This window comes from Dactylosporangium sp. NPDC051541 (assembly GCF_044454505.1).
Taxonomy (GTDB): Bacteria; Actinomycetota; Actinomycetes; order Mycobacteriales; family Micromonosporaceae; genus Dactylosporangium.
In genome coordinates this window covers 1-112,748 of the sequence record NZ_JBITDU010000004.1, presented here as the reverse complement: position 1 = coordinate 112,748, position 112,748 = coordinate 1, and the positions used below count along the sequence as shown (strand labels likewise).

At 72.0% G+C, this 112,748-nt stretch carries 109 protein-coding genes and 1 pseudogene (1 of these 110 running past the window's edge); 61 read left to right on the top strand and 49 right to left on the bottom strand.

Features of this window, described 5'->3' with window-relative positions; all coding sequences use genetic code 11:
* Both ACIA8L_RS20125 and ACIA8L_RS20120 read left to right on the top strand, forming a co-directional pair.
* Positions 1–689, top strand: the final stretch of a protein-coding gene (locus ACIA8L_RS20125) for a sensor histidine kinase (protein WP_395906555.1). 712 nt of this gene lie to the left of the window's left edge; the window shows 689 of its 1,401 coding nt (coding positions 713–1,401); its start codon lies off the left edge, out of view; the stop codon is at positions 687–689.
* A gap of 13 nt (positions 690–702) precedes the next feature.
* Positions 703–3,414, top strand: a complete 2,712-nt coding sequence (locus tag ACIA8L_RS20120) for a response regulator (protein WP_395906553.1) — start codon at positions 703–705, stop codon at positions 3,412–3,414.
* Positions 3,415–3,795: 381 nt separating this feature from the next.
* Here ACIA8L_RS20120 and ACIA8L_RS20115 read toward each other — a convergent pair whose 3' ends face one another.
* A complete protein-coding gene (locus ACIA8L_RS20115; protein ID WP_395906551.1) occupies positions 3,796–4,479 on the bottom strand; it encodes a DUF6518 family protein in 684 nt (227 codons plus the stop codon).
* Positions 4,480–5,572: 1,093 nt separating this feature from the next.
* Here ACIA8L_RS20115 and ACIA8L_RS20110 point away from each other — a divergent pair.
* The 5 genes from ACIA8L_RS20110 to narI all read left to right on the top strand — a co-directional run bounded on the left by ACIA8L_RS20110 (position 5,573) and on the right by narI (position 13,545).
* A complete protein-coding gene (locus ACIA8L_RS20110) occupies positions 5,573–6,751 on the top strand; it encodes an MFS transporter (RefSeq protein ID WP_395908038.1) in 1,179 nt (392 codons plus the stop codon).
* 219 nt (positions 6,752–6,970) lie between these two features.
* Positions 6,971–10,603 carry a nitrate reductase subunit alpha gene (locus tag ACIA8L_RS20105; RefSeq protein ID WP_395908035.1) on the top strand — a complete coding sequence of 1,211 codons (3,633 nt, stop codon included), beginning with the start codon at positions 6,971–6,973 and terminating at the stop codon, positions 10,601–10,603.
* Between the two features lies 1 nt (position 10,604).
* Positions 10,605–12,260, top strand: coding sequence for a nitrate reductase subunit beta (gene narH, locus ACIA8L_RS20100; RefSeq protein WP_395906549.1), 1,656 nt, complete (start codon positions 10,605–10,607; stop codon positions 12,258–12,260).
* Positions 12,257–12,829, top strand: a complete 573-nt coding sequence (narJ, locus tag ACIA8L_RS20095; protein ID WP_395906547.1) for a nitrate reductase molybdenum cofactor assembly chaperone — start codon at positions 12,257–12,259, stop codon at positions 12,827–12,829. Before narH ends, narJ begins: the two co-directional genes overlap by 4 nt.
* A complete protein-coding gene (narI, locus tag ACIA8L_RS20090; RefSeq protein WP_395906545.1) occupies positions 12,826–13,545 on the top strand; it encodes a respiratory nitrate reductase subunit gamma in 720 nt (239 codons plus the stop codon). The genes narJ and narI overlap by 4 nt, the downstream gene beginning before the upstream one ends.
* 95 nt (positions 13,546–13,640) lie before the next feature.
* Here the strand turns inward: narI and ACIA8L_RS20085 are convergent, their stop codons facing one another.
* A complete protein-coding gene (locus ACIA8L_RS20085) occupies positions 13,641–14,288 on the bottom strand; it encodes an NAD(P)-dependent oxidoreductase (RefSeq protein WP_395906543.1) in 648 nt (215 codons plus the stop codon).
* 73 nt (positions 14,289–14,361) lie between these two features.
* On the opposite strand from ACIA8L_RS20085, the gene ACIA8L_RS20080 reads away from it, so the two are divergent.
* Both ACIA8L_RS20080 and ACIA8L_RS20075 read left to right on the top strand, forming a co-directional pair.
* Positions 14,362–14,745, top strand: a complete 384-nt coding sequence (locus ACIA8L_RS20080) for a winged helix-turn-helix transcriptional regulator (protein ID WP_395906541.1) — start codon at positions 14,362–14,364, stop codon at positions 14,743–14,745.
* Between the two features lie 39 nt (positions 14,746–14,784).
* Positions 14,785–15,447 (top strand): hypothetical protein, encoded by a 663-nt coding sequence (locus ACIA8L_RS20075; RefSeq protein ID WP_395906539.1) that lies wholly within the window; start codon positions 14,785–14,787, stop codon positions 15,445–15,447.
* Here ACIA8L_RS20075 and ACIA8L_RS20070 read toward each other — a convergent pair.
* Positions 15,444–16,322, bottom strand: a complete 879-nt coding sequence (locus ACIA8L_RS20070) for an EamA family transporter (protein ID WP_395906537.1) — start codon at positions 16,320–16,322, stop codon at positions 15,444–15,446. The two genes, ACIA8L_RS20075 and ACIA8L_RS20070, sit on opposite strands and share 4 nt — an antisense overlap.
* Positions 16,323–16,391: 69 nt before the next feature.
* On the opposite strand from ACIA8L_RS20070, the gene ACIA8L_RS20065 reads away from it, so the two are divergent.
* Both ACIA8L_RS20065 and ACIA8L_RS20060 read left to right on the top strand, forming a co-directional pair.
* Positions 16,392–17,252: a LysR family transcriptional regulator gene (locus tag ACIA8L_RS20065; protein ID WP_395906535.1), complete on the top strand. Its 861-nt coding sequence runs from the start codon at positions 16,392–16,394 to the stop codon at positions 17,250–17,252.
* Positions 17,253–17,298: 46 nt separating this feature from the next.
* Positions 17,299–17,883 (top strand): FhaA domain-containing protein, encoded by a 585-nt coding sequence (locus ACIA8L_RS20060; protein WP_395906533.1) that lies wholly within the window; start codon positions 17,299–17,301, stop codon positions 17,881–17,883.
* 6 nt (positions 17,884–17,889) lie between these two features.
* Here the strand turns inward: ACIA8L_RS20060 and ACIA8L_RS20055 are convergent, their stop codons facing one another.
* Complete coding sequence (locus tag ACIA8L_RS20055) at positions 17,890–18,936, bottom strand: hypothetical protein (protein ID WP_395906531.1); 1,047 nt, start codon at positions 18,934–18,936, stop codon at positions 17,890–17,892.
* A gap of 98 nt (positions 18,937–19,034) precedes the next feature.
* On the opposite strand from ACIA8L_RS20055, the gene ACIA8L_RS20050 reads away from it, so the two are divergent.
* A complete protein-coding gene (locus ACIA8L_RS20050; protein WP_395906529.1) occupies positions 19,035–21,821 on the top strand; it encodes an NACHT domain-containing protein in 2,787 nt (928 codons plus the stop codon).
* Here the strand turns inward: ACIA8L_RS20050 and ACIA8L_RS20045 are convergent.
* From ACIA8L_RS20045 to ACIA8L_RS20025, 5 genes are all read right to left on the bottom strand, one after another.
* On the bottom strand, positions 21,818–22,708 hold the full coding sequence (locus tag ACIA8L_RS20045; protein ID WP_395906527.1) for a zinc-binding alcohol dehydrogenase family protein: 891 nt from the start codon (positions 22,706–22,708) through the stop codon (positions 21,818–21,820). The two genes, ACIA8L_RS20050 and ACIA8L_RS20045, sit on opposite strands and share 4 nt — an antisense overlap.
* Positions 22,709–22,778: 70 nt before the next feature.
* Entirely contained in the window at positions 22,779–23,141 is a 363-nt protein-coding gene (locus tag ACIA8L_RS20040; protein WP_395906525.1) for a hypothetical protein, read from the bottom strand.
* Positions 23,134–24,000 carry an extradiol ring-cleavage dioxygenase gene (locus tag ACIA8L_RS20035; RefSeq protein ID WP_395906523.1) on the bottom strand — a complete coding sequence of 289 codons (867 nt, stop codon included), beginning with the start codon at positions 23,998–24,000 and terminating at the stop codon, positions 23,134–23,136. Before ACIA8L_RS20035 ends, ACIA8L_RS20040 begins: the two co-directional genes overlap by 8 nt.
* Positions 24,001–24,021: 21 nt before the next feature.
* Complete coding sequence (locus ACIA8L_RS20030) at positions 24,022–24,804, bottom strand: citryl-CoA lyase (RefSeq protein WP_395906521.1); 783 nt, start codon at positions 24,802–24,804, stop codon at positions 24,022–24,024.
* Entirely contained in the window at positions 24,789–25,910 is a 1,122-nt protein-coding gene (locus ACIA8L_RS20025) for a CaiB/BaiF CoA transferase family protein (RefSeq protein ID WP_395906519.1), read from the bottom strand. Before ACIA8L_RS20025 ends, ACIA8L_RS20030 begins: the two co-directional genes overlap by 16 nt.
* A 152-nt stretch (positions 25,911–26,062) precedes the next feature.
* On the opposite strand from ACIA8L_RS20025, the gene ACIA8L_RS20020 reads away from it, so the two are divergent.
* Together ACIA8L_RS20020 and ACIA8L_RS20015 are read left to right on the top strand one after the other, a co-directional pair.
* Positions 26,063–27,478 carry an amidohydrolase family protein gene (locus ACIA8L_RS20020; RefSeq protein ID WP_395906517.1) on the top strand — a complete coding sequence of 472 codons (1,416 nt, stop codon included), beginning with the start codon at positions 26,063–26,065 and terminating at the stop codon, positions 27,476–27,478.
* 35 nt (positions 27,479–27,513) lie between these two features.
* The gene (locus ACIA8L_RS20015; RefSeq protein ID WP_395906515.1) at positions 27,514–28,320 is read left to right on the top strand and encodes an IclR family transcriptional regulator C-terminal domain-containing protein; all 807 of its coding nucleotides are present in this window, start codon (positions 27,514–27,516) and stop codon (positions 28,318–28,320) included.
* On the opposite strand, the gene ACIA8L_RS20010 is transcribed toward ACIA8L_RS20015, so the two are convergent.
* From ACIA8L_RS20010 to ACIA8L_RS19995, 4 genes are read right to left on the bottom strand one after another with little or no spacing between them, the layout of a single operon-like run.
* Positions 28,301–29,140 (bottom strand): ribokinase, encoded by an 840-nt coding sequence (locus tag ACIA8L_RS20010; protein WP_395906513.1) that lies wholly within the window; start codon positions 29,138–29,140, stop codon positions 28,301–28,303. The genes ACIA8L_RS20015 and ACIA8L_RS20010 overlap by 20 nt on opposite strands.
* Positions 29,137–29,883, bottom strand: coding sequence for an inositol monophosphatase family protein (locus ACIA8L_RS20005; RefSeq protein ID WP_395906511.1), 747 nt, complete (start codon positions 29,881–29,883; stop codon positions 29,137–29,139). Before ACIA8L_RS20005 ends, ACIA8L_RS20010 begins: the two co-directional genes overlap by 4 nt.
* 9 nt (positions 29,884–29,892) lie before the next feature.
* The gene (locus tag ACIA8L_RS20000) at positions 29,893–30,336 is read right to left on the bottom strand and encodes a VOC family protein (RefSeq protein WP_395906509.1); all 444 of its coding nucleotides are present in this window, start codon (positions 30,334–30,336) and stop codon (positions 29,893–29,895) included.
* A gap of 56 nt (positions 30,337–30,392) precedes the next feature.
* A complete protein-coding gene (locus ACIA8L_RS19995; RefSeq protein WP_395906507.1) occupies positions 30,393–31,766 on the bottom strand; it encodes a dihydrolipoyl dehydrogenase family protein in 1,374 nt (457 codons plus the stop codon).
* A gap of 111 nt (positions 31,767–31,877) precedes the next feature.
* On the opposite strand from ACIA8L_RS19995, the gene ACIA8L_RS19990 reads away from it, so the two are divergent.
* A complete protein-coding gene (locus tag ACIA8L_RS19990) occupies positions 31,878–32,201 on the top strand; it encodes a GlsB/YeaQ/YmgE family stress response membrane protein (RefSeq protein ID WP_395906505.1) in 324 nt (107 codons plus the stop codon).
* Between the two features lie 3 nt (positions 32,202–32,204).
* On the opposite strand, the gene ACIA8L_RS19985 is transcribed toward ACIA8L_RS19990, so the two are convergent.
* Positions 32,205–33,731 (bottom strand): methyl-accepting chemotaxis protein, encoded by a 1,527-nt coding sequence (locus ACIA8L_RS19985; protein ID WP_395906503.1) that lies wholly within the window; start codon positions 33,729–33,731, stop codon positions 32,205–32,207.
* Between the two features lie 252 nt (positions 33,732–33,983).
* Here ACIA8L_RS19985 and ACIA8L_RS19980 point away from each other — a divergent pair, with 252 nt between their 5' ends.
* Positions 33,984–34,994 (top strand): LacI family DNA-binding transcriptional regulator, encoded by a 1,011-nt coding sequence (locus ACIA8L_RS19980; protein WP_395906501.1) that lies wholly within the window; start codon positions 33,984–33,986, stop codon positions 34,992–34,994.
* A gap of 65 nt (positions 34,995–35,059) precedes the next feature.
* The gene (locus ACIA8L_RS19975; RefSeq protein ID WP_395906499.1) at positions 35,060–36,208 is read left to right on the top strand and encodes a hypothetical protein; all 1,149 of its coding nucleotides are present in this window, start codon (positions 35,060–35,062) and stop codon (positions 36,206–36,208) included.
* Positions 36,209–36,221: 13 nt separating this feature from the next.
* On the opposite strand, the gene ACIA8L_RS19970 is transcribed toward ACIA8L_RS19975, so the two are convergent.
* The 8 genes from ACIA8L_RS19970 to ACIA8L_RS19935 all read right to left on the bottom strand — a co-directional run bounded on the left by ACIA8L_RS19970 (position 36,222) and on the right by ACIA8L_RS19935 (position 44,632).
* On the bottom strand, positions 36,222–36,506 hold the full coding sequence (locus ACIA8L_RS19970) for a putative quinol monooxygenase (RefSeq protein WP_395906497.1): 285 nt from the start codon (positions 36,504–36,506) through the stop codon (positions 36,222–36,224).
* On the bottom strand, positions 36,503–37,471 hold the full coding sequence (locus tag ACIA8L_RS19965) for a LacI family DNA-binding transcriptional regulator (protein ID WP_395906496.1): 969 nt from the start codon (positions 37,469–37,471) through the stop codon (positions 36,503–36,505). The genes ACIA8L_RS19970 and ACIA8L_RS19965 overlap by 4 nt, the downstream gene beginning before the upstream one ends.
* A gap of 40 nt (positions 37,472–37,511) precedes the next feature.
* Positions 37,512–39,569: an NACHT domain-containing protein gene (locus ACIA8L_RS19960; RefSeq protein WP_395906494.1), complete on the bottom strand. Its 2,058-nt coding sequence runs from the start codon at positions 39,567–39,569 to the stop codon at positions 37,512–37,514.
* Positions 39,570–39,717: 148 nt separating this feature from the next.
* Complete coding sequence (locus ACIA8L_RS19955) at positions 39,718–40,842, bottom strand: VWA domain-containing protein (RefSeq protein WP_395906492.1); 1,125 nt, start codon at positions 40,840–40,842, stop codon at positions 39,718–39,720.
* Complete coding sequence (locus ACIA8L_RS19950; protein WP_395906490.1) at positions 40,842–41,774, bottom strand: VWA domain-containing protein; 933 nt, start codon at positions 41,772–41,774, stop codon at positions 40,842–40,844. Before ACIA8L_RS19950 ends, ACIA8L_RS19955 begins: the two co-directional genes overlap by 1 nt.
* A complete protein-coding gene (locus ACIA8L_RS19945) occupies positions 41,771–42,682 on the bottom strand; it encodes a DUF58 domain-containing protein (RefSeq protein WP_395906488.1) in 912 nt (303 codons plus the stop codon). The genes ACIA8L_RS19950 and ACIA8L_RS19945 overlap by 4 nt, the downstream gene beginning before the upstream one ends.
* Positions 42,683–42,687: 5 nt before the next feature.
* Complete coding sequence (locus tag ACIA8L_RS19940) at positions 42,688–43,674, bottom strand: AAA family ATPase (protein ID WP_395906487.1); 987 nt, start codon at positions 43,672–43,674, stop codon at positions 42,688–42,690.
* A 67-nt stretch (positions 43,675–43,741) separates the two neighbouring features.
* The gene (locus ACIA8L_RS19935) at positions 43,742–44,632 is read right to left on the bottom strand and encodes a S1C family serine protease (RefSeq protein ID WP_395906485.1); all 891 of its coding nucleotides are present in this window, start codon (positions 44,630–44,632) and stop codon (positions 43,742–43,744) included.
* 62 nt (positions 44,633–44,694) lie between these two features.
* On the opposite strand from ACIA8L_RS19935, the gene ACIA8L_RS19930 reads away from it, so the two are divergent.
* The 10 genes and pseudogenes from ACIA8L_RS19930 to ACIA8L_RS19885 all read left to right on the top strand — a co-directional run bounded on the left by ACIA8L_RS19930 (position 44,695) and on the right by ACIA8L_RS19885 (position 59,984).
* On the top strand, positions 44,695–45,552 hold the full coding sequence (locus tag ACIA8L_RS19930) for a hypothetical protein (protein WP_395906483.1): 858 nt from the start codon (positions 44,695–44,697) through the stop codon (positions 45,550–45,552).
* A complete protein-coding gene (locus ACIA8L_RS19925; protein WP_395906482.1) occupies positions 45,549–45,980 on the top strand; it encodes an SPFH domain-containing protein in 432 nt (143 codons plus the stop codon). Before ACIA8L_RS19930 ends, ACIA8L_RS19925 begins: the two co-directional genes overlap by 4 nt.
* Positions 45,981–46,451: 471 nt before the next feature.
* The gene (gene lipB, locus ACIA8L_RS19920) at positions 46,452–47,090 is read left to right on the top strand and encodes a lipoyl(octanoyl) transferase LipB (RefSeq protein WP_395908033.1); all 639 of its coding nucleotides are present in this window, start codon (positions 46,452–46,454) and stop codon (positions 47,088–47,090) included.
* Positions 47,091–48,253: 1,163 nt separating this feature from the next.
* Positions 48,254–49,561 (top strand): ABC transporter substrate-binding protein, encoded by a 1,308-nt coding sequence (locus ACIA8L_RS19915; protein ID WP_395906480.1) that lies wholly within the window; start codon positions 48,254–48,256, stop codon positions 49,559–49,561.
* Positions 49,558–50,430, top strand: a complete 873-nt coding sequence (locus tag ACIA8L_RS19910; RefSeq protein WP_395906478.1) for a carbohydrate ABC transporter permease — start codon at positions 49,558–49,560, stop codon at positions 50,428–50,430. The genes ACIA8L_RS19915 and ACIA8L_RS19910 overlap by 4 nt, the downstream gene beginning before the upstream one ends.
* Complete coding sequence (locus ACIA8L_RS19905; protein ID WP_395906476.1) at positions 50,427–51,239, top strand: carbohydrate ABC transporter permease; 813 nt, start codon at positions 50,427–50,429, stop codon at positions 51,237–51,239. The genes ACIA8L_RS19910 and ACIA8L_RS19905 overlap by 4 nt, the downstream gene beginning before the upstream one ends.
* Before the next feature lie 19 nt (positions 51,240–51,258).
* Positions 51,259–53,580: an alpha-xylosidase gene (gene yicI / locus ACIA8L_RS19900; protein WP_395906474.1), complete on the top strand. Its 2,322-nt coding sequence runs from the start codon at positions 51,259–51,261 to the stop codon at positions 53,578–53,580.
* An 11-nt stretch (positions 53,581–53,591) separates the two neighbouring features.
* Positions 53,592–56,522 (top strand): glycoside hydrolase family 3 C-terminal domain-containing protein, encoded by a 2,931-nt coding sequence (locus ACIA8L_RS19895; RefSeq protein ID WP_395906472.1) that lies wholly within the window; start codon positions 53,592–53,594, stop codon positions 56,520–56,522.
* Positions 56,523–56,774: 252 nt separating this feature from the next.
* Positions 56,775–58,257 (top strand): annotated as a pseudogene (locus ACIA8L_RS19890) (NF041680 family putative transposase).
* Between the two features lie 110 nt (positions 58,258–58,367).
* Positions 58,368–59,984, top strand: coding sequence for a hypothetical protein (locus tag ACIA8L_RS19885; RefSeq protein ID WP_395906470.1), 1,617 nt, complete (start codon positions 58,368–58,370; stop codon positions 59,982–59,984).
* 400 nt (positions 59,985–60,384) lie between these two features.
* Here ACIA8L_RS19885 and ACIA8L_RS19880 read toward each other — a convergent pair whose 3' ends face one another.
* Complete coding sequence (locus ACIA8L_RS19880; RefSeq protein ID WP_395908031.1) at positions 60,385–60,849, bottom strand: RrF2 family transcriptional regulator; 465 nt, start codon at positions 60,847–60,849, stop codon at positions 60,385–60,387.
* 89 nt (positions 60,850–60,938) lie between these two features.
* Between ACIA8L_RS19880 and ACIA8L_RS19875 the strand changes: the two genes are divergently transcribed.
* Positions 60,939–61,679, top strand: coding sequence for an SDR family oxidoreductase (locus ACIA8L_RS19875; protein ID WP_395906468.1), 741 nt, complete (start codon positions 60,939–60,941; stop codon positions 61,677–61,679).
* Here ACIA8L_RS19875 and ACIA8L_RS19870 read toward each other — a convergent pair.
* Both ACIA8L_RS19870 and ACIA8L_RS19865 read right to left on the bottom strand, forming a co-directional pair.
* On the bottom strand, positions 61,649–62,707 hold the full coding sequence (locus tag ACIA8L_RS19870) for a hypothetical protein (protein WP_395906466.1): 1,059 nt from the start codon (positions 62,705–62,707) through the stop codon (positions 61,649–61,651). The genes ACIA8L_RS19875 and ACIA8L_RS19870 overlap by 31 nt on opposite strands.
* 134 nt (positions 62,708–62,841) lie before the next feature.
* Entirely contained in the window at positions 62,842–63,324 is a 483-nt protein-coding gene (locus tag ACIA8L_RS19865; protein WP_395906464.1) for an SDR family NAD(P)-dependent oxidoreductase, read from the bottom strand.
* Between the two features lie 6 nt (positions 63,325–63,330).
* Here ACIA8L_RS19865 and ACIA8L_RS19860 point away from each other — a divergent pair, with 6 nt between their 5' ends.
* Positions 63,331–63,678 (top strand): MerR family transcriptional regulator, encoded by a 348-nt coding sequence (locus ACIA8L_RS19860; protein WP_395906462.1) that lies wholly within the window; start codon positions 63,331–63,333, stop codon positions 63,676–63,678.
* On the opposite strand, the gene ACIA8L_RS19855 is transcribed toward ACIA8L_RS19860, so the two are convergent.
* Both ACIA8L_RS19855 and ACIA8L_RS19850 read right to left on the bottom strand, forming a co-directional pair.
* Positions 63,664–63,876, bottom strand: a complete 213-nt coding sequence (locus ACIA8L_RS19855) for a hypothetical protein (protein ID WP_395906460.1) — start codon at positions 63,874–63,876, stop codon at positions 63,664–63,666. The genes ACIA8L_RS19860 and ACIA8L_RS19855 overlap by 15 nt on opposite strands.
* A 65-nt stretch (positions 63,877–63,941) precedes the next feature.
* Complete coding sequence (locus ACIA8L_RS19850) at positions 63,942–66,146, bottom strand: LuxR C-terminal-related transcriptional regulator (RefSeq protein ID WP_395906458.1); 2,205 nt, start codon at positions 66,144–66,146, stop codon at positions 63,942–63,944.
* Positions 66,147–66,252: 106 nt separating this feature from the next.
* On the opposite strand from ACIA8L_RS19850, the gene ACIA8L_RS19845 reads away from it, so the two are divergent.
* From ACIA8L_RS19845 to ACIA8L_RS19825, 5 genes are all read left to right on the top strand, one after another.
* Positions 66,253–67,419, top strand: a complete 1,167-nt coding sequence (locus ACIA8L_RS19845; protein WP_395906457.1) for an Acg family FMN-binding oxidoreductase — start codon at positions 66,253–66,255, stop codon at positions 67,417–67,419.
* 11 nt (positions 67,420–67,430) lie between these two features.
* Positions 67,431–68,846: an FAD-dependent monooxygenase gene (locus tag ACIA8L_RS19840; protein WP_395906455.1), complete on the top strand. Its 1,416-nt coding sequence runs from the start codon at positions 67,431–67,433 to the stop codon at positions 68,844–68,846.
* 37 nt (positions 68,847–68,883) lie between these two features.
* The gene (locus tag ACIA8L_RS19835; RefSeq protein WP_395906454.1) at positions 68,884–70,647 is read left to right on the top strand and encodes a glycoside hydrolase family 5 protein; all 1,764 of its coding nucleotides are present in this window, start codon (positions 68,884–68,886) and stop codon (positions 70,645–70,647) included.
* A gap of 23 nt (positions 70,648–70,670) precedes the next feature.
* Complete coding sequence (locus tag ACIA8L_RS19830; RefSeq protein ID WP_395906453.1) at positions 70,671–71,150, top strand: HIT family protein; 480 nt, start codon at positions 70,671–70,673, stop codon at positions 71,148–71,150.
* Positions 71,151–71,213: 63 nt separating this feature from the next.
* The gene (locus ACIA8L_RS19825) at positions 71,214–71,900 is read left to right on the top strand and encodes an endonuclease/exonuclease/phosphatase family protein (protein ID WP_395906451.1); all 687 of its coding nucleotides are present in this window, start codon (positions 71,214–71,216) and stop codon (positions 71,898–71,900) included.
* On the opposite strand, the gene ACIA8L_RS19820 is transcribed toward ACIA8L_RS19825, so the two are convergent.
* The 6 genes from ACIA8L_RS19820 to ACIA8L_RS19795 form a co-directional block, all read right to left on the bottom strand.
* A complete protein-coding gene (locus ACIA8L_RS19820; RefSeq protein WP_395906449.1) occupies positions 71,867–72,763 on the bottom strand; it encodes a GNAT family N-acetyltransferase in 897 nt (298 codons plus the stop codon). The genes ACIA8L_RS19825 and ACIA8L_RS19820 overlap by 34 nt on opposite strands.
* A 272-nt stretch (positions 72,764–73,035) precedes the next feature.
* Positions 73,036–73,356 (bottom strand): hypothetical protein, encoded by a 321-nt coding sequence (locus ACIA8L_RS19815; protein ID WP_395906447.1) that lies wholly within the window; start codon positions 73,354–73,356, stop codon positions 73,036–73,038.
* A gap of 17 nt (positions 73,357–73,373) precedes the next feature.
* Positions 73,374–74,561, bottom strand: coding sequence for an ABC transporter permease (locus ACIA8L_RS19810; protein WP_395906445.1), 1,188 nt, complete (start codon positions 74,559–74,561; stop codon positions 73,374–73,376).
* On the bottom strand, positions 74,558–75,247 hold the full coding sequence (locus ACIA8L_RS19805) for an ABC transporter ATP-binding protein (RefSeq protein WP_395906443.1): 690 nt from the start codon (positions 75,245–75,247) through the stop codon (positions 74,558–74,560). Before ACIA8L_RS19805 ends, ACIA8L_RS19810 begins: the two co-directional genes overlap by 4 nt.
* Positions 75,244–76,329 carry a peptidoglycan-binding protein gene (locus tag ACIA8L_RS19800; protein ID WP_395906441.1) on the bottom strand — a complete coding sequence of 362 codons (1,086 nt, stop codon included), beginning with the start codon at positions 76,327–76,329 and terminating at the stop codon, positions 75,244–75,246. Before ACIA8L_RS19800 ends, ACIA8L_RS19805 begins: the two co-directional genes overlap by 4 nt.
* Positions 76,326–76,901: a hypothetical protein gene (locus tag ACIA8L_RS19795; RefSeq protein WP_395906439.1), complete on the bottom strand. Its 576-nt coding sequence runs from the start codon at positions 76,899–76,901 to the stop codon at positions 76,326–76,328. The genes ACIA8L_RS19800 and ACIA8L_RS19795 overlap by 4 nt, the downstream gene beginning before the upstream one ends.
* A gap of 80 nt (positions 76,902–76,981) precedes the next feature.
* Here ACIA8L_RS19795 and ACIA8L_RS19790 point away from each other — a divergent pair, with 80 nt between their 5' ends.
* From ACIA8L_RS19790 to ACIA8L_RS19780, 3 genes are all read left to right on the top strand, one after another.
* Positions 76,982–78,229 (top strand): sensor histidine kinase, encoded by a 1,248-nt coding sequence (locus ACIA8L_RS19790; RefSeq protein ID WP_395906437.1) that lies wholly within the window; start codon positions 76,982–76,984, stop codon positions 78,227–78,229.
* Positions 78,226–78,885 carry a response regulator gene (locus ACIA8L_RS19785; RefSeq protein WP_395906435.1) on the top strand — a complete coding sequence of 220 codons (660 nt, stop codon included), beginning with the start codon at positions 78,226–78,228 and terminating at the stop codon, positions 78,883–78,885. Before ACIA8L_RS19790 ends, ACIA8L_RS19785 begins: the two co-directional genes overlap by 4 nt.
* 343 nt (positions 78,886–79,228) lie before the next feature.
* Positions 79,229–81,700, top strand: coding sequence for an ABC transporter permease (locus tag ACIA8L_RS19780; RefSeq protein WP_395906433.1), 2,472 nt, complete (start codon positions 79,229–79,231; stop codon positions 81,698–81,700).
* Here ACIA8L_RS19780 and ACIA8L_RS19775 read toward each other — a convergent pair.
* From ACIA8L_RS19775 to ACIA8L_RS19760, 4 genes are all read right to left on the bottom strand, one after another.
* The gene (locus ACIA8L_RS19775; protein WP_395906431.1) at positions 81,589–82,455 is read right to left on the bottom strand and encodes an LLM class flavin-dependent oxidoreductase; all 867 of its coding nucleotides are present in this window, start codon (positions 82,453–82,455) and stop codon (positions 81,589–81,591) included. The genes ACIA8L_RS19780 and ACIA8L_RS19775 overlap by 112 nt on opposite strands.
* A 267-nt stretch (positions 82,456–82,722) precedes the next feature.
* Positions 82,723–83,193: a hemerythrin domain-containing protein gene (locus ACIA8L_RS19770; protein WP_395906429.1), complete on the bottom strand. Its 471-nt coding sequence runs from the start codon at positions 83,191–83,193 to the stop codon at positions 82,723–82,725.
* A gap of 214 nt (positions 83,194–83,407) precedes the next feature.
* Positions 83,408–84,034 (bottom strand): SRPBCC domain-containing protein, encoded by a 627-nt coding sequence (locus ACIA8L_RS19765; RefSeq protein WP_395906427.1) that lies wholly within the window; start codon positions 84,032–84,034, stop codon positions 83,408–83,410.
* Complete coding sequence (locus ACIA8L_RS19760; RefSeq protein ID WP_395906425.1) at positions 83,985–84,191, bottom strand: hypothetical protein; 207 nt, start codon at positions 84,189–84,191, stop codon at positions 83,985–83,987. The genes ACIA8L_RS19765 and ACIA8L_RS19760 overlap by 50 nt, the downstream gene beginning before the upstream one ends.
* 90 nt (positions 84,192–84,281) lie before the next feature.
* Between ACIA8L_RS19760 and ACIA8L_RS19755 the strand changes: the two genes are divergently transcribed.
* Positions 84,282–85,445, top strand: a complete 1,164-nt coding sequence (locus ACIA8L_RS19755; protein ID WP_395906423.1) for a hypothetical protein — start codon at positions 84,282–84,284, stop codon at positions 85,443–85,445.
* Between the two features lie 127 nt (positions 85,446–85,572).
* Here the strand turns inward: ACIA8L_RS19755 and ACIA8L_RS19750 are convergent, their stop codons facing one another.
* Positions 85,573–86,340 carry a GNAT family N-acetyltransferase gene (locus tag ACIA8L_RS19750; RefSeq protein WP_395906421.1) on the bottom strand — a complete coding sequence of 256 codons (768 nt, stop codon included), beginning with the start codon at positions 86,338–86,340 and terminating at the stop codon, positions 85,573–85,575.
* A 217-nt stretch (positions 86,341–86,557) separates the two neighbouring features.
* Between ACIA8L_RS19750 and ACIA8L_RS19745 the strand changes: the two genes are divergently transcribed.
* Both ACIA8L_RS19745 and ACIA8L_RS19740 read left to right on the top strand, forming a co-directional pair.
* Entirely contained in the window at positions 86,558–86,842 is a 285-nt protein-coding gene (locus ACIA8L_RS19745; RefSeq protein ID WP_395906419.1) for a hypothetical protein, read from the top strand.
* Positions 86,843–86,894: 52 nt separating this feature from the next.
* Entirely contained in the window at positions 86,895–87,383 is a 489-nt protein-coding gene (locus tag ACIA8L_RS19740; RefSeq protein ID WP_395906417.1) for a DUF1877 family protein, read from the top strand.
* Positions 87,384–87,457: 74 nt separating this feature from the next.
* On the opposite strand, the gene ACIA8L_RS19735 is transcribed toward ACIA8L_RS19740, so the two are convergent.
* Positions 87,458–88,357: a MarR family winged helix-turn-helix transcriptional regulator gene (locus ACIA8L_RS19735; protein ID WP_395906415.1), complete on the bottom strand. Its 900-nt coding sequence runs from the start codon at positions 88,355–88,357 to the stop codon at positions 87,458–87,460.
* A gap of 277 nt (positions 88,358–88,634) precedes the next feature.
* Between ACIA8L_RS19735 and ACIA8L_RS19730 the strand changes: the two genes are divergently transcribed.
* The gene (locus ACIA8L_RS19730; RefSeq protein WP_395906413.1) at positions 88,635–89,687 is read left to right on the top strand and encodes a glucose 1-dehydrogenase; all 1,053 of its coding nucleotides are present in this window, start codon (positions 88,635–88,637) and stop codon (positions 89,685–89,687) included.
* A gap of 5 nt (positions 89,688–89,692) precedes the next feature.
* Here ACIA8L_RS19730 and ACIA8L_RS19725 read toward each other — a convergent pair whose 3' ends face one another.
* On the bottom strand, positions 89,693–90,151 hold the full coding sequence (locus ACIA8L_RS19725) for an anthrone oxygenase family protein (protein WP_395906411.1): 459 nt from the start codon (positions 90,149–90,151) through the stop codon (positions 89,693–89,695).
* A gap of 74 nt (positions 90,152–90,225) precedes the next feature.
* Here ACIA8L_RS19725 and ACIA8L_RS19720 point away from each other — a divergent pair, with 74 nt between their 5' ends.
* Positions 90,226–90,933, top strand: coding sequence for a TetR family transcriptional regulator (locus tag ACIA8L_RS19720; protein WP_395906409.1), 708 nt, complete (start codon positions 90,226–90,228; stop codon positions 90,931–90,933).
* 28 nt (positions 90,934–90,961) lie between these two features.
* Entirely contained in the window at positions 90,962–91,858 is an 897-nt protein-coding gene (locus ACIA8L_RS19715) for a DUF3500 domain-containing protein (RefSeq protein WP_395908029.1), read from the top strand.
* Between the two features lie 115 nt (positions 91,859–91,973).
* On the opposite strand, the gene ACIA8L_RS19710 is transcribed toward ACIA8L_RS19715, so the two are convergent.
* Complete coding sequence (locus ACIA8L_RS19710; RefSeq protein ID WP_395906407.1) at positions 91,974–92,780, bottom strand: transglutaminase family protein; 807 nt, start codon at positions 92,778–92,780, stop codon at positions 91,974–91,976.
* Positions 92,781–92,836: 56 nt separating this feature from the next.
* Between ACIA8L_RS19710 and ACIA8L_RS19705 the strand changes: the two genes are divergently transcribed.
* Both ACIA8L_RS19705 and ACIA8L_RS19700 read left to right on the top strand, forming a co-directional pair.
* A complete protein-coding gene (locus ACIA8L_RS19705; RefSeq protein WP_395906405.1) occupies positions 92,837–93,253 on the top strand; it encodes a DUF6158 family protein in 417 nt (138 codons plus the stop codon).
* 446 nt (positions 93,254–93,699) lie between these two features.
* Positions 93,700–93,981 (top strand): BatC protein, encoded by a 282-nt coding sequence (locus ACIA8L_RS19700; RefSeq protein WP_395906403.1) that lies wholly within the window; start codon positions 93,700–93,702, stop codon positions 93,979–93,981.
* Here ACIA8L_RS19700 and ACIA8L_RS19695 read toward each other — a convergent pair.
* Complete coding sequence (locus ACIA8L_RS19695; RefSeq protein WP_395906401.1) at positions 93,978–94,148, bottom strand: hypothetical protein; 171 nt, start codon at positions 94,146–94,148, stop codon at positions 93,978–93,980. The two genes, ACIA8L_RS19700 and ACIA8L_RS19695, sit on opposite strands and share 4 nt — an antisense overlap.
* 35 nt (positions 94,149–94,183) lie before the next feature.
* Between ACIA8L_RS19695 and ACIA8L_RS19690 the strand changes: the two genes are divergently transcribed.
* The 4 genes from ACIA8L_RS19690 (at position 94,184) to ACIA8L_RS19675 (ending at position 96,181) form a co-directional block, all read left to right on the top strand.
* Positions 94,184–95,248, top strand: coding sequence for an NAD-dependent epimerase/dehydratase family protein (locus tag ACIA8L_RS19690; RefSeq protein ID WP_395906399.1), 1,065 nt, complete (start codon positions 94,184–94,186; stop codon positions 95,246–95,248).
* A gap of 139 nt (positions 95,249–95,387) precedes the next feature.
* Positions 95,388–95,684, top strand: a complete 297-nt coding sequence (locus tag ACIA8L_RS19685; protein WP_395906397.1) for an STAS domain-containing protein — start codon at positions 95,388–95,390, stop codon at positions 95,682–95,684.
* Between the two features lie 68 nt (positions 95,685–95,752).
* A complete protein-coding gene (locus ACIA8L_RS19680) occupies positions 95,753–95,980 on the top strand; it encodes a DUF3618 domain-containing protein (protein WP_395906395.1) in 228 nt (75 codons plus the stop codon).
* Between the two features lie 24 nt (positions 95,981–96,004).
* Positions 96,005–96,181 (top strand): hypothetical protein, encoded by a 177-nt coding sequence (locus ACIA8L_RS19675; RefSeq protein ID WP_395906393.1) that lies wholly within the window; start codon positions 96,005–96,007, stop codon positions 96,179–96,181.
* Position 96,182: 1 nt separating this feature from the next.
* Here the strand turns inward: ACIA8L_RS19675 and ACIA8L_RS19670 are convergent, their stop codons facing one another.
* A complete protein-coding gene (locus tag ACIA8L_RS19670) occupies positions 96,183–97,088 on the bottom strand; it encodes an NAD(P)H-binding protein (RefSeq protein WP_395906391.1) in 906 nt (301 codons plus the stop codon).
* On the bottom strand, positions 97,085–98,455 hold the full coding sequence (locus tag ACIA8L_RS19665; RefSeq protein ID WP_395906389.1) for an FAD-binding oxidoreductase: 1,371 nt from the start codon (positions 98,453–98,455) through the stop codon (positions 97,085–97,087). The genes ACIA8L_RS19670 and ACIA8L_RS19665 overlap by 4 nt, the downstream gene beginning before the upstream one ends.
* A 78-nt stretch (positions 98,456–98,533) precedes the next feature.
* Between ACIA8L_RS19665 and ACIA8L_RS19660 the strand changes: the two genes are divergently transcribed.
* Complete coding sequence (locus tag ACIA8L_RS19660; protein ID WP_395906387.1) at positions 98,534–100,099, top strand: alpha/beta fold hydrolase; 1,566 nt, start codon at positions 98,534–98,536, stop codon at positions 100,097–100,099.
* Here ACIA8L_RS19660 and ACIA8L_RS19655 read toward each other — a convergent pair.
* A complete protein-coding gene (locus ACIA8L_RS19655; RefSeq protein WP_395906385.1) occupies positions 100,083–100,649 on the bottom strand; it encodes a hypothetical protein in 567 nt (188 codons plus the stop codon). The two genes, ACIA8L_RS19660 and ACIA8L_RS19655, sit on opposite strands and share 17 nt — an antisense overlap.
* Positions 100,650–100,688: 39 nt before the next feature.
* Positions 100,689–101,801 carry a glycosyltransferase gene (locus tag ACIA8L_RS19650; RefSeq protein WP_395906383.1) on the bottom strand — a complete coding sequence of 371 codons (1,113 nt, stop codon included), beginning with the start codon at positions 101,799–101,801 and terminating at the stop codon, positions 100,689–100,691.
* 84 nt (positions 101,802–101,885) lie between these two features.
* Between ACIA8L_RS19650 and ACIA8L_RS19645 the strand changes: the two genes are divergently transcribed.
* Positions 101,886–102,314 carry a GNAT family N-acetyltransferase gene (locus tag ACIA8L_RS19645; protein ID WP_395906381.1) on the top strand — a complete coding sequence of 143 codons (429 nt, stop codon included), beginning with the start codon at positions 101,886–101,888 and terminating at the stop codon, positions 102,312–102,314.
* Here ACIA8L_RS19645 and ACIA8L_RS19640 read toward each other — a convergent pair.
* Positions 102,307–103,653 (bottom strand): extracellular solute-binding protein, encoded by a 1,347-nt coding sequence (locus ACIA8L_RS19640; RefSeq protein WP_395906379.1) that lies wholly within the window; start codon positions 103,651–103,653, stop codon positions 102,307–102,309. The genes ACIA8L_RS19645 and ACIA8L_RS19640 overlap by 8 nt on opposite strands.
* A 98-nt stretch (positions 103,654–103,751) precedes the next feature.
* Between ACIA8L_RS19640 and ACIA8L_RS19635 the strand changes: the two genes are divergently transcribed.
* From ACIA8L_RS19635 to ACIA8L_RS19605, 7 genes are all read left to right on the top strand, one after another.
* A complete protein-coding gene (locus ACIA8L_RS19635; RefSeq protein WP_395906377.1) occupies positions 103,752–104,837 on the top strand; it encodes a diguanylate cyclase domain-containing protein in 1,086 nt (361 codons plus the stop codon).
* 68 nt (positions 104,838–104,905) lie between these two features.
* A complete protein-coding gene (locus ACIA8L_RS19630) occupies positions 104,906–105,994 on the top strand; it encodes a HAMP domain-containing protein (RefSeq protein WP_395906375.1) in 1,089 nt (362 codons plus the stop codon).
* Between the two features lie 15 nt (positions 105,995–106,009).
* Positions 106,010–106,525, top strand: coding sequence for a methyl-accepting chemotaxis protein (locus tag ACIA8L_RS19625; RefSeq protein WP_395908027.1), 516 nt, complete (start codon positions 106,010–106,012; stop codon positions 106,523–106,525).
* A 106-nt stretch (positions 106,526–106,631) separates the two neighbouring features.
* Complete coding sequence (locus ACIA8L_RS19620) at positions 106,632–106,910, top strand: YggT family protein (RefSeq protein WP_395906373.1); 279 nt, start codon at positions 106,632–106,634, stop codon at positions 106,908–106,910.
* 246 nt (positions 106,911–107,156) lie between these two features.
* Positions 107,157–107,642, top strand: coding sequence for a DUF4232 domain-containing protein (locus tag ACIA8L_RS19615; RefSeq protein WP_395906371.1), 486 nt, complete (start codon positions 107,157–107,159; stop codon positions 107,640–107,642).
* A gap of 2 nt (positions 107,643–107,644) precedes the next feature.
* Positions 107,645–108,148, top strand: coding sequence for a SigE family RNA polymerase sigma factor (locus ACIA8L_RS19610; RefSeq protein ID WP_395906369.1), 504 nt, complete (start codon positions 107,645–107,647; stop codon positions 108,146–108,148).
* The gene (locus ACIA8L_RS19605) at positions 108,145–108,936 is read left to right on the top strand and encodes a DUF4232 domain-containing protein (protein WP_395906367.1); all 792 of its coding nucleotides are present in this window, start codon (positions 108,145–108,147) and stop codon (positions 108,934–108,936) included. Before ACIA8L_RS19610 ends, ACIA8L_RS19605 begins: the two co-directional genes overlap by 4 nt.
* A gap of 74 nt (positions 108,937–109,010) precedes the next feature.
* On the opposite strand, the gene ACIA8L_RS19600 is transcribed toward ACIA8L_RS19605, so the two are convergent.
* A complete protein-coding gene (locus ACIA8L_RS19600; protein ID WP_395906365.1) occupies positions 109,011–109,571 on the bottom strand; it encodes a GNAT family N-acetyltransferase in 561 nt (186 codons plus the stop codon).
* Between the two features lie 4 nt (positions 109,572–109,575).
* Entirely contained in the window at positions 109,576–109,992 is a 417-nt protein-coding gene (locus ACIA8L_RS19595; protein ID WP_395906363.1) for a DUF6924 domain-containing protein, read from the bottom strand.
* A gap of 62 nt (positions 109,993–110,054) precedes the next feature.
* On the opposite strand from ACIA8L_RS19595, the gene ACIA8L_RS19590 reads away from it, so the two are divergent.
* The 3 genes from ACIA8L_RS19590 to ACIA8L_RS19580 all read left to right on the top strand — a co-directional run bounded on the left by ACIA8L_RS19590 (position 110,055) and on the right by ACIA8L_RS19580 (position 112,653).
* The gene (locus tag ACIA8L_RS19590) at positions 110,055–110,438 is read left to right on the top strand and encodes a VOC family protein (protein ID WP_395906361.1); all 384 of its coding nucleotides are present in this window, start codon (positions 110,055–110,057) and stop codon (positions 110,436–110,438) included.
* Positions 110,439–110,521: 83 nt separating this feature from the next.
* Positions 110,522–112,414 carry a glycosyl hydrolase family 18 protein gene (locus ACIA8L_RS19585; RefSeq protein WP_395906359.1) on the top strand — a complete coding sequence of 631 codons (1,893 nt, stop codon included), beginning with the start codon at positions 110,522–110,524 and terminating at the stop codon, positions 112,412–112,414.
* A 59-nt stretch (positions 112,415–112,473) separates the two neighbouring features.
* The gene (locus ACIA8L_RS19580; RefSeq protein ID WP_395906357.1) at positions 112,474–112,653 is read left to right on the top strand and encodes a hypothetical protein; all 180 of its coding nucleotides are present in this window, start codon (positions 112,474–112,476) and stop codon (positions 112,651–112,653) included.
* The last annotated feature ends 95 nt before the right edge of the window (positions 112,654–112,748 follow it).

The following is a 112,748-nucleotide window of genomic DNA, read 5'->3' as shown; positions in this document are numbered from 1 at the left end:
CCGAGGCCCAGCGCCGGTTCGTGGCCGACGCCTCACACGAGCTGCGCAGCCCCCTGTCGACGGTCGTGGCCGGCTTGGACCTGGTCGGCGACGGGCCGCACGTCACCCGCATGCGGCGGGAGAGCGAACGGATGGCCCGGCTCATCGCCGACCTGCTGCTGCTCGCCCGCGTCGACGAGAACGGCCTGCAGCTGCGCCGCTCCGACGTCGACCTCGACGACCTGGTGTACCTGGAGCGGGAGCGGCTGGCCCTGGAGCGGCCGGGGCTGCGGGTCACGACCTGGGCGTCGCCGGTCCGGGTCAGCGGCGACCCGCACCACCTGCAGCGGGTTCTGCGCAACCTGGTGGACAACGCGGCCCGCTACGCGGCGGGTGCGGTGGTGCTGACGACCGCCCTGAACGCCGGCTGCGGCGAGGTGACGGTCGCCGACGACGGCCCCGGCGTACCCGTCGCGCAGCGGGACCGGATCTTCGACCGGTTCGTGCGGCTCGACGACGACCGGTCGCGCTCCGGCGGCGGCACGGGCCTGGGTCTGGCCATCGCCCGGGACATCGTGATCGCGCACGGCGGCACCCTGACCGTGGAGGAGTCCCCGACCGGCGGGGCGCTGCTGCGGCTGCGGCTGCCGCTGGAGTCCTCAGATCCCGGCCCCGGCGGCCGATCTCCCGGACGGGATGAGGTCTCGTAGCGGCGGATGGACGGTGGCGCGCCTGCTCGCCGCCGGATACCTGCTGGCCATCGGCGGTCTGCTGCTCGTGGGCGGCTCGGCGTACGTCCGCATCGGCGAGCTCCTCGACGCTCGGGCCGGGGTCGAGGCCCGGCACGCGATCGTCGACGACCTCGACGTGCTGAGCGACGAGCTCCAGGACGCCGAGCGCGGGCAGCGCGGGTACGTCATCACCGGCAACGAGGAGTACCTCGCTCCCTACAACCGCGCGGTCACGACGATCCCGGCCACGCTGCGGCGGCTGCAGTCCCTCAGCGGCGCCGACGCGCTGACCGCGCCCGTGCACGACAAGCTGGCCGAGCTCGCGGAGACGATCGAGCTGCGCCGGACCCAGGGGTTCGAGGCCGCCCAGGGGGTGGTGGACAGCGACCGCGGGGCCCGGGACATGACCTCCATCGAAGGCACGCTGGAGGCGATGCGGGCCGACCAGGAGCGCAAACTCGCGGCCGACCAGCGCGAGACGGAGGCGTCCGCGGCCGCGACCCGGTGGTCCATCCTCGGCGTCGCGCTCGGCACCGCGCTGATCACCGCGTTCGGGGCTTGGTGGGCGACCCGGGCCGTGTGCCGGCCGATCGCCGCCGTCACCGCGGCCGCCCGCCGGGTCGCCACCGGCGAGCTCGTCGCGCCCGTCGCGGGTGGTCCGGCGGCCCGCCGGGGCCCGGCCGAGCTGGCCGAGATGGCCGACGCCGTCGACGAGGCGACCCGGGTCGTGCTGCACGCCCGCGACGAGGCGATGGCCGCGACCCAGGCCAAGTCCGCGTTCCTGGCCACGATGAGCCACGAGATCCGCACCCCGATGAACGCCGTCATCGGCATGACCGGCCTGCTGCTGGACACCGACCTGAGCGCCGAGCAGCGCGACCTGGCCGCCACCGTGCGCGACAGCGGCGAGGCCCTCCTCGCGATCATCAACGACATCCTCGACTTCTCCAAGATCGAGGCGGGCCAGCTGGAGCTCGAGGACGCCGTGTTCGACCTGCGCGAGTGCGTCGACAGCGCCCTCGCGCTCGTGGCGATGCCGGCCGCGGACAAGGGCCTCGAGCTCGTCGCCGACGTCGCCGACAGCCCGCCGCTGTGCGGTGACGTCACGCGGCTGCGCCAGATCCTGGTCAACCTGCTGTCGAACGCGGTCAAGTTCACGTCCAGCGGCGAGGTCATCGTCGCCGGCTCCGGTGCCCTCGAGGGCGCCGGCATCCGGATCACCCTGGCCGTGACCGACAGCGGCATCGGGATCCCGCCCGACCGGATGGACCGGCTGTTCCGGTCGTTCAGCCAAGTGGACGCGTCGACGACCAGGACGTACGGCGGAACAGGTCTAGGTCTTGCGATCAGCCGCCGGCTGGCCCGCGCCATGGGCGGTGATTTGACCGTCACCAGCCGGCCGGGCGAAGGCTCCACGTTCACCGTCACCGCCCGGCTGCGGGTCTCGCCCACGCCACCGCCGCACAGCGTCGCGCTCAGCGACCTGACCGGCCGGCGCGCCCTCATCGTCGACGACAACGCCGCGAACCGCCGGGTCCTGCGCGCCCAGCTCACCGGCTGGGGCATGGAGTGCACCGCCGCCGAGTCCGCGGACGAGGCCCTCACGCTGGCCGCCGCCGAACCGTTCGACGTCGCCCTCCTCGACATGCACATGCCCGACACCGACGGCGCCGACCTGGCCGCCCGCCTCCGCCCGCTGACCGGCATGCCACTCATCCTGCTCAGCAGCGTCAACGCCCACGCCGAACGCGACCGCCTGCAGTGCTTCGCCGCCATCCTCACCAAGCCCGCCCGCGCCGCCGCCCTGCAGTCCGCCCTGGCGCGCGTGCTGGACGGCCCGCGGGAGTCAGCCACAACCGAAGATGCTTCGGTGGTACAGCCTGTGCGTGCGCTGCGCATCCTGGTCGCCGAGGACAACCAGGTGAACCAGACGGTGGCCACGATGATGCTGGCCAAGCTCGGTCACCGGGCCGACGTGGCCGCCAACGGGGCGGAGGCCTTGGCAGCGGTCCGCCGGGTCACGTACGACGTCGTCCTCATGGACGTCCAGATGCCCGTCCTGGACGGCCTCGACGCCACCCGCCGCATCCGCGCCGAACTCCCACCCGACCGCCAGCCCCACATCATCGCGTTGACGGCGAGCGCCCTGATCGAGGACCGCGCCGCCTGCGAGGCCGCCGGCATGGACGACTACCTGACCAAGCCCATGCGCCCCACCGACTTGGCCACAGCTCTTGGCACCTACACGGCGTCGCACCCGCAGCCGGCTTCGTCCTCTGTTGCTTCGGCCGCTTCGCCCGCTGCTCCTTCCTCTGTTTCTTCCGCTTCGGAGCCGTCTTTGGAAGGCGACATCCGGGCCCGGATTCGGGAGCTCACCGACGACGACCCGTCGCCGCAGGAGCTGGAGCTCGTGCGGCGGGTGCTAATTTCGTTCTGTACCAAGGCCCCGGACACCATGGTCCGGCTCGCGGACGCGGTCGGCGACGGCGATTCGGCGGCCGCGGTCGGGGCTGCGCACACCTTGACCGGCGCGGCCGGCAATGTCGGTGCCGCCGTCCTGGCCAAGCTCAGCAGCGAGTTCGAAACGCAGGCGCGGGCCGGTCTCCCGGATGATGCGGCCGCCACGCTGGACCAGCTGCGGCACGAGCTGGACCGGGTGGTGGCCGCGGTGACGACGGTCCGCGAGCAACTCGGCCGCGACTGAGCCGCTCGCCGGAATGCTTTGCCACGACTCTTTGCCGCGACGCTGTTGCCGCCATTTTCTGTCGTACCCGGGGTCTATGGTCTGGGTCATGGATCAGCGAATCGCTTGCACCGCAACGCTTCTACGTCGCCCGGCTCGGGGTGCGTCACCGCTCGGGCTCCGGCGACTCACGCAATGCCCGAAGGCTCCTCCGCTGGTGCCCGACGACGCCCTGACGCCCACTGGCCGCCGCCGCCATCTTCGCTGGACCTCGGACGGCGAAGAGGGGTGCCGCACAGGCTAGCCGGCGCGGTCGCGCTGGCCGCCGTGGCGGGTGTCGCCGGCTGGCCAAGACGACCCGCATCGCGTTCACGGGCCGAGCCGCGGTGCAGGGCGGGCGGCTCAGAAGCCCATGACGGGGACGGACTCGACGGCGCTCCAGGCCAGGGCGCCCACGGTGCAGGCGGTTACGGCGACGATGGCGTAGACGGTCCACCCGCGGGCCTCGCGGCGGCGGGCGAACGACCAGGTGGCGACGGCGATGCCGGCCGCGGCTTGGAGCATGCCCTCGGTCAGGCCCGTGCGGCCGTAGTTCCCGGCGGCCAGCAGTGACGTCACGATGGCGATGCCCGCACCGGAGAGGAGGCCGCACGCGACACCGGCGGCGATGGCGGCCCGGCGCGCCTTGTCCGTGCGCACGGCGTGAGCGAGCGGTCCGAGGAGTGCACCACCGGCGATGGAAAGGAGCATCCAGTATGCGAACGCCCTGAACAGCGGCCCGAACTCACCACCCGGCCGAAACCCGCCGGGCAGGTTGAGCCAGTAGTAGCAGCCGGTGGCGGTACACAGCACGATGACCGCCGCGGCCGCCGCCCCGCGCCGGGTGCGGGCCGGAAACGCCGCCACGAACGCCGCACACCCCCACGCGAACCCGGTGCTGGCCACGAACTGCAGCACCGTACGCAGCGTGCCGTCCACGAGATCCGCACAGAAGGAGGCGATACCGAGCGCAACGCCCGCAGCCAACGGCCACCCGATACCGATCCGCTGCCGAGCCGAAGACGCCCCGCCGTGGGACTCCACCATGCCCCAATGATCCAACCGCCAGTCAATCCGCGCCGCCCCTTCCCCAGAAACCGCCCCGCCCGCCCGTTCCGCCCCGCCCACGCGTTCGGCTTTGCGTGCGCGTTCCGCCCCGCCCATGCGTTCGGCTTGCGTGCGTGTTCGGCTTGCGTGTGCGTGTTCCGCTTTGCGTGCGTGTTCGGCTTGTGTGGTCGTTCGGCCTGCGTGCGTGTTCGGCTTGCGTATGCGCGTTTCGCCCCGCCCGTGCGTGTTCGGCTTTGCGTGTGCGTTCGGCTTGTGAGCGTGTTCCGCCCCGCCCGCACCCGCAGGCTGGTCCAGTGTCCGCCTGCGTCCGCGCCGGTTTCGCTTGCGCCGCCTGCGCCCGCACGTCCGACGCGCCTGACCGCATCCGCGCCGCCCGCATCCGTGCCGCTCGCGTCCGTGCCGGTCTCGCTTGCGCCGCCTGCGCCCGCACGTCCGACGCGCCTGACGGCATCCGTGCCGCTCGCATCCGTGCCGCTCGCGTCCGTGCCGCTCGCGTCCGTGCCGCTCGCATCCGTGCCGCTCGCGTCCGTGCCGGTCTCGCTTGCGCCGCCTGCGCCCGCACGTCCGACGCGCCTGACGGCATCCGTGCCGCTCGCGTCCGTGCCGGTCTCGCTTGCGCCGCCTGCGCCCGCACGTCCGACGCGCCTGACGGCATCCGCGCCGCCCGCATCCGCGCCGCTCGCATCCGTGCCGCTCGCGTCCGTGCCGGTCTCGCTTGCGCCGCCTGCGCCCGCACGTCCGACGCGCCGGCCCGCGTCCGTGCGTCTGCGATCGCTCGTGTGCCTTGTTGATGTGGGCCGCGCTTCGGGTTCGCTTTGCGGGGCGTGTTGGCGAAATGGGCTTGGCAACGACGTGAAGGCTGGTGTGGCGGGTGTTGGGGGAGGAGTGGCGATCGGGGGTGTGGGCGAGGGTGCTGGAGGTCCCGGGGTGGACGGGACCAATGTCCCTGTTCGGGAGGGGCGGGACTGGGAAAAGTGGGACGGGTGCACGGATCTTGCCCGAACCACTGTGAGTGGAGAGCACGATGAGCGCAACGGAGACGGGACTGGTTCGCGGGCGGTTGCGGGTTGCCATGCTCGCGTTGGCCACTGTTGGGTTCGCGGTCAATTTTTGGGCCTGGGCGTTGCTCAGTCCGCTGGCGCCCAAGTTCAAAGATGCGCTGCACCTCAGCTCGTTTCAGCAGGCGCTGCTGGTCGCCGTGCCCGTGGTTGTCGGGTCGCTCGGGCGGATTCCGGTCGGGGCGCTCACGGACCGGTACGGCGGGCGGGTCATGTTTCCGCTCGTCTCGCTGATCACGATCGTCCCGGTGCTCTTCCTTGGGCTGTCGGGGCACACCTCGCTGGCCGGGCTGCTCGTCGGCGGGTTCTTCCTCGGCATCGGCGGGACGACGTTCGCGGTCGGGGTGCCGTTCGTCAACAACTGGTTTCCGCCGGAGCGGCGAGGGCTGGCTACCGGGATCTTCGGCGCCGGCATGGGCGGGACGGCCATCAGCGCCCTCACGACCGTCAAGCTCGTCAACGCCGGCTCCACCGCGACGCCGTTCGTCGTCACCGCGATTGTTTTGGCCGTCTACGCCGTGCTCGCATGGCTGATCCTGCGGGACGCGCCCGGGCGGGCCGTCCCGGCCCAGCCGCTCCGCCAGCGCCTCGCCGCCGCCGTCAAGCTTCGTATCACCTGGCAGGCCTCGGTGCTGTACGCGGTGGCGTTCGGCGGGTACGTCGCGTTCTCGGTCTACCTGCCGGCGTACCTGAAGACCGCCTACGGACTGGCCCAGGCCGACGCGGCCAACCGGATGGCCGGGTTCGTCATCCTCGCGGTCGTGATGCGGCCCGTCGGCGGCTGGCTGTCGGACCGCTTCGCCGCGTCCCGGGTCCTCGCCGTCGCGCTGGCCGTCGTCGCCGCCGGCGCGGTCGTGCAGGCCTTCACACCGGGCCTCGCACCACTCGGTACCATCGCGTTCCTCTCCATGGCCGCCGCCCTCGGGACCGGCAGCGGGGCCACCTTCGCCCTCGTGGCGCAGCGGGCGCCGCAGAACATGGTCGGCTCCGTCACCGGGGTCGTCGGCGCCGCCGGCGGGCTCGGCGGGTTCGTGCCGCCGCTGGTCATGGGGGTCGTCTACGAGCAGTACGGCTCCTACGCGATCGGTCTGGCCGCGCTGGCCGTCGTCGCGCTCGGAGCGCTCGCGCTCACCGTGACCGCCGTCGCCGCCGCGTCGGCCGCGCGCCCGGGGCGGACGGCCGCCAGTGTGTGAGTACTGCGGCAACCTCATCGGGGACGTGCCGGCCGCGCCGGGGAACCTCGGGCCGCCCGGCTGGGAGGCCGTCGAGCAGGGTCGGGCCGGGTCGGCAGCAATGTGTGAGAAGGAGTCGTGACCGTGGCTGGCCGCAACAAAAACGCCGGAAACAAGAACGCCGGAAACAAGAACGCCGGAAACAAGGACGTCGGGCTGGATGACGGGCTCACCGACGCGCTGGTGTCCACGCGCCGGTACTTCACGAAGGGTGAGGTGTCCGCGGACCTGCGCACGCTGCACCAGATCGGCGGGCGCCAGGCCGACGTGTTCTACCGGGACCGCTGGTCGCACGACAAGGTGGTCCGCTCGACGCACGGCGTGAACTGCACCGGGTCGTGCTCCTGGAAGGTGTACGTCAAGGACGGCATCATCACCTGGGAGTCCCAGCAGACCGACTACCCGAGCGTGGGCCCGGACCGCCCGGAGTACGAGCCGCGCGGCTGTCCCCGCGGCGCCGCCTTCTCCTGGTACACCTACTCGCCGACCCGCGTGCGCTACCCCTACGTCCGCGGCGTGCTGCTGGAACTGTTCCGGGAGGCCAAGCGGCAGCACGGCGGCGACCCGGTCGCGGCCTGGGCCGACATCGTGTCGGACCCGGAGAAGGCCCGCCGCTACAAGTCCGTGCGCGGCAAGGGCGGCCTGGTCCGGGCCAGCTGGGACGAGGCCGTCGAACTGGTCGCGGCCGCGCACGTGCACACCATCGAGGCGTTCGGCCCGGACCGGCTCGCCGGGTTCTCGCCGATCCCGGCGATGTCCATGGTGTCGCACGCCGCCGGGGCCCGGTTCTACAACCTCATCGGCGGCTCGATGCTGTCGTTCTACGACTGGTACGCGGACCTGCCCGTCGCGTCACCGCAGATGTTCGGCGACCAGACCGACGTGCCCGAGTCCGGCGACTGGTGGGACGCCGGCTACCTGATCATGTGGGGCTCGAACCTGCCGGTGACGAGGACCCCGGACGCGCACTGGATGGCCGAGGCCCGCTACCGCGGCCAGAAGGTCATCGCCGTCGCGCCCGACTACGCCGACAACGTCAAGTTCGCCGACGAGTGGCTGCCGGCCCAGCCCGGCACCGACGGCGCCCTGGCGATGGCCATGGGCCACGTGGTGCTCAAGGAGTTCTTCGTCGACCGGCCGGTCCCGTACTTCACCGACTACGTCCGCCGCTACACCGACCTGCCGTTCCTGGTCGTCCTGGACGACGCGGGTGACGGCACCTACAGGCCCGGCAAGATGCTCACCGCGGCCGACCTGCCCGGCGCCCTCGCCGAGACGGAGCACGCCGCGTTCAAGACGGTGCTCCTCGACGACGACGGCACACCCGTGGTCCCCAACGGCTCGCTCGGCTTCCGCTACGGCGAGGCCGGGGCCGGCAAGTGGAACCTCGACCTCGGCGATGTGAGCCCGCGACTGTCCTGTGCCGGCGGCGAGGCCGTCGAGATCGAGCTGCCCCGCTTCGACACACCGAGCGGTGCGGCCGCGCCCGTGCGCCGCGGCGTGCCCTGCCGGCGGATCGGTGAGCACCTCGTGACGACGGTGTTCGACCTGCTGCTGGCCCAGTACGGAGTAGGGCGGGACGGGCTGCCCGGGCAGTGGCCGAGCGGCTACGACGACGCCGGCTCGCCCTACACCCCGGCCTGGCAGGAGACCATCACCGGCGTGCCCGCGGCGGCCGCGGCCCGCATCGCCCGGGAGTTCGCGGCCAACGCCGAGGAAACCAAGGGCCGCTCGATGATCATCATGGGGGCCGGGACCAACCACTGGTTCCACTCCGACACGATCTACCGCTCGTTCCTGACCCTGACCACGCTCACCGGGTGCCAGGGCGTCAACGGCGGCGGCTGGGCGCACTACGTCGGCCAGGAGAAGGTGCGCCCGATCACCGGCTACAGCGTGCTGGGGACGGCGTCCGACTGGTCCCGGCCCGGCCGTCAGATGATCCAGACGGCTTATTGGTACCTCCACACGAACCAGTATCGCTACGACCCGTTCTCGGCGGCCACGCTCACCGGCAGTACCAATGGAAGCGTCTTTGCTGGTAAAAGCACTGCCGACCTGATCGCCGCGTCGGCCCGGATGGGTTGGATGCCGTCGTTCCCGCAGTTCGACCGCAACCCGCTGCATCTGGCCGACGAGGCCGCCGCGGCCGGGAAGCCGGTCGCCGAGCACGTCGTCGACGAGCTCAAGTCCGGGCGGCTGCGCTTCGCGTGCGAGGACCCGGACGCGCCGGAGAACTTCCCGCGGGTGCTGACCGTCTGGCGGGCCAACCTGCTCGGCTCGTCGGCGAAGGGCAACGAGTATTTTCTGCGGCACCTGCTCGGGACCGACCACGCCGTGCGGGCCACGGAGGCGCCGCCCGAGGCCCGGCCCCGCGACCTCGTGTGGCGGGACGAGGCGCCGACCGGGAAGCTGGACCTGCTGCTGTCGCTGGACTTCCGGATGACCTCGACGACGGTGTACTCCGACGTCGTCCTGCCGGCCGCGACCTGGTATGAGAAGCACGACCTGAACACGACCGACATGCACCCGTTCGTGCACTCGTTCAACCCGGCCATCGCGCCGCCGTGGCAGACCCGCACCGACTGGGACGCGTTCATGTCCATCGCGAAGGCGTTCAGCAGCCTCGCGGCCGGGCGGCTCGGCAAGCGCACGGACCTCGTCACGGCCCCGCTGTTGCACGACACCCCGGACGAACTCGCCTACCCGCACGGCCGGGTCGTCGACTGGAAGGCCGGCGAGTGCGAGCCGATCCCGGGCCGCACGATGCCGAAGCTCATCCCGGTCGAGCGGGACTACGGTGCGATCGCCGAGAAGATGGCCTCGCTCGGCCCGCTGCTCGACACGCTCGGTGCGACCACGAAGGGGGTCACGTTCCGGGTCGAGCGCGAGCTGGAGTACCTGCGGCACAAGAACGGCGTCGCGCCCAACGGGCGTCCCTCGATCGCCCGGGACGTGCAGGCTTGTGAGGCCATCCTGGCTCTGAGCGGTACCACCAATGGGCATCTGGCAACGCAGGGCTTCAAACAGCTCGAACGCCAGACCGGACAGCGGCTGGCCGACCTGGCCGCCGAGCACGAGGGCAAGCAGATCACGTTCGCCGACACCCAGTCGCGGCCCACGCCCGTCATCACGTCGCCGGAGTGGTCGGGCTCGGAGGCCGGCGGCCGGCGGTACTCCCCGTTCGTCATCAACGTCGAACGCCTCAAGCCCTGGCACACGCTGACCGGCCGGCAGCACTTCTACCTGGACCACGACTGGATGGCCGAGCTCGGCGAGTGGCTGCCGACCTACCGGCCGCCGCTGAACATGCAGGCGCTCTTCGGCGAACCGGCCGTCGGGAACCAGGGCGAACTGGGCATCACGGTGCGGTACCTCACCCCGCACAACAAGTGGTCGATCCACTCGGAGTATCAGGACAACCTGTTCATGCTCTCGCTGTCGCGCGGCGGCCAGACGATCTGGATGTCCAAAGAGGACGCCGCGAAGATCGGGGTGCACGACAACGACTGGATCGAGGCCGTCAACCGCAACGGTGTCGTCGTCGCCCGGGCCATCGTGTCGCACCGCATGCCGGAGGGGACCGTCTACATGCACCACGCCCAGGACCGGCTCATCGACGTGCCCCGGACCGAGACCAACGGCCGGCGCGGCGGCATCCACAACTCCCTGACCCGGCTGCTCATCAAGCCGTCGCACCTGATCGGCGGCTACGCCCAGCTGTCGTTCGCGTTCAACTACCTGGGCCCGACCGGCAACCAGCGCGACGAGGTCACCGTGATCCGCCGCCGCTCGCAGGATGTGGAGTACTGACATGCGCGTCATGGCGCAGATGGCGATGGTGATGAACCTCGACAAATGCATCGGCTGTCATACCTGCTCGGTCACGTGCAAGCAGGCGTGGACCAACCGCAGCGGCGTCGAGTACGTGTGGTTCAACAACGTCGAGACCCGGCCCGGGCAGGGCTATCCGCGCCGCTACGAGGACCAGGAGACGTGGAAGGGCGGCTGGACCCTCAACCGGCGCGGCCGGCTCGCACTCAAGGGCGGCGGCCGGTTCAAGAAGCTGCTCACCATCTTCTCCAACCCGAAGCTGCCCGCGATCGACGACTACTACGAGCCGTGGACCTACGACTACGAGACGCTCACGAACGCGCCGCTGCAGGAGCACACGCCGGTCGCCCGGCCCAAGTCGCTGCTGTCCGGTAAGGACATGAAGATCTCGTGGTCGGCCAACTGGGACGACGACCTCGGCGGCTCGCCTGACCACGGCGACAAGGACGTGCTGCTCAAGGGTATCGCCGACAAGGTGAAGTTCGAGTTCGAGCAGACGTTCATGTTCTACCTGCCCCGCATCTGCGAGCACTGCCTCAACCCGTCCTGCGCCGCGTCGTGCCCGTCGGGGGCGATCTACAAGCGGGAGGAGGACGGCATCGTCCTGGTCGACCAGGACCGCTGCCGCGGCTGGCGGATGTGCGTGTCCGGGTGCCCATACAAGAAGGTGTACTTCAACCACCGTACCGGCAAGGCCGAGAAGTGCACGTTCTGCTTCCCGCGGATCGAGGTCGGCATCCCCACCGTGTGCTCGGAGACGTGTGTGGGGCGGCTGCGGTACATCGGGCTGATGCTCTATGACGCCGACGCCGTCCTCGCGGCCGCATCCACAGTGGACGAGCACGACTTGTACGAGGCCCAGCGCAAGGTGTTCCTGGACCCGAACGACCCCGCGGTCGCGGCCGCCGCCGAGCGGGCCGGGATCCCGCGGGACTGGGTCGAGGCGGCCCGGCGCTCACCGGTGTACGCGCTCATCAACACGTACAAGGTCGCCCTGCCGCTGCACCCGGAGTACCGCACCATGCCGATGGTCTGGTACATCCCGCCGCTGTCGCCGGTCGTCGACGTCGTGCGCGACACCGGCCACGACGCCGAGGACCGCGGCAACCTGTTCGCGGCCATCGAGGCGCTGCGCATCCCGGTCGACTACCTGGCCCAGCTGTTCACGGCGGGCGACCCGGCCCCGGTCGACGCGGCCCTGCGCCGCCTGGCCGCGATGCGCTCCTACATGCGCGACATCAACCTCGGCCGGGACGCCGACGAGTCGATCGCCAGCGCCGTCGGGATGACGGGCGAGCAGGTGTACGGCATGTACCGGCTGCTGGCCCTCGCGAAGTACGACGAGCGGTACGTCATCCCGCCCGCCCACGCCGAGCAGGCGCACGCGCTGGAGGAGCTGGCCACCGAGTGCTCCCTGGACTACGAGGGCGGCCCGGGCATGGGCGGCTCCGGCCCGTTCGGCGAGTCGTCCGGCGGCCCGGCCCCGATCGCGGTGGAGAACTTCGTGATGCTCCGCGACCGGCAGACCAGCGACACGGTCGTCGACCCGGCCGACAAGGCCCGCCGGGTCAACCTGCTCAACTGGGACGGCAAGGGCCGGCCCGAGGGACTCTTCCCGGATCGGAGCGAATCGTGAACCCGGCCGTCCGGCAGGCCCAGTCGCTGCTGCTGGGCTACCCCGATCCGGTACTGCTCCAGCGACTCCCGCTGCTGCGCCGCGTCGCCGACCCGCACCTGGACCGGTTCCTCGACCACCTGGAGCGCACGCCCCTGCCGGCGCTGGCCGCGGACTACGTGGCCACGTTCGACCACCGCCGCCGCTGCTGCCTGTTCCTCACGTACTACACGCACGGCGACACCCGCAACCGCGGCATGGCGCTGCTGCGGCTCAAGCAGACGTACGCCGCGGCCGGGCTCCACCTCACCGAGGAGGAGCTGCCGGACCACCTCGCCGTGCTGCTGGAGTATGCCGCCGCCGACCCCGGGACCGGCCTGGCCCTGCTCGAGGAGCACCGGGCCGGCCTGGAGCTGCTGCGGGTGGCCCTGCACGACGCCGGCTCGCCGTGGGCGGCGGTGCTGGACTCCGTCTCGGCGACCCTGTCCCCGCTCCCGGGCGACCAGCGGGTGGCCGTCGCCCGCCTCGCGGCCCAGGGCCCGCCCGCCGAACAAGTCGGCCTGACTCCGTATCTGGGGGCTTCGCGATGAACGTGCTGCTGTGGATCGTCGTGCCCTACGTGGCCCTCACCCTCTTCGTCGTCGGGCATGTCTGGCGGTACCGCTATGACAAGTTCGGCTGGACCACGCGCTCGTCACAGCTGTATGAGCGGCGCCTGCTCCGGCTCGGCAGCCCCATGTTCCACTTCGGCATCCTGCTGGTCGCCCTCGGCCACGTCGGCGGCCTGCTCATCCCCGAGTCGTGGACGGAGGCGGCCGGGATGAGCGAGACCGCCTACCACGCCGTGGCCGTCGGCCTCGGCACCGTTGCCGGCGTCCTCACCCTCGCCGGCGCCGCGATCCTCGTCTACCGCCGCCGCACCGTCGGCCCGGTCTTCTCGGCCACGACGACCAACGACAAGATCATGTATGTGCTGCTCGTCGGCACCATCGTGCTCGGCCTCGGCACCACCGTCCTTGGCAACCTCACCGGCGACCCGCACGACTACCGCCAGTCCGTCTCACCGTGGTTCCGCTCCATCTTCTACCTGCAGCCGAAGCCGGATCTGATGGCGCAGGCCCCGATCGGCTTCAAACTGCACGCCCTGGCCGCGTTCACGCTGTTCGCGTTCTGGCCGTTCAGCCGCCTGGTCCACGTGTTCTCGGCCCCACTGGGCTACCTGACCCGCCCGTACATCGTGTATCGCAGCCGCGACCGCCAGCTCGGCGCCCGCCCGGCCCGCCGCGGCTGGGAGCGGGTGCAGTGACGGCCCACGCTGCCGTACGAGCACAGCCACGGCGATCCCGTGAAGGCCGTCAGCATCCCCGGTTGACGTGGGCGCGGCGCCGATCGCGGTGGGTGTCAGTAGCCCAGGTTGACGTGGGCGCGGTGGTGGTCGGCGCGTTCGATGAGGTCGACGAGGCCCTGCGCGTAGTCGGCGCCGGAGATGGCGCCGCCGTCGTCGGGCTGGACGGCGACGTCGGAGCCGAGGCGGTAGCGGCCCAGGCGCTCGCCGGGGACGTAGGAGCCGAACTTCGCGGCCGGGCTCACGAACACCCAGTCGACGGTGTCCGCGGTGGCCGGGAGGTCCTCGGTGACGAGGGCGGCGGCCGCGCGGATCTCGTCGTGGAACTCGGCCGGGGCGTGGCTGAGGTCCTCCACGAAGCGCGGCGCGCCGGGGGCCGGGCGCAAGGACGAGAAGCCGCCGACGATGTACAGCGGAGCCTGCGCGGCCGCCGCCAGCCGGGCGATCTCCAGGTAGACCGCCCGGAACGGGCCGGCCAGGAGGCCACGCGGGGCCAGGGCGCCGACCACGGCGTCGGCCCCGGCGACGGCCGCGGACACGGCTTGCGCGTCGGCGGCGTCGCCCTGGACGTAGGTCACGCCCGGCACCGGCTCGGCCGGCCGGGAACGGCTGAACGCCGTGACCTCGTGACCGCGAGCCGCGGCCTCCGCGACGATGGCCGAACCGGCGTATCCGGTGCCGCCGATGACGGTGATACGGGACATGGTATGCCTTCCTGAGATGCGGTCGCTCCGGTTACCGTAAGAGACCAGGTCTCCGGCGGGAAGAAGGCACTTTGTGGTAACCACGCAGGTCGAGTCGCTGTTCGGCGGTGACCCGTATCACGCCGACTGCCCGACCCGGCGCATCCTCGACCGGATCGGCGACCGGTGGACCGTGCTCGTCGTCGGTGTCCTCGGCGACGGCGACGCCCGCTTCTCCGAGCTCCGGCGGCGCGTCGAGGGCGTCTCGCAGAAGATGCTGACCCAGACGCTGCGCGGGCTGGAGCGCGACGGGCTCGTCCGCCGGACGGTCCACGCCGAGGTGCCGGTGCGGGTGGAATACGCGCTCACCGACGCCGGTCGCACCCTGCTGGGGCCGCTCCGGGCGCTGCAACAGTGGTCGATCGAGCACCTCGGGGCCGTGTCGGCGGCGCAGGAGGCGTACGACCGGGCGGAGTGAAGCCGCATCAGGGTGGCTCCGATTGGGCACACTGGACATATGCCCCTGCCACTGCCTCGCCTGTCCAACGTCGTCGACCTGGCCATGTCCGCCGCCGGGACGGCCGTCGGCACCGTCGCCGCCGTCGTCGCGCTGCCGGGGCGGGTGGTGCGGCTCGTCGACGGGGCCGAGGTGCTGCTGGCCCGGGCGACCGCGGCCGTGGACACGGTGGACGAGACCATGATCGAGGTGCGGCGGACGGCGGCGGCGGCCGACGCGCTCGTCGTGCGGTCCGCGGAGATCGCGGCGGCGGCCGACGCCCTGGTCGCGCGGTCGGCCGAGATCGCGGCGGGGGCCGACGTGCTGGTCGCGCGGTCGGTCGAGATCGCGGCCGGGGCGGAGGCGGTGGCCGCGCGGGCGGCCGCGACGGCCGGGACCGCCGAGGGGCTCCTCACCGCCTACGAGCCTTCGCTGCGCCGGTTCGTCGACAACCTGTCGGCCGACGAGGTCACGGCCGCGATCCGGATGGTCGACGAGCTGCCGCGGCTCGCCCACCACCTCAACACCGACGTGATGCCGATCCTGGCCACCCTCGACAAGGTCGGGCCCGACATCCACGAACTGCTCAACGTCACCCGCGACCTGCGGCAGGCCATCGTCGGGATTCCCGGCTTCGGCATGCTCCGCCGCCGTGGTGCGGCCAGCGAGGCCGACGAGGCCTAGGAGGTCTGCGGGACCAGCTGCCGGGCCGCCCGCGTGCCGGCTACGGCGACCGCGGCCGCGTTCGTGCACACCACGATGACGATGCCGGCCCAGACGTGCGCGGCCGGGACCTGGCCCAGGATGACCGCACCGGCCAGGGCGGCCAGCACCGGGTGGACGCTCTGGACCAGGCCGAAGAAGCGCGGCGGGACCCGGCGCAGGGCCACGACATCGGCCGCGTAGGGGACGACCGAGCACAGCACGCCCGCGCCGAGCGCGTAGGCCAGGCCGGCCGGCGTGAACCGGCCCTGGGCCAGCACGACGATCGCCACCGGCAGGTACAGCAGCGCCGCCACCGTCGTGCCCACCGCCGGTCCCTGCAGGCCGGGCAGGCGGGCCCCGACCAGGCGGTTGAGCATGATGTAGGCCGCCCAGCAGGCCCCGGCCAGCAGACCCAGGCTCAGGCCCACCACGTCGGTGCTGGAGCCGGGCAGCACCAGCACGTAGACGCCGGCCCCGGCGACCACCGCGCACACCAGGTCGATCGGGGTCCGGGAGCCGCACAGCGCCACCGCGAGCGGCCCCAGGAACTCCAGCGTGACCGCGAGCCCCAGGCCGACCCGGTCGACCGCGGTGTACAGGCTGATGTTCATCACCGCGAAGACCAGGCCCAGCAGCAGCGCCGGCCACCACTGTGCCCACGTCATCCGGCGCAGGTTCGGCCGCGCCACCGGCAGCAGCACGGCCGCGGCCACCAGCTGGCGGACCGCGACGACGCCGGCCGGCCCGATCGCCGGGAACGCGCGGGCGCCCAGGGCCGCACCCACCTGGTTGACGGACGCGCTCGCGACCATGGTCGCGACGGCGCCGCCGGTGCCGAGATTCAGCCTGCTCACAACCTCGATTCTGGGCCGGTCCCGCGGGTCGCGGAAATGCGTGGGGCGCGGGATTCATACGCTGTACGCATGGATCTGGAGCTGCGGCAGCTGCGCGCGTTCGTCGCCGTGGTCGAGGCCGGGACGTTCACGGACGCGGCGGCGACGCTGGGCATGTCCCAGGCCGCGGTGTCGCGGGCCGTGGCCGGGCTCGAGGTGGTGCTCGGCGCGCGGCTGCTGCACCGGACCACCCGGCACGTGCGGCTGACCGCGACCGGCACCCAGGTGCTGGCCCGGGCCCGCGCCGTCCTCGACGAGGTTGCCCACCTGCGGCGATCCGTCGAGCGCAGCCGTACCGAGCTGCGGGTCGGCTACGCCTGGGCGGCGATGGGCCGGCACACCCGCCGCATCCAGCGGAACTGGGCGCAGTCGCATCCGGGGGTACCGCTCGTTTTCGTCCAGCACAACTCGCTCGCGGCCGGGCTGACCGACGGTACCGCCGACATCGCCGTGGTCCGCCGGCCGCTTGAGGACCCCCGCTTCGCGACCGCCGACGTCGGCCTCGAGCACCGCCTGGCCGCCGTGTCCACCGACCACACCCTGGCCCGGCGGCGCACCGTGCGGCTGGCCGAGCTGGCGCGGTACACCGTGGCCATGGACGAACGCACCGGCACGACCAGCCTCGGACTGTGGCCACCGGGCGCGGAACCGGCGGCGGTGCGGGCGACGCACGGTACCGACGAGTGGCTCACCCTGATCGCGGCGAACCAGGCCGTGGGCGTCACCTCGGAAGCGACCGCCCACCAGAACCCGCGCCCCGGTGTCGCATATCGCCGCATGAGCGACGCACCCCCGATCGAGGTCCGGCTGGCGTGGTGGCGCGACGACCCGCCCGCCCACCTCGACGACCTGGTGGAGCTGACCCGGGCGGCGTACCGCGGCGATCGGTGACGCCTGGGCATCGGGGCCGATCGAAGGCTCGGGTATCCTTCCGCGCATGAGTCTGCCGGAGCGGACGGCGATCCTGGAGGCGATGCACCGCGAGGCGGAGGTCGGCGAGCAGACCCTGGCCCCCAACAACTACCTCGTGCTCGTCGCACCCGGCGACCTCGAAGGCCTCGTGCCGTTCGCGGGCCCCCTCGCACGGGCGCAGGCCGAGTTCCTCGCCGAACAGCGCTGGGGCATCGTCGACGAGGTCGTCGTCAACCTGCAGCCCGACGACACGATCCCGCCGGGCGGCTTCCGGGTCCTGGCCGACGTGCGCAAGGGCCGCACCCGCCGCGAGGACGAGGCCGGCCCGGGCGTCGGTCTGCTCATCGACGACGGGCGGCGCTACACCATGCAGTCCGGCGAGACCATCATCGGGCGCGGGCGGCAGGCGGACCTGCGGGTGCGGGACGAGGGCGTCTCGCGGCGGCACGCGTCGTTGCGGTACGACGGGAAGAATTTAGCTTTGATGGACCTCGGCTCGACCAACGGCACCCTGCTCAACGGCCGCCCGGTCACCGAGCCGACCCTCGTCAACCGCGGCGACGTCATCACCCTCGGCGGCGTGACCTTGACCGTCGAAGCGGCCCGCTGAGCGTCGTCACGCATCGGTCGCCGGCGAAAGCGCGGCGGTGCGCGGCCCGGTGTGCGGCAGGCGGCTCACGATCTTGCCGGCGTGCTCGTCGAGCAGGCGCGACATGAGCTGCTGCGCGTAGCCGAACCCGAGCGCGTAGGCCAGGATCTGCCGCTGGGTGTCGAGCTGCGACAACCCCGGGACGAACTCCCCGCCCAGCAGCATCAGCCCCGTCACCGCCGTGAACGCCCCGAGCGGCAGTTTGAAGAACGCGAGCGCGATCGGGATATCGTACGGCGTCGGGATCGCCTGCACCCGCCGGATCGAGAAGGCCGCCGCGGCCGCCCCGCCGAGCAGCCCCAGCCCAGCCACGATCAGCACGTCCTCGGCCGACTCCCGCCGACCCGCGTCGCCCGCCCCGCTCGGGCAGACCTTCACCGTCTCCTTGGGCGTGAAGCACAACGGCATCGCCCTGGGCCGGAACGCGACAAGCGTCGTCATCGCGGCCATCAGCAGGAACAGCAGGATCGCGCACTTCACGACCAGGTTGCGCAGCGACCGGATCCGCATCTGAATTTGATCCTCGGCCTGGAACCCGGCCCGCAGCGCCTGCTTGAACCGCACCGGATCGACATAGCGCGACCGCTGCCGCTCCTGATCGAGCTGCTCGGCGTCCTTGCGCTGCGGGTCGTCCGCGTCGAGCGTCGCCCGCGCCCGCGCCACCACGGACGGCGTCAGCGTGCAGATCTGCGCCGGCGGGAGCAGATCGACCAGGAAGAACTCCGCGGCGTGCACGTTCTCGAACGCTGCGACCACCGACAACCCCCGCCAGTGATCCAGCGGCGAGCGCCCCCACCGGCGCCGCTTGGCGATCGCGGCATCGGCCTTGGCGAGAAAGTCGCGGACGGCCTGAACCCGCGCCGCGTCCCCGGCGTGCGGCACCCGCTCCGCGACGGCAACCTCCAGGTTGTGCCGAGTCTGGTCGATGCGCACCTTGAGGTCCTGCGCCCACTGCTCCCGCAACACCCGCCCGTCCGCGCTCTGCTCGGGCCGCGCATCCGCTTCCGTCTTCACGTGCACATCTGACGGACGGACCGCCCGCGTCGCGCAGCCGTCGGGGTCGTCCGTTCAGGCCACAAAGTCCGGGCCTTCCATTGGTAGGGTTGGACGGCATGACGCGCTCCGCGGACTCGCTGGGCAACGCCCGGGAAATCCTGCTCGGCAAGCGGTCCCCGACGCTCAAGGTCCTCGACAAGCTCCTCGGCGTCGGCATCCTCGCCGCCGGCCCCCTCGGCCTGACCACCGGGCAGCCTTGGCTGCTCGCGGCGTGGGGCTGGATCGACCAGAAGAACGAGCTCATCACGCACCTTGACGCGCTGGTGGCGAAGGGCCGGGCGAAGCTGCGCAGATCCGCCGGCCGGCAGCGCCACGAGGTGCTCGCGGCCACGCATGCGGCGCTGGTGGTTTCCTCGTTCTTCCGGTCGATGCGGGAGGTTTTGGGGCCGATTTATGATGAGCTGCGGCTGACAGAGGAGGAGATAGCCGGCCTCGCCACAGGTGTGGTTCAGCCGGAACAGTTCCGGAGTGCGGTCGACTGGCTGTTGCGGGTTCCGGTCGGTCTGCCTTGGGCGGGCCGCGGCTTCGAGCGGAACCTTGCCTCGACGATCCGCGGTTACCACCTGTCTCTTGCCACAAACTGCATAGCGTTCTTCGGGAGCATCGACCGGTGGAACACGGCGTCGGGCGGCGTCGACGCAGGGCAGCTGGTTGACGCCGTTGTCGAACGAGCCGCCGAACGGTATCGGGCCGATTACCTCGCGCTGGCCGCCGACGTGCCGGAGTTCCGCATCTGGGCCGAGTTCGGTGAGCACACCGCGGAGCAGGATTCGCTGGCTCGCATTGAGGCGTTGACCAGCACGCTCGTGGGCGCATCGAAGGCGCCGCTGACAGCGATCCGGGCGATCAATCGGACAGTCTTGAGCAGCCCGATAGTCGATCTGGAGGAGATCACCACTGGGAGCACGGCAGTGCGGGTGCCGACCGTCGAGCGAGGGTACATCCCGCAGCACTATCGCTGGGCCGTGATGGGCCATTCCTCACTGCCGTCGCAGGAGCACTGGTGGCAACAGCAGCCGTTGGGAACGGACCTGGCCGGGCTGGTCGCGGCGCACGTTGCGTCGCCGGCGGGCGCCGAACGGCCCCTTGTCGTGCTCGGTCACCCTGGCAGCGGGAAGAGCCTGTTCACAAAGGTGTGCGCGGCCCGGCTATCCGCGAACGACGCCTTCATCCCCGTACGCGTCCCGCTGCGGGACGTTCCGGAGCCGACGGCAAGCGTGTACCGGCAGATCGAGGACGTCCTGCGCGAAGCCACCCATGGCCGGGTGGAGTGGCGGGAACTCTGCGAGGCGAGCGCGAACTGTGTACGGGTCGTGCTGATCGACGGCCTGGACGAGCTGATGCAGGCCACCGGTGCCACCGAGTCGAAGTACCTGCGCAACGTCATGGACTTCCAGGAGCGGGAGACGGCCGCCAGCGGACCGGTTGCCGTCATCGTCACGTCTCGGACGCTCGTAGCCGATCTGGCCGCGATACCGGAGGGTTGCCTGGTTGTGCGGCTCGAGGAGTTCACCGACGAGCAGATCGACACGTGGACCGACCGCTGGGCCGAGCGCTTGAACGAGGCGAACGCGTTGGATACCGCTCACGGTGAGGTACGTGCGGTATACGCGGAGACCCTGCGGGGGTATGGCGAACTGGCCCGCCAGCCCCTGCTCCTGTTGTTGCTGACGATCGTCGCCGCCGAACGGGAGCTGCCGGTCGACGGCACGTCCGCTGCTCTGTACGGCATGCTGCTTGACGACTTCGTCCGCCGCGAGCTGGTCCGGCCCGATAACCAGACGACGGGGATGGCCGATGGTGATCGGCGGGCCGCTGAGTTGTGGAAGCTCGGGCTCGTAGCATTCGGCATGGTCAACCGTGGCCGGCAGCATTTGGCGGAGCACGACCTGGAGGCGGATCTGCGAGCGCTGCCAGGTCCGGTCGCCACGACCCAGGTCCGTCCGCGGGACGCGGCCCGGGCGTTGGATCCGGCCCGCCGTATCATCGGCCGCTTCTTCTTCGTTCTGGCGGCCGAGGCCGATGCGGGCGCCGGCGGCAGAAGTTACGAGTTTCTGCACGCCACCTTCGCCGACTACCTTGTCGCCTTCCACGTCGTCGAGCTGCTGCGCGATGGTGCTGCCGCCCGCTCGGTGCGTTCCACGTCGCAGGTCTGGGACGACGATCTGCTGTTCGCACTGCTCTCACACACTGTTCTGGCCGGATATGGATCCCGGATCATCGACTTCTTCGCCGAGCAGGCCCGTGGTGACGAGCGCATCGCCGGAGTCCTGGAGCACATTGCCCGCACGGCCAAAGACCGGTGGTCCGCGGGCCGGCACTCTGGCTACGACCCATCGGGAATCCCGCCTCAGCAACGCCTCGCCACCTACTCTGCCAATGTTATTTCGCTACGTGTCGCATTGGCCGACGATCCGGTGCCCCTCCAGCGTCTCTGTCCGGCGGGCGTTGACCTGCGTAAGTGGTGGCGCGGGCTCGTGCATCTCTGGGATGCGGTGCTGACGAGCCCGTCAGTCTTCGACCACCTCTGGGTCGAGGACGGTGCGGAGCCGGCGGCAGCGTGGCGCTGGCACGCCGGCTATGTGGCCGACAAGGTGGCGATGGCCGCGCTCGAGGAAGGCCTGGCCATGCAGCTCGCTGTCGGTCGGACACTCATGCGGGGAGTCGTGTCTGAACACACCATCGATCAACGGAGTCCTCGAATCGCCCGCGATCTGGCGTCGTTTTACCTGTCCGGGGAGGTGTCACCAGAGGAACTGGCCCTGCTTGAGGCGCCGGCCAGCATACCTGCGGAGCTCCAGGATCTCGCGTTCGCCGTGGCGGCGCGAATCGCCACCGGCTAACGGGGGAGGAGGACCAGGCGGGACGTGGCGGAGCCGGTTGATTGGGCGGACCAGGCGGATGAGGCTTCGGCGAGTGGGACGGGCTCGTAGGTGACGGTCAGGCGGCCGGCGGCGGCGTGGGTGGCTATCGTGCGGATCGTTTCGGCTCGTTCGGGCTTCGTCAGGGAGTTGTTCGTGTAGCCCAGGATCTTCAGTGAGCCGCTGCGCAGGGTGGCTGAGTCGAACGGGGCGGTTGGTGAAGCTGAGCCGCCCAGGTTGACCAGGCGGCCGCCTGGTTGCAGCACCTGCAAGGCCGCGGCGGCCGGGATGCCGAACAACGGGTCCAGGATCAGGTCCAGTGGGCCGTCCAACGCGGCGCGCAGGCGGGACGCCAAAGCCGGGACCGTGTCGGTGTCGTACAAGGGGACCACGGCGTCGGCGCCCAGGGTGGTGGCCTGGAGCTGGGCCTGGGGGGAGCGGCAGGCGGCTACGACGCGGCGGGCGCCGAGCAGGCGGGCGATCTGGATCGCCGCCTGCCCGACGATCCCGCCGCCGCCGAGGACGAGCACCTGCTCGCCGTGGTGCAGGTCGCCGCACGAGGTGAGGGACTGCCACGCGGCTACCGCGGACAGGCCCAGTGCGGCCACCAGCGCCGGATCGGCATCGGGTGGGAGAGCCACGACGTCGTCCGGGGGTACTGTCGCGTACTCCGCCATGCTGCCGTCGCCGGGGCGCATGCCGGCGTCGGTCGCGAACCACACCGGCGTGCCGTCTTCCAGCGTGCCCACGCCCTGGACGCCGGGGACGTAGGGGACCGCGGGAGCGCCGAAGTAGGACGTGCCGGTGGCGCAGAGGACGTCCAGCGGGGTGATCGGGGCGGCGGTCACCGCGACCCGCAGACCGTCCACAGCGGACGGTGTGAAGAGGGACACCACTGGCGGTTGTCCACATTCGACGATGACGGCGGCTCGCATGGGGTCAGGTCGCGATGTCGGGGTACGGGAGGTTGAAGTGCTGGAGGCGCAGCGCGTACTGCTTCTGGAACTCCAGCGGCTCCTGGTTGTCGCGTTCGAACATCGCGATGAACAGCGTCAGCGTCAGGAACGGGTGGGCGCCGAGCTCGAACAGCTTCACGTAGTCGTGCCCGGCGAGCGCGGCCCGCTCGGTGTCGTCGAACGCCAGCCAGGTCGAGGCCTCGCCGGTGTGGGAGTTGAGCAGGGAGTTGGCCATCGTGGACTCCCACCAGGTGACGGTGCCCGCGGGGTCGGTGAGGTAGCGCTCGACCAGCTCCGGGTCGCGGTCCACCGTGAACAGGAACTTGTTCAGCAGATACTTAGACAAGGGAATCCCCCGACGGGTACCAGGTGAAGTATGCCTCCATCGTGTGGAACAGGTCGTAGGTGTCGACGTAGTCGGCCTTCCGGCCCGCGCCGGCGACGCCCATCATCAGCATGAAGTCCATGAAGCCGTGGGTGGCGTTGCCGGGGGAGTGCAGCGAGTCGAGGGTCACCTCGGACAGGCAGCCGTCCAGGTCGCCGTTGGCGATCCACTCCACCGCCCGGGCGTCGAACTCGGGGTCCGGGCCGTGCGGGCCGAACTGCCTGGGGCCGCCCAGCTCCAGCGAGAGGTGGCCGGTGCCGATGACGGCCACGCGCAGGTCGCTCGGCCAGGACGAGACCAGCTCGCGGATCGTCTCGCCCAGCTGGACGAAGCGCTTCGGCTGCGGCAGGGGCGGGGCGAAGATGTTGGTGTAGATGGGAACGATCGGGAGATCGGCCTCGGGGCGCAGGGTGATGATCGGGCACGTGATGCTGTGGTCGATCCGCAGCTCGTTGCTGAACGCCAGGTCGAAGCCGGCGTCGAGGCCCTCGCGCAGCATGTAGGCCGACAGGTCCTCCTGGCCGCGCAGCTTCATGCGGGGCAGGCCGAACTCGCGCTCCTCGTTGTACCAGTTCGCGTCGTAGAACGGGGCCTTGCCGATGAGGAACTGCGGCATGTTGTCCAGCCACAGCTGGTGGAAGTGGTCGGAGCCGACCATGACGAGCACGTCCGGGCGGGCCTTGGTCAAGGTCTCCCGAAACCGCTGGATCTTGGCCACCCACTCGTCGGCGAACGGCGGGCGGTCCTCGCCGACGGCCGTGCTGGCCTTGTAGTAGAACGGATGGTGCGTCGAGGCGATCACCGCGACGATGCGGGCCACGGCGGCTCCTTTCCCGAAAGTCTACGACGTATACCGAGCGTTGCGATCGACAGTCTTGTAAATCTCCAGCCCCAGGTTCGTCCGGCGCTCCTCGGCCAGGTGGCCCAGCAGACCGGCCGCGCGGGCCAGCAAAGCGAAGCCACGCAGCATCTCCACCGGCAGGCCCAGATCGGCCAGCGCGGCGCCGCAGACACCGGCGCCGTTGAGCGGCAGGGTGCGGCCGAGGACGGCGGGGTGGGCGCGGCCGATCGCCTCGAACAGTTGCAGATGCGGGCCGCGCAGCCCTTCCTCGGCGGCGATGGCGATCAGCACCGGCGTGCGGGGGTCCTGGACCTTGTGCACCGGGTGGCCGAGGCCGGGGACGAACTTGCCGGCCGAGCGTTGCTCCTGGACCGCGGCGAGCGCGAGCGCGTCCCAGTCGGCGGCACTTGCCGGCGCGACCTCGACCGAAGCGAGGACGCCGGCGAGGAAGCGGCCGCAGTCCTCCGTGACCCCCAGGAACCGGGAGCCGCCGCCCAGGAGGCCCGCGGCCAGAGCGCCCTGCAGCGCCTCGGGGGCACTGGCATAGGTGAGGCGCGCGGCGATCGCGGTCGGGGTGAAGCCGTGGTCGGCCAGGGCGACGAGGACGGCCTCGAACACCCGGGTCTCGCCGGGGGTGGGGCGGCGGCCGGCGACGAGCCAGAACGCGAGCTCGCCGAAGCCGACCTTCCCCATGAGGTCGGCGGCCAGATCGTGGCCCAGCAGGCGGATCTGGTCGGCGTCGGACGTGCCGATGCCGGTGGGGAAGCTCAGCTCTTCAGCCATTGCCGGATCTCCTCGCCGTGCTCGTCAAGACCGGGCGGCGGCAGCTGGTACCGCGCCGGCGTCGACGAGAACGTGATCGGGTTGCGCACGCCGGGCACGCCGCCGGTCACCACGACCGGATCGAGCCCGAGTGCCTCGGCGTAGGCCACGCCGCCGTCGATGGTGTTGATGGGCGCGCACGGGACCCCGGCGTCGGTGAGGAGCCCGAACCACTCGTCCTTGTCCTTGGTGGCGAGGACCTCGACCAGCAGCGGCCGCAGCGCCTCCCGGTTGGCGGTGCGGTCCTGGTTGTGGGCGAACCTAGGATCGTCCAGCAGATGCTCGAGCCCCAGGACACCGCACAGCTTGCGGAACTGCGGGTCGTTGCCGGCGATGACGATGAGCTCGCCGTCGGCGGTCGGCAGTGGCTCGTAGGGGAACAGGCTCGGGTGGGCGTTGCCCATGCGGAACGGGATGGTCCCGCCGGCGACGTATCCGCTGCTGTGGTTGACGAGCCCGGACAGCGCCGAGGACAGCAGGTTGACCTCGACGTGCTGGCCGTGGCCGCTCCCGGCCCGGCTGTGCAGCGCGGCGAGGATGCCGAGGCCGGCGTGCATGCCGGCCATCACGTCGAACACCGAGATGCCGGCCCGGTATGGCGGTCCGTCCGGGTCGCCGGTGAGGCTCATCAGGCCGGAGATGGCCTGGACCATGAGGTCGTAGCCGGGTAGGGACGCGCCTTTGGCTGTACCAAATCCGGAAATTGAGGCATAAATCAGGCCGGGGTTGTCCACCCGAAGCGTGTCGTAGTCCAGGCCGAAACGGCGCAGACCGCCGGGCTTGAAGTTCTCGATCAACACGTCCGCGCGCTGCGCCAGCGACCGGGCGGCGGCGAGATCCTCTTCCTGGCGGAAGTCCAGGGCAATCGACCGCTTGTTGCGGTTGATGCCGAGATAGTAGGTGGAGAGGCCGTCGCGGATCGGGGGCATCCACGTGCGGGTGTCATCCCCGCCCGGCCCCTCCACCTTGATCACGTCGGCGCCGAGGTCGGCCAGCAGCATCGTCGCGTACGGCCCCGCGAGGATCCGCGAGAAGTCCGCGACCAGCAGCCCGTCCAGTGGTCCCACGGCGCCTCCCTGACCGCTGTGCGGACGAATGTCCGCAACTCGCTGACACGATACACGACGAGCATTGACACGCTATAGGAGCGGATCCAGAATTCCACCACCCAACCAATCTGCCCGCCAGGCGGACGGATGTCCGAGATTGGAGCCCAAAGATGGGCGCTGTCATCTTCCGCAACGCTCTGGTCCTCACCATGGACGACACCCACACCGTGCTCCCCGGCACCGACGTGCTGATCGTCGACGAGCGCATCGCCGAGATCGGCGTCGGCCTCACCGCCCCCGAGGGCGCTCGGGAGATCGACGCGACCGGCGGCATCCTGATGCCCGGCATGGTCGACACCCACCGCCACATGTGGCAGACGGCCATGCGTGGCTACGGCGCCGACTGGACCCTGACCCAATACTTCGTCTGGTACTACCTCGAGTCCGGCAAGCACTTCCGACCCGAGGACATCCACGCCGGCAACGTCCTCGCGGCCTGGGAAGCGCTCGACGCCGGCGTCACCACGACCGTCGACTGGTCGCACGGTCTGCAGACGACCCAGCACGCCGACGCGGCCGTCGACGCGCTGGAGTCGGTCCCGGGCCGGTTCGTGCTCGCGTACGGCAACATCCAGCAGGGCCCGTGGCAGTGGTCGGCCGCGCCGGAGTTCCGCGACTTCGTCAGCCGCCGCATCACCGGCTCCGACCTGCTCGGCTTCCAGATGGCGTTCGACGTCACCGGCGACCCGACGTTCCCGGAGAAGGCCGCGTTCGAGGTCGCCCGCGAGCTGGGCGTGCCCGTGACGACCCACGCCGGCGTCTGGGGCGCGACCAACGACGACGGCATCCGGCTGATGCACGAGCACGGGTTCATGACCCCGCAGACCGTCTACGTGCACGCGGCGACGCTCGCCGACGACTCGTACCACCGCATCGCCGCGACCGGCGGCAGCGTGTCGGTGTCGACGGAGAGCGAGCAGAGCGCCGGGCAGGGGTACCCGCCCACCTGGGCCCTGCGCAACCACGACATCCCGGTGTCGCTGTCGATGGACACCAGCGTCTGGTGGAGCGGCGACCTGTTCTCGGCGATGCGCACGACGCTGGGCGCCGACCGCTCCCGCGAGCACCTGCAGGCCCACGCCCGCAACGAGACCGTCACCCACGCCCACCTGCGCGCCGAGCACGTCGTGGACTGGGCGACGAGGGGCGGCAGCAAGGCCCTCGGCCTCGATGACCGGATCGGGAGTCTGGAGACGGGCAAGAAGGCCGATGTGGTACTGCTGAAAAACGACTCGAGCCCCGTGATGTTCCCGATCCTCAACCCGTATGGCCACGTCGCCTTCCAGGCCCAGCGCGGTGACGTGCACACGGTCGTGGTGAACGGGCGGGTCGTGAAGCACGACGGCAAGCTGGTCGGCGCCGACCTGGCCAAGGCCCGCGCGGACGTGGAGCGCACGGTCGAGCACCTCATCTCCGTCATGGGCCAGGAGGCCTGGGCGAAGGGTATGAACCCGGATGTTCCGGAAACCAAGGTGACGGACAACCCTTACACCTACACCGACTGGGACGCCGGATCCGCGCAGTGAAACCATGGATCTGACCAGGATCTGAAAGGACAGCGATGCCACGCGATGCGGGACCGGACTTCATCGAGGCTCTCGCGCGCGGGCTGGACGTGGTGCGGTGCTTCAGGCCGGGCCGGCCGGTGATGACCCTCAGTGAGGTCGCCACCGCCACCGGCCTGGCCCGCCCCACCGCCCGGCGGATCCTGCTCACCCTGGAGGAGCTCGGCTACGTCCGCTCGGCCGCCGAGCGCGGGTTCACGCTCACCCCGCGGGTCCTGGAGCTCGGGATGGCCTACGTCAACGCGCTCAGCGTCTGGGACATCGCCCGACCGCACATGGAGCGCCTGGTCGCCGCGACCGGCGAGTCGACGTCGATGGCGCAGCTGGACGGCTCCGACATCGTGTACGTCGCCCGGGTCGCGGTCCCGAAGATCGTCACCCTGGCCGTCACCATCGGCACCCGGTTCCCGGCCCCGGCCACCTCGATGGGCAAGGTCATGCTCGCGGGCCTCACCCCGGACGAGCTGACCGCGGTACTCGCCGAGCCGAGCCGCTCCGGCATCGCCGCCCGCTGGCAGCCGTCCCGCGACGAGCTCGACACGGCTCTGCGCGAGGTCCGCACGAAGGGCTGGGCCCTGGCCGACCAGGACCTGGCCCCGGGCATCCGCTCGGTCGCGACCGGCATCCGCAACGGCGACGGCCGGGTCGTGGCCGCCCTGAACGTGACCGTCCACGCCGCCGAGACGACCGTCGAGCACCTCCTGGAACACCACCTGCCGCTGCTGCTGCGCGCGGCCGCGGACGTCAGCCACGACTGGTCCCTGCTCGACGCCGTCCCGCTCGCTACCGTAACGACGCGGTGACCTCCGCCGCGGTGGGCTGGGCGGTGCGGGCTCCCACCGCGGTCGTGGCCAGCGCGCCCGCGGCGCACGCCAGCCGGGCCGCGTCGTCGAGGGTGTGGCCGGTGTCCAGGGCCCAGGCGAGGGCGCCGCAGAAGGCGTCCCCCGCGCCGGTGGTGTCGACCGTGGCCACGCGGTGGCCGGGGATGTCGACGGTGCCCGCGCGGCGGTGAATCCGGCACCCGGCCGCGCCCAGCGTCACCACGACCGCTCCGGCCCCCGCGGCGAGCAGGGCTTCCGGGGAGCCGAGCACGGCAAGCTCGTGCTCGTTGGGCACGAGGACATCGGTCTGCCGCAGCAGAAGATCCGGCAGTGGTACAGCCGGTGCCGGATTGAGCACGAACGTCCACCCGCCCGTGGCGGCCCGGCGCGCGGCCTCGGCCACGGCGGCGAGCGGGACCTCGAGGCTGGCGAGCACGACCCCGGCCCCGGTGAGCGGCCCGACGTCGGCCGGCCCGAGGTTGGCGTTCGCACCCGGCACCACGGTGATGGCGTTCTCACCGGCATCGTCCACGAGCACGACGGCGAGCCCGGTGGGTGCGGTGTCGCGCACCACCCGGGACAGGTCCACAGAGGACAGTGACGCCGGGTCGAAGTCCGGACCCACGCGGGCGATCAGCGCGCACTCCCCGCCGAGCCGGGCGACCGCCGCGGCCTGGTTCCCGCCCTTGCCGCCGGGCCCCGTCGAGGACCCGGTCGCGATGACGGTCGAGCCCGGTGCGGCGATCCGCGGCACCCGCACGATCAGGTCACCGTTGACCGCCCCCACCACGACCACGCTCATGACAGCATGGCCAGCAGCGCGGCGTGCGTGGCGGCGTCCGCGGCGGCGAGCAGGCCACCGGCGCCGGAGAGCACCGGGCCGCCGCGCAGATCCGTCACCACACAGCCGGCCGCCGCGCACAGGGCGATGCCGGCCGCGAAGTGGACGCTGCCGCGCAGGTCGCCGTCGGTGAGGTAGGCGGCCCGGCGGCCCGTCGCCACCCAGGCCAGAGCCAGGGTGGTGGACAGGACGCGAGGGCGGAAACGGGCCTCGAACGCCGGGTCGGTGAGCAGGCCGGCGACGCGGATCGCGGGAGCGTTCGGGTATGGCGGGTCGAGGTTCAGGTCCACCAGGGTCGTGTGCGCGGATGGGGTGAGAGCGCCCTCAGTGGAGTACACCTGGCGGGAAAAGGGATCGGCGACGGCGGCGGTCACGGTCCGGCCGGAAGCGCGCAGCGCGACGTTGACCGCCACGGCCATCGTGCCGGCGGCGAAGTTGAGGGTGCCGCAGAGCGGGTCGACCAGCCAGGTCCGGGCGGCGTCCGGCGGGCCCGTACGGCCGCTCTCCTCGCCGGCGATCGCGTCGCCCGGGCGGGCCGCGCGCAGCACGTCGAGGATGGCCGCCTCGGCCTCCAGGTCCGCGGCGGTGGCAAAGTCGCCGCCGCCCTTGTCGACCCGGCCGACGTCGGTGCCGAAGCGCGCGCGCACCACGGCGGCGCCCGCCTCGGCGGCGGTCACGGCGATTTCGGCGTCGGTCAGCGGCACCGGGCGAGTCTACCGACCCGGGGCCCGGACCTTGATCTCCTGGAGGACCCAGCCGTTGCCGTCCGGGTCGCTGAAGGAGGCGAACGAGCTGTAGTCGGCGCGCTCCGGATGCGGGCCCGGCACCCGGCCCTCGTTCCCGGCGTGGTGGAACACCCCGCCGGCGTCGTGGAACGGCTCGCTCACGTCGACGCCGCGCTCGGCCAGCTCGGCCCGGGCCTTCTCGATGTCGGTGACGGTCAGCTGCAGGCCCTGCGCGGACCCGGGGCCGGCCGTCGTGAGCCGGTCGCCGAAAATGACCGAGCACTCGGAGCCCGGCGGCGTCACCTGGACGACCCGCAGCCCGTCGGGCGCCGGGAAGTCGGCGTCCAGCCGCCAGCCGAGCCGCGAGTAGAAGTCCTTGGCCCGGTCGGCGTCGGCGACGGGGATGACCACGACCTCGAGCTTGAAGTCCATGTCGTCGATCGTGCCCGCCGCCGGCGCCGCCCGGCCTCCCGTCGCGCGGGTGAGTGCTACAGGCCGAGCTCGTTGAACAGGTACAGCCAGATCTCGCTGCGGGTCGGGAACGCCGGGATCGCGTGGCGCAGGCGGTCGAGCGGGATCTCGCCGACGACCGCGATCGTGGCCGCGTGCAGGAAGTCGGCGACCTCCGAGCCGGTGATCGTGGCGCCGACGATGACCCGGCGGTCCTCGTCGATGACGAACCGGCTGGTGCCGGCCGCGCCCCGGCCGTAGTAGGAGCCGCCGGCGTTGCCCGACGTCGGCAGGTCCACGACGCGGACGGTGAGGCCGGCCGCGCGGGCCGAGGCCTCGGTGTAGCCGACCGCGGCGACCTGCGGGTCGGTGAAGATCACCCGCGGGGCGCCGGGGCCGTCGGCCAGGTGGGTGGCGGCCATGGGCTTGCCGAGGATGTGCCCGGCGGCCAGCGCGGCCTGGTACTTCGCCATGTGCGTGAACAGCGCGCGGCCGTTGAGGTCGCCGATGACGTACAGCCAGTCCTTGCCGGGGACGCGGGTGTGCTCGTCGACGGTGATGTATCCGCGCTCGGCCAGCCCGACCGAGTCCAGGCCGAGGCCCTTCGTCTCCGGCACCCGGCCGGTCGCGACCAGCAGCTCGTCGCCGGTGGCGGTGCTGCCGTCGCCCAGCGTGACGACGACCGTGTCACCGTCGCGGTGTACCGCCGTCGCCTTCTGCGCGGTGCGGATGTCGACGCCCTGCTCGCGCAGGGACGCGGTCACCTGCTCGCAGGCGAACTCCTCCTCGCGGGGCAGGAGCCGCCGCTCACCCTCGATCAGGGTGACCTTCGAGCCCAGCGACACGTAGGCCTGGCTGAGCTCCACGCCGACGACCCCGCCGCCGAGCACGACCAGGCGCCCCGGGACCGTCTTCGAGGTGGTCGCCTCGCGGTTGGTCCAGGGACTGGCCTCGGCGAGGCCCTCGATGGGCGGGAGGGCGGGGGCGGTACCCCCGGCCAGAATGACGGCCTTGCGCGCCGTCAGTGTCGTGTCGCCGACGATCACCCGCCGCTCGCCGTCCAGCCGGCCCCGGCCCCGGAACAGCACGATGCCACGCTCCTCCAGCCAGGGCAGCTGCCCGGCGTCGTCCAGGTCGCCGATGAGCTCGTCGCGCCGGGCCAGCACCGCGGCGGTGTCCAGCGGCCCGGTCACGGCCTCGCGCACGCCCGGCACGCGGCGCGCCTCGGCGAGCAGCTCACCCGGGCGGAGCAGGGCCTTCGACGGGATGCAGGCCCAGTATGAGCACTCCCCGCCGACCTTGCGGTCCTCCACGATCGCCACGTCGAGCCCGGCTTCGGCGAGCCGCCCGGCCACGACCTCGCCGCCCGGCCCCGCGCCGACGACGACGACGTCGAAGCTGCGTTCCTGCATCACGGATTTCCCTTCGCGTTCGGCCTGTTAGGTATGACCGTACGCGGGTTGTGGGCTTGCGCCGGGGCGGAACAATGCTCCATGACAGATCCGTAAGGGTTGGAGGCACCGGTGCAATTCCAGGACTACCTGGCGGCCATCATCTTTGGCGCCATCATCGGCATCGTGGCGCGGGTCATCCTGCCGGGCCGCCAGTCCATCGGCATCATCCTGACCGTGCTGATCGGGATGGGTGCGGCGGTGGCCGGGACGTGGGCCGCCGACCGCTGGGAGCTCTCCAGCGACAAGCACTTCACGGTCAGCGGCCACAACTACGACTGGCTGGTCGTCGGCGTCCAGGTCGGCATCGCGGTCGTCGGTGTGGGCCTCGCGGCCGCGTTGACCAGGCTGTTCCGCTCGGACGACGACCACCACCACTCGCACTACGACCGGTAGCGGTCACCGTTCGTTGAGCAGCCGGGCCAGGTGGGCCTGGTCCTCCAGGATCGCGGTGATGCGGGACTGGACGGCGTCCATCTGGCCGATCGTCTCGCTCGTCGTGTGAATGCCCGCGGAGACCGACCGGGCGCTGTCCTGGATGCCGGCAATCTGGTCGGCCACCTTCTGGGTCGCCGCCGCGGTCTCCCGGGCCAGGTCCTTGACCTCGCCCGCGACCACGGCGAAGCCCTTGCCGACGTCGCCGGCCCGGGCCGCCTCGATCGTGGCGTTGAGCGCGAGCAGGTTGGTCTGGTCGGCGATCGACGAGATGATCTTGATTACGTCGCCGATCGCGGCCGACGCCTGGTTCAGCGTGTCGATCTCACCGGTCATCATCGAGGCCCGGCTCACCGCCTCCTGCGCCACCCCGGCCGCGTCGTTGCTCGTCTCGCGCAGCCGCCCGACGGACTCCAGCAGCATCCGGCCGTTGCGCTCGGCCGCCTCGCCGGCCCGCACGATGTCCAGCCGCTGGGAGACCAGCTGCTGCACGTTGCGCAGCGTCGACATCCGCGAGTCGCTCAGCGCGATGCGGTCGGTCGTGAAGAAGTCCATCGTGCCGACGACCCGGCCGCCGGACTGGATCGGGAAGCACACCCCCGAGCGCACCCCCGCCCGCTGGGCCGCCGGGGCTCGCACGCAGTCGGTGAGCTCGGCCAGGTCGGGTACGAAGACCAGGTCCCGGGCCTTCCACGCGCGCCCGGAGAGGCCGACGCCCTCGGCGAACGTCGCGGCCAGGGTCACCTCCCGGAACTCCGGGCCGGCCGACCCGGACTCGAGCCGGAACACCAGCACCGGGCCGCCGGGCCGGTCCTCGACCTCCCAGTACGACCCGTACGCCCAGCCGAACGAGCTGCGCACGGTGTCCAGCGCGGCCTTGATCGCGGCCTGGCTGTCGGTGGAGTGCCCGAGCACGGTGACGACGTCGGTCACCGCGGCCCGGTCCTTCGCGTCCTGCCGCAGCTCGGCCGCGGCCAGGACCTGGTTGCGGGCCAGCTCGGCGATGCGCAGGATCGCGTTCCACTTCTGGGTCCGCGGCTCGTCGACGTAGAGGCGGTAGGGGGAGTAGTACTCGAACACGGCGATGACCCGCCCGTCGCGCATGACGGGCACGACGGACGCGGCCTCCATCCCGGCCCGGACCGCCTCCGCCGCCCGCGGGTCGTCCCGCACCTGGGCGAGGTCGCCGGTGTAGATCGCCTGCCGGGTCTGCGCGGCCCGCGCGACCATCCCGGTCGGGGCCGCCCGCAGCTGGTCGGCGATCGACCCGGTGGCGAACCCGATCTCCCACGCCGCGTGCAGCCCGGTCGGCAGCCAGACGGCACCGTATTCGTATTCGTATGACCGCACCAGCGACTCGACCGTGATCCGCCAGGTGGCGGCCTCGTCGGCCGCCGTGAGCAGGGCGGTGACCAGCTCTTCGAGTGCCTCGACATCCCGCGGCGCCGGCTCCGGGCGGGCGGCGGGCAGCGAACGTGACAACAGTCCCACATTGACGCCATCGGTCCGGGGGAGCGGTTCTGTAGCAATTCGGTTCGGTTGGGGAACTTCGCTGCCGGGTCGACATCGCCGGGCAGGACTTAGGTGTTCAGTTCGCCGTGGAAGTTCCATGAAAACGGACATGGGCCACCGATACGGCTGGACCGCCAGAAACCCTGCGCGGCCGGGCAGCGGACCGGCATTGATCGACAAGCGCGGCGGCGGTGCGGGACGCGCGGTGCGGGACCCGCTACCGTGTGCGCCATGGCAACGATCGGTGACGTGGCGAAGCAGGCGGGAGTCTCCCCGAGCACCGTCTCGTATGTCCTGAGTGGCAAACGGACCATCTCCGAGGAGACCCGCACCCGCGTCCTCGCGGCCATCGAGGTGCTCGGCTATCACCCGCACGCCGGCGCCCGCGCCCTGGCCAGCAACCGGTCCAACGTCGTTGCCCTCATCATGCCGCTGTACACCGGCCTCTACGTGCCGATCCTGATGCAGTTCGTGATCTCGGTGGTGACCGCGGCCCGCCGGTTCGACCACGACGTGCTCCTGCTCACCCAGGACGAGGGCGAGAAGGGCCTGGAGCGGGTCGCCGCCAGCTCCCTCGCCGACGGGCTCATCGTCATGGACATCGAGGAGCACGACCCGCGCCTGCCCCGGCTGCGCAGCCTCGGCCGCCCCTCCGTGCTCATCGGCTTCCCGGCCGACGGCACCGGCCTCACCTGCATCGACCTCGACTTCGCGGCGGCCGGCGCGGCCTGCGTCGACCACCTGGCCGACCTCGGGCATCGCTGCATCGCCCTGGTCGGCTCCCCGCCCGAGGTCTACGAGCGGGGCCTCGGCTTCGCCCGTCGCACCGCCGACGGCTTCCACGAGGCCCTGCGGCGGCGCGGCCTCAGCGGCTCGACCGTCCCCTGCGAGCCGTCCCCGGACGCGGTCCAGGCCGTGGCCGAGTCGCTGCTGGCCCGCCACCCGGACCTGACCGGCGTGGTGGTGCACAACGAGCCGGCGGTACCGCTCCTGCTCGACGCCTTCGCCGCCCTCGGCCGCTCCGTCCCGCACGACATCTCCGTCGTCGCCATCGGCCCGGACGATCTGGCCGAGCGCTCCAAGCCGCGCCTCACCTCCGTCGGCATCCCGGCCGAGGAGATCGGCCGCCGCGCGGTGGAGCTGGTCGCGGCCAAACTGGACGGCCGCCCGGTCCCCGACGCGACGCTGGTCGAGCCGCTCCTGGTCCCACGCGACAGCGCGGCCGCTCCCGATCTGCTGTAGCCGGGCGCATCGCCGTCCGGCCGGCGGGATTGGCGTCGCGGGTCCCGGACCGGCACCATGTCGTCGTGCCCGCGTCTCCGAGTCTCGCGCAAGCTCGCCAGCACGCTCAGACCCTCGCCGGCAACGGCGACCTCGCGGCCGCGCGAGCCGCGCTCGAAAGCGCCGTGACCGCCGGTCGCCCCGGGCTGGCCGACCGCGACCCGGAGCTGCTCGCCGCGATGCGGGAGCTCGCCGCCCTGCACACCCGGGCCGGCGACCCGATGTCCGCCCGGCGGGTCCTGGAGGCGGCGGCGGAGGCCGCCGACCAGCGCGGCGACGCCGACCCCCTCGCGCTGCTGCTCGCCTACGACCTGGCCGTCGCCGCGGCCGAGCTCGGCAACCGCTACGTGGCCCGCACCAACTTCACCCGCGTCGCCCGCTTCGGACCGGCCGCCCTCGGCCCCGCCCACCCGGCCGTCGAGCACGCCCGCCGGATCGCCGAGGAGCCGGGGACGCCACCCGCACCCCCGCCACCGCCCGCATCGGACGACGTCGCGCCGGCGATCGGCGTCCCCGCTGGGCCGCCGTCGCGCCGCCGCCGGCTATGGGTGGTTGCGGGGGTGGTCGGGCTGCTGGTCCTGGGATCGGCCGCCGGGGTGGTGGCCTATCTGCGGCCGTTCGACGGCAAGCCGGCCGCGGCCGGTCCGAGGAGCTCGCCGGCGCCGGACGACTCGCCGACCCCGACGGCGGGGGCCTCACCGACGCCGGCGACCGCACCGACCCCCAGCTCGAGCGCCTCGCCGAAATCGAGCGCCGCGCGGACGCCGAGCGCCCGCCCGGCCGTCACCGCGATCGCCGCGCCGGCGGACGGGGCCGTGGTGCCGTGGCCGTTCGACGCCCGGTTCACGGTGTCGCCCGCCGATGCGGCGTCGACCCGCACGGTGCTGGCGGTCACCGTGTGCGTGGCCGGGCACTGCTATCTCGACGGCAAGCTGGACGCGCCGGCCGGCAAGAGCACCGTGACCTACGGGACCAGGCTGGGATCGACCGCCGGGGAAGGGCTCAACTCCAAGTGGCAGCTCCGGGTCGACCGCCTGGAGCAGCAGACGTACGACAGCCTGCTCGCGGAGAAGCGCGCCGAGGTGGCCGCCAACACCTGGGGCGCCAAGGGCACGACGATGAGCGCACTGAACCCCACGCCCGTCGCCTCGGTGACCCTGACCAAGCAGCGCTGAGCGGGGGACCGCCCTATGGGGCCTCGACGCCGGCGATCCGATACTTGCGCACGTCGGCGGAGAGCAGCGGTGGCAGGTCCAGCTCGGGCCCGCCGCTGGTACGGAACGCGAGGAGGTCCTCGTCGGACTCCCACCGCTCGTACACCCGGATGACCTCGGCGTCGAGGGGATCGGCCGACTGGATGAAGTCGAGGCACCCGGGCGCGTCCCGAGCCAGCCGCGCCACTTCCACGACCGCGGCGAGGTAGCGCTCCCGATCGCCGGCTTCGACCCGCAGCGCGCCGGCAATGATGATCATCCGTTCCAACTCGAGCCTCGCAGTGTGAGTGTGGTGGGCAGCCGCCCCGGATTGGGCGACGCGGGGTCGAGCAGCCACCGGACCGCCGAGGCCGCCTCCTCCTCGACCGGCATGTACACCGATGAGAGGTCGGCCGCCTCGGCTATGGCGCTGCCGTCGAAGCTCACGACCGCCACGTCGTCGGGCACTCGGCGGCCGGATTCGCGCAGCGCTTGCAGTACCCCCAAAGCTGAAACATCGCAGGCGGCGAACACGGCGTCGAGGTCCGGATTCCGGGCCAGCAGTTCCCTGGCCGCCGCATACGCCCGCGCCCGCGTGAAGTCCCCGTCGACGGCCGCCACCGCCCGACCGGCGCCGTCGGTCACCCGCAGGAACCCGGCCTTGCGCTCGAGCGCACAGGGCGTGGCCGGCCCGAATACGGCCCCGATCCGCCGCCGCCCGGTCACGATGAGATGATCGGCCGCCTGGTGCCCGCCCCCGTCGTTGTCCGGCGCCACGAACCGAATCCCGGGCGCCGACGCGCCGAGCGCGATCGTCCGGGTCCGCGGCCGCGGCCCGACGGCCGCGACGGGCATGTTGATGAGCACCCGCCCGAACGGCGGATCGTCATCCGCACCCGGCGGCGCCGCGACCCGGCGCACCTGCAGCGCCACGTCGTGGTCGGCGAGGACCCGCATGGCGCCGGTGAGAACCCGTCCGTAGTACGGCTTGACACTCATCGCCTCGGGATCCGGGTCGACGATGAGCACCTCGATCCGCTCCCGCGTGCCGGCCGTGGCCCGCCCGGTCGCGAGGGCCCGCGCGGCGGCGTGCGGCTCGAACCCGAGCCGCGCCGCGACCGCCCGGACCTTGTCCCGCACCGCCTCCGTGGTCCCCGGCATCCCGTTCAACGCCCGCGACGCGGTGGCCCGCGAGACACCGGCGGCGGCGGCGACGTCGGCCAGCTTGGGACGCTCGTTCTCCACACCGGCCAACATATCCGGACAGACCGGCATGACCAAGACGTTAATCGGCTGCGGTCGCGAGCTCCGTCCGCTCGGTGACCATCCGCCCGTCATCAGCCGCGGCGGCGAGCCGATCGCGCAGCAGGGCATGACGGAACTGCCAGACGCCACCGGCCTGCCGCAGCACACCTCGCCGGTGCGCGTCGGCGAGGAACTCCATGACCCGCCAGGGCAGCCAGCCGCGCGACCACCACCAGACGCGGGCCAACACGTACCAGCCCCAAGCGCACACCATGAGCCCGGCGGCCAGTCCGGCCAGCAGCCCGAACGAGGGTCCAAGCACGGGAGTATCCATGAAAGGGGTGACGAGGTTGCCCAGCAGCAGACACACCACAACCAGCCAGACCAGCAAGCGTCTGTCCGTACGCAGCAGGCCCTCCGGGCTTGTGCTCGTTTGAACGTCGGCGTCGCCGCGATCGAAAATCGTCGTGTACTCCCGGACGAACGCGAACGTCAGCGACATGCCGAACAGAAATATGAACATTGTCGCGAGCGCGGGCGCGGTCGCAGCGCCGGTGGCCAATGCTCCGAGCGTCGCCGGGATCCCGGCGGCGCCCCATACCGCGAGCCCGATGCCGAGCGTCTGCAGAAGACGGCGGATCGCCGAGACGCCCGTCCGCCGGCGACGGCGTGCCCCTCGGGACGGACGGGGCGGTGGCCCCAGAGCGGCGGTGGTGAGCCCGAGCCCGAAACCAACGACCAACCCGGCCGCGGTATCTGTCGCACGGTACCCGAGGTTGATCACGAAAGCGGTTGCCAGCCCGCAAACCATCCAGGCGACGAACGGCAGGATGACACGGAGTGGGTGGGAGCTGCTGAGAATCAGTGCCCACCAGGCGATGTCCTGCGTTCCACGACGTCGCATATCCAGCGCGAGCCGCGAAAGCCACCGCTGGGCGTCATGGCGTCTCCAGACGTGACCGTTGGTGCCGGGCTCCGCCGGCTCCGGATAGGCGGTCGGGATGAGACGATCGAGTAGCTGCCCGTGTATGGCGTCGGCACTGGGCAGGCGCAGCAGCTCGCGCGGGTTGTTGTCGACGCGGTCGGGGTCGGAGTATGTGGACCGGGCGAGATCGACCCAGAGCGGGGCGGCAAGTGCCGCGGCCACCCGGCCGCCTTGCGTGGCGTCGAGGGCGAACACGTCGGCCCAGTCCGTCGGGCGGGCGGTAGTCAGCTGGAGGTAGTCGCGAACCGTCGAGGCCGGCAGGGCGGTCAGTTCCAAGACCGCGGCCGCGGCGAGGGTGTTGTCGGCGAGCGCGGTGAGAGCGTCGAGGTACTCGGGCGTCCGGCTGGTCAGCACCAGGGGGCCGTCGGTGAACGTGTTGCCGATGGCCAGCAGAGCTTCTCGACGGCGCTCCTCAGGCATTTCGTCGAAGCCGTCCAGCAACGCGATCAGGCGGCCGGCTGGGACTGGTTGGCGATAGCCGTAGTCGAGGTCCAGGCGGCTGGCGATCCATGTGTCCAGGTTTTGTTCGCCGGGGTTCCACGTCGACAGGCGCAGGAGAACCGGTATGAGGCCACCCTGCTCGCGGGTGGCCAGCAGCGTCAAGGTCAGGCGGAGGAGCAGGGCGGTCTTGCCCGCACCCGGGTCGCCCAGCAGGACCACCCGGCCGCGGAGACGGGGGTTGGTCACGATCTGGTGGAAGGCGTCCGGATGCTCGAGGTCGACGGCCCCGGCCAGGTCCAGAGGTTCGTGGAGGCCGTCGGCGCGGATGTTGGCCCAATGGTCGGCTATCGGCGGGCCGATCGTGATCCAGGCGGTCGGCAAGGGATGCGGATTGAGCAGCCGCCGGCGGCGTTGCTCGGGTTTCCAGACCGCCTCGACCGCGACGGCCAGGGCGTGCAGTCTCCGGTCGCTCCCTCCGGAATCGGGGTCTGGAGATTGGGCCGCCTGCTTGTCCGGTCGTGCCGTCATGAGGGCGACGACCACGGCGATCACAATGGCAACCACCAGCCAGGTCCAGACCAGCCGGTTGTTGTTCAGGACCTGGTTGCCGGCGACCGCGAGGAACACTCCGAGGACGGCGACGGCAACCGCTCGCCATGTCGTCCTGCCCATCGTCCCCTCCGCGCGCTGCCCGACCCGCCTGCGTCCCGAACCGTATCGACATCCGCTACGCGGAAGGCAGGCCCCGAACGGGGGAATCGTCAGCGGCGGGCTCGGAGGAGGGGGAGCAGGACGGCGTCGAACATCGTGGACGCGTTTCTCAGCCGGTTGGTGCTGGTCCCGGCGGTGATGCGGGTCCGGGGCGGGTGGAACTGGAGCGGGGCCGAGTCCAGAATTGGGCCAGGAAGACCGCGGCCAGCACCAGCAGCGCCGCGACCAGCGCGAACCACACGCTGATCTCGGTCTTCTTGTGCTGCAGCGTGACCTGGCTCGGCAGGTCGCGCAGGACGTCGCTGAGACCCTCGGCGTTGTCGGCCTTGAAGTACTTCGCGCCGGTCATCTCCGCGACCTTCGTCAGCGTCGGCTCGTCCATGTCCTGGAACCGGCCGCGGCCGCCGAAGCCGAACCCGCCGCCGCCCGGGCCGCCGCCGCGGAAGCTCTGGTCGCCGGCGATCTGGTTGCTGCTGCACACCATGGGGGAGGGCTGGTCGGTGCCGAAGCCGATCGTGTAGACCCGCAGCCGGCGGGCGGCGGCCTGCTCGGCCGCGGTGACCGGGTCGACGCCGTCGGTGTTGCGCCCGTCGGTGAGGATCACGATGGTGTCGGGCTCGTAGTCGCCGTCGGTCGGCGCGGCCGACGAGCCGGAGTTTTCCGCGACCTCGACCCCGGTCGGCGGCACGTCGGGGTTGATCTCGGCGATGGCGTCGATCGAGGCGAGGATGGCCAGCCCGATCGCGGTGCCGCGGGAGGTCCGCAACCCGTCGATGGCCTTGGTCAGCGCGGACTTGTCGGCGGTCGGCGGGACCAGCAGGCCGGCGGTGCCGGAGAACGCGACCAGGCCGATCTTCGCGCCGCCCTCGTGGTCGGCGATGAACTCCTTGGCCGCCTTCTGCGCGGCGGTCAGCCGGTTGGGGTCGACGTCGGTGGAGCACATCGAGCCGGAGACGTCGATCGCGAGCAGGATCGTGGCGGCGTCGTCGGGGACGATGACCGAGGCCTGGGGGCGGGCGGCGGCGGTACCGGCGAACAGGATGCCCAGCGCCAGCAACGCGAGCGGCACCCGCCGGCGCCAGGACGTGGGGCCGGGGACGGCCGCGCGCACGAGGGCCACGCTGGGCAGGCGCACCGCCACCTTGCGGCGCCGGCGGCGGCTCCACCACCGGTAGGCCAGCAGAAGCGGGAACGCCAGCAGGATGAGCAGGGCCCACGGCCAGGTCAGTGACATCAGAGGATCCGTCCGAACCAGGTGGTCATCAGTATGCCCCCGACGAAGAGCAGCAGTACAGCGATCGCGGTCGTCGCGCCGGTCAGCTCGACCGGTTTGCGCTCGGTGGTCAGCCGCAGGTCCAGCGACTGATACACGTCGTGCAGCGCCTGCGCGTTCTCGGCCCGGTGGTAATGCCCGGCGGTCGTCTGCGCGATCTGGGTCAGCAGGTCCTCATTGAGCGACGTCGCCACCTGGTAGCCGTCGACCTCGACCGTCGCGCCATCGACAGTACCCACGCCGACTGTTTCGATTCTGACGCCGGCCTTCGCCGCCACACTCGCCGCGGCCAGGGCGTCGGGGCCGCCGGTGTCCTCGCCGTCGGACAGCACGACGATCGTGGCGTTGCCGAAGTAGCCGATGTCGGGCGCCTCCCCGCCGTTCTCGGGCAGCTGCACCGGTTTGCCGACGACGACCGTCAGCGACGCGAGGATCGCCTGGCCCAGGGAAGTACCCCCGTTGACCTGGAGTCTTTTGATCGCGGCGGCCGTCGCGTCGTGGTCCTCGGACGGCTGCTGCGTGGTGAGGGCGCCCTGGTCGAACGCGACGATCCCGATGTTGACGCTGTCCGGCTGGGCCTCGACGAACTCGGTGGCCGCGGACTTCGCGGCGGCGAGCCGGCTCGGCGACACGTCCTCGGCCTTCATGCTGTTGGAGACGTCGAAGGCGAGGATGACGGTGCCGGCCGCGCGGGCGACCGGGAGCGTGGCCGCGGGCCGGGCGACGGCCAGGAACATCAGCGCGGCCGCCAGCAGGAACAGCAGCTGGGGCAGGTGCCGGCGCCATGCGGAGCCCGGCCTGGTCACGGAGCGTTGCCACCGGAAGTACAGAACGCCCAACGCCACGGTGACGATCACCGCGACGGCGACGAGGAGCGGATACTGGAACGTCATCGGCGCCTGCGCTTCGTCTCGCGGACCATGGCGACGAGCGCCTGCAGCGGGTCCTCGTCGGTCGTCACCACATGCCCGCGCACCCCGGAGCGCTGCATCGCCGCGGCCACCTCGGCCTCCCGCGCGTCGACCTCGGCCCGCAGCCGCAGCCGAAACTGCGGGTCGCCGGTGTCGACCAGGATCTGCTCGCCCGTCTCCGCGTCCTCGACCACGACCAGCCCGTAGTCCGGCAGGTCCAGCTCGATCGGGTCGACGACCCGGATCGCGACGACCTCGTGCCGGAACGTGAGCCGCGTCAGCTCGGCCTCCCAGCCCTCGCCGATGAAGTCGGAAACGACAAAGACCAGAGCCCGCCGCCGCGCCGTCGAAGCGGTGAGCCTCAGCATGGCGCCGATGTCGGTTGCCCCTTTTTCGGGGGTACTGTCTGAGGCCTTGCCGAGCTCATGCGCGATCCGCAGCACGTGCGGCCGCCCGGCCCGCGGCGGCAGGACGAGCTGCTTGGCGTTGTCGTAGAGGACCGCACCGACCCGATTGCCACCGTAGGTGAGCAGCCGGGCCAGGCTGACCGCGAGCTCGGTGAGCGTGGCGTCCTTGCCGGTGTTGTCGTCGTCGTTCTTGTTGTTGCCTTTGTTGTTTCCGGATCGCATTGACGCTGACAGGTCGAGCACGAGCCAGGCCGTGAGTTCCCGGTCCTCGGTGTACTGCCGCACGAACGGCTCGTCCAGGCGGGCCGTGACGTTCCAGTCGATGTGCCGGACGTCGTCCTCGGGCGTGTACTCCCGCAGGTCCGCGAAGTCGATGCCGGTGCCGCGGAAGACGGTGCGGTATGAGCCCTGCAACTGCCCGTCGAGACGGCGCAGCACCTGCCACTCCAGGCGGCGCAGCAGTCGGTCGGCGGCGGTGGTCATCGGGGTCAGCGGCTTGCGTTGCGCGACGGCGTCGGGGCGGGCACGTTCACGGCGGCGATCACCCGGTCGACGATCATGTCCGGGCTGACGTCGTCGGAGAGCGCCTCGTAGGACAGCACCAGCCGGTGCCGCAGCACGTCCGGGGCCAGCTCGTGCAGGTCCTCGGGGACCACGTAGTCGCGGCCGCGGATGAACGCCAGCGCCCGCGCCGCGAGCACCAGGTTGATGGAGGCGCGCGGGCTCGCGCCGAACGTGACGTATCGGGTCAGGTCGCCGAGGCCGACGTCGGCCGGGTTGCGGGTCGCGTTCGTCAGCCGGACCGAGTATTCGATCAGCGACGGGTCCACGTAGACGTCGTCGACCTGGGCCTGCATCGCGATGAGCCGCTCCGGGTCGACGACGGCCTGGGTGACCGCCTCCGGCAGGATGGCCCGCTCGACGATGACGAACTCCTCGGTCGGGCTCGGGTAGCCGACCAGGACCTTCATCATGAACCGGTCGACCTGGGCCTCGGGCAGCGCGTAGGTGCCCTCGGACTCGATCGGGTTCTGGGTGGCCATGACCAGGAACGGCTTGGGGATGTGGTGCGTCTCCCGGCCGATCGTCACCTGCCGCTCCTGCATCGTCTCCAGCAGGGCGCTCTGCACCTTCGCCGGGGCCCGGTTGATCTCATCGGCGAGCAGGAGGTTGGTGAACACGGGGCCGAGCGCGACCTGGAACTCGCCGGAGGGCTGGTGGTACACCCGCGTCCCGACGATGTCGGCCGGCACCAGGTCGGGGGTGAACTGGACCCGGTGGAACTGCCCGCCGATGGCCGCCGCGAGGGCCTTCACCGCGAGGGTCTTGGCCAGGCCGGGGACGCCCTCGACGAGGATGTGGCCGCGGCTGAGCAGGGCTACCATGAGCCGCTCGAGGAGCCCGTCCTGCCCGACGATGGTCTTGCGGACCTCGTAGAGCACCTGCTCGACGGCGGTCGCGTTCGGTTGGTCCATGCTCTTCCTTACCCCTGTTGTTCCGGGCCGGGTTCAGTTGTTCTTGTTGCTCGGGTCCGGGCTTTGCCTATTGCTCCGGTCCGGGTTCGCCCGGTCCGGAGGACCCGAGTGCGGCGCCGATGGGTACCGCGAAGCCGATGCCCACGAACGTGCCGGCCGACGTCGGGTTGGCCAGGGCGACCACGATGCCGATCACCTCGCCCCGGGCGTTGATCAGCGGCCCGCCCGAGCTGCCGGGGTTGACCGCCGCGTCGAACTGGATGAGCCCGGTGAGCTTCGTGCCGTCCGGGTTGGCCGCGGTCCGGTTGAGCCCCGAGATCACGCCCGTGGTGGTGCTGAGCGTCAGCCCGAGCGGGTTGCCGATCGCGACCACGTCGTTGCCGACCGCGATCCGCCCCGAGTTGCCCATGACCGCCGGGACCAGCACGTCGGGCCCGCTCTCCGGAGTGAGGGTCGCGATGTCCATCTCCGGGTTGGACCCGGCCACCGCGGCCGCCGACTCGGTCCCGTCGGCATAGACTATTTTGATCGCGGTGCCGCCCTTGACCACGTGGAACGCGGTCAGGATCAGCCCGGCCTGGTTGGCGATGACCCCCGTGCCGGTCGCACCGCCGTCCGGCAGCGTCGTCTGGATCGTCACCACCGACGGCGCCACCGCCTGGTAGATCTGCGCCGTCGTCGGCGGCCCGGACGCGCTCGGCGACGCCGAGGGCCGCGCGGCCGCCGGGGCCGGGGCGCCGGACCCACCGGCCCGGAACGCGAGCACGCCGGTCGCGATGATCGCGAGCACCACCACCCCGACCCCGATCGCCAGGTCCCGGCGGCTCAAGGCGACGGGTGTCTTCCCTGGTGAGTCCGGCTTCTCGGGCACGGCGGGCGCGGGTGGGGCCGGGCCGGGTTCCGGGATGATGGACACCTCGGGTCCGGCCCACTGCACGGGCTTCCCGGCTGGGCGCATGGGCCAAAGATAGCCTCGGTAGCTCGGAGAACGGTAAGAGTGAGGTTCTACAGTGCCCAGGTATGGACGAGCGTAATTGGTGGGTCGCGCCCGGTCTCGGCATCGGCCCGTTCCGGTTCGGGACGCCGCGGGGGGAGCTGCGGGCGGCGCTCGGGGCGTGCAAACCGTTCCGGCGGACCCCCGACTCGGTGGACCTCACCGACGACTACCCCGACGGCGTGCAGCTGACCTGCGCACCCGACGAGGGCCTCTACCTCATCGAGATCCACGAGCCGGTCGGCGTGCACCACCTCGGCGTACCGCTGCACGGCAAGGCCCGCGAGGTCGTCGCGGCGCTGCGCCAGGCCGGCGTCCCGGTCGAGAAGGACGACGAGGACGAGGGCTGGGTCGTGGCCGGCGGGGCGGCGATGCTGGCCACCCCGAACGGCGGCCGGGTCGAGATCGTCACCGCGTACGCACCCCGCCGGGCCGGCACCCGGGTCGTCGAGTTCGACGCTGGCCCGCGCCCGGCGAAGGCGCTGCGCTCCTACACGATTCTCCCCGGGTCCGGCCTCACCGCGCTGCCACTGGGCACGGACCGCGACGAGGTGCGGTCGACCCGCAACGGCGGGGTGGCGCTGGTCGGATACCCGGACGAGGACTCGTTCGTCGAGGAGGGCCTCACGGTCGTGTACGACGCCGCGGGCCGGGCCGAGCGGGTGACCGTGACCCGGGCCGGGGCCGTGCTGCTGGACGGGCTCAACCTGTTGCCGTCGCGCCCGCGCACCATCGCCGACGTGCGGGCCGCGCTGACCGCCGCCGGCCACGAGGTCGCGGAGGAGGAGGCGGCCCTGCTGATCCCCGGGACCGGGATCGAGATCTGGACGGCCCGCCCCGGCCCGTCGCGCCCGGTCTGCGCGGTTTCGGTGACGCGCCCATGACCGTCGCCTATGTGATCGAGCGGTTCGGTCGCTACCACCGCACGCTCGACACCCGCCCGCGCCTGCTCGTGCCGGGCATCGACCGGGTGCGGGCCCGGGTCGACCTGAGCCCGCGAAGACTCGAGTTCCCGCCACAGCCCGTCATCACCGCCGACAACCTGGTCGTGTCGGCCGCCGCGACCGTGTGGTGCACGGTGACCGACCCGGTAGCGGCCACGTACGAGATCTCGAACTACGTGCACGCGGTCGAGCAACTGGCGGTGACCGCGCTCCGCTCGATCGGCGGCGAATTGCCGGCCGCCACCATGGTGGAGTCGCGACTGGACGTGAACCGGCGCTTGCTTACCGAATTAACCCAATACACCGGCCGCTGGGGAGTCCGCGTCGACCAGACCGAGATCACGGAGTTGCGGCCACAAGCTCGATGACGCACAGGCCGCCCGCCTATCCAGCCCCGAGCGGCACCGGCTTTGCCCGCTTGACGCTTTCTGATTATCGGCGACCACTGGCGATGACCTTGTCCGGCAGGCGCCTCGAACGCCCGCCGGAACCCGATTGGTCGCGTGCCCTCACCTCCGCCCTCCAGGAAAGTCGCGTCCGCTCACCTTCGTCCGCCGTGGAAATCGTGTGCACTCGCACCTCGCCGTCGTCTGCCGTGAAGTCGCGTGGGCTCGCCGTCGTCCGTCGTGGAAGTCGCACTCAACCCGTCGCTCCGTGCAGTCGCGTGCGCTCAGCTCGCCGCGATCGGCGCCGGGTTTGCTTGCTTGACGGTTTGCTTGCTTGACGGGTTTTGATTATCGACGACCGCCCGCGATTGCTGCATTAGTGGATTGCCGATATTCGGTAAAGCGATTGTTGATTTCCGGCAATCCTGAGGGAGTATTGGCGTTGTGGTGGAGATGGTGCGCGTCGACCTGGGTGAGGTCGACTATCTGGAGGCCGCCGAGGCGATGCGCGGCTGGGTGAAGGAACGCCAGGCGGGCCAGGCCCCGGACCGCCTGTTTCTGCTGACCCACCCGCCGGTCATCACCTACGGCCGTCACACCGCCCAGTCGGACCTGCCGCAGGACGGCTCCATGCCGGTGATCGAGGTCGACCGCGGCGGCCACGCGACGTATCACGGCCCCGGCCAGCTGGTCGGCTACCTGGTGATCAACATCCGCGAACGAGCCGCCGGCGATGTGGTGCGCTGGCTGGAGCTGGCACTGATCGAGGCCCTGACCGATCTGGGCTTCCCGGCGGTCCGCCGGGACACCCCACCGGGCGCCGACAGCCTCGTCGGCGTCTGGACCCCGGACCACCACAAACTGGTCTCGATCGGCATGCGCATCCGCGAGGGCGTCACCAGCCACGGCTTCGCCATCAACGTCGACTCCGATTTGGACGTCTACGACCGCTTCGTAGCCTGCCGCCTCGACGGCGTCACCATGACCTCCCTGCGCCACCTCGCCGACACCGCCAACCGCCCAATGCCAACGATGTCCGAAGTCCGCGCCGCCGTCGCCCGCAGCCTCGGCGCGACCCGCCCGGTTACCTGAAGGCTCTTGGGTTTCCACCGCTCAGCCCGCCGCGCCTCGACCTCGGCCGGCTCGGTCGACAACAGTCCGCGGCGCTCGCTCCCGTCCGCCTGGATCGTCGGAACCCCAAGCGCCGCCGGGATCGCGGCTCAGGTCTCTGCATCCATGCCGCGCCCGTGATCCGCTAACGCTGGTCTCGGTTGGTTCCTGTCGCTGACCGGCGCTGTCCAGAGTCAGCCGGGATACGCGTTCGGCGCTCGGCAGCGTCGGGGTGGGGGACGGGGCGGGCGGTTGTCGGGGCACCCGCTGAGGCGGTGACGCGGTGGCGGGGATTGTGCGGGGGTGCGGGTGGAGGCGAAGCCTTCCCCTGCCGCGAGCGGAGCGAGCCAGAGATACAGGCGGGGCACCCGTTGAGGCGGTGGCGTGGTGGCGGGGATTGTGCGGGGGTGTGGGTGGAGGCGAAGCCTTCCCTGCCGCGAGCGGAGCGAGCCAGAGATACAGGCGGGGCACCCGTTGAGGCGGTGACGTGGTGGCGGGGATTGTGCGGGGGTGTGGGTGGAGGCGAAGCCTTCCCTGCCGCGAGCGGAGCGAGCCAGAGATACAGGCGGGGCACCCGCTGAGGCGGTGACGTGGTGGCGGGGATTGTGCGGGGGTGCGGGTGGAGGCGAAGCCTTCCCCGCCGCGAGCGCAGCGAGCCAGAGATACAGGCGGGGCACCCGCTGAGGCGGTGACGTGGTGGCGGGGATTGTGCGGGGGTGCGGGTGGAGGCGAAGCCTTCCCTGCCGCGAGCGCAGCGAGCCAGAGATACAGGCGGGGCACCCGCTGAGGCGGTGACGTGGTGGCGGGGATTGTGCGGGGGTGTGGGTGGAGGCGAAGCCTTCCCTGCCGCGAGCGGAGCGAGCCAGCAGCACAGCAAATACAACTGGAAGTTTCCTCGGGCGCGGGCGGCGGACCTGGGAGGGACTCGCATAGCTGTTGACAAGCGGCGTTCTTCTTCGTAACTTGCCTGTCGAAGCGCTTCGACAGGATTTCGAACAAACCCCATCGGAGTCCTGCGAAGGCTGGCAAAAGCCCACGAGACCTAGCTCGGCCCGGACCGACTGCGTACCGCAACCGCGCACGGCGCCACCCCCGCCGTGTTACAGCCCTCGCGCGCAGCGTGAGGCCCTACATCAGGAGCAGACGTGTTCACGCGTATCCGCAGCGCCGCTGTAGCCGCGGCGGCCATACTCGCGCTCACCCCGGCGCTCGCTGCTTGTGGCAGCGGCGGGGACGATCAGGCGCAAGGTGACGGCAAGACACTCAAACTCTGGCACTACGAGGGCGCGGCCAGCGCCATGGGCGTGGCCTGGAACGAGGCGATCAAGCAGTTCGAAGCCTCGCACCCCGGCGTCAAGGTGACGTTCGAGGAGAAGGGCTTCGAGCAGATCCGGCAGAGCGCCAGCATGATTCTCAACTCCGGTGACGCGCCCGACGTCATGGAGTACAACAAGGGCAACGCGACCTCCGGGCTGCTGTCCAAGCAGGGGCTGCTCACCGACCTCTCGGCCGAGGCCGACAAGCGCGGGTGGAGCAAGCTGCTCTCGCCGGGGCTGGCGACGACCGCCAAGTATGACCCCCGCGGCATCATGGGCAGCGGCAAATGGTTCGGCGTGCCCAACTACGCCGAATACGTGATGGTCTACTACAACAAGGACATGTTCGCCAAGAACAACGTCCAGGTGCCGACGACGTTCGAACAGTTCGAGACCGCCATGCAGACGTTCAAGTCGGCCGGGATCACGCCGATCAGCGTGGGCGGTGCCGAATACCCGGCCCAGCAGATTTTGTACTCCCTGGCCCTCGCCAAGGCCGACCGGTCCTTTGTGGACAACTACCAGCTGTACAAGAACAAGGTGGACTTCCACGGTCCCGAGTGGACAGGTGCGGCCAACACGTTCGCGGACTGGGTGTCGAAGGGGTTCATCGACAAGAACTCGGCCGGGCTGAAGGCCGAGGACATGATCCTGGCCTGGGAGCAGCAGAAGTCCCCGATCATGATCACCGGCAGCTGGCTCTACGGCCGGGCCGCGAAGGAGGCGACGTTCCAGTGGAGCTCGTTCCTCTTCCCGGGTAGCAAGCTCTTCCCGGGCTCCAGCGGCAACCTGTGGGTCGTGCCGGCCAAGGCGAAGAACAAGTCTCTCGCCTACGACTTCATCGACATCACCATGAAGCCCGAGATCCAGAACCTGCTCGGCAACAACGGCGGCATCCCGGTCGCGGCCCAGGCCGACAAGATCACGGATGCCAAGAGCAAGGAGCTCATCGCCAACTACGACCTGATCGCGAAGCAGGACGGGCTGGCGTTCTACCCGGACTGGCCGGCGCCCGGCTACTACGACGTGCTCGTCGCCGGCGCGCAGAAGCTCATCAACGGCTCGGCCAAGCCGGCCGAGGTGCTCGACCAGATCGCCAAGCCGTACAACGACAACTTGGCGAACGTCGGCAAATGAATCGCCGCAAAGGCTACTGGCCGTTCTTGATCCCGGGGCTCCTGCTGGTCGGGCTGGTCGTGGCGGTACCGCTGCTCATGACCGTCGGCACCAGTTTCACGGAGTGGTCCGGCGTGGGCCCGCCCCGCTGGATCGGCCTGGACAACTACGACCGGCTGCTGCACGACGACCGGTTCTGGCTGTCGTTCAAGAACATCGCGTTCATGATCGTCGCCATGGCCGTGGTACCGACGCTGCTCGGACTGTTCCTCGCCGCGTTGCTGTTCGACTACGTCGCGCCGCGCCTGGGTGGTCGCACCGCCCGGGCGCTGCGCAACGGCTTCTACCTCCCGCAGGTGCTGCCGCTCGCGGTCACCGGCATCGTGTGGAGCTGGATCCTGAACCCGAACTTCGGCGTGCTCAACACCATCCTCGACAAGGTGGGGCTGGGCGCGCTGGCCCGCAACTGGCTCGGCGACGAGCACTACGCGCTGTACACCGTCATGGCCGTCATGGTCTGGGTGCAGGTCGGCTACCCGGTCGTGATGTTCATGGCCGGGCTGCAGCGGGTCGACCCGGAGCTGTACGAGGCCGCGTCGCTCGACGGCGCCGGCTGGTGGCAGCGGTTCACCCGGATCGCCGTGTATCAGATCCGGCCGGAGATCGGCGTCGTGCTCATCACCACGACCATCGCCGCGCTGAAGGTCTTCGCCCAGATCTTCGTGCTCACCGGCGGCGGCCCCGGCGGCTCGACGATGGTGCCGTCGTACTTCGCCTGGCAGCAGTACTTCGGCAGCGTCAACGTCGGCTATGCCTCAGCGATCTCGACGGTACTGGCGGTGCTGATCGTCGCCCTGACGTTCGCCTTCATCCGGGTGCAGACGCGATGAAAAAATACACCGTTCTCGTCCTGCTCCTCGCGGTGATCCTGATCTTCCTCGCGCCCTTCGCGCTGGTCCTCATCAACGCGGTGAAGACGCCCCAGGACTACGCCACCGTCGGCCCGCTCGCACTGCCGACGCACGTGTCGTTCGAGGGCATCAAGGCGTTCTGGATCAGGGCGAACTTCGGGCAGACGCTCATCAACAGCCTCGTGATCTCGGGCGCGGTGGCCGTGCTGGGCGTCGGCTTCTCGCTGCTGAACGCCTACGCGCTGGGCATCGGGCGGATCCGGGGCCGGCGCTGGTTCCTGGCCGCGTTCCTGGTCGCCAATCTGGTACCGCAGGAGAGCCTCATCTACCCGCTGTACCACTTCGCCACCGAGTTCGACCTCTACGACTCCCAGCTCGCCATGATCATCATTTTCACGGCGATCCAGAGCGCGTTCGGCACGTTCCTGCTCTCGTCCGTCCTGGCCGAGTTCCCGCCGGAGCTGCTGGACGCGGCCGCGATGGACGGCGCCGGCCGGCTGCGCACCCTGGTGCGTGTCGTCGCCCCGGTCAGCCGCCCGACCCTCGCGGTGCTGTTCACGTTCTTCTTCATCTGGACCTGGAACGAGCTGTTCATCCCGCTCATCTTCCTGATCTCCAACCGCAACCAGACCGTGCCCCTGGCGCTGGCCCTCCTGCAGGGCGAGCACGACCTCGACGCGACCGCGACGAGCGCCTCGGCGCTGCTGGGCATCCTGCCCGCGGTGCTGTTCTTCCTCGTCTTCCAGCGCACCCTGACCCGGGGTGTCACGGCAGGAGCGGTCAAGTGATCCCCCGACTGGAGCCCGCATGAAGTTCACCGACGGGTACTGGCGGCTGCGCCCCGGCGTCGAGCCGCAGTACCCCGTGCACGTCCGCGACGTCGAGGTCAAGGCGGATCGGCTCACGGTCTACGCGCCGGCCAAGCGCGTCACGCACCGCGGGGACACACTCAACATGCCGCTGCTGACCGTCCGGTGCACGGCCCCGGCCCCGGACGTGATCGCGGTGCGGGTCACGCGCTATGCGGGCGGCGTCGACCGCGGCCCGCACTTCCGCATCGAGTCCGACCCGGCCGCCTCGCCGAAGGTGACCCGGGACGAGGAGTCCGCCACCTTCACCTCCGGTGAGCTCAGCGCCCGCTTCGCGCTCGGCGACGAGTGGCGGCTGGAGTTCACGGCGGCCGGCCGGGTGCTGACCACCAGCCCGCGCAAGGCCCTGGCCGCGCTGTCCACGGACGACGGGCACTTCCTGCGCGAGCAGCTCGAGCTCGGCGTCGGCGAGACCGTCTACGGCCTCGGCGAGCGGTTCGGCCCGCTGGTCAAGAACGGTCAGACCGTCGACGTGTGGAACGCCGACGGCGGCACCAGCAGCGAGCAGGCGTACAAGAACGTGCCGTTCTACGTCACCAGCGGCGGCTACGGCGTGTTCGTCAACGACCCCGGGCCGGTGTCGTTCGAGGTCGGCTCGGAGGCGGTGTCCCGGGTCCAGTTCAGCGTGCCCGGGCAGGTGCTGGAGTACCTGGTGATCTACGGGCCGACGCCGAAGGAGGTGCTGCGCAAGTACACGGCCCTCACCGGGCGCCCGGCGCTGCCGCCAGCGTGGTCGTTCGGGCTGTGGCTGTCGACGTCGTTCACCACCAACTACGACGAGGCCACCGTGACGTCCATCGTGGACGAGATGGCCGAGCGCGACCTGCCGCTGTCGGTGTTCCACTTCGACACGTTCTGGATGCGCGAGTTCCACTGGTGCGACTTCGAGTGGGACCCGGAGACGTTCCCGGACCCGGCCGGCATGATCGCCCGGCTCAAGGCCAAGGGGCTGCGGATCTGCCTGTGGATCAACCCGTACATCGCGCAGCGCTCCAAGCTCTTCGCCGAGGGCGCGGCCGCCGGCTACCTGGTGACCTACCCGAACGGCGACGTGTGGCAGTGGGACCTGTGGCAGGCCGGCATGGCCCTGGTCGACTTCACGAACCCGCAGGCGCGCGCGTGGTACCAGAGCAAGCTCAAGGCTCTTCTCGACCTGGGTGTCGACGCCTTCAAGACGGACTTCGGCGAGCGGATCCCGACCGACGTGGCCTGGTATGACGGCTCAGACCCGGCGCGCATGCACAACTACTACACGCACCTGTACAACGAGGCGGTCTTCGAGCTCCTGCGGGAGCACCGCGGCGACGGCGAGGCGGTGCTGTTCGCCCGCTCCGCCACCGCCGGCGGGCAGCAGTTCCCGGTCCACTGGGGCGGCGACTCGGAGTCGACGTTCCCGTCGATGGCCGAGAGCCTGCGCGGCGGGCTGTCGCTGTCGATGTCCGGGTTCGGCTTCTGGAGCCACGACATCGGCGGCTTCGAGGGCACCCCGGACCCGGCCGTGTTCACCCGCTGGATCCCGTTCGGCCTGCTGTCCTCGCACAGCCGGCTGCACGGCAGCGGCTCCTACCGGGTGCCGTGGCTGTTCGGCGAGGAGGCGGTCGCGGTGCTGGGGGAGTACACCCGGCTGAAGGCGCGGCTGATGCCGTACCTGTACGGCGCGGCCGTCACAGCGCACCGGGAGGGCGTGCCGGTCATGCGGCCGATGGCGCTGGAGTTCCCGGACGACCCGGCCTGCGCGCACCTCGACCGCCAGTACATGCTCGGCGACTCCATCCTCGTCGCCCCGGTGTTCAGCGCCGCCGGCGACGTCGCGTTCTACCTGCCCGCGGGCCGCTGGACGGACCTGCGCAGCGGGGAGGTGCTGACCGGGCCGGGGTGGGTCCGGCGCCGGTACGGTATCGGCGACCTGCCGGTGCTGGCCCGGCCCGGCTCGGTCATCGCACTGGGCGCGCACGACGACCGTCCCGCCTACGACTACGCCGACGGTGTGACGCTGCGCGCCTACGAACTGCAGGACGGGGCGAGCGTGACCGTCGAGGTCCCCACCCCGCAGGGCCGGCCCGGGGCGACGTTCACCGTGCGCCGGTCGGCAACCGTCGTCGAGGTGCGCCGCGGCGGGAGCGCGGCGCCCTGGCGGGTGCGGCTGGCCGGCGTCGACACGGTGGCGGCCGTGGACGCCGGCCGGCCAGCTCCCTCTGCAGGCGGCGTCCTCATCGAGGCGGACGCCGATATCGAGCAGGTGATCGTGCACCTCCACTGATAGGAGGCACCATGCACAGGCGACTGATTGTCGCGACCCTGGCCGTGTTACTCGCCCCCGCCCTGGCGCCCACCGGCGCCGGGGCGGCACCCCCACCGGAGGCGTTCCGCAACCCGCGCCTGCCGATGCCGGTCCGAGTCGACGACCTGCTGCGGCGACTCACGCTCGACGAGAAGGTCTCGCTGCTGCACCAGTACCAGCCGGCCATCCCCCGGCTCGGCATCGGCATCTTCAAGACCGGGACCGAGGCCCTGCACGGCGTCGCCTGGTCCACGAACATCCACGACAACGGCAACGTCGTCAGCGCCCCGGCGACGCAGTACCCGCAGGCGATCGGCCTGGCCAGCACCTGGGACCCGGCGCTGCTGGACCGGATCGGCGCGGCCGTCGGCGACGAGGCCCGCGGCCTGCACGCCACCGACCCCGACGTGTGGGGCCTCAACCTGTGGGCGCCGGTCGTCAACCCGCTGCGGGACCCGCGCTGGGGCCGTAACGAGGAGGGCTACAGCGAGGACCCGTGGCTGACCGGGCAGCTCGCGACCGCCTACGCCGGGGGTATGGCGGGTCATGACCCCCTGTATCTGAAGACCGCCCCGACGCTCAAGCACTACCTCGCGTACAACAACGAGGCGCACCGGGACACGACGTCGGCCTCCGTGCCGCCGCGGGTCCGGCACGAGTACGACGAGACCGCGTTCCGTATCCCGCTGCAGGCCGGCGCCGCGACCGGGGTCATGCCGTCCTACAACCTCGTGAACGGCCGGCCCAACACGGCCAGTCCCGAGCTCGACGCGATTCGCGCCTGGGGCCGATACCCGCTGTTCAACCCCAGTGACGCCGGCGGTCCGGGCAACCTGACCGGCTCGCAGCACTACTACGCCACCCAGGCCGAGGCCGACGCGGCCGCGATCAAGGCCGGGCTCAACAGCTTCACGCAGGACAACACCAATGCCGCCCCGACCGTCGACGCCGTGCACGCGGCGCTGAACCAGGGCCTGCTCACCGTGGCCGACCTGGACGACACGGTGCGGCAGAACCTGTGGCTGCGGTTCCGTCTCGGCGAGTTCGATCCCGACGGCGGGCCGTTCGGGACGGTCAAGCCGTCCACAGCGGACAACCAACGGCTGGCCAGACAGGCCGTTGCGGAGTCGGCGGTACTGCTGAAGAACTCCGGCGTCCTCCCGTTGCGCCCGGGTGGCAAGGTGGCCGTCGTCGGTCCCCTCGCCGACACCGTCTACAGCGATTGGTACGGCGGCACCGCCCCCTACACCGTGACGCCGCGCCAGGGGATCGCCGAACGCTCCCAGGTCGCCTTCAGCGAGGGCGTGGACCGCATCGCGCTCAAGCAGGCCGGCACCGGCAAGTACGTCGTCGGCGACAGCGGCCTGCTCGCGGCCACGGGGGCCACGGCGACGGCCGGCGCCCAGTACGACGTGTTCGACTGGGGCGGCGGGATCGTCACCCTGCGCAACGCGGCCAACGGCAAGACCGTCGGCTACAACTGGTCCGGGTTCGCCGCCGACCAGGCCCAGCCCAACGGCTGGTTCGTGCAGCAGCAGTTCAAGCTGGAGAGCCGCCCCGACGGCAACGTGGTCCTGAAGTACGCCGGCTACGAGTCGGCGTTCGACTGGGCCCCGTCGTATCGCACCCCGTATGTCGTCGTCCAGGCCGACGGCACGCTCAACCTGGGCGCGGCCACCGCCGACACCGCGACCGAGTTCGGCCGGGAGGTCATCAGCAGCGGCGCCGACGCGGCCGTGGCCGCGGCCACGGGCGCCGACGCGGCCGTCGTCGTGGTCGGCTCGATGCCGTTCATCAACGGCCGGGAGGATCACGACCGCACCGACCTCGACCTGGCGGCCGGCCAGGAGGCGATCGTGCGGGCGGTCAAGGCGGCCAACCCCAACACGGTGGTCGTCGTCGAGAACAGCTACCCGACCGCGCTGAACTGGGAGCAGGCCAACGCGCCGGCGCTGCTGTGGACCAGCCACGCCGGGCAGGAGACCGGGCACGGGCTCGCCGACGTGCTCTTCGGCGACCGCAACCCCGCGGGCCGGCTGACGCAGACCTGGTATCGCACCGCCGACGGCCTGCCGTCCATCATGGACTACGACATCATCGGCTCGAAGCGCACCTACCAGTACTACGACGGCAACCCGTTGTATCCGTTGGGATACGGGCTGTCGTACACCACGTTCCGGTACGGTGCTCTCGCACTGTCGCAGTCCACAGTGGATGCGCGGGGCACGGTGCAGGTCGCGCTGAACGTCACGAACACCGGCGCCCGGGCCGGCGACGAGGTCGTGCAGCTCTACACGCACCAGCGGCAATCGCGGGTGCCGCAGCCGGTCAAGGTGCTGCGCGGCTTTCAGCGAGTACACCTGGAAGCCGGTCAGACGAAACGGGTGACGTTCTCCGTCGCCGCGTCGGATCTGCGGTTCTGGGACGTGACCAGCAACCGGTGGGTTGTCGAAGACGCGACACACGACATCCTGGTGGGTACTTCCTCAGCCGACATCCGCTCCAGCGCGCGGCTCGACGTGCGCGGTGCGACCATCCCGGCCCGGGACCTCCGGTCGGTGCGGGCCGCCGACTTCGACGGCTACTCCGGCACCGTCCTGGTCGACGAGGCCAAGGCCGGCGGCACGGCCGTCGCGGCGACCGGGGCCGGGCAGTGGCTGCGATACGCCGACGCCGACCTGCGCTCCAGCCCCGGCACGTTCACGGCCCGGGCCGCCAGTCCGGGCGGGCCGACCACGGTCCAGGTCCGGCTCGACGATCCGGTCCGCGGGCAGATATTGGCCACGGTGAACCTTCCGGCCACCGCGGACGTGTACACCTATGCCGACATCACCGCACGCGTGCCGCGCTTGGGCGGCCGGCACGACGTGTACCTGGTGTTCGGCGGACCCGCGCGGCTCTCGACCTTCTCGCTGCGCTGATGGGAACGGGACCGGCGCCGCGTGTGGGGCGGCGCCGGTCCACTCCTCGATGCTGGTAGAGGTCGTCCTCGCTGAGCTCCGGGGTGCTGCTGTCCGCCGATCCCGCCAACACCAGCTACTGGATTGTGTCGGGTGCTAACTTGAGTTTTAACGTTTGGATCTTTGGCGTCGACGCCGGCTGATTGTGGTGGCAGCCCTTGGGTGATCATTCCTCTTGTCTAGGGAGGAAAGATCAACTACCAGGGGCTGTCGGTGATCAGTGTGCCGCAAGGTCGGTCTGCGGTCGGCGCCGGGGATCTGGGCCGGTTCCGGGAGGCGTTCCACGCGTCGTTGAGCGGCCGTGGTGATGCGTTGTTCGAGCTTGCGGATGCGGTGTTGTGTGCTGACGGGCCGGTCCGGTCGTTGCCGGGGTTGTCGCTGGTGGCGGAGCATCGCCGTGGTCATGGCGCCTTGTACAACGCCTTGGCGGCGGGTCGGGTGGAGGTCGAGCGGTTGCGTACGGCGGTGACCGCGGGGCCGTTGCCGCGGGCGGCGGACGGCCGCCTCGTCCTTGCCGTGGATGTGACGTGTTGGCTGCGGCCGGAGGCGGCGACGTCGCCGGAGCGGATTCTGTGTCATATCTCCGGGCCGGGCCGGGGTCAGCATGTCGGGGTGCCGGGCTGGCCGTATGCGTTCGTGGTGGCCCTGAAAACCGGCCGCAGTTCGTGGACGGCGGTGCTGGACGCGGTCCGGCTGACCCCGGACACCGACCTCGCAGCGGTCACCGCATGCAGGTTCGTGGCGTGCTGACCCGGCTGATCGAGGCCGGGCACTGGCAGAGCGGTGACCCGGCGGTCTGGGTGGTGATGGACGCCGGATACGACGCGGCCCGGCTCGCCTGCCTGCTGCAGGACCTGCCCGTGCGGGTCCTGGCCCGGATGCGTTCCGACCGGGTTTTGCGCCGCCCGGCGCCGCCGGTCCAGCCGGGCCAGCGGGGCCGGCCGCGGCGGCACGGCGGCGAGTGCATCTTCGGCGACCCGGCCAGCTGGAGCGAGCCCGACGTGACGACCGTGACCGAGACCCGGCTCTACGGCACGGCGACCGCCCGGGCCTGGCACCGGCTGCACCCGCGGCTGACCCGCCGGGCCGCCTGGGCCGACTGCCAGGATTTGCCGATCCTGCACGGCACCGTGATCCGCCTCGACGTGCAGCGCCTGCCCTCCGGCGCGACGCAAAACCGCTGTGGCTGTGGTCGTACGACCCACGCGACGCCGGCGCTCCGGACCTGGCCATCGGGGACCTCCTGTGGCAGGCGATCCTGCGCCGTTTCGACATCGAGCACACCTTCCGGCCGATCAAACAGACCCTCGGCTGGACCCTGCCGAAACTGCGGGACCCGCACGCCGCCGACCGGTGGACCTGGCTCATCATCGCCGCGCACACCCAGCTACGGCTCACTCGACCGCTCGCCGCCGACCTGCGCCGGCCCTGGGAACGACCCGCACCACCCGAACGACTCACTCCCGCCCGGGTCCGCCGCGACTTTCGGCACCTCCGCGCTGCGACCGCCTGCCCCGCCAGCGCACCGAAACCCAGCCGGCCTGGACCCGGACGACCACCCGGACAACCCAATCGCCAGCGAGCCCGCCGCTACGACGTCTACACCGTCACCAGCAACGAAACGCGGCAGCTGGGATCAACGAAGAAGAAGTCCATCAATCACAAACCGAGACGGAAAGGTAAAAAGTCAAGCTAAGGCGTGTTTGGAAATTCGCGAGCGTTTGTCGATGTAAGTGTGCAGCCGTTGTCGTGTCGAGTGTCCGGACCGGTTTGACCGTGGGGCCATGTGGCTCTATGGTGGCAGGCATGGTGGACGGCACGGTGCAGCGGCGGCGTGGGCCCGGCCGGGGTGTGTCGTGGCGCTACGACGGTCCCCGCTCGGTGCTGCGGCTGCCGCTGGATGTCCACGATCCGCGGGTGCGGCGGCATCTGGAGCGGGTGTTCGCGGCCGGGTTTCGGGTGCGCCGGGCGGTGCAGCGTGATGCGGTGGCCCGGCTGGCCGCGTACCGGCGCGCGCTCGCCGGTCCGGCTGCGCCCGGTCCGGTGGCGGTGCGGGAACGGGTCGGGTTGACGTTGGGCGGGCTGGAACGCGCCGCCTACCGGCACCTGGACGCGGCCCCGCACCTACGCCGGTATGTCACCAAGGCTCTGGCGATGCATCTGGCCGACGGGGTGTGGCAGCCGGTGGACCGGCACCTGTTCCCCGACACGTCGGGCCGCCGGTCCGGCCGGCCGGGGGTCGGGTCGTGGTGGGATTTCCGGACCATGCCAGGCCGGGCCCGGTCCCACACCACCGCGCGGAAATGGGAGACATGGCGACTCGTCGGCACCCTGCCCGGCCACCGCCACGCCCACGACCACGACGGCCGGCTGCGCCAGCCCCGGGCGCTGCGCCCGGTGGCCGCGACCCGCCACGGCGTGCCGGTGCGGTCCTGGTGGGAGCATGACAGCGCGTTCGCCGTCATCCTCACCGGCACCGGCGAGGGAGATCTGGTCCTGCCGGTCCGGCTCCCACAAGGCCCCGGCCGCCAGCCCGTGGTGGAGCATTACCTCGGCAACCCTGACCGGTGGCACAAAGTTGATGTGGTCCGGTCCCGCGACCCCGGCCGGCCCGGCGGCTGGCGCTACGAAGCCCACCTGAGCATCCTCGGCCCGGGCCGCACGGCGCCCGCGGTCGCCGCCCGCCGCCACGCCGCCGCCGGGTTGCACCGCCGCGGCGGGATCGACGTCAACGTGTCCAACCTCGCCGTCGTCTCCGTCCCCACCCACCCGTCCGACCCGGCCGGAATGGTGGCCACCTACCTTGCCAAGACGGGTGCCGACCGGGAGCGGCTGGCCGCGCAACAGCTGCGGCAACGCCGACGCAACCGGGCCCTGGACCGCTCCCGCCGCACCAGCAACCCCGCCCAATACCGGCTCTCACCACGCCAGCAACGCCGCGCCGACCGCCGCCACGCAGCCGCTCTGCCACCCGTCACCGTGACCACCCCGGGCGGGCCACGGCTCGCGAACGCGGCCGGAACACCGCGGCAGGCCTACCACCGCGACACCCTGTCCAACGGGTACCGGCACCTACGTGCGCACGCGGCCGCCGATGGCGCGGCCCGCACCCGATCCGGGCACACCCGCGCCCGCATCGCCGCCGCCCGGATCGTCGCCGTCCACGGCCCGCACCTGACCGTCGAGGACTGTGATCTCAGCACTTGGGCGCGGCGGTGGGGCCGCGGCATCCACGCCTTCACCCCCGGCATGCTGCTCCACGCGATCAGCCACGAGACGCCAAGGTCGCCGAAGTTGCCGGGGGTGGCGGGCTGCAGCGGGCCGGGACCCGGCACACCGCCTGGACCCAGCACTGCCTCTGCGGCACCCGCGTCCCCAAACAGCTGCGCCACCGCCGGCACCACTGCCCGGCCTGCGGCCTGACCGGCGACCGGGACCTCACCGCCGCCCTCATCGGCGCCCACACCGTCCTGACCCAACCCGGCACACCCGGTTCCGCGCGGGTCGACTGGGACGCCGCCCACCACACCTTGGCCACCCACGGGGTGGCCGCCATCAACCACGGGCTGCAAGGAGCCCGGACCGAGTCAACCGGACACCACCGCCCCCACCAGCACAACGCTGGCGGACCGCGGCCGCAACGCAGCACCAGCCAACCCACCCGGGACGGCCGGTGCCGGCGTGCTCGGCGAACTACCGGCACGGTGACCCCGACAACCCCGGACCACCCCCACACTCAGTGCGGGGCCACACCGGAACGACGAGGACCACGAACCGGACTGTTGCCTAACCCAGACACAAAACCTGGATCACCAAACAGAACTTAGTCCAGCCACTGGCGGACGGCCAGGAGGGCCGACGGGCCGTTGTCGTCGGTGACCATCTGGGCCAGGTCGGCGATCGTCACCGAGCGCAGGGACGCCCGCCACGCGTCGTCGGCCGCCGCCATCGCCCGGTGCACGGGGCACGGGCGCGTGCACGCCTCGGCCGGGGTGGCCAGGGGGCCGCGCTGGCGGATCTCGGTGCACACGAACGCCGGGGTCGCCCCGTCGACCGCCGTGACCACGTCCAGCACGGTGATATCGGCCGGATCGCGGGTAAGCGCGTAGCCGCCGGCGTGGCCCTGCACCGAGTGGATCAGGCCGGCCCGGGCCAGGCTCTGCAACTGCTTGGCCAGGTAGCTGCCGGACACGTCGTGCAGCTCGGCCAGCCGGGCGGCCGGCACGGGCCCGCGGGCCGCGGTCAGCACCACGCAGCAGTGCACGGCCCACTCGACACCACCCGACATCTTCACCCGCCCATCCTACTTGACTCGGACAGGTGTTGTCCGGGTAGAGTTCTTCTCAGACAAAGTTTGTCCGAGTTGGAGGTACAGTCATGAAGGTCGTGGTCTTCGGCGGCACCGGCTTGATCGGCCGCAAGCTCATCGCGCTGCTGCGGGAAGCCGGGCACGACCCGGTCGCCGCGTCACCCAGCTCCGGCGTCGACACCATCGCCGGGATCGGCCTCGACGAGGTCCTCGCCGGCGCCGACGTGAGCGTGGACGTCACCAACTCGCCGTCGTTCGCCGACGATGACGTGCTCGCGTTCTTCCGCACCTCGACCGCCAACCAGCTGGCCGCCGCGGCCAAAGCCGGCGTCGGGCACCACGTCGCCCTGTCGATCGTCGGCACCGACCGGGTGCCGGGCAGCGGCTACCTGCGGGCCAAGGTCGCCCAGGAGGAGCTCATCACCAGCGGCCCGGTCCCGTTCACGATCGTCCGGGCCACCCAGTTCTTCGAGTTCGCGGCCGGCATCGCCGCCTCCGCCACCGGCCCCGACGGCACCGCCCACCTGACCCCGGCCAAGCTCCAGCCGGTCGCCGCCGACGACGTTGCCCGGGTCCTCGCCGGCGCCGTCCAGGCCCCACCGGTCAAGGGCGTTGTCGAGCTCGGCGGCCCCGAGAAGATCGGCCTCGACGACTTCGTCCGCCGGGCCGTCGGCGAGTCGCCGGTCGTCGTCACCGACCCGTCCGCCACCTACTTCGGCGCCCACATCGACGACGAGGTGCTGACCACGGGCCCGGACGCGCACATCGGCGCGATCAGCTACGCGGACTGGCTGGCGGCCCGGTCGTAGGGGAGCCCGGCCTCCTGGAACACGAGCCCGGCGCTGCCGTTCGTGGGGTCCCAGAGCTCCTCGTTTCGAGCCAGGGCGCGGAGGTACTGCCGCTGCTCCGCTTCGGGCAGCGCCCGCAGCAGGACACCCCAGTCGGAGCGGGCGGTGGAGATGCTCGCGATCGGCGCGAGGGCGAGGGCGGCCGGCAGCAGCCGCGCCTTGTCCCGGACCCGCTCGACGGCCGCGGCGACCAGCGGAAACCGGACGTGCATCGAGAACTGGGGCGGCGTCGTGCCGAACCAGGTCTCGATGGCCGCCGGGTCCGCCAACGCGGCCAGGATCTCCGCGGTGGCGGCCTCGTCGTCGGCGAGCGCGGGAGCCAGGGCGGCACAGGCCCGTACCCCCGGATGCGGATCGGTTAAAAACGGCCGCGTGTCCTGACCCAGCTCGGCCATGGTGAGCACGATGGCGGCCCGCTCGTCGGGCTCCGCCTTGGCCGCCAGCCCCGCCAGCTGATCGCTCTGCGCACCGCACGCGCCGATGGTCGCGGCCGCCGAAGCCCGCACCCGCGCGTCGCCATCGCCGAGGGCGGACCGGGCCGCGGCGGCGATGGCCGGCGTGACCTCCCGGCAGCCGTCGACGGCCCGCTTGTACACGGCGTTGCCGAGGGCCTCGTCGCCGTAGATGACATCGTCCTCATCGTCCTCGATGGCGGCCCGCAGCTCGGCCTCCCGCGCGGGCGTCAGCTCCTCGGCGTCCACCTCGGTGACCCGCCCGGCGGTGGCGACCGCGCCGAGGAACCTGAGCAGGTTGGCCCGCATCTCCGCGTCCTCGGCGCCGGCCAGCCGCGGATCGTTCACGAGCTCGGCGACGGCCAGGGCCGCCGGCGGGGTCGCCAGCCAGGGCGTACCTTGGTGGATGATCGCACCCCAGAGGTGCTGCTGCGCGGCCCGCTTCGCCTCCACATCCCCGTCGACGAGCGCGGCCAGATGCCCGGGCGTGTCGGTGGCCCGGCCATACGCGTGCAGCAACAACCCGAAGTCGACCATCCGAGCAACCTATCCCGGACCTCGACGCGGCCGCTCACGAGCGTGCCGTCCGCATCGTCGTCTCGAAGGTGTTCGGCGACGCGAGCGGCGGAGGTCGATCGGGGGCGATCAGTGCGGGTTTGCAGTCGCCCGTCTCAACCCGCCGCCGGCCCGGACCTGAGCGCGGTGTAGAACGCCTCCGGGTCGCCGGACAGGGCCTGCTTCACCATGCCGGCGAGCTGGTCGACCACGACCTCCCACCGCCCGGCTTCCAGACCGTCGAGCGCGGCCCGCACCACCACCACCGGATCGTTCAGCAGGCTCTCCGGCACGCCACGGCCCGCGACCATGTCGGTGTCGACGGCGGTGACGATGACGCCGGTGACCTGTGTGCGCTGCGGGGTCAGCTCCAGGCGCACGGCGTTGGTGAGGTTCCACTGGGCCGCCTTCGCCGCGGCGTAGGCGCCGTTGCCGGGCGAGGCGAACCAGGACAGCGCCGACAGGACGTTGAGGATCGCGCCGTCGGCGAGCTGCGGCGCGAACGCCCGGGTGACCGTGAGCGTGCCCCAGAAGTGGGTGTCGAGCTCGTGGCGGATCTCGGCCAGGTCGCCGGCGATCAGGTCGGCGTTGGTCGCCACGCCGGTGTGAGTGTGCGGTCCCTGCGCTACTACGAAGAACAGGGCCTGCTGACGGCCGAGCGCACCGGCGGCGGGCATCGGCACTATCCGGAGCCGGCCGTCGCCCGGGTCGCGCTCATCCAGCATCTGTTCTCGGCCGGGCTGCCGAGCCGGACCATCGCCGAGCTGATCGTCCACGTCGACGCGAGGGTGAGCACGCCGGAGTCCCGGCACCGGCTGGCCACCGAGCGGGACCGCATCGAGGGGCAGATCGCCGACCTGACCGCGGCCCGCGACCGGCTGAACGAGGTCATCGCCGTCTCCAGCGACCCGGGCGGCGGCTGCCGGTACGAGCCCGCCTCAGCCGGCTCCTGACCGCATCGAGACGACGTCGTGGCCGGTGTCCCAGAGCAGGGTCAGCAGGGCCCGGACCGACGCCGGATCGGTGCCGGGCACGATCACGGTCGTGCCCGGGCCGCACGGCCGCGTGCGGACCTCGCCGAAGCGGCTGCGGATCAGGTCGAGCAGCGACTCGGACAGCCGGCCGCCCACGTCGAACTCGGCGTGTGCCATCCGGTCACGGTCGGCGGCGGGCGGAGCGCGGCGCAACACCCGGGGGCGGGAAGTACCCCGGGTGCTCAGATGAGCCCGAGGGCCCGGGCGGCGCGGACCGCGTCCTGGCGGCCGGCGACGCCGAGCTTGCGGTACAGGCTCTTGTTGTAGGCCTTCACCGTGTTGATGGACAGGAACAGGGCCGCGCCGATCTCGCGCTGGGTGGCGGGGCCGGGCAGCATCCGCAGGATCGACAGTTCCCGGTCGGTGAGCGGCTCGGCCAGCGCCCCCGTCCCGGCCGCGGCCCGGGCCGCACTACGCCCGATCCGGGTCTCGGCCGCCTCCAGCCAGGTGTGCACGAACGGCGGCACGGGCTCGTTGTCGACCAGCTCCCGGGCCCGGGTGACGGCGGCCCGGCTGCCGGCTCCGAGCTCGGTGTCGGCCCGGAACACCAGCGCGACGACCTGGTCGGCGACGCGGCTGGCCAGCTCGGCCAGCCGCAGGGCACGGGCCAGGCGGTCCGCGGCCCGGGCGGGGTCGCCCAGCCGGTAGGCGCGGCGCCCCTCGACCAGGCGGACGGTGGCCACATACGCCGCGGCCGCGTCGCCCCAGTCCCGCTCGGCCGCGTCGGCGGCGGGCACCGCCTCGGCGAGGAGCCGGTCGAGCTCCGCGTCGGCGTCCAGGGCGAGCAGGGCCAGGCCGAGCTGCCCGGCGGTCTGCAGGTCCACCCCGGCCGACCAGGTGCCCTGCCCGCGCAGCCGCCAGAATCCGGCCAGCAGCGGCACCGCGTCCGCGAACCGCCCGGCGAACGCGTACGCCATGCCGGCCGTCATCCCGACCACCGGGTGCGGGTCCGGCCCGGCCGCCGCCTCCAAGGCCAGGGCCTGCTCGGCCAGCGCGGCCCGGTCGATGTCCGCCGCCCACACCGCCCGCAGCGCGAGCTCGGCCGCCTTGGCGTTGCGCCAGTACGGCACGACCGTCGACGCGTCCAGCTGCCCGGCGCACACGTCCAGCCAATGCCCGATCCGGTCCCGGTTGCCGGTGGCATCCGCGGCATACGTCAGAAACAGAGCCAGCGTCGGGGGTACTGTCGCCGCCGGCTGCCGTTCCCCGAGGGCGAGCAGCGCCGCCGCCCAGCCGCGGGCCAGGAACCACTGCTGGTGCGCGATGAGCAGCGCGGCCGCCTCGGCGTGGTCGCCCGCGTCCTGCCGGCAGCGCACCGCGTCGTCCATCCGGCCGTGCTCCTCGAACCAGCGGGCGGCCCGCCGCAGGACGTCGCGGGCGGCCGGGTCCGGCGCGGCGCCCGGGGACCAGCCAAGCGCTTCGCGCAGGAGACGGTGGCAGCGGTACCACTCCCGGTCGAGCGACACCACGAAGAGGTCCGCGCGTTCGAGGTCGGCCAGCACCCCGGCCGAGCCCGCGACGTCCAGGGCGGCGTCGCACAGCGAGCCGGACAGCAGCTCCAGCGGTGCGGCCCGGAGCAGCAGGTCGCGCTGGGCCGGGGCGAGCGCGGGGAGCACCTCGGCGGTGAAGTAGTCGAACAGGTGCCGGTCGTCGCTGTGCGGTGCACCGTGGCCGCGCAGGGACAGCCCGGCCAGCTGCAGCCCGGCGGCCCAGCCCTCGGTGCGCTCGAGGATCGCGGCCGCGGCCGCCGGGTCGAGCTCCGTCGCCGCGACCGCGGACAGCAGGCCGAGCGACTCGTCGCCGGAGAAGCGCAGGTCGGCCGCGCGGACCTCGGTCAGCTCGCCGCGCACCCGCATCCGCGCGAGGGGCAGCGGCGGGTCGGCCCGGGTCGCGATGACGATCCGCAGCGTCTCCGGCAGGTATGCGACCAGGTACTCCACGCTCTCGTGGATGCCGGGATGCGTGATGACGTGGTAGTCGTCGAGCACCAGCACGTGCCGGGCCGTCGCCGCCGCCAGCTCGTTGAGCAGCAGCGGCAGCGCCTCCGCGGTCGGGCCGTCGGCCGCCGCCAGCAGCGCCTCGCCCGCGGCCGGACCGATCGCGTCGCTGGCCCGGCGCAGTGCCGACAGGACGTAGCTCCAGAACCGCACGGGCTCGTCGTCGCCTTCGTCCAAAGACACCCAGGCCACCGGTACCCCCGCCGCGGTCTCGGAAGCCCAGCGCGTCAACAGGCTGGTCTTGCCCCAGCCGGCCGGTGCGGCCACGACGGTGAGCTTGGCCGCGGTGTCGAGCCGCCGCTCCAGCCGGGCCCGCGGCAGCAGCGCGGCCCGGACCGGGGGGACGGCGTACTTCACCGCGAGCAGCGGGCTGGGCGGCCGGTTGGGCACGTTCGCAGTCTGGCACCCCGGGTGCTTCCCGCCAACGGGTGGTGCGCCGGCACCCCGGACCGCACGACGCTGGCCGCACCTCGATGTCTCGGCCGAGGAGGCCATCATGAAGACCGTTCCCCGCCGGCAGGTACTGCGGGCGTTCGGGCTCGGCGCGGCCACGGTCGTCGTCGCCGGCACCGGTGCGCTGGGCTACCGCGTCTACGACACGGCGGCGCTGAGCCCCGGCCAGGGCGACGCCTACGACCCCTGGCGGCGCTGGCGGGACGGGCCGGGCCTGCTGGGCGCGGTCGCGGCGGCCGTGCTCGCGCCCAGCCCGCACAACACCCAGCCGTGGGTGTTCGGCGTCCGCGCCGACGCCGTCGACGTGTTCGTCGACGCCGACCGGCACACGGGGACGGTCGATCCGTTCCGGCGGGAGCAGTACATCGGCGTCGGCTGCGCCCTCGAGAACCTCGTCCTGGCCGGCCGGGCCCGCGGCCTGGAGCCCGACGTGCGGCTGCTCCCCGACGGGCCGGCCGGGGCGCGGGTCGCCACGGTCGCCGTCCGGCCCGCGGCGCCGGTGCCGAGCCCGCTGTACGACGCGATCGGCGACCGGCACACCAACCGGGGACCGTTCACGGCCGACCCGGTACCGGACGAGACCCTCGCCGGGCTGGTCGACGCCACCGGACTCCCGGGCGTCGGGGTGCGCTGGATCGCCGACCCGGCACCGCGGGCCGCCCTGAGCCGCCTGCTGGTCGACGCGGCCGCCGCCCTGTGCGCCGACGAGCGGCAGTCCCGGGACAACTTCGCGTGGTTCCGCCCCGGCGACGCCGACATCCAGCGCCACCGCGACGGCCTCACCCTCGGCGGCCAGGGCTTCGGCCCGCTGAAGCTCGCGATCGCCAAGCTGCTGCCCGCGTCCTCGCGCACCGACGGGGACCGGTTCTGGCTGGAGCAGACGACGACGGTGCACACGGCGACCGCCGCCGCGTACGGCGTCATCACCACCGCCACCCCGGACGACCGGGCCGTCCAGCTCACCGCGGGCCGCCTGCTCGAACGCGTCCACCTCACCGCGACCGCCCGCGGCCTCGCCCTGCACCACATGAACCAGGTCACCGAGCGGATCGACCGCGAGCACGCGGCCGGCGCCGCGCCCACCTTCGCCCCGCGCTTCGCCAAGCTGCTGTCGCCCGGCGAGCACCCGCTGCTGACGTTCCGCGTCGGCCATCCCGTCCGCCCCGGCGCCCCGAGCCCGCGCCGGCCCGCCACCCAGGTCACGAAGTAGAGGAGACCACCATGATCGAGCGAACCACCGTCGCGATCGTCGGCGCCGGCCCGGCCGGGCTGCTGCTCGCCGGCGACCTGGCCACCGCCGGCGTCGACGTCACCGTCCTGGAGCGCCGCGGCGACGAGTCCAACCTGACCCGCGCGTTCGGCGTGCACGCGCGGACCCTCGAGCACCTCGACGCCCGCGGGCTCGCCGACGAGCTCGTGGCCGGCGGCGCCCCGATCCAGGCCCTGCGCCTCTTCGACCACCTCCAGATCGACCTGTCGGTGCTGCCGAGCCGCTTCCCGTACCTGCTGATCACCCCGCAGTACAACGTGGAGCGGGCGCTCGAACGCCGCGCCCGCGCGACCGGTGCCCGCATCGTCCGCGGCGCCGCCGTCACCGGGCTGCGCCAGGATGCCGGGGGCGTGGACCTGACCGTCGGCGGCTCCACGGTCCGGGCCGACTACGCGGTCGGCGCCGACGGCGTGCACAGCTTCGTGCGCGAGGCCCTGGGCCTGCCGTTCCCGGGCCGGTCGGTGCTCTCCTCGATCATGCTCGCCGACGTGCGGCTGACCGACCCGCCCGCGGACGTCCTCGCGGTCAACGCCGTCGGTGACGGGTTCGCGTTCATCGCACCGTTCGGCGACGGCTGGTACCGCATCTTCGCCTGGGACCGCACCAAGCAGCTGCCCGACACCGCCCCGGTGACCCTCGACGACATCCGCGCCGTGACCCGTCGCGCCCTGGGCACCGACCACGGCCTGACCGAGGCCCGCTGGCTGTCGAGGTTCCACAGCGACGAGCGCCAGGCCCCGCACTACCGCGCCGGCCGCGTCTTCCTGGCCGGCGACGCCGCGCACGTGCACTCCCCGGCCGGCGGCCAGGGCATGAACACGGGCCTGCAGGACACGGCCAACCTGGGCTGGAAGCTTGCCGCGACCGTGCTGGACCGGGCCCCCGCCGGCCTGCTCGACACCTACGAGCGGGAGCGCCACCCGGTCGGCCGCCTCGTCCTGCGCAGCAGCGGCACCATCATCCGGATGGCGATGATCCGCTCCCGCGCCGGCCGCTTCACCCGCAACACGATCGGCGGCGCGGCCCTGCACCTGCCACCGGTGGCCCGGAAGGTCGCCGGCACCATCTCCGGCATCGGCATCGACTACCCGGACGCGCCCCGGGCCGCGGACGTCGCGCTGCTCGGCGGCGGCCGGCTGTACGAGGCGCTGCGCGCGGGCGCGTACGTCCTGGTGGCCCCCGAGTCGGCCCGCCCCGCCCTGGCCGGCCGGGAGGACCGGGTCACCCTGGCCCCACCGGCCGACCCGGCGACCCCGTGGACGCTGGTCCGCCCGGACGCCCACGTCGCCTGGCGCGGCCGCCCGGACGCCCTCCCGGCCGCACTGGACCGCGCGGTCCGCAACGCGATGCCCGCCCGCCGCTCATGATCCCCGGGCGGCCGCCCCTTCAGCTACGATCTTCGATATGCGATCGCCGCTGCGGGTGCTGGTCGTCGGTGCGCTGGTGGCCGCCCTCGCGCCGGTCCTGAGCAGCGGCGGGACGGCGGCCGCGGACGTGTCCTGGACCGGACCGCTGAGCACGCGCGGCCGCTACATCGTCGACGCGACCGGCAGCCGGTTCAAGCTCAAGGCCGGCAACTGGCACGGCGCGAGCGGCACCTGGAGCGGCTCCGGCGACGTCGAGGACGACGCCGCCCACCACGCCGGCGAGAACTCCGGACGCATCCCGCTCGGCCTCGATCGAGTACCCCTGCCGCAGCTTCTTTCGCAGTTGCGGGCGACCGGGATCAACAGCGTCCGGTTGCCGTTCTCCAACGAGATGGTCCACGACCAGCGCCCCGTCACCGACGGCGCCGTGGCCGCCAACCCCGGCCTGCGCGGACTGACGCCGTTACAGGTCTACGACGCGGTGGTCGGCGCGCTCACGGGCGCCGGCCTGGCCGTGATCCTGAACAACCACACGAACACGACCCGCTGGTGCTGCGGCGTCGACGGCAACGAGCGCTGGAACGCCAGCCAATCGGACACGACGTGGGAGTCGGACTGGCTCCTCATGGTTCGCCGGTACCGCACGAACGCCCGCGTCGCCGGCGCCGACCTCTACAACGAGGTCCGGCGCACCGTGTGGGACGACCCCAACTGGGGCCTCGGCGACGGCCACGACTGGTTCGCCGCCGCACAGCACGTGGGCGACCGCATCCTGTCCCCGACGCTGGTGCGCTCCGACAAGCTCGTGCTGTCCGCACACTTCTACGACTACACCGGCCCGCACCACAGCGGCGCGACCGGCGTCGGCGAGACCAGCGACCCGCGCTATCGGGACCTGGGCCGGGACGAGCTGTACTCCACGCTGTACCAGGAGGCCTTCTACGTCGCCGAGGAGTCGGCCCAGCACTTCAGCGCACCACTCTGGGTGAGCGAGTTCGGCATCGGCCGGTTCGGCAGCGACGCGAAGAGCCGCGCCTGGTTCGCGACCTTCGTCGACTACCTCGTGCAACACGACACCGACTTCGCATACTGGCCCCTCATCGGCTGGCAGTCCGCCGGGACGGGCAACGGCTGGGCGCTGCTCAGCTACGACCGCTCCGGCGCCCTGCTCGGCATCGACGACGGCACCGACTGGCGGGCCGCCGACTGGCACCGCCTGGTCGACAGTCCAGGGCGGACAGGCATTGTTCCGGGGGTACCGCACTGGTCGATGCTCAGCCCCGATCACGGCGACTTCATCGAGTCTCTGCGCATGCGGGCCGGCGCCGACTTCGACCCGGGCGCCCGCAAGGCCGCGTGCCCGGACGGCCAGCGCCTGGCCGGCCTGGCCCACGACGGCAACCGAGCCCTGTGCACGGACGCCACCCTGGCGCTGCGGTGGCCGCCCGGAGCCGCGGCCCAGACGGTCACCGACGAACGGTACGCCACCCCGGACTGGGCCTCCGGCTACACGAAACTCCAGTGCCCGGCCGGCGCGTTCCTGATCGGATACGCCGTCCGCGGCGCGACGGTGTCGAGCGCCCTCTGCGCACCGTCGGGCTCCACGCTCCCGCCGGGCGGCCGCACGGTGTGGTTCGACCGCAGCGACAACCGCCCGTCCGGCGCGCCCGGCGGGGACTTCGCGACCGGGCACTACAAGGGCCAGTGCGCGGACGGCGAGTACGCGGCCGGGATCGCCTTCACCCGCCGGCTCGGCTCCAACGGCGCCCCCGCCGCCCTCTACTGCCGCCCCGCCATCTGACGCTCTCGGACTCGAGGGGTGCCATGTTCAACCACGAACCCGACGCCTATGAATGCTCGATGTGCCGCCTCGTCGCCGGGGGCGAAGACGAACACCGGTCCCAGCTCGACATCGTCCGCCGCGACCCCCTGGCCATGGCCTTCATCGCACCCCGATGGTGGCCCAAGAACCACGGCCACGTCCTCGTCGTCCCCAACACCCACATCGAAAACCTTTACGACCTCCCCGCCGACACCGGCCACGCCATTTCTGACCTCACCCGAGACGTCGCCACCGCGATCCGCCACACCTACGGCTGCGACGGCACCTCGGTCCGCCAGCACAACGAACCCGCCGGCAACCAACACGTCTGGCACTACCACATGCACGTCTTCCCCCGATACACCGACGACAACCTCTACTTCACCCAGCCACACGAACACTTCGCGACCGCCGACGAACGGCTGACCTACGCCGACAAACTGCGCACCCACTTCGCGGGGAAGGCGCTGCGCTCGCCGTAGCCGTGGGCAAAGCGGTTCTTTCCGGGGACCAAGGGACAGATCAAAGGCGGTAGGTTGGGCGCCGTGCTGACCGTGGCGACCTGGAACGTCCTGCATCGCGTGCACGCCGAGAACTACGCCGAGCCGGTCGCCGTGCGCTGGCCCGACGAGGCCGCGCGCACGGCCGCGATCGTCGCCGTGCTGACCGCGCGGCCGGAGCGGGTGATCGCCCTGCAGGAGGTCAGCGGCGACCTCCTGGCGGCGCTGCGGGGCTCCCGGTTCACGGTGCACGCGTTCCGATACCCGCGGATCCCGGAGGTCCGCCGGGCCGACCCCGGCCTGCGCGACGGCGCCGAGTATCTGGCGGTGCTCACGTCCGGCCCGGCCCGGGTCGTGGCCGGCGAGGCGTTCGCCGGCGACCCCGGCAAGGGCTTCCTGGCCGTGGCGCTGGACGGCACGCTTGTCGTGTCCACGCACGTCGGCTTCGGCCCGGCCGCCGTCTGGCAGCTGCCCCGGCTGGCCGCGCTGGCCGCCGAGCGCACCGTGTTGCTCGGCGACTTCAACGCCACCGCCGCGGTCGTCGCCGCCGGTCTGGGCCCGCGGTTCACGATCGCCGCCCTGGAGCCGGGGTCGCTGCCGACCCGCCCGGGCGCGCGGTCCGGCACCATCGACCACGTCGCGGTCCGCGGGGCCACGGTGGACCCGGCCCGGGTCGAGGACGCCGGCGGCCGCTCCGATCACAACCTGCTGTCGGCGGCCGTCCGCTGGTAGGCCACGATGTGCTGGTCGACGACGAAGCCGGCGCGCGCGTAGACGGCGGGCGCCCCGGTCGGGTTGGCCGCGTCGGTGTCGAGGGCGGCGACGGTGAACCCGGCCGCGCCGGCCGCGGCGAGGACTTCGCTCAGCAGCGCGGTCGCGATCCCCCGGCGCCGGTGGCCGGGAGCGGTGCCGACCTGGCCGATGTAGAGCGAACCCCGGTCGTACGGCAGCACGAACCCGGCGATCGCGCCCGATTCCCCGTCGACGGCGAGCCGGGCCAGATCCGCGCGGAAACTCTCCGACTCGACGGTGAGCGCCTTCCACTCCGCGAAGGTCCGTTCCTGCGTTTCGAACGCGTCGGCGTGGGCGCGATACACGTCAAAAGCTTCAAATGCTTCGAGCGGTTTCGATTGTACGGTCCTGGGCAGCGACAACACCGCGCGCTCGACAATGGGCGCGGACATCTCGAGGAAGTATCGAGCGACGCTGAACCCGAACCGTTCGTAGAGCCGGATCGAGGCCCGATCGTCGACCCCGGCGATGACCTGCGCCCGCCGCCCCTCGGCGACCCGCAGCTGCCAGCCGAGCAGCTCCCGCCCGATCCCGAGCCCGCGCCATCGCGGGTCGACGGCGCCGACGAGCTCGATCCGCTCCCCACCCGCGAGCGGCACCAGCCCGACGCCGACCAGTTGGTTCTCATTGAAAAATGCGAGGGTGTCGGTACTGAGGTCGCGAACCTCATGCCGCAGGAAGTCCTCGAACTCGCCGACCGCGAACTCACCCCGCATGCCCCCGGCCCGAGCGGCGCCATTGACGACGGCCGCGATGTCGGCCGCGTCGCCGAGTCCACAAGCCCGAGTCCTGAACCGCTCCATCAACACCTCTATGCGTCCACGAGATCAAAACGCCGGCGGCGAGGGAGTTGAACCCTTCCGTCCCATGGGGCCGGATTCACCAGAGAAGTATCCGCCGGCTGTCGCACCGTGAACCGCCGCCAACTCTAGGCCGCGCGGCGGCTGTGCGTCATCCGCTTTTCCGGGGGTAGGGGGTACCGGCGACCCGACCAGCTGGCTGGAGCCGGTCACCGACGAGCAGTACGAGGCGGTGACCCTCAACTCCGGTCACGACGTCGGCAAAATCGAGCGCTTCAGTCTTCGCCGACCCAGGTGACCAACTCGGCGGCGAGACCGGTCTCCCGCAGCAGCGCGTCGGGCAGCGGCCGGGGGTGCCGGGCGTAGCCGTCGTAGTGATACACATCAACGCGAGGGCCGACGTCCTGCAGCAGCCGGGCGAAGGCGATGAGCGTGCCGTCGGCCAGGCGGATCAGCGCCAGGGTGGCCGGGCCCAGGTCGTTGGCGACCTCGACGAACGGCAGCCCGAGCAGCGCGGTCACCTCGGCCGGCTCGATCGAGAGCACCGCCAGCGGGACGGCCGTGCCGCGCGGTGTGTCGACGGGCAACTGCTCCACGGTGGACTCCACTTGTCTCATGACGTTCGCAGTGCGTCGGTCGGGTTGAGTCGCGCCGCTTGCGTCGCCGGATAGAGCCCGGCGATAGTGCCGATCACCAGCGTGGCGGCCAGCCCGCCCCAGACACCGGCCGCCGGCACCAGCAGTTGCCAGCCTCGATAGCTTGCCACGCCGTAGGTGACCGCGGTGCCGAGCACGGCCCCCGCCACGCCACCCATGGCCGACAGCAGCAGCGACTCGGTGAGAAACTGCACCGCGATGTGCCGCCGCGCCGCCCCGAGCGCTCGCCGCAGCCCGATCTCGGTGCGCCGCTCCAGCACCGAGATCACCATGACGTTGGCTATGCCGACGCCGCCGACCAGTAACGCGACGGCGCCGAGGCCCAGCAGCAGCGAGGTGACCGCGCCGGCCACCAGCAGGCGCGAGGCCAGCGCGTCCGACGGGCGGCTGACGTCAACCGTGCTGGGCTGTGCCGGGTTGGTCGCCCGGGCCAGCATCGTGGCGACCAGGGCGGTCCGCGCGGTGTCCGTCCGCACGTACACACGGGTCGGGTGACCGTCGAACCCGAAGTACTCGGCGGCGACCGGCAGGCCGATCAACGCCGCGTGATCCACCTCGGGCGCCAGCTCGAACGGTCGCAGCACACCCGCGACGGCGAACCAATGGCCGCCCAGCCAGACTCGGGTGCCGGCGTCGACGCGGTCGATGCCCAGGCCGACGGCGGCGTCGTGGCCTAGCACCACCACCGGGTACCGGCTGGTCGCCTCGTTGAGGAACACTCCCATGTCGACGTGGCCGTCGAGCGTGTCCAGCAGTGACGGCTCGGTGCCGCGCACCTCGATACCGCCGCTGCGGTACGCGGGGACCTGGTCGGTGCGGAACACCTGAAGGTTGCCGAGGTCGGCGGTCGCCGTGACCCGCTCGACCCCTGGGGTACGGGCGATGCCGGTGGTGGCGTTCTGCGGCAGTTGCGCCTCGTTGCCGCCGATCTCGTGGCCGTTGACGACGGTGAGCAGGTTGGTGCCCAGGCGGTCGATCTGGGCCAGCAGGTCGGCCTGGCTGGACCGGGTGATGCCCAGGACGCCGATGATGGCGGCGATGCCGATCGCGATGCCCAATGTGGACAGCGCGGCGCGCAATGGCCGGCTGCGGATGCCGATGGTGGCCAGCGGCAGGAGGTCCGCCGCGCGTACCCGGGAAATCATTCGGTCCGTCCGGTGTCGGCGACGATCCGGCCGTCGCGGAGGTCGACCCGGCGCGGGCAGGCGGCCGCGACGGTGGCGTCGTGCGTGATGATCAGCAGTGTCACGCCGCCGGCGTGCAGGTCGCGCAGCAGGTCGAGGATCTGCGCGCCGTTGGCGCTGTCGAGGTTGCCGGTCGGCTCGTCGGCGAGGATCAGCGCGGGCCGGCCGACGAGCGCACGGGCGATGGCCACCCGCTGGCGCTCACCGCCGGAGAGCTTGCCCGCCGGGTGCCCGGCCCGATGCCCGAGGCCGACCCGGTCGAGCGCCTCCGCCGCCGCCCGCCTCCGCTCCCGCGTCGGCACGCCGCGGTACAGCAGGCCGTTGGCCACATTGTCCACTGCGGACAGCTGGTCCAGGAGGAAGAACTGCTGGAACACGACGCCCAGCGCGTACGCGCGGAGACCCGAGAGCCGCCGGTCGGAGAGGGATTCGATCGCATGGCCGGCCAGTCGTACCGAGCCGGTGGTGGGGCGGTCGAGACCAGCGGCGAGGTTGAGCAGGGTGGTCTTGCCCGAGCCGGACGGCCCGGCAACTGCCACCATCTCCCCGGCCAGTACGGTCAGATCGACGCTACGAAGCGACTCCACCGGCGGCGTGCCGGGGTAGGCGTGACCCACGTTCTCCAAGCAGAGCACCGAATCGGTCATGAGACCGGTACCTCCACCTGCGTGCCCTCGGTCAGCGCGGCACCGGTGATCTCGACCGTGCCGCCGGCCTCGTCGAACAGCCCCGGCTTGACGGTCACCAGGCGGCGGCCGACACCGTCAACCACCGCAACCTGGTAACCACCGGCGGGTCCGGCAAGCAGCGCGGTCACTGGCACCAGCAGGACGTTCTTACGCCGCGCGCCGGTGATCCCCACCTGCACCGGCGCCTGGTCCAGGATCGGCGCACCCGCCGGCATGGTCAGCGCGATGACCACCGGCACCGTCGCCGCCCCGCCGGCCGGACCCTCGCTTGGCACGCTCGCCACTGTGCCGATCTCCCGGACCGTACCGGCGACCGGCTGGTCCAGTCCTGGAACGGTGACCCGCACCGGGTCACCCGCGTGGACCGTCGACTGGCGTCCGGCGGTCAGCGCGATGCGGACCACGCGGGTAGTGGTCGATCCGCCCAGGACCGGCGCGCCGGGTTCCACCGAGGCTCCGACATCGGCGGTGAGCTGGCCCACTCGGATCGCACTCGGCAGGAAGACGATCTCGCCCAGCGCGAGCTTGCCGGTGCGCTGCGTCGCTGGTAGGGCGCGGGCCGCCTGCCAGCGGCGGATCGCGGTCGCGGTGGCGCCGCTGAAGTGCCGGTCGACGGTGATGCCGTGCGCCGGGTCGAAGCCGAGCGCCACGAGGTTCTGCTCCAGTTGCAGTACGTCGTTGCCGTCGCTCATCCCGGCGGTGAAGTCGCGGTAGGCCGGCGTCTCCCCGTACAGCAGGATCGCTGAGACGCCGGCCACCGCGAACAACTCGGCGCCACGGATGACCGCCGAGCCGGACGGCGCGACGGCGGTGACCACCCCGCCGGGCAGTTGGCTGGCCACCGTGTAGGACCCGTCGAAGCCCAGCGTGCCGGCCAGCTGCACGCTTGCGGTCACGTCGCCACGGGTCACCGGCGCGGTGGTCGTCTGGATCTGCGGCGCAGCGACCGGACCGGCCGCCGGTGCCCGGGTCACCGCCCACCCGATCACGCCCGCCGCGGCGAACAAAGCTCCGGCGACCACCCACAGGCCGGTTCTCATGATGTGACGATCCGCTTGTCGTAGAAGTGCTTGCAGGCGTCGATCGCGTTGTAGAAGGTCTCCGTCTCGCCCTGGCCCTCCAGCGGCGTGCCGCTGAGCTTGAAGGTGCCGTCCGGCCGCGGATCAGGGAAATCCGGCAGTCCGTGTTCGCGCATGCACTTCGCGAGATCGCGCAGCTTGGGTAGGTCGGCGGGGTCGAACGAGGGGTTCGGGTGCCGGCCGAGCGCGGCGAGCTGGTCACCGATCGCCTTGCACTCCGGCAGTGCGGCGACCGCGCGGGACTGGTCCTTGGTTGCGTCGCCGTCCGTCGCCGGCCAGACGATCTTGCCGGCATCGACGACGGGGTCGGGAAAGTTCGGGTACCCGTGGTCGCGTGCGCACTGTGCGAACTGGCGGCCGATGTCCAACTCCCGACTGGAGTAGCTGCCGGTGGTCACCGATCCCGACGCGGACGGTGAGGCCTCCTTGCTGGACGAGCAGGCGGCCAGGCTCAAGGCCAGCGCGGCCAGCAGCGCGACGACGGCGAAAGGTGTGCGTGTCATGCCGCTCAGGCTCGCCGCCCGGACGACCACGGCGCGTCTGGCGGCCGACCGATCTTCGGGTCTGTCGTTCGGCCGATTCGCCGCCGCCGGACCGCACGTACGCTGGGGCGATGCGAAACCGACGGTGGCTCGACGCGGGACTGATCCTCCTGCTGGCGGTCGGCAGCCTGCTGTGGAACGACGCGCTGGCGCTCCTCAACAGCCCGGACGACAAGAAGCTGCTGATGTACGGGTCGGTCGACGCCTGGCGGGTCCACGGTGCCTGGTGGTTCGTGGCCGGCGCGCCCGCACTGACGGCGATCGTGCTGCGGCACCGCTGGCCGCTCGCCGCGCTGCTGCTGGCGGCCGGGTCGGTGGGGATCCACCTGTTCGATCCGATCCTCGGCCTGTCGCCGGTGGATGCCGCCGCGCTGGTGGCCATGTTCGCATTGGCCGGTTCCGCGGGCTCGCGCCGTACCGTCGTGGGGGTCTTGATCGTCTTGGAAGCGGTGCTGCTCGCCGTCTGCCTGGCGGCTGGGTTGTTTCGTGGCACCCGCGGCCAGATCAGGGGCAGCGACAAGATGCTGTCCGCGATGGTGAACGGCGACGCCTCGACCCTCGTGCTGGATTGTCTGAAGACGGCGATCGTGCCCGGCCTGTTGCTGGCCGCCACCTGGGCCGTCGCCGACAGCGCCCGGACGCGGCGGGTGCACCTGGCCGACCTGCGGCGGGAGCACGAGCAGCGAACGGCGTTGGCGGTCGCCAGCGAACGGGGCAGGATCACCCGGGAGCTGCACGACGTCGTTGCGCACGGACTGGCGGTGATGGTCGTGCAGGCGCAGGGCGCGAAGGCCATGCTCGCCAAGCAGCCGGAGCGCACCGAGGCCGCGCTGACCAACATCGTCACCACCGGCCGCGCATCGCTGGCCGAGATGCGCAGGCTGCTCGGCCTCGTGCGCACCGATGCGTCGTACTCGCCGCAGCCGAGCCTGGCTACGCTGCCCGACCTGATCGACCGGGTCCGGGACAGCGGCACCCGGATCGACTTCCGGATCGCCGGTGAGCCCGCGACGCTGGCCGCCGTGATCGAGCTGGCCGCCTACCGGATCGTGCAGGAGGCGCTCACCAACACGCTCAAACATGCGCCACCGGGCACCGGCAGTATTGTCGTGCTCGACTTCGGCCCGGCGGAACTGGGCATCCGGATCGTCGACGACGGCGCGCCGGTCGCCGATCCGGCGCAGGGCAACGGGCTGCGCGGCATCACCGAGCGGGTCGCCGCGCTCGGTGGTGTGCTGCGGGCCGGCCCGATCGCCGGCGGCGGCTTCGAGGTCGCGGCCCGAATCCCGACCGCCGCGCGGCTGGCTCCCGTCCCGTGATCCGGGTGCTGATCGCCGATGATCAAGCATTGGTCCGGGCCGGCTTCCGCATGATCCTCGACGGCACCGACGACATGACGGTGGTGGGCGAGGCGGCCGATGGGCTGCAGGCGCTCACCGTGGCGGACCGGGCCCGGCCCGATGTCGTACTGATGGACGTGCGGATGCCGGGCATCGACGGCATCGAGGCGACCCGGCGGCTGCGCGCGGCTCGGCCACTGGAGCAGCCGCCGCACGTCATCATCCTGACGACGTTCGACCTGGATGAGTATGTGTATGCCGGGCTGCACGCGGGCGCGGCCGGGTTCCTGCTCAAGGACGCACTCGACACCGAACTGCTGCAGGCCGTGCGCGCCGTCGCGGGCGGGCACAACGTCGCCGCGCCGAGCGTCACGCGCAGACTGGTGCAGCACTTCGTCGCGACGGGGGCGCGGGTCGCGGATGCTTCATCGATCGACGCTCTCACGGCCCGGGAGCTCGACGTGCTGCGGCTTATCGCCGAAGGCCTGTCCAACCAGGAGATCGCCGGCCGGCTGGTGATCACCGAGGGAACTGTCAAGACCCATGTGAGCCGAATCCTCGCCAAGCTGGGCCTGCGTGACCGGATCCATGCGGTGATCTATGCGTATGAGAACGGCGTCCCGCCAGGCCAGTGACGGGTGTTCCTCGCCGCGCCGGCGTCGTGCACCTCCTCGGCCCAGCGATGCCTACCGCGACGTGCTCCTGATCACCGGCGAGGCGGTCAGCGAGGTCACTGCGGCGATACAGTACCGACCGGCCGGCGCTATCAGGCGGCCATCTTCGCCGTTTTCTCCGCCACCTGGACGTGCGTCGCGCTGCTGCTCACCGGCCCCGCGTACGGCTACGACACGCGCGCCGTGGGACGCCAGCGAGCTCCGACCGCTGTCGATCGTCAGTCGCGAGCCCGGTATACCCCTGAGACGTCTATCCGGGAATTTCCCCCTCCTGCGGCTCGTCTCGCGGGGCGAGGATGAGCGGATGCTGCGACCGGCTCTTAGGGGAACATTTTCGCGATGGCGGCGCTTGGTCCTGTCCGGACTGGCGGTCGTCCTCGGCGTCATGTTCGTGTCCGGTGCGCTGGTGCTCACCGCGACGCTGGGCGGCTCCTACACCGACACGGCCAAGCGCGCCCACGCCGGCACCGATGTGTCGGTCGGCCCCGGCGAGACGATCTCCGCGGCCGGGGTGCCGGCAGCGCTGGTCGACCGGCTGGCCGGTATCGACGGTGTGGCCTCGGTGACCGGTGTCGTGTCCGCCGACGGGGCTCGGCTCGTCGGCGCCGACGGCAAGGTGGTGGCGTCCCCGGACGCCCCTCGCCTCGGGGTGAGCTGGCCGGGGCAGGCGCGCTCCGTGCAGATGCGCGCCGGTCGCGGACCGCAGCGGGACGACGAGGTCGCGATCAGCACCACCCTCGCCGCGGCGGCCGGAGTGCGGGTCGGCGACCGGGTCGCGGTGCTGACGCTGCGGCCGAAGCAGAGCTTCACCCTGGTCGGCACATTCGACTTCGCCGAGCCCGCCCAGCAGGTCGTGGCGTTCACCGAGCCGGTCGCGCAGACGCTGATGCTGGGCACGCCCGGTGCCTTCTCCTCGATCGCCGTCACCGCCCGCGACGGGGTCACCGCCCGACAGTTGCGGGAACGGATCGCCGGCGTGCTGGGGGCCGGCTTCCGGGTCCGGACCACTGATCAGGTGGTGCAGGCCGAAAGCGCCGCCCGCGGCCGATCGCTGGGCCTCACCGGCGACCTGCTGCTGGGGTTCGCCGGCGTGGCGCTGTTCGTCGGAGCGTTCCTGATCCTCAACACCTTCTCGATGCTTGTCGCGCAGCGCACCCGGGAGCTGGCACTGCTGAGAGCCATCGGGGCCAGCCGCCGTCAGCTCGTCGTGTCGGTACTGGCGGAGGCGGCCGTAGTCGGACTGACCGGCTCGGTCGCCGGGCTGGCGGCCGGGGTGGGCGTGGGTGCGCTCGCCGCCGGGGCGTCAGTGGTCCTGCCGGCGAGTGCCGTGCTGGGTGCGTTCGCTGTCGGGCTGCTCGTCACGACGGCCGCCGCGCTGCCCCCGGCGGTACGGGCCGCGCGGGTGCCGCCGGTGGCGGCGCTGCGCGACACAGCGGCACCGGAACGGCCGCTGACCCGGCTCACCGTCGCCGGTGCCATTGTCCTCACCGCCGGCGCCGGCCTGCTCGGCTTCGGTTTGGCCACCGCGTCGACGAGCGCCCCGGCCCTTGTCCTCGGCGGGGTGCCCCTGGCGTTCCTCGGCGTCACGATGCTGACGCCGGCGCTCGCCCGGCCCGCCGCCGATCTGCTCGGGCGAGGGCTCGGCTGGTCGGTGCCCGGCCGGCTGGCCCGGCTCAACGCTCGCCGCAACCCCCGACGCACTGCGGCGACCGCGGCGGCACTCATGGTCGGGGTGGCGCTCCTGGCCGGCATCTCCACCGTGTTCGTCTCGGCCACGGCCAGCGTCAGCCGACTCGTCGCCGACCAGGTCAAGGCCGACTTCGTCATCAGCGGCGACGCCAACGGCTCGGGCCGCGCCGGGTTCGACCCGGCCGTGCTCGCCGCCGCTACGGCACTGCCGGGCGTACTCAACGTCAGCGGCCTCGGCGAGAGCGGCGCCGTCATCGACGGCCAACCAGCCTACGTGGAGACCGTCACCGACCTACCCGCCCTGCGCGACATGCTCAGCCTGACCGCCGCCGTGGGCACACTAGGGCAGCTGGCCGACGACCAGATCCTGGTCGACCAGCGCTCCATCACCGCGACCGGCCCACACGTCGGCGATCGCGTCACCGTACGCCTTCCCCGCGGCGAGTCCCGCCAGTTCACCCTGACCGGCGTCTACACCAACACCGACCTCATCAACGGCTGGCTGCTGCCGGCCTCGGCCGCGAGCGGTTTCAAGCAGGCACTGCCGAGCCGCGCGTTCATCCGCCTGGCCCCAGGCGCCGACGCCGGCACCGCCCGCGCTCAGCTCACCGCCCTGCTCGCCGACAGCCCCGAGGTAGGCGTGAGCGACCGCAGCGAGTACACCGCCCAGGAGAACGCCAAGGCCAACCGCATCCTGCGCATCGTGCAGATTCTGCTGTCCCTTGCCGTTGTCATCGCCGTGCTGGGCATCGCCAACACGGTGGCCCTGTCTGTGCTGGAGCGTACCCGCGAACTCGGGCTCCTGCGCGCGGTCGGTCTGCGCCAGGTCCAGACGCTGCTTATGACCGCGGCGGAGGCCACCGTGATCGCCGTCTTCGGCGCGCTGCTGGGCACCACGGTCGGCGTCGGGCTCGGCGCGGCCACGGTCAAGGCCCTGCGGCAGCAGGGCGTGACCGAACTGTCCATACCGTTCCATCAGCTGCTCGCGTACCTGGGGCTCGCCGCCCTCGTCGGCGCCATGGCCGCGATCCCACCAGCGGCCCGGGCCGCACGCCTGAACATCCTGACCGCCATCGCCCACGACTGACACCGCATCCAGAGCGATTTCCCGGCGGTCTCTTGCCCGGCCAGCTCGGCGACGACCGGACCGAGTGCCCCGGCGACGCTTGCTCCGAAGACGAAGTACGTGAACCCCATCTCCTCCCGCCGCCGCAGGATCTCCTCCTTGGCCGCGCCGGGATCGCTCGGCAGGTATGACACCGAGTCTGCCGCTCGAACAGCTTCGATGTCGGTGTCGGGCCCGGCCATGAACGGCGCGACGGCGTCTCCGATGACCGGCACATGCAGCGAGAGCTCCAGCCCGTGCCGGTTGTCGAATGCCCGCACCCGTTGCGCCGTCTGCGTGCGGGTCTCGATGTGCGGCATCACGAAGTTCACGATGTCGGCCAGCTCGGACGCGACCGCGTGTGCCTTGGGTCCGCCGACAGCCATCGCCACCGGCGTGTGCCGCTCGTCGCCATCAAGTTCCCGCAGCGTCGTGATGACCTGCCGGACGAGCTCCGCCCGCTGCCCGGCCGGCACGTCCGGCAATCCCAGTCGGCGCAGCTGATCCGCGATTCCGGGCCGCCCGGTCCCGATGCCCATCTCGAACCGCCCGTCGGTCACCACACTGAGCGAGTGCGCCTCCCAGGCCGTGATGTACGCCGGCCGCACGGGCGCCGCGTAGACCCAGGTCCCCACCCGCGCGCCGGTCAGCGTGGCCGCGGCGGCCAACACCACTGCGGTGTGCGATGGCAGCCCCCTGCCATGATCGGGTGCGCACGCATGCCGCGGTCCGCTCATGTCTCCCCTCGGAGACGGATTACAGGGCACTGCCGCCGGTGCCGGTCAGGTCGAGGGCGGCGAGACGGTTGAGGATACCCACGATGTGGGTCAAGTCGTGGCGTGCGACAACAGGCCGGTCGTGCTGTCCGAGAGTGCCCGCCGCCGGTGCGACAATCATCTGCGAAGCCGATCACCCTGCCCTCGTCCCGGCTGTCGGGGACGAGGGCAGGGTTTCGCCACCGGTGACGAAGCCACGGCGGCCTACCGTTTCTGGGCCGCGATGGCTCACAGCGGGCCCAGGACCTCCTCGGGCGGCTCATCCAGCGAGAGCGTTTCGAGCACCCTGAGCAGCTGACGCTCCTCGTACCGGAAATGACTCTCCATAATGGCCGCCGCGCCCTCGAGGTGACGATCCAACTCGGCGACCGGTGCGACCCGGTCCACCGCAGCCAGCAGCTCGCCGAGCAGGTGCGCGATCATCGAGTGGTCCTGGGTGAGCCTGCGCAGTACGGGCTCCAACTCCGGGTGGGCCGCCCTGATCGCCGGAAACAGGAGGCGGTCCTCGCCCCTGTGGTGCCCATCAAGGGCAGCGCAGAACCCGTGGCAGTACAACAGCAGCTCACGCGGGGCAACCTCCGCGGACCTGCCTTCGGCCACCGCGGTGCGGGTGAGATCAAGTGCTTCGCGTAGGCGCACGTGCACCTGTCGAAGCTCATGGCTCCAGGCGATGAGCCTGGTCGTCTCGCGCTCAGTCACGCGAAGACGAAGGATGCGACGTCAACATCGTCGGTCTCCCTCGGTTGGGCGCCTCCATGCCTGACACAGTCTGCCACCGGCACGCGACGCTACCCGAAGCCTAGCGCACCAAGATTGACCAGCTGCGCCCTGCAGGCGGACGTGGCGGAGCGTTCCCGGCCGGCCCAGGCCGGGGGATCGTATCCCTACCCGACAGCCTCCGACGTGCACGTACTTATCGACCACGGCCTGGTTCGGGCGCTGTGGATGGGAGGGCTTGATAGGCGGGGTGGAGGTGCTTCCATCGTGTCTGGGCGTCGCCGCGTTCGTGCCCCGCGAGGTGTGTGCCGAGGTCTTCGAGATGGATCTGTACGCCGGCGCCGTAGGCGGGGAGCAGGCTGATCGGCATACCGCGCTCTTCGATGATCACGACGGTGCCCTCGCCGTCGGGGGTCAGCCAGGCTTCGATGACGTGTTCTTCGGCTTGGTCGGCATCGCTGGTTGTCACGGCCAGGTGGTGTGGGGGGTCGCAGACGTCGATGCGGCCGGTTCCTTGCCATTCGCTGGCGAAGAACCGGGCCTTGAACGTGCCGCCCAGGCGCAGGTCGCCGTCGAATTCGCCGAGCCAACGTCCCAGCCGGCCGGGGTCGGTGAGGGCCGACCACAGGTCGTCGATGGTGCTGTCGAAGCGGTCCTGTACCCGTACGACTTCGCCACCACGCCGCCGGCCACCGCCGCCCTTCCGGTCACCGGACCACCCGCCCTGACGCTGACCTTGTTCGGCCTCGTCACGATCCTGCTCGGCGCCGAGCTCACCGCAGCCGCCGGAGCCGGGCGCGACGCCGGCGCTCCAGGTCGTCACGCCCGATGACCGCGCCCCAGCCGTCCTCGACCCGGCCGCCCGCGGCCCGCGACACCGGCCACCGGACCGGGCAGGTGACCGGCCGTATCTTCGCCCGGTTCGCGCCCGAACGGGTGGAGGCGAGCCGCGGTCGCCGCAGGAGCGGACGATGCACCATGCGAACCGGTCGATCGTCGTGGCTGGACCGATCTCCGGCAGCGCGTCAAACTGAGTACTCGAGCTTGACGCACGCCGCGCGGAGAGGACCGTGGTGCACCGGATCGAAGCATCGCTGAGCGCCGTCGACTGGAGCACTGTGGAGGGTGGCCGGCCCGGGAACCACACCGGGCCGATGGGCGAGGTGCCGCAGATGGTGGCGGGCCTGTGGCACAGCGATCCCGGCCGACGCTGGGACGCCGTCGACTTCATCGAGACGGCGGGCTTCGAACACGGTCTGAACCGCCCCGCCACTGTGTCGCTGGCGCCCATCGTCGCGGCTGCGGTCAACGATCAGCGCTCCGCCGATGCTTGGGTCTTCACCACATCCGACCCGCGCATGCCGCTGAGGGCCCGGTTGCTGGCGATGCTCGGGCAGGCCGCGACGGGAGCAGCATGGGGCGGAACCGACGCACAACTGCGTGCGAAGGCAGAAGCCGTTGCGGCTGGTGGCGAGAAGCTCAGCGTCGCCGACTACGTCGCTGGGGAAGAGGCGCCACAGCGACTCGGCGTCCGCGCGATGGCCGGCGGCTTACTGCTCGATGTGCTGCCGTGGCTGCCGGACTCCGATGCCCGTGTCGCGCACGCCGCGGTGTTCGCCACGACGCGAATCGCGCAACTGCTACCACCACAGCAGCGTCGCGGCGCCGATGAGCAGCTGCTCGCGGTCGCCGAACAGCGTGACAGCCCAGGAAGCGTCGCGGGCGCGGCCGCCTACGCGCTCGCGGAACTCGGCGCGGACACCACCACGTTGTTGCAAGACCGACCTCTGGTGGTGCGGGCCTGCGCAGCGCTATCGCCGTCGACGGACGGTGACCCCCATGCGGTACGCGCGCTCGAGGAGGCAATGCGGTACACGCCAGCCAACGACAGCTGGTTGCGGCCCGGCTCAGCCCTGGAGCGAGTACGCCTGCACATGCGATTCGCCGCCACGGCCGCGGCCCGGGCCAGCAGTTTCGATCAACTGGTGCCCGGCGCCCTGGCCGTTGCCGCACCCGAAGGCGGCTCCACGGAGGCTGGTTGGGGCCCGTTGCTACGCCTGGCCTTCCCGCCGGGTTGGCCTGACCGGCCGCTCGCCAACAGCCAGCGGACATTTCTGCAGGTGCTGGTTGGCAACGACAGCGTCTGGGGTGATCGAGCCGACCGTGCCATGCCATTGTTGGCCGAGGTCGGGCTGCCTCAAGACCGTGAAGCGTGTCGCACCGTCACCCGCTGACACAATCCCGCTCGGGTCGCGACCGAGCCCGCCGTCTCACCGCCGGCGCCCGCAATGTCGTGGTGGCCGCGACTGCGATCCGCGGCCCGGTCGCTTGCATCGCGGCGGCGCTGGTCTCGTCCTGTGGTCATGACTCAGGGGCGCGGTACAGCTGGACCTGGCGCTCGACCTCCGCGAAGCCGAGCGTCCGGTACAGCTGGATGGCGTGGTCGTCGGGGTCGGCGACGATGACGAGTGTGTTCGCGTCGGGTTCCCGCCGGGCGGCGTGGCGGATGACGGCCGCGGCCAGGCCCCGGCGGCGGAAGTCGGGGTGGGTTTCCACGCTTTGGAAGCGGGCGAGCCGGCCGTCACTGAACAGCCCTGCGCCGGAGCACATCCGGCCCTGGACGAACGCCCCGAACCAGGTGCCGTGGCCGGCCTCGCAGAGCCGGCGCTGCTCGAGCACCTGGAGCTCGGTGAACTGTCGCTCGTCGGGCGTCGGCGCCTCGTAGTAGCAGGCCAGGCGCAGAGAGGTGGCCTGCGTCCAGTCCTCGTCGCTGCTCAGCGCCCGTACGTCGGTGTCCGGCGACGGCGGCCGCAGGTGCTGTGCGGTGAGTACGGCGTTCACCTCCACGGTCAGGCCGAGGTCCGCGCCGCCGTCGCCGAGGGTGCCGTCGGTGCTGTCCACGCCGATGGCGACGTGGGTGGCGGCGGGAAACTCGCCGGCGAACACCGCCAGCGCGTCGGCCTGGGCCGGCGGTCCGGTGAGCAGGACGAAATTGCCCCACCAGAAGCCCGGATTGGCCGGCGTGCGGACCACGAGATGCCCGGCGTGCTCCACGATGCTCGAGCCGGCCATCCCGCGCAGCATCAGATCGGTGCGGAACCCGAGCGAGCGCACACGTCGGATCGGCATGTCAGACCGCCGGGAGATGACCGAGCGGGAAGCCCATCGCGACGGCGACCGTCAGGACACCGCCGATGCATCCGGTTCGCTTCATGAGGGAGCTCCGCATCGTGGGGGGTGAGATGTCCAGCGGGTACAGCGTTCCAACCCGTTCCACACTCGCCCGGTTGTATTTTCTGGGCTGCGCGGGGCTCTGTCAGGAAGGAACCGACCGGAGGAAGCGATCATGCAACCGTGGCAGCAGGCCCACCAGCAAGCCGCTCAGCGCGCCCACAACCAGGCCGCCCAGCACGCCCAGCAGGCCCATCAGCACGCGATGCGCCAGCACCAGGAGTCGTCGCGGCGCTTCCGCGAGCGTGGCCACGCGTACCCGGTGAACACCGGCTACCGGCCCCGCACTGCCGCCGGCCGCTTCGCCGCCGGCGTCTTCAGGGTCATCGGTGTGCTCTTCGCCCTCGCGGTGGTCGGTTTCATCGGCACCATCGCCTATCTGATCATCACCGGGCGTTGATCCGTCCGCGCGGTCAGCGGCTCATGACGTTGTCCGACCGTATGATCTCGGGATGCTGGGGGTTCATTTCGCCATCACGCCGGACCAGGAGCGCTCACTGCTCGCCGCCGACGACGAAGGCGACACCGATACGGTGGGCGAACTCCTGGAAGACATCGAGGAGTCCTGGCCGGGCGACGCGCTGAAGGTCGACACCGACAAGGCGTGGGACGCCATCCACCGTTGCCTGACCGACGGCACCCTCGACCCGGACGGCGGCGAATACCCGCTGTCCCTGGCCGTGCTCGGTGGACGGCATCTGCACGACGAGTACTACGTCGTCTACATCAGCGCGGCCGAGACCCGAGCTGTCGCCGCCGCGCTGCGCGGCGTGGTCCGGACCTGGCTGCGCCGCCGTTTCGATGCCATCGAGGACCCGGACTACCGGGGCGCCCGCGACGATGCCGACTTCGAGTACACCTGGGACGGCTTCGGCGACGTTCGAGCCTTCTACGAACGGGCGGCCGCCGCCGGACGCGCAGTCCTCTTCACCGCCACCTGAAGCATGATCGCCGGCCGGCATCCACCAAAGCAAGGTAGCCATCGATCATCGGCACGGCCAGGCGGCTGACTGGATCAGCCGCCCGGGTTGATCCGCTTCTCGAACCAGTGGTGCGCATACGGCTCGGCGTTGAAGGCGTCCACCTCCTCGTAGCCGGCGGTGCGGTACAACTGCAGCGCCTCTGACAGCGACCCGTTGGTCTCCAGGCGCAGCACCCGGGTGCCGGCGGCCGCGGCGGTCGTCTCCAGTTCGGCCAGCAGGCGCCGCCCCAGCCCGAGCCCGCGCACGGTGGGGGAGACCCACATCCGCTTCACCTCGGTCGGTGCGCCGGCGTGAAACTTGAGGGCGCCGCAGCCGACAGGGGCGCCGTGCAGGGTGGCCACGAGGAGCACACCGGCCGGCGCTGTCAGCTCGTCGTCGCCGGCGGAGATGCTCCGCACCGGGTCGAAGCCCCCGTCGAACCGCCCGGCCAGCTCCTCGTAGTAGGCCCGGATGCAGTGCCGGGCGTGCGGGTGCCGCGGGTCGGACGGCGCCACCGTGACCATCGACGCCGTCAACAGCCGCTCGACCTCGCCCATGGCCTCGACCAGGCGTTCCCGCTGCCGTTCGCTGAGCGGCCGGAGGATCGACACGGCCAGCTCGTCGGAGCGGCTTTCGAGCTCGAGCCGTTCCCGGCGCCCGTGTTCCGTCAGGTGTACCGTCCGCACCCGCCCATCCCCGGCGCTGGCTTCGACAACCACGAGGCCGTCGTGTTCCAGGGCCCGCAGCAGCCGGCTGAGGTACCCGGAGTCGAGCCCGAGCCGTCCCCGCAACGCCCGCACGTCAACACCACCCCCGTCGGCCCCCACCTCCCACAGCACCCGCGCCGCCCCGAGCGCCCGGTCCCGCGCCATGTACTCGTCCTCGAGCGCCCCGATCCGCTGCGTCACCGTCCGGTTGAACCGCCGCACCCGCCCGACCGCCGTGACATCCATTCCCTGACCATAGTCAGAGAAATACTGCCGCGAAAGGCCCGCACGAACGGCGCCCGGACGGCTGACCGACCCCGATCGACGGAACGACGTTTCGGGACCGGCGGGAAGGGGCATGCAGATCAATGTCGGCGCGACGAGGCGCCGCAAACCCCCGCATTCGTACTGCCCTATCGACTGCGAACCGCGGGTGTGCACACGCACACGGGTGCGGCGGATCCGCTCGATCCGCCGCACCCGAGCGTTTTCCGGCCCGGGCCCGCGGGGTACCAGGGCGGGCATGAAGGCATTGACCGTCGTTGCGTTGCAGTCCGGATCGGCCGAAGTTCGTGACGTGCCCGACCCGGCGCCCGGTGATGGGCGGCTGCTGGTCGAGGCGGTGGCGCTCGGCGTGTGCGGCACTGATCGGGAGATCGCGGCCGGTGAGTACGGGTGGGCCCCGCCCGGCGCGGATCGCCTGGTGCTGGGCCACGAGTCGCTCGGGCGGGTCCGGTCGGCGCCGGCCGGGAGCGGGTTCGGCGCGGGCGACCTCGTCGTCGGGGTGGTGCGCCGGCCCGACCCGAAGCCGTGCCCGGCCTGCGCGCACGGCGAGTTCGACATGTGCCGCAACGGGGAGTACACCGAGCGCGGGATCAAGCAGCTCGACGGGTACGGCAGTGCACTGTGGACGGTCGAGCCCGACTACGCGATCAAGCTCGACCCGGGGCTGGCCGAGACCGGGGTGCTGCTCGAGCCCACGTCGGTCGTGGCGAAGGCCTGGGACCAGGTTGAGCGGGTCGGGGCTCGTGGCTACTTCGCGCCGCAGCGGGTGCTGGTCACCGGGGCCGGGCCGATCGGTCTGCTCGCGGCGCTGCTCGGCGCACAGCGCGGGCTCGATGTCCACGTGCTCGACCGGGCCACGGGCGGGCCGAAGGCGCAAGCGGTGAAGGCCCTCGGCGCGACGTACCACAGCACGCCGGTCGCGGAGACGGCCGAGCGGCTGCGACCCGACGTGATCATCGAGGCGACCGGGGCGGCGTCGGTCGTGTTCGACGCCATCGGCGGCACCGCCGCCTACGGGATCGTCTGCCTGACCGGCGTCTCCACCGGCGGCCGCACGATCTCCGTCGACCTCGGCGCGGCGAACCGGTCCATGGTCCTGGAGAACGACGTGGTCATCGGCTCGGTCAACGCCAACCCGCGCCACTACACGGCGGCCGCGGAGGCCCTGAAGACGGCCGACCCGGCCTGGCTGAACAGCCTCATCACCCGCCGGGTGCCCCTGGATCGCTTCGCCGAAGCCCTGGAGGCCAAGCCCGACGACATCAAAGTGGTGCTCACGTTCGGCTCATAAAGGCTTCACGGCCGCAGTTGTACTGCCAGAGCCGCGGCAAAGCACCCGAAGGCCACGATCGCCGCCGTCGAACGCAGCACGTCGATGCGCTCCCAGCGGGTGACGGTGGCCCGCCAGTCCGCGGGCGGGGCTTCGGGCCGCCAGTCGACGACCTTCATGTTGATCGGGACCGTGCCCAGGAACGAGCAGAGCAGGAACGCGGTCAGGGCCGCGGCTCCCGCCCAGCGCCAGCCGGAGCCGGGGCCGTCGGCCAGCACGAGCACGGCCACGGCGGCGGCGACGGTCGGCAGCATCAGGGCCGGGACCACGATCCGCAGGCGGCGGACGAGTGCCACCCGGGCCTGGATGTGGGCGTGGTCGTCGAGGAGGCGCAGGGCGGGTTGCACGCCATACCGGACGATGAGCTCCTCGCCGGCGAGGAGCCCGGCCAGGAAGAGGGCGATGGCTTGCACGACCGGACTCATGCCGAGCTCCTTCTTTCAGTGGCTGCAAGTTTACGGTAGCAGTATTTGTGCAGTCGCTGAAGTACATTGGGGTGATGAGCGACACGGGCGTGTCCTGGATTCCGGAGGGTGCCGCCGGTGCGAGCCTCGGCGGGCTGCGCGAGCGCAAGAAGCGGGAGCTGCGGGCCAAGCTGTCGGCCGTCGCGACCCGGATGTTCCTCGAGCGCGGCTTCGCCGAGGTGCGCGTCACCGAGATCGCCGAGGTCTGCGGAGTGTCGGAGCGGACCGTCTTCAACTACTTCCCGACGAAGGAGTCGCTGCTGCTGGACCGCTTCGACGACACGCTGACCGCCATGCGCGCGGCCCTGGCCAACCCGGCCGGGGTGCCGCTGCCGTCGACGCTCGGCGTGCTCGAGGCCGAGCTGTCCGGCCTCACCACCTGGCTCGCGGCGCAGCCCGACCCGGCCGAGGCGACCGCGACCATCCGCCGCTTCCGGGCCCTCACCACCAGCACGCCGGAGCTGCGGGCCCACCAGCACGAGATGGTCGAGCTGCTGACCGGGACGGTCGCGGGCCTGCTGGCCGGGCGGGCGCACCTGCCGGACAACGCCCCCGAGGCGCACATCGCGGCCGTCACCCTGCTCGGCCTCTGGCGGGTCCAGGGGGCCAGCCTCCAGCGCAATCTCCGGCCCGAGCTGGCTCCGGCCATGACGCGGGAGCTCGTCACCGCGGACGTGCGGGCCGCGGCCGACACGATCGCGCCCGTGTTCGAGCGGTTCGGGTCCGCGCCCGCTTCGGGGTAGAACTGGAGCCATGAAGACTGCCGCCGCCATGCGTGACGAGGCCGGCCGCCTGCTGCGGGCCGCGCCCCCGCAGGCCCGGGTGCCGTTCGACGACGACCGCAAGCGGCGGTGGATCGAATACCGCCCGGAGCCGCGCCCCGGCGTCGCGCTCGACGAGCTGGGCGCCGACGGCCGCAAGGCCGCCCACCGGCTCCTGGCCACCGCGCTGCGCCCGCACGCGTTCGCGCAGGCGATGGGCATCGTGGCCCTGGAGGAGGTGCTCGACCGCAAGGAGGGCTACGGCCGGCACCGGCACAGCAACGACTACCGCGTCCTGGTCTTCGGCGACCCCGACCCGGCCGGCCGCTGGGGCTGGCGGTTCGAGGGCCACCACATCTCCGTCACCATGACCCTCGACGGCGACACGGTCGCGCCGACCCCGGTGTTCCTGGGCGCCAACCCCCTGGCCACCTACTACCGCGGCCACCCCGTGCTGCGCCCCCTCGGCCCCGAGCACGACCTCGGCTTCGCCGTGCTCGACGCCCTCCCGCCCGGCCTGCGCCCGCACGTGGTGGGCCGGCCCACGGCCCCGGCCGACATCTACAGCGGTCCACACGCCGACGTGGTACCACCCCCACCCGGAGTGCCGGCCGCCGAGCTCCCCGGCCCGGCCCGGGAGCGGCTCCTCGAACTCGTCGACCTCTATCTGGAGCGGCTCCCGGCGGACATCGCCTTCCCCGTCGACCGCGACGCGCTCACGTTCACCTGGGAGGGCCCGACCGTCCCCGGCACCCGCCACTACTACCGGGTGCAGGGCCAGGACCTGCTCATCGAATACGACAACACCACCGCCGACGGCAACCACGCCCACACGGTCCTGCGCCGCCCCGCATCCGACTTCGGCGATGACGTCCTCCGCGCTCACCGCTCCGCCCACCCGCACTGAACCGGCTTGCTCAGGAAGGGTCACCGCCGCGCTGAGGCCGCGCCGCCCCGCATCCGACCTGGGCGGCGACGTCCTCCGCGCTCACCGCTCCGCCCACCCACACTGATCTGGGCTCCTAGGGCAGGGTCACGGCCGCGCTGAGGTCGTCGTGGGGCAGGTCGCCGTCGACGATCGCGCGGACCTCCATTGTGGACAGCTCGGCGATGCCGGCCTGGACCGTGGCGAACGCTGTGGTGGCCGCGTCCGGGCCGGTCGCGATGCGCAGCAGGCTCGGGCGCGGGGCCAGGCCGGTGGCGTCGACGACCCGCCACACGCCGTCGACGGCGACCTCGGCGACGGCGTGGAAGTCCATGGGGGACAGGCCGGGCGCGTAGACGGCGGCCGTGCGGGCCGGGACGTCCAGGGCCCGCAGCAGCGCGACGACCAGGTGGGCGAAGTCGCGGCAGACGCCGTTGCCGGACAGCAGCGTGTCGGCGGCGTCGGTGGTGGCGGTGCTGGACCCGGCCGTGTACTGCGTGCGCTCCTGCACGAACGCCCGCACGTCCGCGGCCAGCGTCGGTGACCGCGGGTCGAACTGGGCGACCGCGAAGCCGTGCAGCCGGTCGTTGGGGCAGTATCGGCTCGGCCGCAGGTAGACGATCCGCTCCAGCGGCGTCACCGGGGCCGGCTCGGGGTCGAGCCGGGCGTGCACCTCATAGCCGACGTCCAGTCGCCCCGGGCCGGGCCGGACCACGTGCAGCCGCCCGCCGTCACCGGTCTCGATGGTCTCGACCGGGACCGGCGCACCGTCGAGGCGCACGTCGAGCTCGTCGCGCACCGTCACGCCCGGCCGGCGCGCGGCCGCGATCTGCAGCACGATCTCGGCGGGGCCGTCCGGCCCCACATCGAAGGCCAGCGAGCAGCCGGCGGTCACCTCGGTCACGCGCGCAAGATACCCGGATTTTGTTGCAACGGTGTCAAGGCGGGTAACGGCCCGGAATGGATGAGGTCGAGAAGCTGCTCGACGCGGTGTACACCGGTCGCGAGCGGCTCACCCGTGAAGAGATACATCGCCATGCCGTCGCGGTCGACGCGCCGGTCGAGGTCCTCGACGCCGTCGAGGCGCTCCCCGAGGGCGAGTACGCCTACGACGAGGCGAGCGAGGCCCTGGCCCAGCTCGGCGGCCGCGAGTCCGGCTCCACCTCCCCGACCGGCGGCGTGCCGGCGCGGGAGCTCGACGACGCGGACCTGTCCCGCGAGCTGCGCCACCTGCACGAGACCCGCGACGACACGTTCCGGCACGGCTCATCGCAGGCCCTGCTCAACCACGACAGCCGCACGGAGGAGCTCGAGGCCGAGTACCTCCGCCGCTTCCCCGACCGCGCCGTCGACCCCGCCCGCGTCCGCCCCGACTGACCGCCGTCGCACGCCCTGCCGGCTCCGGTGCATCGCGCGCGGGTGCTGCGGATGCGGCAAGTGGTGCGAATACCCTGTCGGGCGAAAAATCCGATATGTCGAGCGGAGCGAGGCGCGAAGCGCCCGACATATCGGTATATCGCTCTGCATCGGGTTCGGCTCACCGCCTGCGTCGGGTCCGGTTCAGCGTCCTGCGTCGGGTCCGGTTCAGCGTCCTGCGTCGGGTCCGGTTCAGCGTCCTGCGTCGGGTTCGGTTCACCGCTCTGCGTGGACGGGGTTGAGCGCGGCGTGGCGGGGAGGGTCCGACATGTCGGTGCGGGGTTGCGTTCGGCTCGGCTTGGGCGGGGTGGGGTGGGGTATCGGCGGATTACGGCAGTCCGGGTGGGGTATCGGGTGATCGACCGGCCGGACTGGCCGGGACTCCGGCGATATTCAAGGAGCATGTCATGGCGCTCAACGACTACGACATCACCACCACGTCCGCCGGTCAGGGGCTCGAAGGGCCGGCCGACGGCGGTGCGGTGCCGGCCGCGCACGACGGGGGCGCTGACGGCGGCGCGACGCTCGACGAAGGTACCGCGGACGGCGGCGCGAACATCGACGGCGAGGACGGCGGGGCTGACGGCGGGGCGGACGAGGAAGGGCCGGCCGACGGCGGTGCCGGAGCCGACCCGGCCGTCCACGACGGTGGCGCTGACGGCGGGGCCGGCGGCGGCGCTCGGCACTAGTCCATGCCGGCGCGGCCTCGAGGGCTCTCCGGCTCCGGTGAGCCCTCCGGGCCGCCCTCGACCTCGTCGGCGAGCGTGCTGTCCTCGTGCTCGGACGCGAAGTCCGCGGAGTCGGCGTCGTCGTCGGAGAAGGCTTCCAGGTGTTCGTCCGGCTGGTTGGTTGTCATGGGCGGACGCGTACCCGTAACGGAGAGGGAGACACATGCACGTCGTCGTGGTCGGTGCGTCCGGCAATGTGGGTACCGCGCTGCTGCGGCGGCTGCGGGCCGACGGGAACCATCGGATCGTGGGCGTCGCGCGGCGGTTGCCGAGCGGTGCGGAGTACACCGGGATGGGCTGGCGCTCTTGTGACATCGGCGCTCCGGACGCGGTGAGCGCGTTGACCGGCATCTTCGCCGGGGCCGACGCCGTCGTGCATCTGGGGTGGCAGATCCAGCCGAGTCATGACCGGGGGCAGCTGCGCCGGACGAACGTCGACGGCAGCCGGGCCGTGATCGACGCGGCCGTGCAGGCGGGGGTCGGTGCGCTGGTCGTGGCCTCGTCGGTGGGGGTGTACGCCCCGGGGCCGAAGGATCGGCGGGTCGACGAGGCGTGGCCGGCCACGGGCGTGGCGGCCTCGTCGTACAGCCGGGACAAGGTCACGCTGGAGGGCATGCTGGACGCGGTCGACTCGCGGCTGCGGGTGGTGCGGCTGCGGCCCGGACTGATCTTTCAGCGGGATGCGGGGACCGAGATCGCACGGTACTTCCTGGGGCCCCTCGCGCCCGTGCGGCTGCTGCGGTTCGGGCGGGTGCCGGTGATCCCCGACAATCCGCGGCTGCGCCTGCAGGCCGTGCACGCCGACGACGTCGCCGACGCCTACGTGCGGGCCCTGACCAGCGACGTGACCGGCGCGTTCAACATCGCGGCCGACCCGGTGCTCACGCCGGCGGTGGCGGCGTCGCTGTTCCACGGGCGCACGGTGCCGGTGCCGGCGTCGCTGCTGCGCGGCGGTGCGGCCGCGAGCTGGTGGCTGCGGCTCCAGCCGGTCGACGCCGGGTGGGTGCAGCTGGCGCTGTCGGCGCCGCTGCTCGACACCACCCGGGCCGCGACCGAGCTCGGCTGGCGGCCCACGGTCGACGCCGCCGACGCGCTGCGGGAGCTGGCGATGGGCATGGCGCACCACGCGCACGCGGGGAGCCCGCCGCTGTCGGCGAACCCGATGAGCCCCGGACGGCTGCCCGGGCTGCTCCGCGGTCGCCTTCCCGGCACCGGGAACCCCTACTGACGGGTGACCCGCCCCTGGTTAAGCCATTCGGGGGCCGGGCCCGTCAACAGTCTGACGATTCGGACCTCGCAGCCGTACTGGTCGCGAGGTCCCGCGGCATACCGTGGCCATCGGTGATGCTGCGATGAACTGTCAAACCATGGAAGTCACGACCGTCGTCCGGCGCGAGTCGCCGCGCATTGTGCGGATGTCCGTGCGGGGGGACCTCGACGCCGCCAACGCCGACCTGTTGCGCGGTGCGTTCGAGGCCGCGATCGCCGACGGGCACGCGCGGCTGGAGGCCGACCTGGCCGAGGTCACGTTCTGCTCGCTGGCCGGGCTGACCGTGCTGCTCGGGGCCCGGCAGCGGCTCGGCGACCGGCTCGTCGTGCTGTCCGCCCCGCCCGGGGTCCGGCGGCTGCTCTCGGTGCTGCACATGCCGGGCGCCCTCGGCTGAGCCGCCAGAGGTTTCGGCGCGGTCGCATCGGGGAACGCCACCTGCGGCGAACCGAAGGAGTGAGCGTCGTGACGGCTGACGGACGGGTGAACGACCCCGATGCGCTGCGGGCCGAGATCGTGCGGACCCGGGCCGAGCTCGGCGCCACCGTCGAAGCCCTGGCGGCCAAGGCGGACGTCACAGGGCGGGCCAAGGCCGCGGTTTCGGCGCGGCGGTCCCAGCTCGCGGTGCTCGCCGGGGCCACCATGGTCGTTGGCGTCGTCATCGCCCTGGTCGTGCGGGCCCGCCGCCGCTAGACATCCAGACTGAGGAGATCTCTGATGAAGTTGCTGCCCATCGCCGCCGGACTGGCCGTCGGCTACGTGCTCGGCACGCGGGCCGGCCGGGCGAAGTACGAGCAGATCGTCGACAACGCCCGGCGGGTCCGCGAGAACCCGACGTTCAGCCAGGTCAGCGAGGCCGCGCGCAACCTCGCCAACCCGCCTTCGACCGTCTGAGCTACACCGGCTGGTCGGCCGGGGTGAACGCGGCCGCGTAGTCGCGGGCGAAGACCCCGACGCCGCGGGCCGGGTGGCCGGTGATCGCCTCGACGTGGCCGTTCGCCCGCTCGAAGCCGCCCGCCCGGATCACGCCGAAGACGCCCACCAGGTGCTCCTCGAGCCACGATGGAAGGCCCGCGCCCGCGAACCGGGGGCGGGCCTCCTCCTCGGTGAGGTCGAGGGCCTGGACCGGGCGCCCGGTGGCCTCGGTGAGCGCGGCCGCGACGTCGGCGAACGTGACCGCGGCCGGGCCGGTGAGCTCGTACGTCCCGGCCGGCGACCCCGTCTCGGGCTCCGACCCCGTTGCGGGCTCCGGCTCCATCAGCTTGACGGCGGCCACCGCGGCCACGTCCCGGATGTCGATCATCGCGATCCGGCGGCCGGCGGTGGGGCCGCCCAGCCGGCCGGTGTGTGCCACGCCCCCGGCCACCATGAGCAGGTTGGTCATGAAGAACGCCGGGCGCAGGATCACCGCCGGCACGCCGGAGCGCCGCAGGTGCGCCTCGGCCTCGCCGTGCCAGCGGAACACCGGCAGCGGCGACGCGGTGTCGGCGTGCATGGCCGAGAGCTGCACGATCCGCTTGACGCCGGCCGCGGCCGCGGCGTCGATGGCCGCGGTCTCGTGTGCGACCTTGCGGTGGCCGTCGGCGGCGCTGAGGTACAGGTGGTCGACGCCGTCCAGAGCCCGGCGCAGCGACGCCGGGTCGTCGAAGTCGCCCGGCGCGAGCTCGACGTCGCCGAGCGTGGCGGCGGCGGCCGCGGGGTCGCGGACGAAGGCGCGGACGTGGGCGCCGCGGGATCGCAGCTCGCGCACGACGTGCGGGCCGACGGTGCCGGTGGCGGCGGTGACCAGGATGCGGGTCATGACGTTGCCTTTCGGATCGGAGCCGGTGGGATGTTGTGGCCGCGGTGGAAGACGTTGCCCGGGTCCCACGCGCGTTTGAGCTCGGCCAGGCGGGCGTGGTTCGCGGGCGTGAACGCGGTGCTGGTCCGGGCCGGGTCGGTGAGCAGGGTGAGGAACGAGCCGCCGGTCGCGTGCGGGCGGACCCGGCCGGTCAGGCGGTCGAGGGCCGCGTCGGTGGCCGTGCGGTCCGGGGTCAGGTACGGGGCCACGGCGATCATGGAGAACGGCACGTCCCGGTGGCCGGCCGGGCCCGCGTCCGGGCCGGGGTCGGCCATCGCGCCGCCCCAGTGCCGGAGCTCGACGAAGGCCAGGGGTGAGTCGGGCGTGCCGGCCTCGACGATCGCGTCCAGCACCTCCTCGGGCAGGGCGGCGAACATCTCGATCTCCTGGCGGTTCGGCATCGGCGGGGCGTCCGGGCCGTTCGTGGCCGCGCTCGCGGCCGGGAAGTCCCGCACCGCGAACGCGTCGACGAGCGGCGGGCCGGCCGCGGCGAGCAGCGGTGCGAGGACGCGGTCGCCGTCGTCGCCGTGGTGGAACGCGCGGATGGCGAGCACCCGGCGGCCGCGCAGCGGCTCGGGGACCGGCGGCGCGGGTGGGAGGCGGATCAGCAGGACCGCGGTGTTCATGGCGGCCGGCTCGTCCACGGCCCAGTCGCGGTAGGCGGCGAATACGGCCGGGGCGCGCTCGGCGGGGTAGAGCGACATCCCGCAGTACACCCGCGGCACCTGAAAAAGCCGGAACTCGAGGGACGTGACGACGCCGAAGTTCCCGCCGCCGCCGCGCAGGGCCCAGAACAGGTCCGGGTGCTGGTGCGCGGTCGCCGTGAGCGCCACACCGTCGGCCGTGACGACGTCGGCGCTGACGACACTGTCGGCCGCGAACCCGAACGTCCGGGACAGCCAGGACTGGCCGCCGCCGAGGGTGTACCCGGTCACGCCGACCGTGCCGCACCGCCCCGCGAGCCCGGCCAGACCGTAGCGGGCGGCGGCCCGGTTCACGTCGGCCCAGACCGCGCCGGGACCGACCCGGGCCACCCGGCGGTGCGGGTCGATCTCGACACCCGTCATCGCGGTGGTCTTGAGCAGCAGCGCGCCGTCGGCCGGGACGAGGGCGCCGTGGCCGGTCGCCTGGACCGCGAGGGGCAGGTCGCGCTCCCGGGCGAGCCGGACGGCGGCGCGTACGTCACCGTCGTCGGCGGCCGCGACGATGAGGGCCGGCCGCGACTCGAAGGTCCGGTTCCAGCCGAGCCGGTGCTCGTCATATCCGGGCTCGCCGGGCCGGAGCACGGCCCCGGTGAACCGCCGCGCCTCGGCTTCGATGTTCGTCATGCGGCCGAAGCTAGGCGGCCGCCGGCTGGTAACGGCTGCGCTGTGGATGTGGTTTCGATGTGGTTCTACGCTGAGCCCGTGATCGTGCGGGTGCTCGGAACGGCCGGTGTGCACGGTGCCGGTGGTGCTGGGCCGCGGCTGGAGCGCAAGGCGCGGGAAGTCCTTGCCATTCTGACCGTGCGGGCGCCGGCGGCGGTGGCCCTGGACGAGCTGGGCCGGCTGCTGTGGGACGATCCGCCGCCGTCGGCCGTCAAGACGTTGCGGGCGCACCTGTCGCGGATCCGGGCCGCGCTGCAGGCGGTCGCGCCGGCCGCGGACGTCGAGCGGGTCGGGCGGGACGGCTACCGCCTCGCCATCGGCCCGGACCAGACCGACGTCGGGCTCGTCGCCGCGGCTCGAGGGCGGGCCCGGCGGCTGCTGGCCGACAGGCGACCCGACGACGCCGGTGCGGTGCTCGCCGAGGCGCGGGCGCTGTGGCGGGGGGAGCCGGAGCTGCCGGACACCGTCGCGGCGGCGGCGCTGCGGCAGGGGTGGTGGCAGGAGCGGCGGCTCCTCGTGCTGGAGCATCTCGGGTGCCTCGCCGACGGGAGCGATCCCGGGTCGGCCCTCGGGGAGCTGGAGCAGCTGACCGCGGCCGACCCGCTCGACGAACCGGTGTGGGTGCTGTACGTGCGGGCGCTGCACCGGTCCGGGCGGCCGGTGGAGGCGCTGCGGGCCGTGGCCACCGCCCGGGCCGCGCTGCTCGAGGTCGGGCTCGACCCGTCGGCGGCGCTCGGCGACAGCCAGGCCGAGGTGCTGCGGGCGGCGCCGCCGGCGGTGACCGTGCGCTACGCGACAAGCGACGACGGGGCGACCGCCTACGCCCGGATCTCGCGCCGCGGCCGCGACCTGGTCGTGCTCAACCCGGCGATGCTCACCATCGACGGGCTGCTCGACGGTGCGCACGCGCGGCGGGCGCTGGGGCTCCTGGCCGAGCAGGCGGCCGTCGTCTGCCTCGACCGGCGCGGGATCGGGCTGTCCGACCCGCTCGACCCGGGGCGGGCACCGCTGGAGCAGTGGGTCGACGACGTGCGGCGGGTCCTTGACGACCTCGGCGTCGAGCGGGCCGACCTGCTCGCCAACTTCGACACCGGGCTCATCGCGCTCGAGTTCGCGGCCCGCCACCCCGGACGCGTGCGCTCGATGGTGCTGGCGCAGTGCTTCCCGCGGTACACCCGCAGCCCTGACTATCCCTTCGGTTTTGACCCGGGAACCACCGAGACGCTGATCCGCGAGACCGTCGACCCGGCCCAGGGCCTCGACTCCGTCGCGCAGGCCGCGCCCAGTGTCGCCGGTGACGAGGAGTTCCGGCGCTGGTGGAACCGGATCGGCCGGCGGGCGGCCGGGCCTGCCGTCGCGACCGCCGTGCGGACCGTGGCGACCGGGACCGACCTGCGCCACCGGCTGGCCGCCGTGAGCGCACCGGCCCTGGTCCTGCACCGGCGCAACTGCCTCAACGTCGACGTGGGGCACGCCTCCTACCTGGCCCACCACCTGCCGGCCGGGCAGCTGAAGACCATCGCCGGGACGGACGCGCTGTGGTTCACCGACTCGCCGGAGCTGATCCGGTGCGCGCTCGCCTTCCTCGCTACGACCGGTGGCTGAGCAGCCGCTCGGCCTCGTCGAAGGCGGCGTCGCCGGCCGTGGTGTGCGCGGTGAGGAAGGCGTCGACGTCGTCGTGCGGGGGCTGGGGGACCGGGCCGCAGGCGGAGATGCCGCGCAGGCGGCTGAAGACGCACAGGATGCGCGGGCCGGGCGCCGTGGCACCCTGCGCGCGCAGGGCCTCGCAGCGCTGCCAGTATTCGCCCAGGCGCTGGGCCGCGGCGTGGTTGTCGGTGTAGATGCCGCCCCAGCCGACCTGCATGAACACCGCGAGCGGGCCGCAGACCAGGTGGTAGTTGACGGCGTAGGAGTTGACGCCGTGGCCGGCGTGGCTGACGGCCACATAGTCGGGGGTGTCGCCGGTGAGCACGGCGCTGAGGAAGTCGCGCTCGAACATGTACATCGCGAAGGCGTCGATGTCCCGGGTGCTCCAGCACCAGTCCCGCACCGTGCGCAGCCGCGGCCGTAACGGCTCCGGGATCGGCGGCACCGGCAGCCGGCTCGACGTGAACGCGGCCGTCATCTCCGCGTAGGGCGAGCCGTGATCCTTCACGCCAAGATTGTGCGACCGTCCGGTTCGGCCGCGCAATCACTACAATTTGCGGATTCGCTCACGCAGCGTCGCCCAGACCTCCGCCGCGGCCGGTGCGGACGCGATCTGCTCCGCGATGCGGGCCGCGCCCAGGCGGTACACCGGCGAGGCAAGCACTTTCCGGACCGCCACCCGGGCGCTCCCGGCGTCGTCGATGACGATCCCGGCCCCGGCCGCCGCGACCCGTTCGGCGTTCATCGGCTTCTCGGCGCCCTTGGGCCACAACACCATCGGCAGCCCGCGCCCGAGCGCCGCGAGCACCGTGCCGGCCCCACCGGCGGCGACGACCACGGCGACGTCCGCGGCCAGCAACTGCGCCATCGGCACGAACCCGACGAACCGCACGTTCGCCCGTGAATCCGCCAAAGAACGAGTGACTCCCGGGGGTACTGCCGCCAGGACGTCGACACCGTCGAGCCCCGCGACCGCATCGACGAGCGCGTCGAGCAGGCCACCGTCGAGCAGCACGGTCCCGAGCGTGACCAGCACCCGCTCCCCGCCTCGCGTTGCCGGGATCTCGGCCGGCTCGCGCCCGGCGTAGGCGACCGGCCGGACGGCGAGCCGATCGGCGGCCGGCGTCCACCCCGGCTCCTGCAGCGCCGGCGGCCAGGGGTCCACGAGCGCGAGCCGCTCGGGCCGCTGGAGCCCGCGCGCGGCGTACCGGGCCGCCAGCCGCACCTGCATGGCCGGCCGCAGCGGGGGCGGCGACACGGGCAGCCCGATCGCGTGCCGGACCAGCGGCACCCCGAGCGCGGCCGCCACCATCGGCCCCACGGTGTCGTACTCGTCCGCGACCACGACATCCGGCGCGAACCCGGCCGCCTGGCGCAGCGCCGCGTCGTACGTGACATCGACGAGCGTCCCGGCGAACAGCTCCGCCACCGCCCCGACATCCGCCTCCAGGTCGGCACCCCCGGTCCGCCGCGCGTTCTCGGCCAGCAGCACCCCGACCTCCGGCCCGGTGACCAGCAGCGGAATGTCACCGAGCAGCCCGACCGGCACCGCCGGCCCGGCGAAGGCCGCGACATCGCCGGCCGCGGCCACGGCCTGGGCGAGGGGGAGCAGGGGTAGCAAATGCCCGTGAATCGGTACTGCGGTGAACAACACACGCATGGCGCCGGATTATCCGGCCAATCCGAGCCGGAACGGCATCAGCGGTTCGGCTGACCGGCCGATCGGCGCGTAACGTGCGCTCCCGTGGACTTCAGGATCCGGGCGGTGGGGGTGGACGACGCCGAGGCGTTGCGGACCTTGATCGCCGCGATGGGGTATGACGTCGGCGCCGAAGAGTTGCGGGGGCGGCTGGAGACGTTGCCGGCGGGGGATGCTGTTTTTGTCGCTGAGTCCGGTGGTGCTGGGCTCGGGTGGGTGCATGCGTTGGTCACGCACAGTCTGATCGTCGGGCCGCGGGTGGAGATCGCGGGGCTGTCCATCGTGCCGCGGGCGCAAGGGCACGGGGTGGGTTCGGCGCTGCTGGCGGCGGCTGAGGGGTGGGCGGTGCGGCAGGGGGTTCGGACCGTGTATCTGCGGTCCGGGATGGAGCGGCACGAGGCGCACGCGTTCTACCTCGCGCGGGGGTACACGGCGGTGAAGACGCAGCTCGCGCTGACCAAACGGCTTACTTGATGCCCGTCTGCGTCGGGTCCCGCAGGGCCTCGTCGATGTCGTTGGTCGTGCGCTGGAGGATGTCCTGGACCTGGGCGCGGGTCAGGGCGGCCGGGGCCTGCCAGAGTTCGGCCAAATCCTTGGCGATGATGCTCTCCACGACGATCCAGGCCGGGATCGACGGGTACATGCGGCCGGCGGCGATCATCGTGCGGAAGGCGGCGTAGGCCGGGTCGGACTCCAGGCGGGTGCCCTTGATGGCGGAGGTGCGGGCCGGCCACAGGCCCGAGGAGACGCTGTAGCGGCGCTGGCTCTCCTCGCCGGTCAGGAACTTCACCCACTCGAACGCGGCCGCCGGGTGCTTCGCCGCCTTCAGGATGGCCAGGCCGGAGCCGCCGAAGAAGCCGAAGCGGCCCTCCGGGCCGGCGGGCATGGGGGCGGTGCCCCAGCCGCCCCGCAGGCCGGGGCGGTCCGGGTCGGCCAGGTAGTCGCCGACCGACTGGGAGTTGTCGATGGTGATGGCGCCGACGCCCTTCGCGAACGCCTCCGGCACGTCGCTGGACTCGAGCTTCATCGCCTCGGGGTCGTCGTACCGGTGCACCAGGCGCTGGTAGTAGGTGACACCGTCGACGGCGGGGGACTCGCCCAGGAGTGACTTGTCGCCCGTGTCGTTGAGCAGGTTGCCGCCCGCGCCCCAGATGAAGGGGGCCACGTTGTGGATGATGCCGAAGTTGTTCTCGTTGCCGATCGCGAGCGGCCGGACGGTACCCCCGGAATCCTTGATCTTTTGCAGTGTCGCTTCGAAGGCGGTCCAGTCCGTGAACGCGGTGGCCGGGTCGACGCCGGCCTTCGCGAGGACGTCCTTGCGGTAGAACAGGGCCCGCACGTCCGTCAGCCACGGCAGGGCGGTGATCTGGTCGGAGCCGAGGCGGTGGCTGGCACTCCAGCTGGCGGGGGCGAACACGTCCTGGCCGCCGACCGCGGCGATCTCCGGCTCCGTGTAGGGGCGCAGCGCGTCGAGGGCGCTGAAGCCCCCGACCCAGGTCGTGCCGAGGACGGTGACGTCCGGGCCCTCGCCGCTGGTGGTGGCGGTGCTGAGCCGGGTGAGGGCGTCGCTCCACTGGATGCGCACGGGCTTGATGGTGATGTTGGGGTGCGCCTTGTGGAACTCTTCGGTCTCCTGGATGACCGCGCGGTCCTGGATCGGGCCGCCGTACGGCATGTACCAGAATTCCAGCTCCACCGCCGGCTGGTCGGGCGGGTAGCCGACGGTGTCGGCCGACGGCCCGTCGCCGGTGGAACGGGCGCAGCCGGACAGCAGGAGCGTCACGGCCAGGGCGGCGAACACGGTGCGCCTCATCACACCGGTCCTATCGACCGGGTTGGGGTACGGCTGAGCCTTAGGTTGCCGCAGTTGCGGTCGATATGCGAACCGTGCGCGGGAAGGTGGCAGCAGCGTTGTCGTGGCGGTGGCCGCGGGTGCTGGCGCTCGCCCTGGTCCTGCTGGCCGCCGTCACCGTCGCCAACATCTGGCTGCACGGGCGCAGCCGCGCGCACGAGGGGACCCGCTCGCAGCTCAACGAGCTCAACGTGCTGCTGCACGAGGAGAGCTCGCTGCAGTGGAAGACCCTGGCCAGTCGCAACACGCCGGTGAAGGTGGCCCGGGAGCTGGGTGCGATCCGGCTGCGCGAGCGGGAGATCCTGGACCGGCTGCCCAACGCCGGCAACATCAGCAGCCAGATCCGCAACTATCACGCCGTCCTCGACGTCGAGCTCGGCCTGCTCGGGGTCGGCAAGACGGCCGAGGCCCTCACCATTGAGCAGACAAAGACAGATCCGGCATTTGTGGTACTGGCTGACACGCTGCAAAGGCTCGAAGACTCCGAGATCGCCGATGCCGACCTGGCCAAGCACCTGGCCGACCTGACGCTGGTCCTGGCCATGGCGGCCGCGCTGATCGCGATCGGGCTGCTGCTGTACCGGTTCGAGCGTGAGCACCGCCGCTCCATGCGCGTGCAGCAGACCGCGCTCGAGACCCTGGCCGAGCACGAGGCGCTCGTCCGCCACCAGGCCGCCCACGACCCGCTGACCGGCCTGGCCAACCGGCGCGCGCTCACCGACCTGCTCGCCCGGGCGCGGGGGCCGCACGCGCTGCTGCTGGTCGACCTCGACGACTTCAAGCCCGTCAACGACCGCTACGGGCACGCGGCCGGCGACGAGCTGCTGATCGCGGTGGCCGGCCGGCTCCGGGACGCGGCCGGGGACGCCACGGTGGTCCGGCTGGGCGGCGACGAGTTCGCGATCGTCATGCCCGGCGGCGAGCCCGAGGCCGTCCCGGTCGCCGAGCGTGTCGTCTCCTCCATCGGTACGCCCTTCGCGATCGCCGGCACCACCGTCCGCATCGGCGCCAGCGTCGGCCTGGCCACGACCGACGACCCCGGCGACGAGGACCGGCTCCTGCGCGAGGCCGACGAGGCGATGTACCGCGTGAAGCAGTCCCACAAGGGCGGCTTCGCCGTGTCCTGCGTCATGACCGCTCGGTAACCCGGCCTGCCGGCCGAAGTTGTCAGTGTTCAACTTTCCGGGTTCGGCACAGCAGGAGTTGGGTTCACGTGGTAAGTCTGGTTCGCCGTGTACGGCTTCGCACGCGGCTGGCGCTCGCCTTCGCGATCATGTGCGCGATGCTCGGCGGGATGGCCGTCATCGGCGAGCGCGGCTCGGCCGCGCAGGAGAACGCGAGCGCGGGGGTCTCGGCCCTGCAGACGCTGTCGCAGCAGGTGATGCAGCTGAAGTTCCGCGACGCCGACGTCAGCGGCTGGCAGGTCGCCTACGCCGGGGACGTGGCCACGCTCGGCGGGATCGCGGCGACGGCGGACGGCTCGGCCAACCGCAAGGGCTTCCTGGCCTCGGCGTCGGCCCTGCGGCAGGAGCTCGCCGCGGTCGACGCGGGGCCCCTGCGCGATGCCGAGCAGCGGCTGTTCGACACGATCAAGAGCAGCTTCACTGCGTTCCTCGGCTACGACGACCAGGTGGTCGGGCTCTACCGGGCCGGGCGGGCGGCCGAGGCGAAGGCGCTCATCGAGGGCGCGGGCTACGACGAGTACTACAAGATCCTGGACACGACCGAGAAGCTCATCGCGTCGGTGAACGCCCGGGCCGCGGCCGCGACCGCGCACACCGCCGAGGTCGCCCGCGACTCCCGGCACACCATGGTGATCGCGATCGCCGTCGCGGTCAGTCTCTCCGTCGCCATCGCGGTCCTGCTCGCCCTCGTCATCACGGCCAGCGTCGTCAAGCCGGCCGACCGGGTCATCGGCGGCCTGCGCGAGCTCGCCGCCCGCAACCTCACCGTCGAGCTGCCCGAGGACGGCCGCGACGAGGCTGCCGACATGGCCCGCGAGTTCAACGCCGCCGTCGCCGGCATCCGCACCGCCGTCGGCCAGGTCGGCGCCCGGGCCGAGTCGCTGACCGCCGCCGGCCGGGAGCTGTCGGACCTCTCCGGCCGCCTCGACCAGCAGGCCGCGACCACCAGCGGGCAGACCGTCCAGGTGGCCCGGGCCGCGGACGAGATCTCCGGCCACGTCTCCACCCTCGCCTCGGCCGCCGAGCAGATGGACGCCGCGATCGACGAGATCGCCCGCAGCACCAGCGAGGCCGCGAGCGTGGCCGGCGAAGCCGTCGCCAGCGCCGCCGCGACCTAGGCGACCGTCGCCCAGCTGTCGGACGCGGGCGCCGAGATCGGCGCGATCGTGAAGACCATCACCGCCATCGCCGCCCAGACCAACCTGCTGGCGCTGAACGCGACCATCGAGGCGGCCCGGGCCGGTGACGCCGGCAAGGGCTTCGCGGTCGTCGCGAGCGAGGTGAAGGACCTGGCCCAGGAGACGACCCGGGCCTCGGAGGAGATCGGCACCAAGATCGCCGCGATCATGGCCGAGACCCAGCGGGCCGCGGTCGCCATCGGCGGCATCTCCACCGTCGTCACCCGGGTCGCGGAGGCCCAGCAGACGATCGCGGCCGCGGTGGAGGAGCAGTCGGTGACCACCGGCGAGATCAGCCGCAACGTGGGCTCGGTCGCGAACGGCTCGCAGGACATCGCCCAGACGATCGGGGCGGCCTCGCAGAACGCCGCCGCCACCACGGTCGAGGCGACCGCCGCCCAGCGCGCCGCCGCCGACCTGGCCGCGATGGCCGGAGCACTGAGCGGGATCGCGGGCTCGTTCAAGTACTAAACTGTGTAGTAGCTCGTCCTCAGCCGGACCACAGGGATCTCTCAGCTTTCCGACGCACAGTTGCAGCAGGCGTTCAGCCGCTAACCGGAGGTATGCAGTGGGTTTCGTGATCGGCATCGTGAGTCTGGCCCTGCTGGCGTTCCAGCTGCTGCTCGTGGCCCGCGCGCTGCTCGACTGGAGCGTGGTGCTGGCCGGCCCGTCGGCGCCCGGCGGGGTGCGGGCCAAGACGATCTCCGTGCTGTGGCGGATCACCGAGCCGGTCCTGGCCCCGGTCCGCCGCGCCCTCCCGCCCGTCCGCGCCGGCGGGATGGCCTTCGACCTGGCCTTCATCGTGGTGTTCCTGGGCATCATCCTGCTGCGGGCGATCCTGGGCTGGCTCTACTGATCGATCTTCGCCCTGGCTCCTCCGGCGAACGCTGCGCGGATCGCACGGCACTGTCCGGTGGCGGACATCGAGTGCCGGGAACCCGGCGGTGGACGCAGGCGTGACCCCTGCATGACGATTCTTCGACGTATGACATCGCTCGCGCTCCTCGCCTGTATCGTGCCGGCCGCCGTGACCGGCTGCGCCACCCAGCGGACGGAAACGACACGACCTTCTGCGCCGTCGCCGCCGGCAGCGGGCTGCCCGGTGGAGCTGTGTTCCCCGCCCGGCTCGGCCGCGCCGTCGGCGCCCGTCAGCGCACCGGTCAGATGCGCGCTGCCGAACCTCACGGTGACCGCCGGTTCGCCGGACGCCTCCGCCGGGCACCGGGCCGTCGTGCTGACCTTCACCAACACCGCGACGGTCCCGTGCACGATGCGCGGCTACCCGGGCGTGGCGCTGCTGGACGGCCACGCCACCCAGGTGGCGCAGGCGAGGCGCACCCCACACGGGTACGAGGGAGGCGTCCAGGGTGAGGCGCCCGCCGTGACGCTCGCGCCGGGCCGGTCGGCTTCGGCGATCGTGGAGGCGCTCGCCGCGAACACCGACGGCACCGCGTGCGTGCCGTGGTCGGGTCTGCTGGTCACCGCCCCTGACGAGCGCCGCTCGACGAGGCTGGGGTGGGACAGTGACGGCTGCGCCGACCCGCAGGTACACCCGGTCGTGCCCGGCACGACAGGACGTCTCGGCTAGCCATGGCCCGGACCGCCGATTTCGACGACTTCTACGCGGCGACCTACCGGCGGCTGGTCGGTCAGGTCTTCGCGATGGTCGGCGACTTCGGCGAGGCCGAAGACGCGGTGCAGGAGGCGTACGCACGGGCCTGGTCACGCTGGCACCGGCTGCGCGACTACGCCGACCCGGAGGCGTGGGTGCGCACCGTCGCCTACCGGGTGGCGGTCAGCAGCTGGCGCAAGGCGGCCAACCGGCTGACCGCCCACCTGCGCCACGGCCCGCCCGCCGACGTGCCGGGGTTGAGCGCCGCGGGAGTGGCGCTGGCGCAGGCGTTGCGCGACGTGAGCCCCGATCAGCGCCGGGTCGTGGTGCTGCACCACGTGGTCGGGTTGACGGTCGAGGAGATCGCGCACGAGACGGGAACCGCCGTGGGCACCGTCAAGTCGCGGCTCGCCCGCGGCCGGCAGGCGCTGGCCGCGTCCCTCGGCGACCAGGACGAGCCGATCCCCAGGAGCGGGCGATGACCTCTGACAACCGCACCCCCCAGGGCATCGACGGCCGGCTCCACGACCTGGTGGCCGCGGCCGGCCGGGCCGCCGCGGCACCGGCACCGCACACGATCAGGCGCCGCGCCCGGCGCCGGGCGGTGCTCCGGCCGGTCGCCGTAGCGGCCGTCGTACTCGTGGTCGCCGGCGGCCTGACCGCCTTCTGGCGCCGCTCACCCGCCCCGGTCCCGCCGGTGCCGGTCCCCGGTGGGTCGGCCGCGACGAGCGGCACCCCCTCGTCCGGCCCGTTGCCGGCGCCGACCCGGGCGCCGGCCACCTCGGCACCGGCCGCGCCGCCACCCACCCCGCCCGGTACCACGTCCGGCTCCGCGGCGACCGTGCCGTGCCGGGCGCCGCAGGTCACGGTCGGCGCCGGCGGCAACGACGCCGCCTCCGGCCACCGGGTGCTGGTGCTGCTGTTCACCAATCACGGCGACACCCCGTGCCGGATGCGCGGATACCCCGGGGTGGCCGCCGTTGACGCCTCCGGCACGCAGGTGGCACAGGCGACACGCACCCTGTCCGGGCACATGGGCGGGGTCACCGCCATCACGTCCGTGCTCCTGCCGCCGGGGCAGACGGCGGCGGCCCGCGTCGAGGCGCTCGCCGCCGACCCGCAGACCGGCAGCCCGTGTGCCGCGTGGCGGTCGCTGCTGGTCACCGTGCCCGATGACACCGTCTCGAGCCGGGTGCCGTGGCCCGGCGACGGCTGCGCCGACCTGGAGGTCCATCCGGTCGTGCCGGGCCAGACCGGCCTGGGCCGCTGAGATCCGCCCGCCGTGTGGTGCGGGCCTGGCCCTCGAACGGCGGATCGCGCCGGACGGCACTGCTGAGCAGGTGCTCAGCGCAGCTCGCCCGGCAGGAGGCTGAACAGGAGGGTGTCGCGGCGGGCGCCCTTGAACGGCAGGTGGGAGCGCAGGACGCCCTCCCGCACGAACCCGCACCGCGCCGCCACCGCGGCCGACGGGGTGTTGTCCGGGCCGCAGGTGAGCTCGAGCCGTTCGACGCCGAGCGGGCCGAACGCCCACGCGGCCAGGAGGCGGACGCTGTGGGTGGCCACGCCGCGGCGGCGGGCCCACGGCGCGACCCAGTAGCCCACCGCGGCCCGCCCGGCGGCCGGGTTCACGTCGTACACGGAGGCGGCGCCCAGGACGTGGTCCGGGTCGGCGGGTGACACGGCGGCGAAGTTGATGGAGAGGCCGGCCAGGCGGTCGGTCTCGTTCTGGGCGGCGGACGCCGTGACCGCGGCCGGGGTCGGTGGATCGAGCAAGGGCCACGAGTAGCGCAGTGTCTCGGCGTCGGTGAAGGCCGCGTAGCGCTGGCCGGCGTCCTCGTCGCGCCACGGGCGGAGCAGGACGAGGGCGTCGGCCAGCGGTGGGTCCGGGTAGGGCAGGGCGGGCACGGGGTCAGATGCCGGGGTGGCCGCGGAACGTGCCGGTCTCGTCGGCCAGGTCGGCGAAGCTGCTGAAGTCCTGGTTGGCCAGGGCCAGGTTGGTGGAGACGGAGGCGAACAGGTCGGGGCGGACGCGGAAGGTGCGGCCGGGCTCGTCGGCCAGGTCGATGGCCAGGAGGGGGTGTTCGTCGTCGGTCATGGTGGTCGCGTCGGCGACGAACAGGTCGAAGACCTTGTCGTCCTCGCCGGCGTCGCCGTCGGCGTCGACCAGGTCGGCGATGGTGGCGCCGTCGTAGGCCGGGTCGTCGACGTAGGTGGCGTGGTCGTCGCCGTAGGCCGCCTGGACTTCGCGCCAGGCCTCGTCGTCGGAGAAGTCCGTGCGCAGCACGAGCGAGGTCAGCTCGCCGGGCTGGGGCAGCGGGGTCGTCATAGGCCGATCATCGCACCTCGATGTGTCGCATATGTGAGCGGGCGGTGTGGTAACACGTCCGGATGACCAGTCGCATCGCCGCCATCGCCATCGACGCACACGACCTGCGCAAGGTCGCCGAGTTCTGGGTCGCCGTCCTCGGCTGGAGCGTCGCCGAGGAAGTACCCGGGGAGATCGTCACCATCGCACCGGCCGGTGACGCCGGCGGCGTCACCATCGACGTGGTGAAGGTGCCCGAGAGCAAGACGATCAAGAACCGGCTGCACCTGGACATCCGGGCCGACGGCAGCACCCAGGCGCAGGAGGTCGAGCGGCTCATCGGGCTCGGCGCCCGGCCCGCGGATGTGGGGCAGGGGCCGGACGTCTCGTGGGTGACCCTCGCCGATCCGGAGGGCAATGAGTTCTGCGTGCTCTCCCGGAGCGTGCAGGACCTTAAGGCAGAGTGAACGCTCTTGTTTCTGTCGCATCGATCGCTATAAAATCCCGGAAAACAGTTAACAACCTTAACTGTTTACATGGGAGGAGCGAGATGCGCAGACCCGGTCGGCTCATCACCGCCATCGCAGCCACCGTCCTCACGGCCGCCGCCGCGTGGACCTCAGTCGCCATCAACTCGACCGCCCAGGCGGCCACCACCAGCGGGGGCGTCAAGTTCGCCTACTTCACGCAGTGGGGCATCTACGCCAACGGCTTCTACCCCAAGAATCTCGACACCAGCGGCATGGCCGGCAAGCTCGACTACCTCTTGTACGCGTTCGAGAACATCAATCCCACGACGCTGAGCTGCTTCGAGAACGACTCGCCGGCGTCGCAGGACGAGAACAACCCCAACGCCGGCGACAACGCGGGCGACTCCTACGCCGACTACGGCAAGTCCTACGGCGCCGACATCAGCGTCGACGGTGTCGCCGACACCTGGAACCAGCCCCTCGTCGGCAACTTCAACCAGCTCAAGAAGCTCAAGGCGAAGTACCCCAACCTGAAGATCCTGGTGTCGATCGGCGGGTGGACCTACTCGAAGTACTTCAGCGACGCCGCCGCGACCGACGCCAGCCGCAAAACCCTCGTGAGCTCGTGCATCGACATGTTCGTCAAGGGCAACCTGCCGGTGCGCAACGGCTTCGGCGGGCCCGGCTCCGGCGCCGGAGTGTTCGACGGGATCGACATCGACTGGGAGTACCCCGGCGCCCCGGGCCACACCGGCAACCACTACAACGCCAACGACAAGGCGAACTACACCGCACTCATGGCCGAGTTCCGGACCCAGCTCGACGCGCTCGGTACCGGCAAGAAGTATCTGACCGCGGCCGTTCCCGCGGGCCAGGACAAGATCGCGAAGATCGAGACGAACAAGATCGGCAATTACCTCGACTACGCCAATGTCATGACGTACGACATGCACGGCGGCTTCGAACCGCAGGGCCCCGCGAACTTCCAGGACCCGCTGTACGGTTCCCCGAACGATCCGAGCCCCGCGATTCCGCCGGGCACAGGGAAGTACAATATCGACTCGGCTATCAAGGCTTATATCAACGGCGATGCCGGTTATGGCATCCCGGGCGGATTCCCGGCCAACAAGACGACCATCGGATATCCGTTCTACTACCGGGGCTGGACCGGCGTGCCGGCCGGGGCCAACCACGGGCTTTATCAGACCGCGACGCAGCCGGCGACGGGCCACGCGATGTCCGGCAATGTGCCTGGCGTGTCGTTCTACAAGGAACTGACCGGCTTCGTCGACAACCCGTCCTATACGTACTTCGATCCGACCACCAAATCGTCGTATTTCTATGACGGCACGACGTTCTGGTCCGGCGACAACCAGCAGTCGATCCAGGCGAAGGCCGACTACCAGCACTGCAACGGCCTGGCCGGAGCGATGATGTACTCCCTCGAGGCCCTCGACGCCGCCGGCACCCTGTTCAACCAGGTCGTCAACGCGACCAACGGCGCCACCGCGGGCTGCTCGACGACCTCGCCGACCGTGTCGCCGTCGCGCACCACCTCGGCCAGCCCGTCGGTGTCGGCCAGCCCGTCGAAGAGCCCCTCGACCAGCCCGAGCCCGACCGGTGGCAGCTGCACGGCCCCGGCCTGGAACGCGGGCACGGCGTACAACGGCGGCCAGCAGGTGTCCTACGGCGGGCACACGTGGACCGCGAAGTGGTGGACGCAGGGCGACATCCCCGGCAACAACAGCCAGGCCGTCTGGACCGACAACGGGGCCTGCGGGGGTACCTCACCCACGCCCACCGGCGGCACCGGCAACTGCGCCGGCCTGTCGGCGTGGAACGCGGGCACGGCGTACAGCGGCGGCCAGTCGGTGACGTACGGCAGCCACAAGTGGACCGCCAAGTGGTGGACCCAGGGCGACATCCCCGGCAACAACAGCCAGGCCGTCTGGACCGACAACGGCGCCTGCTAGCAGCGTGTCCCGAGTGCGCCGCCCGGCGGATCTCCCGTCCGGGCGGCATACTCAGGATCATGACCGAACCGGAGCTCGACCCCGAGCAGTACCCGCCGATCGACCCGCGTGAGCCGGTCCCCGACGACCCCGGCGAGCTGCTGCCGGACACTCCGGACACGCTCCCGCCGGCCCCCGCCGAGCCGATGCCGGGCGACGGCGACCCGCCGCCCGACAGCGGTGTTCCGGAACCGGCCTAGTACTGCAACGGCAGGTCGTGGCTCCGCTCGTGCTGGCTCGTTGACTGGTTGTGGTCGATGTTGAGCTGGTCGGGTCGTGGGATGCCGGGTTGAAC

Coding starts and splice junctions, on each gene's coding strand:
- yicI (WP_395906474.1), top strand. CDS start 51,259: ATGAAGTTCACCGACGGGTACTGGCGGCTGCGCCCCGGCGTCGAGCCG.
- ACIA8L_RS19730 (WP_395906413.1), top strand. CDS start 88,635: ATGAAGGCATTGACCGTCGTTGCGTTGCAGTCCGGATCGGCCGAAGTT.
- ACIA8L_RS20110 (WP_395908038.1), top strand. CDS start 5,573: ATGCTCGCGTTGGCCACTGTTGGGTTCGCGGTCAATTTTTGGGCCTGG.
- narI (WP_395906545.1), top strand. CDS start 12,826: ATGAACGTGCTGCTGTGGATCGTCGTGCCCTACGTGGCCCTCACCCTC.
- ACIA8L_RS19610 (WP_395906369.1), top strand. CDS start 107,645: ATGGCCCGGACCGCCGATTTCGACGACTTCTACGCGGCGACCTACCGG.
- ACIA8L_RS19735 (WP_395906415.1), bottom strand. CDS start 88,357: ATGGATGTCACGGCGGTCGGGCGGGTGCGGCGGTTCAACCGGACGGTG.
- ACIA8L_RS19740 (WP_395906417.1), top strand. CDS start 86,895: ATGCTGGGGGTTCATTTCGCCATCACGCCGGACCAGGAGCGCTCACTG.
- ACIA8L_RS19705 (WP_395906405.1), top strand. CDS start 92,837: ATGGATGAGGTCGAGAAGCTGCTCGACGCGGTGTACACCGGTCGCGAG.
- ACIA8L_RS19585 (WP_395906359.1), top strand. CDS start 110,522: ATGCGCAGACCCGGTCGGCTCATCACCGCCATCGCAGCCACCGTCCTC.
- ACIA8L_RS19980 (WP_395906501.1), top strand. CDS start 33,984: ATGGCAACGATCGGTGACGTGGCGAAGCAGGCGGGAGTCTCCCCGAGC.
- ACIA8L_RS19805 (WP_395906443.1), bottom strand. CDS start 75,247: ATGACCGATTCGGTGCTCTGCTTGGAGAACGTGGGTCACGCCTACCCC.
- ACIA8L_RS19675 (WP_395906393.1), top strand. CDS start 96,005: ATGAAGTTGCTGCCCATCGCCGCCGGACTGGCCGTCGGCTACGTGCTC.
- ACIA8L_RS19945 (WP_395906488.1), bottom strand. CDS start 42,682: ATGACCACCGCCGCCGACCGACTGCTGCGCCGCCTGGAGTGGCAGGTG.
- ACIA8L_RS19995 (WP_395906507.1), bottom strand. CDS start 31,766: ATGCAGGAACGCAGCTTCGACGTCGTCGTCGTCGGCGCGGGGCCGGGC.
- ACIA8L_RS19830 (WP_395906453.1), top strand. CDS start 70,671: ATGTTCAACCACGAACCCGACGCCTATGAATGCTCGATGTGCCGCCTC.
- ACIA8L_RS19725 (WP_395906411.1), bottom strand. CDS start 90,151: ATGAGTCCGGTCGTGCAAGCCATCGCCCTCTTCCTGGCCGGGCTCCTC.
- ACIA8L_RS20065 (WP_395906535.1), top strand. CDS start 16,392: ATGGATCTGGAGCTGCGGCAGCTGCGCGCGTTCGTCGCCGTGGTCGAG.
- ACIA8L_RS19910 (WP_395906478.1), top strand. CDS start 49,558: ATGAATCGCCGCAAAGGCTACTGGCCGTTCTTGATCCCGGGGCTCCTG.
- ACIA8L_RS20000 (WP_395906509.1), bottom strand. CDS start 30,336: ATGGACTTCAAGCTCGAGGTCGTGGTCATCCCCGTCGCCGACGCCGAC.
- ACIA8L_RS20015 (WP_395906515.1), top strand. CDS start 27,514: ATGCCACGCGATGCGGGACCGGACTTCATCGAGGCTCTCGCGCGCGGG.
- ACIA8L_RS19665 (WP_395906389.1), bottom strand. CDS start 98,455: ATGACGAACATCGAAGCCGAGGCGCGGCGGTTCACCGGGGCCGTGCTC.
- ACIA8L_RS19590 (WP_395906361.1), top strand. CDS start 110,055: ATGACCAGTCGCATCGCCGCCATCGCCATCGACGCACACGACCTGCGC.
- ACIA8L_RS19685 (WP_395906397.1), top strand. CDS start 95,388: ATGGAAGTCACGACCGTCGTCCGGCGCGAGTCGCCGCGCATTGTGCGG.
- ACIA8L_RS19790 (WP_395906437.1), top strand. CDS start 76,982: ATGCGAAACCGACGGTGGCTCGACGCGGGACTGATCCTCCTGCTGGCG.
- lipB (WP_395908033.1), top strand. CDS start 46,452: ATGGTGCGCGTCGACCTGGGTGAGGTCGACTATCTGGAGGCCGCCGAG.
- ACIA8L_RS19935 (WP_395906485.1), bottom strand. CDS start 44,632: ATGCGCCCAGCCGGGAAGCCCGTGCAGTGGGCCGGACCCGAGGTGTCC.
- ACIA8L_RS20010 (WP_395906513.1), bottom strand. CDS start 29,140: ATGAGCGTGGTCGTGGTGGGGGCGGTCAACGGTGACCTGATCGTGCGG.
- ACIA8L_RS19780 (WP_395906433.1), top strand. CDS start 79,229: ATGCTGCGACCGGCTCTTAGGGGAACATTTTCGCGATGGCGGCGCTTG.
- ACIA8L_RS19750 (WP_395906421.1), bottom strand. CDS start 86,340: ATGCCGATCCGACGTGTGCGCTCGCTCGGGTTCCGCACCGATCTGATG.
- ACIA8L_RS19715 (WP_395908029.1), top strand. CDS start 90,962: ATGCGTGACGAGGCCGGCCGCCTGCTGCGGGCCGCGCCCCCGCAGGCC.
- ACIA8L_RS19905 (WP_395906476.1), top strand. CDS start 50,427: ATGAAAAAATACACCGTTCTCGTCCTGCTCCTCGCGGTGATCCTGATC.
- ACIA8L_RS19605 (WP_395906367.1), top strand. CDS start 108,145: ATGACCTCTGACAACCGCACCCCCCAGGGCATCGACGGCCGGCTCCAC.
- ACIA8L_RS19840 (WP_395906455.1), top strand. CDS start 67,431: ATGATCGAGCGAACCACCGTCGCGATCGTCGGCGCCGGCCCGGCCGGG.
- ACIA8L_RS19775 (WP_395906431.1), bottom strand. CDS start 82,455: ATGAGCGGACCGCGGCATGCGTGCGCACCCGATCATGGCAGGGGGCTG.
- ACIA8L_RS20060 (WP_395906533.1), top strand. CDS start 17,299: ATGAGTCTGCCGGAGCGGACGGCGATCCTGGAGGCGATGCACCGCGAG.
- ACIA8L_RS19800 (WP_395906441.1), bottom strand. CDS start 76,329: ATGAGAACCGGCCTGTGGGTGGTCGCCGGAGCTTTGTTCGCCGCGGCG.
- ACIA8L_RS19695 (WP_395906401.1), bottom strand. CDS start 94,148: ATGACAACCAACCAGCCGGACGAACACCTGGAAGCCTTCTCCGACGAC.
- ACIA8L_RS20020 (WP_395906517.1), top strand. CDS start 26,063: ATGGGCGCTGTCATCTTCCGCAACGCTCTGGTCCTCACCATGGACGAC.
- ACIA8L_RS19895 (WP_395906472.1), top strand. CDS start 53,592: ATGCACAGGCGACTGATTGTCGCGACCCTGGCCGTGTTACTCGCCCCC.
- ACIA8L_RS19650 (WP_395906383.1), bottom strand. CDS start 101,801: ATGCGTGTGTTGTTCACCGCAGTACCGATTCACGGGCATTTGCTACCC.
- ACIA8L_RS19835 (WP_395906454.1), top strand. CDS start 68,884: ATGCGATCGCCGCTGCGGGTGCTGGTCGTCGGTGCGCTGGTGGCCGCC.
- ACIA8L_RS19950 (WP_395906490.1), bottom strand. CDS start 41,774: ATGACGTTCCAGTATCCGCTCCTCGTCGCCGTCGCGGTGATCGTCACC.
- ACIA8L_RS20075 (WP_395906539.1), top strand. CDS start 14,785: ATGCCCCTGCCACTGCCTCGCCTGTCCAACGTCGTCGACCTGGCCATG.
- ACIA8L_RS19925 (WP_395906482.1), top strand. CDS start 45,549: ATGACCGTCGCCTATGTGATCGAGCGGTTCGGTCGCTACCACCGCACG.
- ACIA8L_RS19855 (WP_395906460.1), bottom strand. CDS start 63,876: ATGGCACACGCCGAGTTCGACGTGGGCGGCCGGCTGTCCGAGTCGCTG.
- ACIA8L_RS19870 (WP_395906466.1), bottom strand. CDS start 62,707: ATGGTCGACTTCGGGTTGTTGCTGCACGCGTATGGCCGGGCCACCGAC.
- narH (WP_395906549.1), top strand. CDS start 10,605: ATGCGCGTCATGGCGCAGATGGCGATGGTGATGAACCTCGACAAATGC.
- ACIA8L_RS19720 (WP_395906409.1), top strand. CDS start 90,226: ATGAGCGACACGGGCGTGTCCTGGATTCCGGAGGGTGCCGCCGGTGCG.
- ACIA8L_RS19880 (WP_395908031.1), bottom strand. CDS start 60,849: ATGTCGGGTGGTGTCGAGTGGGCCGTGCACTGCTGCGTGGTGCTGACC.
- ACIA8L_RS19580 (WP_395906357.1), top strand. CDS start 112,474: ATGACCGAACCGGAGCTCGACCCCGAGCAGTACCCGCCGATCGACCCG.
- ACIA8L_RS19670 (WP_395906391.1), bottom strand. CDS start 97,088: ATGACCCGCATCCTGGTCACCGCCGCCACCGGCACCGTCGGCCCGCAC.
- ACIA8L_RS19955 (WP_395906492.1), bottom strand. CDS start 40,842: ATGTCACTGACCTGGCCGTGGGCCCTGCTCATCCTGCTGGCGTTCCCG.
- ACIA8L_RS20050 (WP_395906529.1), top strand. CDS start 19,035: ATGACGCGCTCCGCGGACTCGCTGGGCAACGCCCGGGAAATCCTGCTC.
- ACIA8L_RS19745 (WP_395906419.1), top strand. CDS start 86,558: ATGCAACCGTGGCAGCAGGCCCACCAGCAAGCCGCTCAGCGCGCCCAC.
- ACIA8L_RS19970 (WP_395906497.1), bottom strand. CDS start 36,506: ATGATCATCATTGCCGGCGCGCTGCGGGTCGAAGCCGGCGATCGGGAG.
- ACIA8L_RS19760 (WP_395906425.1), bottom strand. CDS start 84,191: ATGGTGCATCGTCCGCTCCTGCGGCGACCGCGGCTCGCCTCCACCCGT.
- ACIA8L_RS19885 (WP_395906470.1), top strand. CDS start 58,368: ATGGTGGACGGCACGGTGCAGCGGCGGCGTGGGCCCGGCCGGGGTGTG.
- ACIA8L_RS19960 (WP_395906494.1), bottom strand. CDS start 39,569: ATGGGCAGGACGACATGGCGAGCGGTTGCCGTCGCCGTCCTCGGAGTG.
- ACIA8L_RS20030 (WP_395906521.1), bottom strand. CDS start 24,804: ATGGCTGAAGAGCTGAGCTTCCCCACCGGCATCGGCACGTCCGACGCC.
- ACIA8L_RS20115 (WP_395906551.1), bottom strand. CDS start 4,479: ATGGTGGAGTCCCACGGCGGGGCGTCTTCGGCTCGGCAGCGGATCGGT.
- ACIA8L_RS19845 (WP_395906457.1), top strand. CDS start 66,253: ATGAAGACCGTTCCCCGCCGGCAGGTACTGCGGGCGTTCGGGCTCGGC.
- ACIA8L_RS20085 (WP_395906543.1), bottom strand. CDS start 14,288: ATGTCCCGTATCACCGTCATCGGCGGCACCGGATACGCCGGTTCGGCC.
- ACIA8L_RS19875 (WP_395906468.1), top strand. CDS start 60,939: ATGAAGGTCGTGGTCTTCGGCGGCACCGGCTTGATCGGCCGCAAGCTC.
- ACIA8L_RS19940 (WP_395906487.1), bottom strand. CDS start 43,674: ATGGACCAACCGAACGCGACCGCCGTCGAGCAGGTGCTCTACGAGGTC.
- ACIA8L_RS19930 (WP_395906483.1), top strand. CDS start 44,695: ATGGACGAGCGTAATTGGTGGGTCGCGCCCGGTCTCGGCATCGGCCCG.
- ACIA8L_RS19700 (WP_395906403.1), top strand. CDS start 93,700: ATGGCGCTCAACGACTACGACATCACCACCACGTCCGCCGGTCAGGGG.
- ACIA8L_RS19640 (WP_395906379.1), bottom strand. CDS start 103,653: ATGAGGCGCACCGTGTTCGCCGCCCTGGCCGTGACGCTCCTGCTGTCC.
- ACIA8L_RS19690 (WP_395906399.1), top strand. CDS start 94,184: ATGCACGTCGTCGTGGTCGGTGCGTCCGGCAATGTGGGTACCGCGCTG.
- ACIA8L_RS19810 (WP_395906445.1), bottom strand. CDS start 74,561: ATGATTTCCCGGGTACGCGCGGCGGACCTCCTGCCGCTGGCCACCATC.
- ACIA8L_RS19820 (WP_395906449.1), bottom strand. CDS start 72,763: ATGGAGCGGTTCAGGACTCGGGCTTGTGGACTCGGCGACGCGGCCGAC.
- ACIA8L_RS19595 (WP_395906363.1), bottom strand. CDS start 109,992: ATGACGACCCCGCTGCCCCAGCCCGGCGAGCTGACCTCGCTCGTGCTG.